The following is a 115,343-nucleotide window of genomic DNA, read 5'->3' as shown; positions in this document are numbered from 1 at the left end:
TGCCTACGGCAACCTGTCGAGCCTGGCGCGGGTCGCCACGCGGCTGTCGAGCAAGCTGCGCCTGCCGTTGACGGTCGAAGGGCATGAACTGGTGGTCAGCGCCTCGATGGGCATCAGCATGCTGCCGGACAACGCCCGGGAAATCTCTGCGCTGGTCAGTCAGTCGAACATGGCCATGCAACACGCCAAGCATCTGGGCGGCAACAATTTCCAGTTCTACACCGACAGCCTGCAGGCCAGTACCCTTGAGCGCCTGCAACTGGAAAACCAACTGCGCAAAGCCATCGAAGACAAGCAGCTCAAGGTGTTCTACCAGCCGAAGCTGTGCCTGCAAACCGGGCGCCTGAATGCGGCGGAAGCGCTGGTGCGTTGGGATCATCCAAGCATGGGCCGGGTGCCGCCGGGGGACTTCATTGGTCTGGCCGAGGAAACCGGACTGATCGGCCCGATCGGCGAGTTTGTGCTGCGCCAGGCCTGCTGGCAGGCGTGCGAGTGGCAGCGGCAAGGGCTGGAGCCGATTCGGGTATCGGTGAACCTGTCGGTGCATCAACTGCGTCAGGGCAAACTGGTCAGTCTGGTGCGCCAGGTGCTGGAAGAAACCGGGCTGGCACCGCATTACCTCGAACTGGAACTTACCGAAAGCCAGTTGCTCGACAGCGTCGAACACATCATCGCGACCTTCCAGCAATTACGCGATCTGGGGGTGAAGCTGGCGATCGATGACTTCGGCACCGGCTATTCGTCGCTGAGTTACCTGAAACGAATTCCGGTGGATTACGTGAAGATCGATCAGGCGTTCATTCGCGGACTGGGGCAGGGCAGCGAGGATGCCGCGATCACCCGGGCGATCATTGCCATGGCGCACGGGCTGTCGTTGAAAGTGGTGGCTGAAGGCGTCGAGCGGCAAGAACAGCTGGAATTTTTACGTGCTGAACGCTGCGACGAAGTGCAGGGGTATCTGATCAGTCGCCCAGTGGAGGCTGAGCGTCTGGCCGGGCTTTTGCGCGAACAGGGAAATCCGCTTTAAGGGCTACATGCACTCCATCGCGCCTGATACGGGGACATGGAGTTACGCATTGAGCAGGCAAAAAGCCAATTCATGTAGTATAACTACAAGCGTGCTACATCCTTGCCCATAAGAAGAGTCCAGCCCCTTGAATCTGCTGCAACACATCGCCCAGTCACGTCACCTGTTACGCAAGTCGGAGCTCAAGGTCGCCGACCACGTGCTGCTTGACCCTGCGGCCGTGATGCACAGTTCCATGGCCGACCTGGCCCACAGCGTCGGCATCAGCGAGCCGACCATTGTGCGTTTCTGCCGGGCCATCGGCTGCTCCGGGTTTCAGGATCTCAAGCTGAAACTGGCGCAAAGCCTGGCCGCTGGTGCCAGCTTCGGTCAGTTCGCGATCCATGAGGACGACTCGGTCGCCGACTACAGCCTGAAAATTTTCGACACTACCCTGCACACTCTGATGGAGGTTCGCGAGAAGCTCGATCCGGTGGAATTGCAGCGTGCGGTGACGTTGATGTCCCAGGCCCAGCGTGTCGAGTTCTATGGCTTTGGTGCGTCAGGCGCGGTGGCGGCGGATGCGCAGCACAAGTTTTTCCGTCTGCTGCTGACGGCGGCGGCGTATTCCGACCCGCACATGCAGGCGATGTCGGCGGTGACCTTGAAGCCGACCGATGTGGCGATCTGCATTTCTCAGTCCGGGCGCTCCAAGGATCTGCTGATCACCGCCAACCTCGTTCGCGAGAGCGGCGCTTCGCTGATCACCTTGTGCCCGAGCCAGACACCGCTGGCCGAGCTGTCGACCGTCAACCTGGCGATCGATGTGCATGAAGACACCGAAATCTATACGCCGCTGACCTCGCGAATCGCGCATCTGGTGGTGATCGACGTGCTGGCCATGGGCGTGGCCATGGCGCGCGGGCCAAGTCTGGTCAATCACCTGAAGAGCGTGAAGCGCAGCCTGCGCAGCTTGCGGCTATCCCCCAAGGCCGTGAAAGCTCTGGACGATTAAAGCAAGGTCGTTCCGACCTTATTCGCGAGCAAGCCCGCTCCCACAGGGGATCTCTGGTGACCACAGATTTTGTGTCATATCGAGATCAAATGTGGGAGCGGGCTTGCTCGCGAAAGCGTCCTCAATAGCACCGCAATCGGCAAAGTTTCATCGCACTGTCATCCCCGCGCAGCCAAACCGTCATCCCCCACGCCTATCGTGAAACTCCCGTACTCGCCTTGGGAGACTCGAAATGGCTCAGCCCTACGAAGAACGCAACAGCGCCGCGAAAACCCGTCGTCAGCAGGAAGACCAGCGTCGCATGGAATTCCGTCGTGCGATCGAAGATCGCTTCGAACTTCGTCAGCTTCAAAGCGAAATCAGCGATTTTCCCGAGGACATCGAACTCAACTACTGGCAGGCAGCGCCCGCAGCTTCCCGTCGAAGCGTTCAACTAGCGCGCTGATCTGCACCCGTTCGCTGCGGATAAACGCCAGGAAGGCGTGCGCCACCGGTGACAGGCGTTTGGCCTTGGCTTGCACCAGGCACCAGCTGCGAAACAGCGGCAACTCTTCGACCGGCAGCTCGACCAGGCCGCCGGTCGCCAGCTCCAGGTTCAGGGCGTGGCGCGTCAACAGCGCCAGGCCCAGACCCGCCACTACGCATTCGCGCTGGGCTTCAGCCGAGGCCACTTCCTGGGTTTGGGTGAAGTGCACGCGTTTCTCCTTGAAATACTCTTCACAGGCCAGTCGCGTGCCCGAACCCGGTTCGCGGATCAGCAGTGTGTAAGGCTCAAGATCCTGCAGGCGCAGCGGCCCCATGTGTGCCAACGGATGGTCCGGACGCGCGACAGCGACAATCGGATTATTGAGAAACGGCAGGAACTCCAGGCCCATGTCCTGTGGCACCATCGACATGATCACCAGATCATCGCGGTTGTCGGAGAGGCGGCGGATCACTTGGCCACGGTTAACCACCGTCAGTTGCAGATTCACTTCCGGATGCTGGCGCTTGAACGCGGCGAACAGATGCGGCACGAAGTATTTAGCGCTGGATTCCACCGCCAGTTTCAGTTGCCCCTGCAGCGAGCCCTGCATGTCCGACAGCTGCATGTCGAGGTTTTCCAGGCGGCCGAAGATATCCCGGCTGGCGCGCTGCAGGGCTTCGGCGGCCTCGGTCATGTAGAGTTTTTTGCCGACATAATCGAATAATGGTTGCCCGATCAGCTCTTCCAGCTGACGAATCTGTAGGCTGACGGCCGGTTGTGTCAGAGACATTTCATCGGCTGCGCGGCTGTAGGAACGTAAATCACACACTTCGTTGAAAATCTGCAATTGGCGTAATGTCATACGCATCAAGGACTTACGCATTTTTTATGGGCTCTGACGGCAGGCTGATGGTTTAACTATAAGTCTTTGCTTATGCCTGACCCAATTTTTATTCATTTTTGTTAATCCCTTGTGAGGGCTAGTGTGGGGCTGCGACTAAATTGAAACATTTAGTCACGCGTCGACCTGGGTCTAGCAGGTCGTGGTGCCACCGGCTCAAGGGAATTTCCAAGTGATAAAAAAGATCCTGATCGCCAACCGTGGTGAGATTGCCGTACGAATTGTGCGAGCCTGCGCCGAGATGGGCATTCGCTCGGTAGCGATTTTTTCTGACGCCGATCGCCATGCCCTGCATGTGAAGCGTGCGGACGAAGCCCACAGCATCGGTGCCGAGCCACTGGCCGGCTACCTCAACCCGCGCAAGCTGGTGAACCTGGCGGTGGAAACCGGTTGCGATGCATTGCACCCCGGTTACGGCTTTCTCTCGGAAAATGCCGAGTTGGCAGACATCTGCGCCGAACGTGGAATCAAATTCATCGGCCCGTCGGCAGAAGTCATTCGCCGCATGGGCGACAAGACCGAAGCCCGGCGCAGCATGATCAAGGCCGGTGTGCCGGTCACCCCGGGCACCGAAGGCAACGTGTCGGGTATCGAAGAAGCCCTGACCGAGGGCGACCGAATCGGTTACCCGGTGATGCTCAAGGCCACCTCCGGTGGTGGCGGGCGCGGCATTCGTCGCTGCAACAGCCGCGAAGAACTCGAACAGAACTTCCCTCGGGTGATCTCCGAAGCGACCAAGGCCTTCGGTTCGGCAGAAGTGTTCCTGGAAAAATGTATCGTCAATCCCAAGCACATCGAAGCGCAGATCCTCGGTGACAGCTTCGGCAATGTGGTGCACCTGTTCGAGCGCGACTGCTCGATCCAGCGCCGCAACCAGAAGCTGATCGAGATTGCCCCGAGCCCGCAACTGACCCCGGAACAGCGCGCCTACATCGGCGACCTGTCGGTGCGTGCGGCCAAGGCTGTGGGCTACGAGAACGCCGGTACCGTGGAGTTTTTGCTCGCCGAGGGCGAGGTGTACTTCATGGAGATGAACACCCGGGTGCAGGTGGAGCACACCATCACCGAAGAAATCACCGGGATCGACATCGTTCGTGAGCAGATCCGCATCGCCTCCGGCCTGCCGCTGTCGGTGAAGCAGGAAGACATCCAGCACCGTGGTTTCGCGTTGCAGTTCCGCATCAACGCTGAGGATCCGAAAAACAACTTCCTGCCGAGTTTCGGCAAGATCACCCGCTACTACGCCCCCGGCGGCCCGGGCGTGCGCACCGACACGGCGATCTACACCGGCTACACCATTCCGCCGTTCTACGACTCGATGTGCCTGAAACTGGTGGTCTGGGCGTTGACCTGGGAAGAGGCGATGGACCGTGGCCTGCGGGCGCTGGACGACATGCGTCTGCAAGGCGTGAAAACCACCGCCGCGTACTACCAGGAAATCCTGCGCAACCCGGAATTCCGTAGCGGCCAGTTCAATACCAGCTTCGTGGAAAGCCACCCGGAACTGACCAACTACTCGATCAAGCGCAAACCCGAAGAGCTGGCTCTGGCCATCGCCGCCGCCATCGCCGCCCACGCAGGCCTGTGAGGAATACAACAATGTCCAAGAAAATTTTCGTAACCGACACCATCCTGCGCGACGCTCACCAATCGCTGCTCGCCACTCGCATGCGCACCGAAGACATGCTGCCGATCTGCGACAAGCTCGACAAAGTCGGCTACTGGTCGCTGGAGTGCTGGGGCGGTGCGACGTTCGACGCCTGCGTGCGCTTTCTGAAAGAAGACCCGTGGGAGCGTCTGCGCCAACTGCGCGCCGCGCTGCCCAACACCCGTCTGCAAATGCTTCTGCGCGGGCAGAACCTGCTCGGCTACCGCCACTACAGCGACGACGTGGTCAAAGCTTTCGTTGCCAAGGCAGCGGTCAACGGCATCGACGTGTTCCGCATCTTCGACGCAATGAACGACGTGCGTAACCTGCGCGTAGCGATCGAAGCGGTGAAGGCTGCCGGCAAACACGCTCAGGGCACCATCGCCTATACCACCAGCCCGGTGCACACCATCGACGCGTTCGTGGCGCAGGCCAAGCAGATGGAAGCCATGGGTTGCGACTCGGTGGCGATCAAAGACATGGCCGGTCTGCTCACGCCATACGCCACCGGTGAACTGGTCCGTGCGTTGAAAGCCGAGCAGTCGCTGCCAGTGTTCATCCACTCGCACGACACGGCGGGTCTGGCGGCGATGTGCCAATTGAAAGCCATCGAAAACGGTGCCGATCACATTGATACCGCGATCTCCAGCTTCGCCTCGGGCACCAGCCATCCGGGCACCGAGTCGATGGTTGCTGCGCTCAAAGGCACCGAGTACGACACCGGTCTGAACCTGGAGCTGCTGCAGGAAATCGGTCTGTACTTCTACGCCGTGCGCAAGAAGTACCACCAGTTCGAAAGCGAGTTCACCGCCGTCGATACCCGCGTGCAAGTCAACCAGGTACCGGGCGGGATGATCTCCAACCTCGCCAACCAGCTGAAAGAGCAGGGCGCACTGAACCGCATGGCCGAAGTGCTGGCGGAAATCCCGCGGGTGCGTGAAGACCTTGGTTTCCCGCCACTGGTGACCCCGACTTCGCAGATCGTCGGCACCCAGGCGTTCTTCAACGTGCTGGCCGGCGAGCGCTACAAGACCATCACCAACGAAGTGAAGCTGTACCTGCAAGGCGGCTACGGCAAGGCGCCGGGCGTGGTCAACGAGAAGTTGCGTCGTCAGGCCATCGGCAGCGAAGAGGTGATCGACGTGCGTCCGGCCGATCTGCTCAAGCCGGAAATGACCAAGCTGCGTGCCGACATCGGTGCGCTGGCCAAGTCCGAAGAAGACGTGCTGACTTTCGCCATGTTCCCGGACATCGGCCGCAAGTTCCTCGAAGAGCGTGCCGCCGGCACCCTGGTTCCGGAAGTGCTGCTGCCGATCCCTGAGGCCGGTGGTGTGGCGAAGGCTGGCGGCGAAGGCGTGCCGACCGAGTTCGTCATCGACGTCCACGGCGAAACCTACCGGGTCGATATCACCGGTGTTGGTGTGAAGGCCGAAGGCAAGCGTCACTTCTACCTGTCCATCGACGGCATGCCGGAAGAAGTGGTGTTCGAACCGCTCAACGAATTCGTCGGCGGAGGCAGCAGCAAACGCAAGCAGGCGTCGGCACCGGGCCACGTCAGCACTACCATGCCGGGCAACATCGTCGATGTGCTGGTCAAGGAAGGCGACACCGTCAAGGCTGGTCAGGCGGTGCTGATCACCGAAGCGATGAAGATGGAAACCGAAGTTCAGGCAGCGATTGCCGGCAAGGTCACCGCCATCCATGTGGCTAAGGGCGACCGGGTGAATCCTGGCGAAATCCTGATCGAGATCGAAGGCTGAGATAACTGCCGCGATCCAACGCTTTAAACCTCGGGGGGGCATGTGCTCCCCTTTTTTTTGCCTGCAATTTATCTGCACCAAGGCCCTTTGCAGAGGTGAGCCTGCTCGCGATAGCGGTGTATTGGTTTCTACGTACGTCGACTGATCTACCGCTATCGCGAGCAGGCTCACTCCTACAAGGGGGGGCTCAACTCATCAGAACGCCATTCGCCACTGGCCTGTCACGCCGTAACTGCGGCTGTCGTTGCCGGCCTCGCCAGTGAGGCCAATGCCCAAGGTGTTGCGGGCGGACAGAGTCAGATCCACACCCGCATCCAGCGTAAAGCTGTTGCGATCCATCTCGGCCCCGGCGACTGCAAAGCTTTTGCCACCCTTGACCAGTTGCTGGCGCGTTTCGTTATCGAGCTCGCCGTAGGTATGTTTCACGCTGGCGCTGAGACGTGGCGTCAACTGCATGCCGTTGGCCAGGTGACTGGTTTTCGCCAGGCGCAGGCCGACGGTGCTGCTCGGGTTCGCCCGGGTCTGCCCCTGAACCTTGAGCGCCGCATCGCCACCTTTCTCGGTGTAGCCGTCACGCTGGTAGCGTTGATAACCCACGCTGGCGAATGGTTCGAAGCTGACGTTGCCACGCCCCAGGTCGTAGCCGACTTCGGCAAACACCTGCTGGGTACTGGCGTCATAGCTGCTCTTGAGGCGATCACTGAAACCCTTGAAGGCAACGCGACGTTTGCCACTGCCGTCATGACTGCCGTACGAGGCGCCCAGGCGCAGGGCGAACGGGCCGTCCTGTCGCTGGGCGTAGGCGCCGAGGTACCAACTGTCGAGATCGCCGTCGAACTGTTGGGCATCGAAGCGGGTTTGCGCTTTTGCGCCCATCAGGCCGACATGCCATTGCTCGTCGATTCGCCAGTCGGCCCCCATGATCAGACCTTGAGTGGAATGCTTCAGGACACTGTCGGCGTCCCGGTCGACCTTGCCGCCATTTCCCAGAGCCTGCAGCCAGACCCGCCCGTTGCCTTCGCCGCCAGCCGCCAGCCGCGGTGTATTCCCCGATCCTTGCGTGCCATGGCGGCCGTCCAATTGATGCATGGCCGAGAGCATGCTGGCGCTGAGCGGATTGACGCTGCTCAGTGTAGCTTTGGCGAGGTTGGCGTTGCTGCCGGCGGCGAGTTGTTCGAGGGCCACGCTGGCCGTCGGCTTGCTGGCGCCGATCAGGGCCGTGACGGCAGTATTTTGAGGTGTGGCCGCTTCCGAGGCTTTATCTGGTTGGCGAGGTGTCTCAGGCTCTTGAGGTTGCTGAGGTTGCTGAGGTTGCTGAGGTTGCTGAGGTTGCTGAGGGGTGGAGGGTGTCTCGTCAATGCTTTGCGCGAGCGCCTGACTATTCTGCGTGGTCGCAAGGTTTTCGAGCGGCACATCGTTACGGGCATAGAGCAAGCCCACTCGTTGTGCTTCGTAGTGCAGCGTCGGAGTCATGTATGCCAGATCGTTTTCAACGGTGCCAAACTGTCCCTCAATCTTTCCCGCTTCCAGAATGGTGTGCTGACTGCTTTGCGGGTAGTCGCCAGCGGTGACGAGTTTCAGGGTGGCGTCACCCAAATGAGCGGTTCCCTTGACGATCACGGTGGGACTGTTGCCGGAGGCATCCACGGCATAGGCCAGCACGGCAGACCGGGCCAGGCGCAGATCTCCCGCGATCTTGGGTGCGCCATAGACATCGTCGACGGTCATGCGTCCGTACACGTTCAAATGATTAACCGCACCATTCCCGGCTATATGGCCGTTTTCCTGAACCTCCACAATGCCGTCAATCAGGCCCTGGTTGGTCAGGTCACCGCCAGACGCGACAGTGGCGCCACCATTGATCGCCCCTTTGTTGATCAAGATGCCCTCGGTCACTGCCGTACCCAGAATTTGCCCTTCATTGACCAGCAATGCCTTTGGATGAACCAGTACACCGAGGCTGAAATCACCCGGTCCGCTGCGGGTCCAGCTCCCGCGCCTGACCTCCAGCCCACTGAAGTTACGGGTTTCACCCAGCACGCCTTTCCTGTTCGCGTCGAGTTGCAGCAGGTTGTCGCCCCCGCCACCGTCGGCCAGGCCGGCGAAGCTGCCCCGAGATTGCACGGTGACAAGGTCATTGCGCTCATCAAGCGCCAGCGCCACACCCTCCTGTGCCGGATAGGCTTTGCTGACCTTCAGCTGGACGGTTTCCGGATGGTTAGCGAAAGCGGTGATCGCTGATTTGAATGTTTCAGGGGAGGCGGCAGAGATGCCTTGAGTGTCGGGCGGTGCGTCCTGGGCGATGGACAGATCGGCACATCCCATGGCCAAAGCAATGGCTAATGTCAGGTGTTTTGGTCGAAAGTGGAATTGAACGGGCATCGAGTTCAGCCTCTCGTGGAAGGAGGCCAAACTCTAAGTTGGAGCCGGCAGGCGCCGATGTCAGCCGGATCGCTCGGTGCTGCGGGCTGCGTCTGTTTGATCTTCGGAAAAGAGCGGCTCGACACGGATTGGCGGATTGCGTCGTGGCGCCGCGTTGTCGTTTCCTACAAGTTACGGTGCCATTAGCCGCTTGTAATGATCAGAAATTCATCTGCCACTGCTCGATCCTCCCGTGGTGGAAGTCTGTCGGCGGAGCCGCTCAGCTACGCCGCACATAAGCCTTGCCGTAATGCCGCTCCATGCGCGCCTGGATCAGCTCCAGACCGATCGACATCAGCCAGTAAATGATTGCCGCTGTGGTCAGCATCTCGATGTAGCGGTAGCTCGAGCGTCCGTAGGACTGCGCCAGAAACATCACTTCCCAGACGCCCATCACCGAGATCAGTGACGAATCCTTGAGCATCGAGATGAACTGGTTGGTGGTCGGCGGAATAATCGTGCGCATCGCCTGGGGCAGGGTGATGCGCCAGAAGATCACGCTCTCGCGCATGCCCAGCGCCAGCGAAGCTTCGCGTTGGCCGTAGGGCACGCCGAGGATACCGGCGCGGAAAATTTCGCTGAGGTAGGCGCCGTAGTTAAGTGACAGGGCAATGATCCCCGCCACCACCGCGCCGGGCACCACGCCCAGTTGCGGCAGGCCGAGGTAGATCAGCAGGATCTGGATCAGCAGCGGCGTGCCGCGAAAGAACGAGGTGTAGAAACTGGCGATCCCGAATGCCACGGCGCTTTTCGACAGGCGCGCCAGAGCGGTGACGAAGCCCAGCAAGGACGAGGCGACGATCGCGCAGGCGCAGAGAAACAGGGTCAGTGCCGCGCCCTGCAGAAAGCCGTTGGGCGCCAGGTGCACGCCGAGCAGATTCGGCAGCTTGTCGAGGATGATCGAGAGCTTCAGATCGAAGCTGAGGAAAAACCCGGCGAACAGGCTGAACATCGCCGCCCAGGTCAGGTACAGGCGCGTGCGGAAACCAAGCAGCCGTTGCAGGCGCGATTCAGCCACCGGTTGCGGCGGCTGTGGAGGTGTCGGGAAGGCAGTCATTGGCTGATATCGGCGCCGATCCATTTCTGCGACAGCTTGCTCAGCGTGCCGTCCTGCTTGAGTTGCGCGAACACCTCGCGCACTTTGGCGTCCCACTCGGCATCACCCTTTTCGATGGCCACCGAGTTCGGCTCCGAGTACAGCGGCGCGCCCGCCAGTTTGAAACGCTGATCCTGATTCAGGCGCGGCTGCGCGGTCACCAGATTGGTGAGGATGGCGTCCAGGCGCACACCGGCGCCCAGGCCCAGATCCTGGAAGGCGACGTTGTCGGTATCGTACGGAGCGATCTGCACGTCCTCGAACGGGTAATCAAGGTGCGTGTCTTCGGCGCCTTCGATGACCAGATTCTTGTTCAGATAGCTTTCGTAGCTGCTGGCGCTGGTCAGGCCGACCTTTTTGCCGCTCAGGTCCTTGGCGCCGTGGATGCGATCGTCCTTGGCGTTGACCACGATCACGGCGGGCGAGGCGTAGTACTCGACCGGGAAATCGAACACTTCGGCGCGGGCCTTGCTCGGGGTCATGGAGCAGATGCAGATGTCATAGCGCCCGCTCCAGCGGCCGGCAGCGATCACGTCCCAGGAGGGCGTTTCGAGGCGCAGCTTGACCCCCAGCTTGTCCGCAACGGCTTTGGCGACGTCCACGTCGAAGCCGTCGAGCTGATTCTGCTCATTGAGAAACGAAAAGGGTGGGTAGCTTTCCATCAGCACGCCGACCAGTTGTTTTTTCTGTTCGACGCGATCGAGTGTGGCGCCGCCGAAGGCTTGAGTGGACGCGGCCAGAATCGTCAGGCCCAGGGCCAGTAGCGGTTGAAGTTTCACAGTCGACACCTGAAAAAAAGGGGTTGTTATTAACCGAATGGTGCGTATTAAATAGTTATAAGAACTACTCTGGTAGTGAGTAATTTTCATAAGCATATGAGCGAAAAGCATATGGGCACAGCAAGCACGGTAATTCTCGATGGCGGCATGGGCCGTGAGTTGCAACGCGCCGGGGCGCCGTTTCGGCAGCCCGAGTGGTCGGCGCTGGCCCTGATCGAAGCACCGCAAGCGGTCGAAGCGGTGCACGCCGCCTACATCGCCAGCGGCGCCAATGTGATCACCAGCAACAGTTATGCGGTCGTGCCGTTTCATATTGGCGAGGCGCGGTTTGCCGCTGAAGGTCAGGCACTGGCGGCGTTGGCCGGAGAGCTGGCACAGCGTGCGGTGCAGGCCTCGGGCAAAGCGGTGCGAGTGGCCGGTTCGTTGCCGCCGCTGTTCGGCTCCTATCGCCCGGATCTGTTCGAAGCGGCGCGGGTGAACGAATTGCTGACGCCACTGGTGACCGGCCTGGCGCCACATGTCGACCTGTGGCTGGCGGAAACCCAGAGCTCGATCATCGAGGCGCGTTCCATTCGCGCCGGTCTGCCGCAGGACGGCAAACCGTTCTGGCTGTCGTTTACTTTGAAGGATGAAGACACCGACGAGGTGCCGCGTCTGCGTTCCGGCGAACCGGTGGCCGAAGCAGCGGCGGTGGCGGCGGAATTGGGCGTCGAGACGCTGCTGTTCAACTGCAGCCAGCCGGAAGTGATCGGTGCGGCGATTGATGCGGCGCGCGATACCTTCGAACGTCTGGGTGTGCAGATTCACATCGGCGCGTATGCCAATGCGTTCCCACCGCAACCCAAAGAGGCAACGGCCAACGACGGCCTCGACCCATTGCGCGACGATCTGGATCCGCCGGGGTATTTGCACTGGGCGCAGGATTGGCAGCAGCGCGGTGCCAGCCATTTGGGCGGTTGCTGCGGGATCGGCCCGGAACACATCGCGGTGCTGGCGCAGAAACTGGGGTAAACACCAGATCAAAAGATCGCAGCCTGCGGCAGCTCCTACATGGGATTGACGTTCACCCTGTAGGAGCTGCCGAAGGCTGCGATCTTTTGCTTTGAAGATTTAACTACGGCACTCGACCAAACCTTTCACCTGCCCGGTCGGCGTCTGGTTGGCATCGCTCAACCACTGCTCGAACCCTGCCGCAATCGCCGGCCACTCCGAATCCACAATCGAATACCACGCAGTATCGCGGTTCTGGCCCTTGACCACCATGTGCTGACGGAACACGCCTTCGAAGCTGAAGCCCAAGCGTTCGGCGGCGTATTTGGAGCGGGCGTTGCCGTTGTTGCACTTCCACTCCAGGCGACGATAGCCCTGTTCGAAGGCGTATTTGGCCAACAGGTAAACCGCTTCGGTACTCTTCGGTGAACGTTGCATCGGCGCACCGAAGGTGACGTGGCCGATCTCGATGCGCCCCTGCGCCGGGACGATCGACATCAGGCTCAGAATGCCTTGCACCTCGCCCGTGACGCGGTCAATCACGCTGAAGAAATACGGATCGCTGCTGGCCGCATGGTTGTTCAACCAGTCATTGAAAACGCTGCGCTCGGGGAACGGCCCATAGGGCAAGTAATCCCACAGCTTCGGGTCGGCGCCGGGGCCTTCGAGGGCGTTGAACAACTCGTCGCCGTGGCGCGCCGGGTCGAGGCGTTCCAGGCGGATGAACCGGCCTTCGAGCAAGGTGGCGGTGGGGGCGGGGACGCCTTTCCAGTCGGCAAGTGCAGTGGTCATGTACGCGGCTCCTTAAATGGCTTTGCGAAACTGGATGAATCCCGGGCGCTCGGCGATGCGCTCGTAGAGCTGAATCGCGGTGGCATTGGTTTCGTGGGTCAGCCAATGCACTTTGCAGCAACCGTCGGCCTTGGCAGTGGCGTAGACGTGTTCGATCAGCAAGCGACCGACGCCGGTGCCACGAGTCTCCGGTGCCACCAACAGATCCTGCAAGTAGCAGGAGTTTTCGATGCTCCAATTGGAGCGGTGATAGATGAAATGCACCATGCCCACTGCTTTACCGTCGGCCCAGGCGAGGGCGGCGTGGGTTGGTTCGCTCGGGTCGAGGAAACGCTGCCAGGTGCTCTGCGTGACGGCGTCCGGCAACTCGGTATTGTAGAAGCGTAGGTAGGCCTGCCACAGCGGCAACCAGGCGGCGTGATCACCGGCGGTCACCGGGCGGATCTGGATCTGACTCATGCTGATTTCCTTAACGCATCAAGTGGGCGAGGGTTCGGTCGGCGATGTCGGGGCTGGCAGCCAGGCCTTCGCGCACGCCGGCAATGTCTTCGGCGCTGCGGTTCTGGCTGAGCTTGCGCTTGCCTTCGAGGCGGTCGATGGGAATGGCGAAACCGACGATGGCCTTGAGCATGCCGTCGATGTAGTCGGCCGGCGCATCGTCGACCTTCCACGGTTGTGCGCGACCGGCTTCATGGCGATCAGTCAGCGTGCTGACGATGTCGAGCAGGCGCCCGCCGTCGCTGAAGGTTTCGGCGTGACCGTAGGCGTGCACGGCGACGTAGTTCCAAGTCGGCACGACTTTGCCGTGCTCGGCCTTGCTCGGGTAAAACCCCGGGCTGACGTAGGCGTCTGGGCCGGCAAAAATCAGCATCGCTTCAGCGCCGTCACGCAGGTCTTTCCACTGCGGATTGGCTTTGGCCAGGTGCCCGTACAGCGTGCCGTTCGGGCCCTGTTCGCGGTGCAGCAGCACTGGCACATGGCTGGCCTGCAGGCCGTTTTCACCATGACTCACCAGAATCGCAAGACGGGTGGCGAGGATCAGTTCGTGCAGTTGCGACAGTTCGTCGATGGCAAAGGCGCGGGGCGTGTACATGGAGAGATTTTCCTTGGCGAATGCCTGCATCCTAGGCAGGCTAATGGTCTGTTGTAAGAGCCATTGATGACCAATTTCATAGGTCCATTGTCATGCCCGAATCGCCCACGCTGTCCATGCCGTTTAATCCGGCCGGTATCGAGCTCGACCGCCGTCAGGGTTTGAGCCGCCAGCTCTATCAGGCGCTACGTCTGCGCGTGCTGGACGGGCGTCTGGCCAGTGGCACGCGGCTGCCGGCCAGCCGTGATCTGGCGACGGCGTTGGCGATTTCCCGCAACAGCGTGGTGCGCGCCTACGATCAGTTGTACGCCGAAGGCTTCATCGAAGGTCGGGTCGGAGACGGCACGTATGTCGCGCAATTGCTGCAAAGCGCATTGCCCACAAAAAAACTATCCACAAAAGTATCCACAGGGTTTTCAACAGGCTTACCCACAGCCTTATCCACAAATTGGCTGGATTTACCTGTGGTTCCATCCAGTAAAGTTATCCACAGCGACGCATTGCGGCGGGTTGAAAACAATCATCTGGCCCTTCCCCCCAGTGGTCCGCCGCGTGCTTTTCGGGTCGGCGTTCCAGCCTTCGATCTGTTCCCGTTTGACGTCTGGGCCAAGCTGAACGCGGCTTTCTGGCGCAAGCCGGATTTGCAGCAGTTGTGTTATGGCGATCCGGCGGGCGATGCGCGGTTGCGCGGGATGATCGCGGCCTATTTGCGCAGCTCACGGGGCATGCAGTGCACGGCTGAGCAAATTGTGATCACCAGTGGCGCACAGCAGGGCATAAGCCTTTGTGCACAGTTGCTGGTAGCGCCGGGCGACGGCGTAGCGATTGAAAATCCCGGGTATCGAGCGGCCGGTCATGCCTTCGCCGTGGCCGGTGCCCGGCTGCACGGGGTGGCGGTGGACAGCGAGGGAATCGACTGCCAGCAACTGGCAGGACTGACCGATTGTCGCCTGACCTATGTCACGCCATCCCACCAGTACCCCACGGGGGTGGTAATGAGTCTGGCCCGCCGCCTCGAATTGCTGGCCTGGGCCGAGCGCACGCAGGGCTGGATCGTCGAGGATGATTACGATGGCGAGTATCGTTACAGCGGCGCGCCGCTGGCGCCATTGGCCGCCCTCGATCGACAGGGGCGAGTGCTGTATGTCGGCACGTTCGGCAAGGTCGCGTTCCCGGCGTTGCGCCTGGGGTATCTGGTGTTGCCGCCGGGGTTGGTGGAGGCATTTGCGCAAAGGCGTGCGGTGGATGTGCGTCACTCCGAAGTCAGTACCCAGGCGGTGATGGCCGAGTTCATGGCCGCCGGGCATTTCCAGCGGCACATCCGACGCATGCGCCGCGCGGCGCTGAGCCGACGCAATGTCCTGCTCGGTGGCTGGCCGCAGAATATTCCGGGCGTCGGCCAGTTGCCCGGCGTTGCCGCCGGGTTGCACCTGAGCGTACCGGTCGCCAGTGTGACGCGTGAAAGCCAACTGATCGAACTGGCGCGTAGCGTTGACGTCGAGATCAATGGTCTGAGCAGCTATTGGCTGCCTGATTCCACGACCCCGGTCGACCAGCGCGCCGGACTGGTGCTGGGCTTTGCCGCGGTGCCTGAGCGCGCAATCGAAGCGGCGCTCGAGCGTTTGCGAACCGTGTGGCACACCCTCTGAAGCGGGCGCGGATCGACGCGCCCGACGGCGGTATCACGGTTGTGCTTCGAGTTGCAGGAACAGGCTCGGATCGCCAATCCGGCGCAGCACGTAATCGATTGGCGTCAGATTTGTCAGAGCCTGTCGACGTTCTGCGCTGATGGTCTTCAAATGCGCATCGGCGATTTTCAGGTGCGCCGCGGTGAATTGTTCCGGCGCGGCTTCGGGCGAGTCGTAATGAAAATGCGCGAGCCATAACGGCTGATCATGCTGGGTGCTGTCGAGTATCTGATACTCCTGAAAATAATCCTGGCGCTTTTTGGTCTTGATCCGGCCCTGGACGTTCCTGACGATTCGTACCTGATGATTGTCCAGCAACCATTGCAAATAGGCTTGTCGAGGCTGGCGATCCTTGAGCAGACTGGCGCGCACGGCGATGCCTTGAGCACGTAACCGGATTGCGGCGCTGTTGAGTTCCGCACTCAAGTTGCCCACCGGCAACCGCGTGCCACCGGCGGCGACAATGCGGGCCTGCGCCTGTTCGACGCTGACAGCAATCTGTTCCAGTCGCCGAGCCTGCTGATCGAACAGATCCTGCATGTCTGCCGGTATGCGGTTGGGCCTCAGAGCGTCACGCCGGGTCCGGTCAATGAACGCCTGCACTCGCTCATTCTGGGTCAGGGCATCGGCAATGAACTCGATGTCGCCCACCTGCGTCGTCGGGGAGGCGGAGGGTCTGACGGGAAGCATTTCTTCCAGAGGCGATTCGCTGGCGGCTGCGGGTCTGGCGGGCGCAGGGTCACGAGGCCGGCTCTTGGTGACCTTGCCAACCGGTCGGGACGGTCCTGCGACAGAGGGGGCCGGTGTGGCCGGCGTGCTGCGGGCTCCGGTTTCCGGCAGCAGTTCGCTCAGTTGCTCCTGCGCCAGTTGTCTGAATTCGCCGAGCAAGCTCCTCATCCGTGTCAGTTCCGCCGCAACCACCATGCCCGGGTATTCGCCTGGCAAGTCCCCCAGACGCTGATCGGCATCGACATAGACATCAATCAGTCGGCTCAGACGATCAATGCGCAGCGCAGTGCTGTCGCCGTTGTCGGGTTTCCTGATCAGGGCGGCATGGCGGTGTGTGGCGGTGGCGGCTTCGATTATCAGCCAACCGGTGGCTTCCCGCGCCGCTTCGGTGGCAGTTTCCTGCATGCACAACTCGTGAGACATGCCGATGGCATTGGATTTCAGGTCCCACTGGTTAAACGCCGGGAGCAGTTGGCGCAAGCGTTGCGCGGTGGTCATGCCTGCACTGCCGATGGTGTCGAGAGTTTCCAAGGAGGTACGGGACAGCTGCAGGCGGGCGATCATGTCCTGGCTCAAAGCCAGAGCCTGGTGCAGTTCCTCGTTGTAACTTTGCAGCGCTTGCGGTGTATCGATGACCGTGTGTTGAGCCAATTTACGGGTCAATACTGCGTAAGCGTTGCGTTTGAGAACGAACCAGAGGCTGAGGTTTTTTTGCAGCAAAGTGGTCATGCGCTGCAATTCGACGAAATAGCCATCGCTCCCCCCTTTGAGGCGCCATTGGCCGAGTATTTTCAAGGCCTCGTCGTAATCCCCGATCAGCTTTTCGACTTGGTCAAGGTAACGCCGGGTCGCCTCTTCGTGGGCTTGTCCGGAGGCGCCAAGCATGGCTGACTGGGCTTGTTCCAGAGCAGCGTTGCCGACGGCTTCCTGACTTCTGAATGCCTCCAGAGCCGCACCGAGCTGGTTCCTCTGGATTTCTTTTTCCTTGCGCTGGGCCTTGAGCTGACTTTGCAGGCTGGTGCCCCCGGCGCCACCGCGCAGACGCAGTCGGGTATCCACGAACCATTGGCCTTGCTGATTGTGAATCAGCAGCGGACCGGTTTTTGACGGTGTCTGCGGATCAACGATTTGCACTTGCTGGTCATCGTTTTCAATCACGCGGAACCAGCGGTCGCCCGCCTGCGCATAGGTGCTGTGAGCGAGGCGATACAAGGTCGCCTTGCCGCGCAGCAGGGTTTCCACCGCGGCTGCCGTGAGGTCGGGAGCCGGCACGGCCAGAGTATTCAGAAACGTTGCCAAGGCACCGGGCGAACGCCGGGGCACCGAGCCGTAGGCTTCAAGCGAGGAGTAATGGCTGGCCGGGAGTTGGTCCTTCAGCAGCGTGGTGACGTGTGTAACCGTGGGCGGGACAGGCGCTTGTGCAGGGGCGGTCTGGATCCGGGGCAGTCCTTCGCTTTCGATATCGCTTGCGCCTTCGCTGCGCAACGCTGTGCGGGGGCCGGTTGTGCGTTGGGTGGCCGCATGATGGGCCAGGATCATGCCCAGGTTCAGCAACATATCGGCAACGGCGCTCCACTGGGCGTGGGTATCGCCACGGTTGTGGGCATCCACGACCTGATCGATTTCGCTGATGCTTTGCCAGACCCAGATCGCCGCGCCTGCCGGGCCGCAGAGAAAGTTTGCGGCAACGTTGAACAACGCCCACCCACTGTCTCGCAGCAAGGCCCAGCGGCGTTGCGCATTGGACAACGACTGTCGGTCAGCGAGTTCGGCCATCGCCAGTGCATGGGTCTTGAACAGCACCGGGAACACGTCGCCAGTCAGCGCCGTGGAGGCAAGCCCGACCGGCCCGGCCCACTTGACGCTGGTCCAGGGCTCGGCGAGCAATTGCGCGCCCAGCCACGGACTGGGCAGACCGATGGGGAAGGTGTATTGGGCATATTTGAAGCTGGTTTGCGAATCCGCCAGCCACGCCAGCACCGAATCCCTCAGTTCGCCTGGCTGATGGACGGCGTACAGCAGGTTTTGCGTTGAGGGGAATTGCAGCAATGGCTGCTCAAGCAACGGACGATACAGCAGGCATGGCCCGGCTCCAGGCAGACGCGGAGCAATGATGAACATGTTGGTGACAACATCGCCAACAGTCTCCCCGGCATGGATAAACGTCAGCGGGCGAATGACCACAGTGTGTGGATGACCGGGTATCGGTTTGAGCCACTCCTGGACACAGCGATAACCCTGCTCATCCACGCCGCCGAGGCGACGCAGCTTGGATTCCAGTGCAATCAGCGGCAGCAGTGCGTGCAACTGGCGGAGGTAAAAGCGCTGCTGCAGGGGGGCCTGCAGCGGATCGTTGATCAGCCTGTCCCTGATCAAGCCGGGGTATACCTCACCCATGTCGATCTTGTTTGCCATCTTCGTCAGGTAGGCGACAGTCAGCCACTGCGGCAGCGCTTGTGGCGGGTCGAATTGCAGAGTCGCCAGATACGGCGTGCGGTTTTGCAAGGCGTACTCGCCCAGGGTTTCGATATGGGTGTCATGCGGATCGGGCAGTGTCACGCCTCCCGATTCGAAGCTGTTGGTAATGCGGATTTGCAATTTGTCCAAAGGCAGCCCGGCCGCCGATGGCTGATCGGCAATGATCGCCTCACGCATGCAATTGCGTGCATAGGTATCGATCGGCGGGATTGGCAACAGCGCCTTGTCTGCCTGCCGGTACAACTGGCCCAGCGCATTGATCGATTGGCTGTATTGATCGAGCTCGGAAGCCGAAGCGTCGAGCAACCAGTCGGGTATTGAATCATCGAGGTCGATGAGGGTGTTTTTCTGCGGTTCGCTGGCTTGCTCGATCAGGGGCAGAAGGGAGGAGCCGTCCTCGGTCTCCTCGTCGAGACTTTGTCGGGTGATTGCCCGGATGGCATCGAGCTGGTTGGCAATCAGGACCCAGGCCATGTGGTCGAAAAAATTGCCTTCGGGCTCGAACAACTGCCACTGCAGATTCTGTCCGGCCGGCAACAGTTCGATACGCTGCGGCAGTGATTCACCCAATTGCTGCAGAGAGTCGAATGTCTCGTAACCATCTTCCACGGTGTACATCATGACCAGATCGCGCAGGCCATAGCGTCCGAAAATCACCGCGGCGCCGCCCAGAATCAGGTGCCGGGCAGCGCCTTGAGCATCGACGGAGTCGATGTCGATCAGGCACACGCGGATGTCCGACAGTGTTATGTCGTGACGCTGGCGCTCCTGTTTGTCCGGGCGCCGCGAAATCGCCCGGGCGACCAGGCACTGTTCATCGTCCCAGCCCTCGGCGTTATGGACGTTCAGGGCTTCGCGCAGGGCATCGGAGAGTTCTTGCCAGCGCGGCAATTGGCGTCGGGTGCTGTTCCAGTAATCCAGCTGTCGCTCGGCGAAGGCGACAAACAACAGGGGCGCATAATCGTTGAGCAGATCGGCAATGGCCTCGATATCGACATCCATATGCACCACTGGCGTGGCCTGGTGGTTCAAGGTCAGAAAGTGTTCACCCTCCAGATAGTTGGCGCTGGAGCCGTTGAAAAATTGCCGGACGAGTGCCTCTGTCAGTGATTCAAATCGGGTCGGCAGGGCCACTCGTTCCGCGTTCAGCCATTGCCATTGTGGCGTGCCGATCATGGCCTGCTCGGGATCGATCTTGCGTTGTGGATACAGCGCTTCGAGCGCCTGACGCAGCACTGCGCTGGCGACTTCATCGACTGTGGGTCCGCGACTGGTCTGATGGACGATCTGGCTCTTTTGCAGCAATGCATGGGTTTCGGTGTTCGCTGAATGCTCAGTCATTGTCATTGTCCTTTTTGACGTTTGGGGCTTATGAGAAAAACAGCGAACGCGCCAGCTGCGGGCCGATCGCGCTGCGATAGATAGCGATGATTTGCGGGCTGCTGGTGGTTGAGTCCAGGTCGAAGGCGCCGGCCATCCGCCGTTGCTCCTGCAGTTTCAAATGGGCGGCGGTGAAGGCGTCGGCCGGTGCATCGGGGCTGTTGTAATGGAAGTGCGCGTACCACAACGTCTTGCCGGTGCGCCGCTCGCGAATTTCGTACTCCTGCAGATAATCCCTGCGCGGTCCTTTGAGGCGACGCCGGGCACCGCCAGACACAATGTCGATCTCATTTTTGTGCAATAACCATTCGACCCGGGCGGCGGTTGGCGGTTGTTGCTTGGTCATCTCGACCCGTATCCGGTAGCCCTCGGCGTACAGGCGTTCACCCGCCTGGTTCAATTGGCCGATCAGGGCTGGCGGCTCCTCGGTGCTGTTCGCCCGCAGCCGGGCCTGTTCAAGGCTTTTCGCGCTTTCGTCGAGCTGTTCGGCCTTGCGCTGGAACTGCTCTTCGATCTCCACCGGAATCCGACCGGGTTTTTTGGCATGGGCTTCGGTTTGCCGGATGAAGCTTTCCACGCCATCGAGCAGCGTCTGGCCCTGGCTGATCTGGGTGGCGAGATCCGCTACCGGAGCAGGCGGGCGGCGCCGTCCGGGCTGAATGCGTTCGACCCAGACACCGGGCGTTTTCTCGTGAAAAGTGGCGATGACGTTCCCGGTCATGGGCGCTTTCACGTCCAGCAGGACCGGTTGCCCTGGCGCCGAGGAACGCAACTCGCCGACCACTGTGCCCTTGAAGCGGGTTTTGATAATCCGTTTACGTGAGGCTGGCGCTGGCCTTGAAGGACCGGGCCGAGGCTCCACCGGCCGGTGTTCGAGGAGCAATTGCGCCAGGTGCTCTTCGGTCTGGTGCTGAAACTCGTTGATTCGTTTACGCGTATGGCTGAAGGGCTCGTCGAGCAGCACATCCTTGTGGTTGAGGGCGAAATCCTCGAACGACTGATCGATGGCGGCAAACTGTTCGAGCATGCCGTTGAGGCCTTCGATCCGCTCGTTGGCCCCCAGGCTGGTGTGGTCAAGCAGCAGTTCCTGGGAGGTCTGAATCACCAGGTTGGTTGTGTCGAGCAGGCGTACCAGATCGCCTTGTGCCTGAGTCAGCGCTGGCGAAGCCTGCTCTTGCAGGCAGATGTCGCGAGCCAGCGACACCTGAAGCGCCTTGAGATCATTGAGACTGAACACAGGCAGCTTTGCGCGATAGGTATTGGCGACTTCAGCGGCACGTTTGCCCAGTCGGCTCAACTCCTGAAAACGTGACTGGGCAAACTCGATCTTGCTGATCATGTCCTCGGTCAAATCGTACATTCTGCGGTAGGTGACGGGGTCACCGGTGCCTGCAGCCATTTCCTCGGCCTCGAGCAGCACCAGGGTTTCCTTGAGGGTTCTGGCGAAGAGGGGGTCACGTTGAGTGAGCCATGTCTGGTTGAAGAACAACTGGGTACCGAGCATCTCGGTCATGGCGGTGCGGAAATGGGGTACGGTCTCAAGCAGGTTCAGCGATTTCAGTTGGTCGATGGGCGCCGCGTATTCCCCGGTGCGGCGTTCAAGTGCTGCAAGAAACGTGGTCTGCTGCGCCACCAGAGTGTCATCGCTGGCCGCGGTCATGGCGGCGTGAGCGGCTGTCAGCTCTGCGCGGGCCTGCTCGCGCGTGTTATCGAACTCGGTCAGTTGTTTCTTGAGTTCGGCGATGCGTTCATTGTTTTCCCGTCGTTTGGCCTTGCGCCGACTCGACAGACCACCACCGCGCAGACGCAGGCGAGTGTCGACGAACCACTCGCCCCGTCGATTGCGGATCAACCCGGGGCCCTGATGTCCGGGCTGTCGCTGCGAATTGATGATCGATACCTCACCGGTGTCGGCGACCGCCACTTCGAACCAGCGCTCACCCACGGGTGCGTAGTACCCGTTGGCATGCCGATAGAGGTGACGATAAAGGCTGGCGTCGCTGGCGGTCGGGGTGAGCGCTTCGGGGCGCGTAACGGCAAACCGATCCAGGGTTTGGGTCAGGCTCAGGGCGGTGTCGGTTATCAGCGAAGTCTGGTGTTGCGCCGGATACTCACCGATCACATCAGGGCGTTGCACGATGCTTACCGGCGTTGGTGGTGCCGGCTCCTTGGGCTCGGTCTCGACGGTCACCGGCTTCTTTCCAGTGATGTCCCGAGGCGTCGCGTTACGGGTGCTGGCGTGATGGGCGAGCACCATGGCCAGGGTCCGCAACAGATCGGTCATCGCGGTTTTCTGCTGCCCGGTGTCGCCTGTGGCAGCGGCGTCGAAGGTTTGTTGCAGATCGTCCAGCACCTGCCAGATCCAGGCGGCGGTACCGACGGTTCGACCGAAAAACGGCAGCGCGGCGCTGAGGACCATCCAGCTCGCATGCTTGAAGCTCTCCCAGCGACTTTCGCTATTGGAGACCGATTGCCGATTCGCCAGTTCGACCATTGCACTGACGTTGGCCTTGAACAGAACAGCCAGGTAATCGGTAGCGATGACTGCTGTTCCCAAGGTCAGTGTGCCGCTCATCTGCAAGGAAGTCAGTGGATCGGCGAGCAGTTGTGAGAGCGACCATACCGAGGGTCGATCATCGCTGAACACGTAATTGGCATAGTTGGCGCGCGCACTGTCCGGCAACCAGGCGAGAACCGCCTGACGCAATGTCGGTGAATGCTTGATGGCGTACACCAGGTTGGCCGGCGACGGGTACTGGAGCAAGGCATGATCGGACAGCGGCCGGTACAGCAGGCAGGGTCCCTTGTCCATCTGTCGCGGGCCGATCACGAACATGTTGGCCACTTCATCGGTGGTCGTCCCCGGGCGCCACGCGGGATTGAAGGCCAGCGGTCGAATGACGATCTCCTGACCGTCCACCCAGCGATTGGCGTCCAGCACCTGAACCACGGCCGCGACATAGCGATAGCCCGCCTCGTCGACCCCGCCCTGCGCGCGAATCTTCTGCTGCAACGCCAGTAACGGCAATTCGACACGCAGCCGGCTGGTGAACAGGTTCTGCCGTCGCAGGCTTTCCAGCGGGTCATCGCGCAGTTTTTGCCTGATCAGCGCAGGATAGGTCTGGCCGATATCGACACTGACGATCAACCTCTCCAGATAATCAGCCGTCATCCATGCCGGCACCGCAGTGCTGCCGATACTGCTCACGGTCTTGTTGCCGAGCGGCAAGGCAATCAGGTTCTGCAACGCCAGATCGACCAGGCTGAAGGTGCTGCGTTCGGGCTCCAGCAACGGTGTGAAACTGCCCCACACCACCACGCTGTCGACCACGATGCGAATCTCGGCCAGATTCAGTTCAGTGGCTTCGGGATGCTCCTTGAGCAGGGCCGCCTGCAGTTGCTCCAGCGCGAACTCGCGAATCGGTTTGATGCCGTCGTCAAAGGACTGCTCGGCGTTCTGACTTTGCACCTGCGCCAGATCCATCAGATGACGGCTGTAGGCAGTCAGGTCGCTGGGCGAGGCGTCGACCATCCACTCTGGCAACGCTTGCTCGACCAGGTTGAAGCGTGAAGACGACTGCTTGTCCGTGGGATCGAGTTCGTTGGTCGCGCGGCTTACGTGGGGCGTCAGGTTGGTTGTCGCCGGTTCGTTTGCCAGCTCGCCAATCGCGTCGGCCTGCAGGGCGATCAGATTGCACGCCAGATGATCGAAGTAGTCACCGTCAGGTTCGATCAGCCGCCATTGCAGGGTTGCAGGCGGCGGTCCCTCCGTCTGGCTCTGCAGTGAGGCACCCAGTTCCTGCAGGGTATCGAAGGCCTGGAAACCGCGAGTGATGGTGTGGGTGAGAATCAGCGTGCGGCTGCCGAGCGTGCCGATCAGTACGGCCATGTCGAGGACGTGCAGGTGACTGGAAGTACCATCGCGCGTGGTGTCCAGATCGATCAGGCAGGCGCGGGACTGATAGCGATCATCGGTACTGCGGGCAGTTTTTTGCGGATGGTCGAAAAGACTCTGAGCCATGGCGCGCTGGTCGTCGTCCCACGCCGGGTTCGTCCCGACGTTCCACAGTTCGCGCAGGGATCTGGACAATCCCTGCCAGCGCGGGGCGGAGGCGCGGGTGAACTGGTTCCAGTAATCGACCTGTTGTTCCTCGAAGGCAACAAACAGCAGCGGCGCCAGTTCATTGAGCAGCCTGGCGATAGCCTCGATGTTGACGGGCAGTTGTACCGGCGTCTCGTGCGCAGGATGCAAGGTGAGGTAGTGCTCGCCATCCAGGTAGGTCACTGGCTTGTTGGCGACGCCATGACGCACCAGCGCATCGGTCAGCGATTCGAAGTGTCGCGGCCCGGGGACGACACGCTGGTCACGCAAGGTCCAGCCAGGTGTCACCACCATTGCCAGTCGCGGGTCGATCTGTAACTTGGGGTATAGCGTCTTCAGTGCCGGTTGCAGGGCGCGGGTGGCGACTTCCCTGATTGAGGGGCCGGCGATCAGTTGGGTGAGCAGGGCGTCTTGATCATCCGGCAGCTTGTGGTCGGCGGGAGAGTTGAGGGTTTCTGGCATGGTCACATCCTTGGTCAGAACAGCAGGCACCGCGAAAGTGGCGGCGGGCGATGCGTTGCAAGGTAGTGACGGGCCGAGCACCGAAGGTGGTAGATAGATATCGCAGGCAAAAAAAGACCCGCACGGCGGCGGGTCTTGTCGTCAGCGTCGGCTCAGGTACCGGACTTGATCTTGGTCCAGGCCCGGGTGCGTGCCCGTTCGGCATCCCGCGGCAGCGGTTGCAGGGTGTAAAGCGTGCCCATCGCCGCATCGGTCGGGTACAGGTTGGGGTTGTTGCGGATCGCCGGATCGACCAGTTGCGTGGCGTCCTTGTTCGGGTTCGGATATCCGACGAAGTCGCTGACCGGCGCGATCACCGCCGGTTGCAGCAGGTAGTTGATGAAGGTGTAGGCGTCCTCGGTGTTCTTCGCGCCCTTGGGAATGGCGAGCATGTCGAACCAGATCGGTGCGCCTTCCTTGGGCAGGCGCATGTCGACCACCACACCGTTCTTCGCTTCCTTGGCGCGGTTGGCCGCTTGCGAGAAGCTGCCGGAATAACCGACCGCGACGCAGATGTCACCGTTGGCGATGTCGGCCATGTACTTGGATGAGTGGAAGTAGGTGATGTACGGCCTGATCTTCATCAGCAGCGCTTCGGCCTTGGCGTAATCCGCCGGGTTCTTGCTGTTGGGATCCAGACCCAGGTGTTGCAGCGCCAGCGGCAGGATCTCCGACGGCGAATCGAGCAGGGCGACGCCGCACTGCTTGAGCTTGCTGAGATTCTCTTCCTTGAAGATCAGGTCCCAGCTGTCCACCGGCGCGTTATCGCCCAGCGCGGCTTTGACCTTGGCCGGGTTGAAGCCGATCAGGATGGTGCCGTACATGTACGGCACGGCGAATTTGTTGCCCGGGTCGTTGGCTTCGATCAGCTTCATCAGTTTCGGATCGAGATGATTCCAGTTCGGCAGCTTGCTGCGATCCAGCGGCTGGAACACCCCGGCTTCGATCTGCTTGGCGAGGAACACGTTGGACGGCACCACCACGTCATAGCCGGAGTTGCCGGTCAGCAGCTTGGCTTCCAGTGCTTCGTTGGTGTCGAAGATGTCGTAGACCAGTCTGGTCTGGGTGTTCTGTGCCTTGAAGTCTTCCAACGCCTTGGGCGTGATGTAGTCGAACCAGTTGTAGACGCGCAGGGTGCGTTCTTCGGCGTGGGCGCCGACGCTGAGCAGCGCGGCGCACAGGGCTGGCGCAATGCAGTGCTTGAGTCGGTTCATTGTTCGAACCCTTCGAGCACGTTCACTGCGTTGATGCCGATTTCCTCCACCGCGTAACCACCCTCCATGACGAACAGCGTCGGCTTGCCGAGGGCGGCGATGCGTTTGCCCATGGCCAGGTAATCCGGGCTGTCGAGCTTGAACTGCGAGATCGGATCGTCCTTGAAGGTGTCGACGCCCAGCGACACGACGATGATGTCGGCACCGTAGCTGTCGATCTCGTTGCAGGCCTGTTCCAGCGCCGCACTCCACACATCCCAGCCGGAACCGGCCGGCAGCGGATAGTTGAAATTGAAACCTTCACCGGCGCCTTCACCGCGTTCATCCTCGTAGCCGAGGAAGAACGGAAACTCGGCTTCCGGATGGCCGTGGATCGAGGTGAACAGCACGTCGCTGCGCTCGTAGAAGATCGACTGGGTGCCGTTGCCGTGGTGATAGTCGACGTCAAGGATCGCGACTTTCCTGTGGCCGGCATCGAGAAATGCCTGGGCGGCGATGGCGGCATTGTTGAGGTAGCAATAACCGCCCATCAAGTCGCTGGCGGCGTGGTGTCCCGGTGGTCGGCACAGGGCGAAGGCGCTGTGTGCGCCGCGCTGGATTTCCGCTTGGGCGGTGAGGGCGACCTGCGCTGCGCTGTACGCCGCTTGCCAGGTGCCGGCGGTGATCGGCGCGCCGCCGTCGAAGCTGTAGTAGCCGAGCTGGCCGTGCAGGCTGGTCGGTTTGATTTGCCGCAGAGTGCGGGCGGGCCAGGTGTAGGGCAGCAGGTCGCCGTCGGTGTTGAATTCGGTCCAGCGTGCCCATGCACCTTTGAAGAAGTCGAGGTAATCGCGGCTGTGGATGCGCGCGATCGGTTCGAGGCCAAAATCCTTTGGCGCTTCTACCGGGCCGAGGTTCTGGTGCTGTACCCGTTGCAGCACGTGGTCGGCGCGCGACGGCATTTCGAAACACGGCTTGAGCTGGCCGTCGATGAGTTCGCAGCGGCCGTGGTGCAGGTGGTGATCGTCCGAGTAGATCGTCAGCATTTGTTGTTCTCCGCAGGGGGCTGATTCGGTTGCCCCCAGTGTTGCGGCGCGCGGCGAATCGGAGAACGGCAGGAAAGGCCAAAAGGGGATCGATATGGCCAAAAACTCTGACCGCAATTCGCCCCTCTTTTCAGTACAGCCTTGCTTCGATTCAGGCATGAAATGCGTCCCGGTGGGAGCGGGCTTGCTCGCGAATACGGTATGTCAGATAAATTGATCGCGACTGACACTGCGAATTCGCGAGCAAGCCCGCTCCCACATTGGAACATCAATGAGGGCGAAACTGGCTCGGCGCCACCCCGCTCCAGCGCACGAACGCATGGCGGAAACTCGCGGTCTCGCTGAAGCCCAGGGTCTCGGCGATGCGGTAGATCGGCAGTTGATCCTCACACAGCATCTGCTTGGCCCGCTCGAAGCGCAGTTCGTCGAGCAGTTCCTGATAACTGCTGCCCATGTCCTTCAAATGGCGGCGCAAGGTGCGCGGCGAGCACTTCATTTGCTGGGCCAGCCCCTCCAGCCCCGGTGCTGCATTGAGCTGGGCACTGAGCAACTGGCGAATCCGCCCCAGCCACGCCTGACGTCCGGTGAACTCGATGTTCTGTTTGCGGCAGCGGTCGGCCATGGCCTGGTGGGTGATGCTGTCGGCCAAAGGCAACGGCTGATCGAGCCAGCGCCGGTCAAAGGCGAAAGCATTGTCCTTGGCGCCGAAGTGCAGAGGGCTGTTGAAGTGCTCAGCGTAGCTGTCGCGGTAATCCGGCGCGGCATGTTCAAAACGTGTCGCCAGTAGCGGCAGCGGATGCCCAAGCAAATCGTCGCAGATGACCTTCAATGACACCAGGCAGAACTCCGCGTTGAACACCGCCATCGACGGGCTCTCGCGGTAATCGGCGGCGACGAACCAGACCCGCTCGCCGTCGTCTTCCAGGCTCAGTTCGAAAAGTGTTCCCAGCAGCGCCGGATAGCGAATCGCCAGGCGCAAAGCGTCACCTAAGGTGGCACTGGTGAGCAGGGCGTAACCGAGGATGCCGTAGCAGGAAACGTGCATCCGTCGGCCCAGTTCCAGGCCGATGTCATGCTTGAGCGCGACCGCATTGGCGCAGACCTGCATTTCCTGATTGGTGGTGATGCGTGTGTCGGCACGGGCCAGATCCGCCGCACTGATGCCGCTGCCGGCCAGCAGCGCTTCGCTCGACAGGCCTTCGGTCTTGAAGGTGTTGAGTACCAGTGAGACGGCATTGAGCGTCGTGAGGTGGGAGTGGAGCATGAGGCGGCATCCGCTGGTTTTTGGCAAAAGAGGCAGCAAGTAGCGTGCCGTGCACGACGCCCACAGGCAGGGGCGACGTCGTGCACGGTCATCAGCGTATGCCTTAGCTCGCGCTGAAAAACAGCTGTCGGGCCTGCTCCACGCCGATCATGCTGCGGTAGTACGCCAGCCGTTCGGCCCGGCTCAACCCGCGAGTGCTGTCGGCATCGGATCCCAGTTGCCGCTCCGCGGGGGTTTTCAAACGTGCAGAGAGGAAGGCCTTGTCCGGCACCCATGAGGTGGAGTACAGAAAATGCGCGTACCACAGCACCTTGCGCGTGGTCTGGTCAGTGATGCTGTATTCGTCCAGGTAGAGCGCCTTGCCGCCCTTGAGGCGGCGTCGACTGACAGTTTTTGCAATACGGATGCTGTCATTGGTCTGAAGCCAGGCGACACCTGATGGTGTGGGTGATTGTGCCCTGGTCATCATCGACATGGCGGTTTTGGCCTGCTGATATAGGCTGTCGACGGCATCGCTCAGCGCCTTGTTCAGCACCGCAGCCGAGCGCTGGCTGCTGTCCGTGGCGTTGCTGTCGGTCAGGGCCTGTTCAATGGCCGCGCTGACGTGTTCCAGTTGCAGGGCGTGCTGGTGAAACAGGTACTCGATACCGACCGCCGAGCGTCCGGCCTGCTTCATGAGTTCGTTCATGCGCAGGGTGAACGCCGGCAGGCCGTCGAGCAGGTCCTGCCCCTTGTTCAGGCTGGTTTCGAGCGCTGGCGTCGGCGTCGGCAAGGCAGTGCTGATACGTTCGACCCACACCCCGGGAGTTTTTTGATGAAAGGTCGAGATGACCTTGTCCGTGAGCGGTGACTTGATGTCGACCAGGTCGGTTTCCAGGCCCTGTGCCGTCAGGCGCGGCTCGCCGATCAGCACGCCGTTGTAGCGGGTGCGGATGAACTTCTTTTTCGGCCTTGGCGGTTGCACGGGGAGCGCCGGGCGGCTGCGCAGGGTGTCGCGCTCTTCGAGCAACAGCACCAGGTTGTGGCGGGCGCTGCGGTTGAATTGCTCGAGCTGTTGGCGAAGGTTTGTCAGCGGTGCCTCTTGCACACTGTCAGCGAACGCGGACTTGAAGTCTGCCAGGCGCTCGTCGAGTACGTTGAATTGTTCGATCAGATCGTTGAGGCAGTCGATGCGTTCGTCGAGCCGGGAAACGCTGCGCTCCTCAAGGGTGTCGCGCAGCGCTTGAACGGCGATATCGGCGGTATCGACAATCTGGTCGAGACTGAGCCAGGCATCCGCGGCGGTCGCTACCGAGTGTTCGGGCAGGCAGACATTGCGCGCCAGTGTCACCTGCAGTGCCTTGAGATCCTCGATCGAGTACGCCGGGAGTGCCTTGCGGGTCAGTTGAATCAAGCGCAAGCCGTCTCTCTCGAACTCTTTGAGTTGCACCAATTGTGCCTGGATCTGCTCCAGACGCGTGATCATGTCCAGATTGAGCTCAAGCATCTGCCGCGTTTCGGCAATATGCCGGTTCTGGGGCTGTTCAGCCTGTTCTTCGAGATGATTGAGTACGCTGCGCAATGTCGGCGTGAACAGGGTCAGCGCTTCGCGAATCCCTGCATGGATGAGTTCGAGCTGCGCCTTCAGGTAGCTCAGGGATCTCTGTTGGTAGTCAGCCGTTGGCGAGAATACATGCAACGCCTTGAGATCGCTCAACGCCTGGGCATAAGCGACGCGTTGCCTGTCCAGAGACTGTAGAAAGAGCTGGCGGTGGGCCGCAGCGGTCTGAGCGGTGGCAGCGTTCATTGCCTGGCGGACCTGTTCCAGCTCGCCTTGCGCTGCCGCCTTACGGCTTTCGAAGGCGGTCAGGCGGGTGCGCAGTTTTTCCGCTTCGATGCGGCGTTGTGCTTCAGCCAGCTGTGTCAGGCCGGCCGAGCCGCCACCGCGCAGACGCAGTCGGGTATCGACGAACCAATCGCCACGCAGATTGCCGATCAAGGCTGGGCCGGTACGGGTTGGATCCTGCGGATCGATGATCATGACGGTACCGTTTTCGTCCACCGCGACCTCGAACCAGTCATGGCCCACCGGGGCGTACCATTTGCTGTTGTAGCTGTAGAGATTGCGATAGAGCCCTGGCGTGGTGTTGGCGCTACCCAGACGTTGCGGGCGAAGGATTTTGAAGTGGGACAGCACGGTGCCCAGACTTGCGGGCGTGCGATTCGCGGCGCCGCTGATATTCAGGGTTTGCTGCAGGTCAGCGGTTTCATGGGGAGCACTTTTTTCCAGTTGTTGCACGGTGATTTCAGTGGTCGTGGGGTCAGGGTTTTTCGGTGTTTCGCGTGCCGCTGTCTCATGGGCCAGCCGTGGTCGGGAGCGACCTGCGATGTGCAACGTGATCGCCATCCCCAAATTGAGCAACACCTCGGTGAACGCTGACCATTGCGCGGAAGAGTCATCCTGCTCCCGGGCTTCCTTCAGGGCTTGCAGTTGCTCCATCACCTGCCAGATCCACGTCGCGACACCCACCGTGCGTCCGAGGAACGGCAAGACGGCATTGAACAGGGTCCATCCGGCCTGTTTGAAACTGGCCCAGCGACTTTCCGCATTTGACACCGACTGGCGGTCGGCCAGCTCGACCAGCGCCGACGCGTTGGCTTTGTACAGAGCGCCTGGCAGATCGCCCTCCACGGTCTTTCTACCGAGGCTGATCGGCCCACTCATGACCCTCATTTTTTCCGCATCCACCAGAAACTCGGTGACGGCCCAGGGGGAGGGCAACGTGCCTGGAAACACATAGTTGGCGTAGTCGCTGCGCACGCGGTCCGGGAGCCAGGCGAGCACCGAGTCACGCAGACTGGCGGATTGCTGGATGGCGTACAGCAAGTTGCTGGGGGAAGGGTATTGGGTCAACGGCTGGTCGAGCATCGGTCGATACAGCAGGCACGGCCCGGCGCTCGGGTCCTCAGGACCGATCACGAACATGTTGGCGACTTCGTCATGGCTGCCGTCTGTTCTGCGTTGAGGTACGAAAGCCAGAGGCCGCATGACGATGGTCTGGTCCTCGACCATGCGATGGTTGCTGTCGGGATCCAGCACCGCGACGACATAGCGGTAACCGCGTGCGTCGATACCGGCCTTGCCGCGAATTTTCGATTGCAGGGCCAGCAGCGGCAACTGGATGCGCAAGTGTTGAGTGAACAGTGCCTGTCTCCCGGCGGAAGCTGGCGTGGTGTCGACCAACTGACGCTTGATCAGCGCCGGGTAGGTCGTACCGATATCCGCGCGGGTTACCAGGTCTTCCAGATAGCTTACGGTCAGCCATGTCGGCAATGGCTTGCCACGGGTGGAGTGCAGGGTCTTGTTGCCTACCGGCACTGCAATCAGATTCTGCAAGGCCAGATCGGTGACGCTGAAATTGTAAGTCTCGATTTTTCCCGGAACAGTAAAGGTGCCCCAGATCACCGGACTTTTGACCCGCAACTGGATCGACTCCAGAGCTGTTTCAAGATCGGTACGCTGCGCATCGGCGTGCGCGCGAAGGGTCTCGGCATGCAAGGCGTTCATTTCGCTCAGCGCGTATTCGCTGATTGGCAGGATGCCATCCAGATAGGACTTGCCGGTGTTCTGGTTATGCAGTGCAGCCAGATCCTTCAAGTGCCGGGAATAGTTGTTCAGATCCGGCAGTGATGCAGCAATGAGCCAGTCAGGCAAGGCATTCTGAAACCAGCTCAATGGCGGGCCGGGCTTTTTCGCCGTGGCGTCGACTTCGGGGGTGGCCGTGGACAATGGCTTGTCGAGCGGGGCAGGTGTGGCAGGAGAAAAATCCAGCGCGCCGATCACATCGATCTGAATCGAGACCAGTGCACACGCCTGATAATCGAAGATGCTGCCCGAGGGTTCCAGCAATCGCCAGTTCAACTGCTGGTACGGCTGAAGATTGCCCACGTGCGCAGGCAAGGATTTGCCCAGGTCATCAAGAGAGTCGAACTTCTGATAACCCTTGAGCAGTGAATGGGCGAGGATGACCGTCTTTCCCTGTTGTGTGCCGATCAGCACGGCCATCGATACTTCGTTCAGATGCTTTACGGTTGTGCCATCGATCAGATCAATGGCGATCAGGCAGGCGCTGTTCTGGTCATCGATTTTCCTGCCGGCCAGACCGGCAGTGCGATACAGCGCGCGGGCCATTGCGCAGTCACTCTCGCTCCAGCCTTGTACCTGATTGACGTTCCAGATCTCGCGCAGGGTGTTCGACAATGTATGCCAACGCGGGCCGTTGCTGTCGTCGGCGTTGTTCCAGTACGCCAGCTGTTGCTCCTGAAACGCCGTGAGCATGACCGGTGCCAGCAGGTTGAGCAGGCTGGCGATTTCGTCGATCCGTACCGGCAGGTGGACGGCCGGATCGCTGATCGGTTGTTGCGTCAGAAAGTGTTCACCTTCGATATACAGCGTCGGCGTGCCCTGCACGACCTGGGCGGCGAGGATTTCGGTCAAGGCCTGGTAGGTCGGATTTCCGGCAACGATCTGTTCGTCGACGATGGACCATTGCGGCGTGCCGATCATGGTAATGCTCGGCTCCAGATCAAGCGTGGGGTACAGCTTGCGCAAATGTTCGCGCAACAGCACGGCGGCCACGTCGCGCAAGTCGGGGCCGACACTCAATTGGGTGATCAGGGCTTCGGTGGGATTTGTGCCGGCAGCCGTCTGCCGGGTGGAGCTTGTGGTTGCTGAACTCATCGTGCGTCCCTGCGTTCTGGTGATGGAGGCGATCCCGAGGACAAGTCTCGGGATCGCTCCATGCTAGGGAGGCACGATGCAGCGTGGGTGGTAGATATGTAGGGCGTCGGACTATCGCCGGCGCCGGACCAGGCTCAGCGCAATTCGCCACACAGGTCGAGTTCGATCAGACGCCGCACTTCGGCGTTGTCCAGACCCGCACCGAGCAAGCCGTGCAGCTTGCCGAACGCCGCTTCTCGGGTCATGCCGCCACCGGACAACACGCCAACGCCGCGCAAACGGCTGCCGGCTTCATACACATCCAGCTCGACCCCGCCTTCATGGCACTGCGTGACCGCAACCACCACCACACCGTTGTCCCGTGCGCGGCCGAGGCTGGCAAGGAACTCGGGATTGTCGCTCGGTCCGGTGCCGCTGCCGTAGCACTCCAGCACCAGACCTTTGATACCGCTGGCCAGCAGGCCATCAACCACCTCGGCGCCGATGCCGGGGAACAGTGGCAGCACAGCAACCTTGGCCAGTTGTTTCGGCTGGTTGTAGTTCAGTGCGGCCGGAATCGACGGCGCTTTCACCCCGCCGCCCTGACGCTCCAGGCGCTTGAACGGATGCCGGCCGAAGCTGCGCACTTTCGCGCAACGGGTCGGCGCCAGCAGCTCGCCGTGGAAGTACAGGTGCACGCCCGGCGCCAGACCCTGGCCCAAAGCAACCAGCGCGCCACCGAGGTTTTCCCAGGCATCGCTGTCGGTGACGCCGGCCGGTAGCATCGAGCCGGTGAAACACACCCGGGCATGCAGGCCGAGCAACTGGAAACTCATCGCCGCAGCGCTGTAGGCCAGGGTGTCGGTGCCATGCAGGATCAGTACGCTGTCGCAGCCTTGCACGTCCACCGCATCGACCACCGCTTCGCGCAGTTGCTGCCAGTAGGCCGGGGTCATGTTGGCGCTGTCGATCAGCGGCGACATTTCCCGGAAGCGCCATTGCGGCACCACCAGTTCGGGCTGGCTGTGCAGGTACTCGCGCATGCGGGCTTCGAAACCGGACGCCGGGGCCAGACCGTTGGCACTGGCCTGCATGCCGATGGTGCCACCGGTGTAGAGCACCATGACGTGTTGGGCGGCGGGGAAGGTGTTGGCAATCATCTGAGGGTCTCCACAAGAGATGACATTGTAGGAGTGAGCCTGCTCGCGATAGCGGTTCATCATTCAACATTAATGTTGGCTGAAAGACAGCTATCGCGAGCAGGCTCACTCCTACAGGTATTGCATCACAATAACTGACGGGCGCAGGGGATGCGCCCGTCATTCACCTGTCAGCGTTGCGCTGCAGGCACGCCTTGTGGCTCGACTGCGGTCTTGCCGGCGGCTGGCGCCTCGGTCGGCCAGGCCTTCAGGTCCAGATCCAGATCGGCAAATTTGCTGGAGTCGAACACGGGCTGCTTGATGCCGGCGCGGCGCTGTTCGTCGTAGTCGCGCATCACGCGCATGCCGACCTTGAACAGCATGGCCAGGGCCATCAGGTTGACGAAGGCCAGGCAGGTCATGGTGATGTCGGCGAAGGCGAACACGGTCGACAGATCCTGCATCGAACCCCATACCACCAGCGCCAGGACCAGACCGCGGAAAACCATCAGCAACGCGCGGTTGCGGCTGAGGAACTGCAGGCTGTTTTCGCCCAGGTAGTAGTTGTAGAGGATGCAGGTGAAGACGAACAGCGACAGCGCGACGCTGACGAAGATGCGGCCCCAGTCACCCACCACGGCGGCCAGCGAGTTCTGGGTCAGGACGATGCCGTCACCTTCGAAGCCCGGGGTGTAGAAGCCCGACAACAGGATCAGCAGCGCGGTGCAGGTGCAGATCACGAAGGTGTCGAGGAACACGCTGAAGGCCTGAACCACGCCCTGGGCGCCCGGGTGTTTCACCGAGGCCACGGCGGCGACGTTCGGCGCACTGCCCAGGCCCGCTTCGTTGGCGAACACGCCACGCTTCACGCCCATGACGATGGCGCTGCCGAGCAGGCCACCGAAGGCCGGGTCGAGACCGAAGGCGCTCTTGAAGATGGTTTCCAGCATCGCTGGCACGTGTTCGATCTGGGTGCCGATCACGTACAGGGTCACGCCGATATAGGCTAGGGTCTTGACCGGTACCAGCAGGTCGGACACTGCAGCGATGCGCTTGATGCCGCCGATGAAGGTGATGGCCAGCAGCACCGCCAGGACGATCCCGGTGTGGCTTGGGTCGAAGGCAAAGGCGTTTTGCAGCGAGTGGGTCACGGTGTAGGACTGCAGGCCGATAAAGGCGAAGCCGTAGGTGACCAGCAGCAGGACCGAGAACACCACTGCCATGCCTTTCAACTTCAGGCCGTGCTGGATGTAGTAGGCCGGGCCGCCACGGTACAGACCGTCGCCATCGGCGCGCTTGTAGACCTGCGCCAGGGTGCACTCGAAGAAGCTGCTGGACATGCCAACCAGTGCGGTCACCCACATCCAGAACACCGCACCCGGACCACCGAGGGTCACGGCGATGCCGACACCGGCGATGTTGCCTGCACCGACGCGGCCGGCAAGGCTGAGCATCAGGGCCTGGAACGAGCTGAGTTGCCCGCCGCTGCTTTTCAGGCTGTCGCGGAACACCGCGAACATGTGCAAGAAGTGGCGCAATTGAACGAAACGCGAGCGAATCGTGAAGTAGCTACCGAGCCCGACAATGAGCACGATCAGTACTTTCCCTGAGAGGAAGTCGTTGATGACTTCGAGCATGGATTTTTCCTCGCTGTTTTTTGTTTAAGCAAATGCTGGATGTTCAGAAACATCGCGTTACACCGGTTTGCGCGCGGCACGACAGGTGAGGCGAAGGTTTCGTCCCGGATCCATTTCGCGGGTTTGTTATTAGTTCGGGTTTCGCATGGGTTATGGCCTCGTTACCGACGACCGCTCACGCGAAGAGGGGCGGCACTATACCGATCAGTGCGGCGCCCGTCTGCACGCTCGTGGTGCAAGCGACGAAACGAAGCTTTGAAACACCCGACGTTACCGGCGTCGGGCTTGTGCGGGAACTGCATTCCTGTTGATGCAAACCCTGTAGCGAGGGGATTCATCCCCGATCGACTGCGGAGCAGTCGCAAATCATTGCATGCGGTGTACTTGTTACATCGCGATTGCAGGTTTTGGGGCCGCTTCGCGACCCATCGGGGATGAATCCCCTCACCACAAGGGCTCACCTCTACATTGAGCAATCCCCAGACATACGGGTCTCAGGATCAGAAAGTTAAAAAAAAGGGCTTGGGGACTGATCCCCAAGCCCTCAAAAGGTGAGAGGTGTCTAGTCCCTCGACCTGGTGAGCGGTGCTACAAGTAACGCGTCGGCTCAGGCTTTGAGCGGAACCAGACGCGGGGCAATCATGTTTTCCGGGCGCAGGATGTCAGCGAGCATGGCTTCGTCGAGCAGGCCTTCTTCGCGCACCAGTTCCAGCACGCCGCGGCCGCTTTCAAGGGCGATACGGGCGATGCGGGTGGCGTTTTTGTAGCCGATGTACGGGTTCAGCGCGGTGACCAGACCGATCGAGTGTTCGACCAGTTCGCGGCAGCGGGCTTCGTTGGCGGTGATGCCGACGATGCAGTGCTCGCGCAGCATGTCCATGGCGCGTTGCAGCAGACGGATCGAGTCGAGGATCTTGAACGCGATCAGTGGCTCCATCACGTTCAGCTGCAGTTGGCCGCCTTCGGCTGCCATGGTCAGCGCCAGATCGTTACCGATGACCTGGAAGGCCACCTGGTTAACGGCTTCCGGAATCACCGGGTTGACCTTGCCGGGCATGATCGAGCTGCCTGGCTGACGCGCCGGCAGGTTGATCTCGTTGATGCCGGTGCGTGGGCCGCTGGACAGCAGGCGCAGGTCGTTGCAGATCTTCGACAGCTTGACCGCGGTGCGCTTGAGCATGCCGGAGAACAGCACGAAGGCGCCCATGTCGGAGGTGGCTTCGATCAGGTCGGCCGCTGGCACCAGCGGCTGACCGCTGATCAGTGCCAGGCGTTGTACGGCCAGCGCTTGATAGCGCGGGTCGGCGTTGATGCCGGTGCCGATCGCGGTGCCGCCCAGGTTCACTTCAGTCAGCAGTTCCGGGGCCAGCGTCTTCAGACGGGCCAGGTCTTCGCCCATGGTGGTGGCGAAGGCACGGAACTCTTGACCCAAAGTCATCGGCACGGCGTCTTGCAGCTGGGTACGACCCATCTTCAGCACGTGGTTGAATTCTTCACCCTTGGCCGCGAAGGCCTGAATCAGGCTGTCGAGGCTGGCCAGCAGCGCGTCGTGACCCAGCAGCAGACCCAGACGGATCGCGGTCGGGTAGGCGTCGTTGGTCGACTGCGCCATGTTGACGTCGTCGTTCGGGTGCAGGTACTGGTACTCGCCTTTCTGGTGACCCATTGCTTCGAGCGCAATGTTGGCGATCACTTCGTTGGCGTTCATGTTGGTGGACGTACCGGCGCCACCTTGAATCATGTCGACCACGAACTCTTCGTGGAAATCACCGCGGATCAATCGGGCACAGGCTTCGCTGATGGCAGCGTGCTTGGCTTCGCTCAGATGACCCAACTCACGGTTGGCGTCAGCGGCGGCCTGTTTGACCATCGCCAGACCGACAACCAGTTTCGGGTAATGCGAAATCGGAACGCCGGAGAGACGGAAGTTGTTCACCGCTCGCAGGGTCTGGATGCCGTAATACGCTTGAGCCGGTACTTCGAGGGCGCCAAGCAGGTCGTTTTCTGTGCGGAAAGATGCAGCGGAGGACATGATAGAAATCATCTCGATATGGACCCGGTCTGTGCCGGAACGCTGCGAATGCTAGGCTTGTGGGATTTTTTGGGCCAATGCTGTTAAACACTGGCCTATGCACATTCGGCATAATGCCCGTGTGACGCCGCCTGCGCGGCAGACGTGTGACCTGTTTTGGTGCGTTCCCGGGAGGGCGTGATGAATCTGGAAAGCAAATGGCTCGAGGACTTCAGTGCTCTGGCCGCCACCCGCAGCTTCTCGCAGGCGGCCGAACGACGCTTCGTGACCCAGCCGGCGTTCAGTCGGCGGATCCGCAGCCTCGAAGCGGCGCTTGGGCTGACACTGGTCAACCGCTCGCGCACGCCGATCGAGCTGACGGCGGCCGGGCAGCTGTTTCTGGTGACCGCGCGCACCGTGGTCGAACAGCTCGGTGAAGTGCTGCGTCATCTGCATCACCTCGAAGGCGGGCAGGGCGAAGTGATCCAGGTCGCGGCGGCGCACTCGCTGGCACTGGGCTTCTTTCCGCGCTGGATTGCGCAACTGCGCAACGAAGGGCTGAACATAGCGACGCGATTGGTGGCGACCAACGTCGGCGACGCGGTGCACGCGCTGCGCGAGGGTGGCTGCGACCTGATGCTGGCGTTCTACGACCCGGACGCGGCGATGCAGATGGACCCGGAAATTTTCCCGTCGTTGCACTTGGGCCAGACTGAAATGCTCCCGGTGTGCGCAGCCGATGCCGATGGCAAACCGCTGTTCGATCTGGAAGGCGAGGCCAGTGTGCCGCTGTTGGCGTACAGCGCCGGGGCGTTTCTCGGGCGTTCGGTGAATGGTTTGTTGCGCCAGCGTCAGCTGCGTTTCACCACCATCTATGAAACCGCCATGGCCGACAGCCTCAAGAGCATGGCCCTGGAGGGGCTCGGCATCGCCTGGGTGCCGCAGTTGAGTGTGCGCGCAGAGCTGGCCCGTGGCGAACTTGTTGTCTGCGGCGGCCCGCAATGGCACGTGCCGCTGGAGATTCGCCTGTATCGCTGCGCACTGGTGCGCAAGGCCAACGTGCGGTTGCTGTGGCGCAAGCTTGAAGGCGGCGCTGCACAGGCTTCCTGAGCCATCGCAGATCCAATTGTGGGAGCGGGCTTGCTCGCGAATACGGTGTGTCAGTCGACATTCATGTATCTGACCTGACGCCTTCGCGAGCAAGCCCGCTCCCACAGGGCGGATTTGCGGTGTTCTGTCGCTGACCTTCAAGTCAATAAAACCGGGCCTTTGGCTGATTTGACAGATGGTCGTTTCGGGGGCTGTTTATTGCTTTCTTTGCGGTATACTGCGCGGCCTTCGGCCGGTACGTCCGGCCATTTTTCGTACAATCAAGCCACGCAATCCTGCGTGGCTTGTTGTTTTTGACGCGCCTGCGGGCGCCCAGAGAGAAGAGGCGCGACGATGAGTGCACTGGTTGGCGTGATCATGGGCTCCAAGTCCGATTGGTCCACCCTTAGCCACACCGCCGATATGCTGGAAAAGCTCGGCATCCCGTACGAGGTCAAGGTGGTCTCTGCCCACCGCACCCCGGATCTGCTGTTCCAGTACGCCGAAGAGGCTGAGGGCCGCGGCATCGAGGTGATCATCGCCGGTGCCGGTGGCGCAGCCCACCTGCCAGGCATGTGTGCGGCCAAGACCCACCTGCCGGTACTGGGCGTTCCGGTGCAGTCGTCGATGCTCTCGGGTGTCGATTCGCTGCTGTCGATCGTGCAGATGCCGGCGGGCATTCCGGTTGCCACCCTGGCCATCGGCAAGGCCGGCGCGATCAACGCCGCGCTGCTCTCGGCGAGCATCCTTGGTGCCAAGCATCCACAGTTCCACGCGGTACTGAAAACCTTCCGTGCCGAGCAGACAGACAGCGTCCTGGACAATCCAGACCCACGTATTGCCTGAGGTTGTTGAGATGAAGATCGGTGTAATCGGTGGCGGCCAGTTGGGCCGCATGTTGGCGCTGGCGGGCACTCCGCTGGGCATGAACTTCGCTTTCCTCGACCCAGCGCCGGACGCTTGCGCCGCAGCACTGGGCGAACACCTGCGGGCCGATTACGGCGATCAGGATCACCTGCGCCAACTGGCCGATGAAGTCGACCTGGTGACCTTCGAGTTCGAAAGCGTCCCGGCCGAAACCGTGGCGTTTCTCTCGCAATTCGTCCCGGTCTATCCGAGCGCCGAAGCCCTGCGCATCGCTCGCGACCGCTGGTTCGAGAAGAGCATGTTCAAGGAGCTGGGCATCCCGACCCCGGCCTTCGCCGACATTCAATCGCAAGCCGATCTGGACGCCGCCGTGGCTTCGATCGGTCTGCCGGCCGTACTGAAAACCCGCACCCTGGGTTACGACGGCAAGGGCCAGAAAGTCCTGCGCAAGCCGGAAGACGTGGTCGGTACGTTCGCCGAGCTGGGCAGCGTTGCCTGCCTGCTGGAAGGCTTCGTGCCGTTCACCGGCGAAGTTTCGCTGATCGCCGTGCGTGCCCGCGATGGTGAAACCAAGTTCTATCCGCTGGTACACAACACCCACGACAGCGGCATCCTCAAGCTGTCGGTGGCCAGCACCGATCACCCGCTGCAGGCGTTGGCCGAAGACTACTCGAGCCGTGTGCTCAAGCAGCTGGATTACGTCGGCGTGATGGCGTTCGAGTTCTTTGAAGTCGACGGTGGCCTCAAGGCCAACGAGATCGCCCCGCGCGTGCACAACTCCGGGCACTGGACCACCGAAGGCGCCGAGTGCAGCCAGTTCGAAAACCACCTGCGCGCCGTTGCCGGCCTGCCGCTGGGTTCGACCGCCAAGGTGGGCGAGAGCGCCATGCTCAACTTCATTGGTGTGGTTCCGCCGGTAGAGAAAGTCATCGCCATCGAAGATTGCCATCTGCACCACTACGGCAAAGCCTTCAAGGCCGGGCGCAAGGTCGGTCATGCCAACCTGCGCTGCGCCGACATGGCCACGCTGCAAGCACAGATCGTCAAGGTCGAAGCGCTTATCGCCGAGTAAACAGTTTCATGTGGCAACGGCGGAACCTTCGGGAGCCGCCGTTCTCTCATGGCAGGATGCCAAAGTCTGACTAGGCTTTGGCATATCTACCAAATCAGAGGGAAATGCCATGGGAATTATCGGAACCATCTTTATCGGCTTGATCGTCGGCCTGCTGGCACGCTTCCTCAAACCGGGCGATGACAGCATGGGCTGGATCATGACCATCCTGCTCGGTATCGGCGGTTCGCTGGCGGCCACTTACGGCGGCCAGGCCCTGGGTATCTATCAGGCAGGTCAGGGCGCAGGCTTCATCGGTGCACTGGTCGGCGCGATCGTGCTGCTGGTGATCTACGGCCTGATCAAAAAGAACTGATCCAAGCGACCAAGTCCTCTCTGCCAGCGTGGCAGGGAGGGCTAGAATGCTCGGCGATTCAACGTCCTTCCTTTATCCGAGCATCTTTTACCGAGCACCTCCATGCGCCGTCTTCTGTTGACTCTTCTTTTGCTGGGCAGCGGTCTGGCCCACGCCGGCGAACTGCCGGAAACCGACTGGCTGGAACTGATGCCCAAGTCGGACCAGAAAGCCCTCGAGGCCATGCCCGAAATCGACCACAACTCCCCGGAAGCCACCGGCACCTTCACCGAGAAGGGCGGGATGAAACAGGCTAAAGGCTTGCCGGCGGTGATGTATTCGACCAAGACCGTGGCGTCGATGAACGACAAGCACATCCGCATCGGCGGCTACCCGGTGCCGCTGGAATCCGACGCCAAGGGCCGCAGCACGCTGTTCTTCCTCGTGCCGTACCCTGGCGCCTGCATCCACGTGCCACCGCCACCACCGAATCAACTGGTGCTGGTGCGTTATCCCAAAGGTTTGAAGCTGGACGATATCTACACGCCGCTGTGGGTAACCGGCACGCTGAAGATCGAGAAGGTCAGCAATGACCTGGCCGATGCGGCGTATGCGCTGGAAGCTGACAAAGTGCGGGTGGTGCAGGAGTCTGATCTCTAACATCTGAACAATTGTAGCGAGGGGATTTATCCCCGATGGGTTGCGAAGCGACCCCCGCTTTGAATCAGGGGCAGGGGCCTGCTCCGCAGGCCATCGGGGATAAATCCCCTCACCACAAAGGCTTTCACCCACATCGATATTGCGGTGTTGGTCAGAGCGGTTTGCTGCCGATGCTGACGCCCATGGTATGGCTCGCACCCGAGCCCAGCGTGACCACATCATCCATCACATTCGCCGTCTCGATGCACAGCATGCGCTGCCAGCCATCGTTGTCCATGTCGGCCAGTGCTGCCGCGCGGTCGATCCACGGGTTCCAGATCACTGCCGTGCGTGAGCCGCTGGCGCTCAGTACGATGCGTCGTTCCCAGGTCGGATCGACGATGCTCAGTTGCGCTGGCGCGTCGAGGTAGATGCGGTCGGTTTCCCCGGTAAAGCGCAGTTCGCCTTGCTGGCGGTGGGTGTTCCAGTTGTCCAGAGTCTCGATGTAATTCAGCCCTTCAACACCCTCGACGTGCACGTTACGCACATCACTGACCGCGAAATAAGGGTGCAGCGCCTGGCTGATGCTGACGGTTTCTACACCTCGGTTGTGGCTGGTCAGGCTGATGTGCAACTGATCATTCAGATGCAGGGTCAGGGTCAGATCGACCTGATACGGCCAGCCCGGCAGGCCACCTTCGGGGTAGGGCAGCCTGAATTCAACCTTGACGCCGTCAGCCTCTGATTCGATGCCGCCCAGCTCCCAATCCATCGCCCGCACCAGACCGTGCGCGGGTGCCGGTTGCTCACCGGTATACATGGCCTGCACGCTCTGCGGGTTGCGTTCGAACTTGCCGAACCACGGCCAGCACACCGGCACACCGGCACGGATGCTCTTGCCGGTCTTGAACACAGCCTTGTCGTTGAGCCAGATGATCGGCGGCTGGCCGTCGATTTGATAACTGAGGATGTGCGCGCCTTGCTGGGCCACCAGCACTTCGGCCTGACCGTGGCGGATGCGCCAGCAGTTCAGTTCATCCAGTTTCACCGCTTCAACGTTGGGCGTGTTCATGGGGCAACTCTCGATCAGACACTTGGGACGACTATCGACCGCAAAACCGCGGCGATGTTTAACGCGCGCGCGGTGGCACTGAGCGGGTGCGACCGCTGCCGTCGATGGCGACGAAGACGAATACCGCCTCGGTCACTTTACGCCACTCGCTGGACAGCGGATCGTCGCTCCACACTTCGACCATCATCTGGATCGAGCTGCGGCCGATTTCCAGGGTCTGGGTATAAAAGGACAATTGCGCGCCCACCGCGACCGGCACCAGGAAGGCCATGCGGTCGATGGCGACAGTGGCTACGCGACCACCGGCCACGCGGCTGGCCATTGCGGTACCCGCCAGATCCATCTGCGCCACCAGCCAGCCGCCGAAAATATCGCCAAAGCCGTTGGTTTCGCGCGGGAGTGCGGTAATTTGCAAGGCCAGGTCGCCTTGCGGGATCGGATCTTCTTGTTCGAGCTCTATCATGCCGGGGGTGCCTCTGACCCGTGACTCTTCGTTGGTATTGCTGGTGGTAGCCGTCTTCAGGAAAAACGATTCAGCACCGAACATACTGCGTTCGTCACGTTTTCCATAGGCGCCTAAAGGGGAAACTCTGCGAAACCGGCTGATCCCGTTCAAAGGTCGGGCCAACGACGTTTTCGCACAGCAACCCCCTACAAACCGGAGCAAGGTTGCGAGTATATCGGTCGGTAGACTCCGCGACGACCATCGGGTTCTGATTTTGACCGGCAAATACGCGCCTCTATGTGCTTTTTCGAACAATTTGCTATGGTGCCGAACCTGCCCAAGCCACAGCCAGCGTTGTTGTGGCGGTAGATCCGCCTATAAGAGAAGCCCTTGCCATGACCACAGCGCCTTCGAGCCTCGCGCAGCCCGAGCAACCTGCACGCCCCCTGACCCGCAATGACTACAAGACTCTGTCGCTATCGGCCCTGGGCGGTGCGCTGGAGTTTTACGATTTCATCATCTTCGTGTTCTTCGCCACCGTGGTCGGCAAGCTGTTCTTCCCGGCCGACATGCCCGAGTGGCTGCGCCTGATGCAGACCTTCGGTATTTTCGCCGCCGGTTACCTTGCGCGGCCGCTGGGCGGCATCGTTATGGCGCACTTCGGCGACCTGCTGGGGCGCAAGAAGATGTTCACCCTGAGCATTTTCATGATGGCCGTGCCGACCCTGATCATGGGCCTGCTGCCGACCTACGCGCAGATCGGTATGTGGGCGCCGATCCTGCTGTTGTTGATGCGAGTTATCCAGGGCGCGGCGATTGGCGGGGAAGTGCCGGGGGCGTGGGTCTTCGTTTCCGAACACGTGCCGCAAAAGCACATCGGCTACGCCTGCGGCACCCTGACCAGCGGCCTGACCGCCGGCATCCTGCTCGGCTCATTGGTCGCCACGGCGATCAACAGCATTTATACCCCGGGGGAAGTCGCCGATTACGCCTGGCGGATCCCGTTCCTGCTCGGAGGCGTGTTCGGTCTGTTCTCGGTGTACCTGCGCCGCTGGCTGCATGAAACCCCGGTGTTCGCCGAGCTGCAACTGCGCAAGGCGCTCGCCGAAGAAGTACCGCTGCGTGCGGTACTGCGTGACCATCGCGGGGCGATTGCGGTCTCGATGCTGCTGACCTGGCTGCTGTCCGCCGGGATTGTCGTGGTGATCCTGATGACCCCGACCGTGCTGCAGACGGTCTATCACTTCTCGCCAACGGTGGCGCTGCAATCCAACAGTCTGGCGATCGTGTTCCTCAGCGTTGGCTGCATCATCTCCGGTGCCCTGGCGGATCGGTTTGGCGCCGGCCGGGTGTTTGTCTTCGGTTCCCTGGGCTTACTGATCAGCTCCTGGCCCTTCTATCACAGCCTCGCCGATCACCCGAACTGGCTGTTCCCGCTGTATGCGCTGACCGGTCTGCTGGTCGGCACCATCGGTGCGGTGCCGTACGTGATGGTCAAGGCGTTCCCGCCAGTGGTGCGCTTCAGCGGATTGTCGTTCTCGTACAACGTGGCGTACGCGATCTTCGGTGGCCTGACGCCGATGGTGGTCAGCCTGCTGCTTAAAGAGAGTGCGATGGGCCCGGCTTACTATGTGGCGGTGCTGTGCACGATGGGGATTCTGGTGGGGGCGTGGCTCTGGAAAAAGGGGCGCTGAAAATTTTCACCTGTGGGAGCGGGCTTGCTCGCGAATGCGTTGTGTCAGTCTGCATATGAATAGGCTGACACGGCCTCTTCGCGAGCAAGCCCGCTCCCACATTAGTTCTGTGTTGTTCTCTGAGATCTTCGAATCATCCTGCAAAACCCCGATACTGGCCTTTCATCCAATTGTCATATTTCAGCCATAGAGTGTTCACACGGCCTGCTGATACTTGGCCCCGACTTAACACACCCTATCTGCTAGGAGTAAGGCATGAAACTGAAGCGTTTGATGGCGGCAATGACTTTTGTCGCTGCTGGCGTTGCGACTGCCCACGCGGTAGCCGCTGGCGTTGACCCGGCAATTCCGGCTTACACCAAGGTCACCGGTGTATCGGGCAACTTGTCCAGCGTTGGTTCCGACACTCTGGCCAACCTCATGACCCTGTGGGCTGAGAACTACAAGAAAGAATACCCGAACGTAAACATCCAGATTCAGGCCGCTGGCTCCGCCACCGCGCCACCTGCGCTGACTGAAGGCACCTCCAACCTCGGCCCGATGAGCCGCAAGATGAAGGACACCGAACTGGCGGCCTTCGAACAGAAATACGGCTACAAGCCAACCGCTATCCCGGTGGCCGTGGACGCCCTGGCGGTGTTCGTGCACAAGGACAACCCGATCCAGCACCTGACCATGGAGCAGGTTGACGCGATCTTCTCGTCCACCCGTCTGTGCGGCGCCAAAGCCGACGTGAAAACCTGGGGCGACTTGGGTGTGACCGGCGACCTGGCCAACAAGCCAGTGCAACTGTTCGGTCGTAACTCGGTATCCGGCACTTACGGCTACTTCAAGGAAGAAGCCCTGTGCAAAGGCGACTACAAGCCTAACGTCAACGAGCAACCAGGTTCGGCGTCGGTTGTGCAGTCGATCAGCTCCTCGCTGAACGGCATCGGTTACTCGGGCATCGGCTACAAGACTGCCAGCGTGAAGACCGTTGCTTTGTCGAAGAAAGGCAGCACTGACTTCATCGAAGACACCGAAGAAAACGCCCTGAACGGCAAGTACCCGCTGTCGCGCTTCCTCTACGTTTACGTGAACAAGGCCCCGAACAAGCCTCTGGCCCCGCTGGAAGCCGAGTTCGTGAAACTGGTTCTGTCCAAACAGGGCCAGGAAGTTGTGGTGAAAGACGGCTACATCCCACTGCCGGCCAAGGTTGCTGCAAAAGCACTGGCTGACCTGGGTCTGCAGGAAGGCGGCGCTGAAGTCGCAAAAAAGTAACAAACTGAGTCCGAGGTGAACCCCACCGGACTCAGGTAAAAGGCCGGCTCTGCCCGCAGACCGGCCTTTTACACACCTCAAATTTTCGATCCTCTGCCAGTCCCGCTGGCGGTGGATTTGCTGCGTCACTGCACTGTCATCTTTCTGTCATACAGGATCGCTAGGGTGAGCGCATGAATGATCTGGCCAATTCCCCAATGACTACGACTTCCCCTCCCAAGCGCATTGATTTCAATACGCCTGAGCTGCAACGCAAGCGCCGCATTCGCGCGCTCAAGGATCGCTTCACCCGCTGGTACGTCCTCGTTGGCGGTCTGGCGGTGCTGGCAGCCATCACCCTGATCTTCTTCTTCCTCGCCTACGTCGTTGCACCGTTGTTCCAGGGTGCCAGCCTGACCGCGAAAGATGCCATTACCCCGGCCTGGATGCAGGACGCCGGCAAGCCGCTGATGATTTCGCTCGAAGAGCAGAATCAGGTGGCGATGCGCGTTTCCGACAAGGGCCAGGCGCTGTTCTTCGACATCGACAGTGGCGCTGAATTGAAGCGCGTCGATCTGCCGGTTCCTGCCGGCGCTACCGTAACTTCCATTGGCGAAGACCAGCCAGGTCATCCGCTGGTCGCCGTGGGCCTGTCCAACGGCCAGGCGCTGGTGTTCCGTCACACCTATAAAGTCAGCTACCCCGATGGCAAGAAAACCATCACCCCGGCCATCGAATACCCGTACGGCGAAGCGCCGATCGCAGTGAACGAGGGCGGCGGGGCACTGGAGCACGTCAGCCTCAACGCCACCGATTCGACCCTGATGCTGGTGGGTTCTACCGGTTCGCAACTCAATGTGCTGGCGCTGACCAGCGAAGAAAACATGATGACCGGCGAAGTCACCAACGAGCAGAAGCGTATCGAGCTGCCGCAGATGACTGAACCGGTGAAAAACATCTTCGTCGACCCGCGCCAGCAATGGCTGTACGTGGTCAACGGGCGTGCCCAGGCCGACGTGTTCAGCCTGCGCGATAAGAGCCTCAACGGTCGCTATAAACTGCTGGAAAACGCTGACGCCGAAGTCACCGCGAGCACGCAACTGGTGGGCGGCATCTCGCTGATCATCGGTGATTCCAAGGGTGGTCTGGCCCAGTGGTTCATGGCTCGCGATACCGATGGCGAGCTGCGCCTGAAGCAGATCCGTACCTTCCAGATGGGCACCACGCCGATTGTTGAAATTACCGCCGAAGAGCGTCGCAAGGGCTTCGTTGCCCTCGATGCCAGCGGCAAGCTCGGCGTGTTCCACAGCACCGCGCACCGCACCCTGCTGGTCGAGCCGGTAGCCGAAGGCCAGGGCCTGTTCGGTCTGTCGCCGCGCGCCAACCGGGTGATCGTCGAGGCCGGCGGCAAGCTGCAACCGCTGCTGCTCGACAACCCGCACCCGGAAGTGTCGTGGAGCGCGTTGTGGAGCAAGGTCTGGTACGAGAACTACGACGAACCTAAATACGTCTGGCAATCGACCGCCGCCAACACCGATTTCGAACCGAAACTGAGCCTGTCGCCACTGACCTTCGGCACCCTGAAGGCGGCGTTCTACGCCATGCTGCTGGCTGCGCCGCTGGCGGTTGCCGCAGCGATCTACACCGCGTACTTCATGGCCCCGGGCATGCGCCGCAAGGTCAAACCGGTGATCGAGCTGATGGAAGCGATGCCGACGGTAATCCTCGGTTTCTTCGCCGGTCTGTTCCTCGCCCCGTATGTGGAAGGGCATCTGCCGGGCATCTTCAGCCTGCTGATGCTGTTGCCGATCGGCATTCTGGTCGCCGGCTTCACCTTCAGTCGTCTGCCTGAGTCGATCCGCCTGAAAGTCCCGGATGGCTGGGAAAGTGCGCTGTTGATTCCGGTGATCCTGTTTGTCGGTTTGGCTGTCGCTGTACATGAGTCCGTACATGGAGAACTGGTTCTTCGGCGGTGACATGCGCATGTGGATCTCCCACGACCTGGGCATCACCTACGACCAGCGCAACGCTCTGGTAGTCGGTCTGGCGATGGGTTTTGCGGTGATCCCGAACATCTACTCGATCGCCGAAGACGCCGTGTTCAGCGTGCCGCGTGGCCTGACCCTCGGTTCCCTGGCGCTCGGTGCCACGCCGTGGCAGACCATGACCCGCGTGGTGATCCTCACCGCCAGCCCGGGGCATCTTCTCCGCACTGATGATCGGCATGGGCCGTGCGGTCGGCGAAACCATGATCGTGCTGATGGCCACGGGTAACACCCCGGTCATGGAAATGAACCTGTTCGAAGGCCTGCGCACCCTGGCCGCCAACGTCGCGGTGGAAATGCCCGAGTCGGAAGTCGGCGGCAGCCACTACCGCGTGCTGTTCCTCTCGGCGCTGGTGCTGCTGTTGTTCACCTTCGTCATGAACACCCTGGCAGAACTGATTCGTCAGCGTCTGCGCAAGAAATACTCGTCGCTTTAAGAAAGGTAGAAGTCTGTGAAACAGAACTCCCTGAATGGATGGTTCAAGAGCGGCGCCCCGGGCGTCTGGATCAGCGGTGGCGCGGTGTCCATCGCGGTCATCATGACCATTGGCCTGCTGGCGGTGATTGCCGTGCGCGGTCTGGGTCACTTCTGGCCGGCGGACCTGATCCACGCCAGCTACGACGTACCGGGCCAGGCCAATCATCTGGTCATCGGCGAAGTGGTACAGAAAGAAGAGGTGCCGCGCGCCCGCCTGAAAAGCGCCGGCCTGCCGGTGCCTGATCAGGGCCCGGAATTCATGACCCGCGAGCTGATCAAGGTCGGCAACCGTGACCTGAACGGCAACGACTTCACCTGGGTGGTCGGCGAGTGGCTGACCAAGCAGACCACGCCGCCGGAACTGATGGCGATCGAGCGTCGCGAGTGGGGCAACTTCTACGGCTACCTGGTCAACGTCAAACAGGACGGCAAGGTGATCGCCGAAGGTGAAGCGGCGTGGCCTGAGCTGCAAGCGCGGATCAACCGTGTGAACGGCCTGGCTGCACAACTCAAATCGCTGGAAAAGACCGACATCGGTGCGATCAACGCAGGGCTCGAGCGCATCCGTCTGCACGGGCGCAAACTGGAACTCGACGGCAGGCTCGACGCCACCGCGCAAGCGGACATGGACGCCGAGCGTGCCGAGCTGAACGCGCGTTATCAGGACATCGAAGCGCGTCTGAGCGATCTGCATGCGCAGTTCAACCGCGACGCGCTGACTGCTCGCGATGCCAACGGCAAAGAGATCGAAATCAGCCTGGGCAAAGTGGTTCACGCCTATCAGCCGAATGCCATGGGCACGATGACCAAGATCGGGTTCTACTTCGGCAAGGTCTGGGAATTCCTCTCGGATGACCCGCGTGAAGCGAACACCGAAGGCGGGATCTTCCCGGCGATTTTCGGCACGGTGATGATGACCCTGATCATGGCGATGATCGTGACTCCGTTCGGCGTGCTGGCGGCGGTCTACCTGCGTGAATACGCCAAGCAGAACGCCCTGACCCGGATCATCCGCATCGCCGTGAACAACCTCGCCGGCGTTCCGGCGATCGTCTACGGCGTATTCGGTCTGGGCTTCTTCGTCTACGTGCTGGGTGGTTCGGTCGACCGTTTGTTCTTCCCCGAAGCACTGCCGGCGCCGACGTTTGGTACTCCGGGTCTGCTCTGGGCCTCGCTGACCCTGGCGCTGCTGGCGGTGCCGGTGGTGATCGTGGCGACCGAGGAAGGTCTGGCGCGTATCCCGCGCACCGTCCGTGAAGGCTCGCTGGCGCTGGGCGCGACCAAGGCCGAAACGCTGTGGAAGATCGTCCTGCCAATGGCCAGCCCGGCAATGATGACCGGCATGATCCTCGCCGTGGCCCGCGCCGCCGGTGAAGTGGCGCCGCTGATGCTGGTGGGTGTGGTGAAGCTGGCGCCGTCGCTGCCGGTGGACGGCAACTACCCATACCTGCACCTGGACCAGAAGATCATGCACCTGGGCTTCCACATCTATGACGTCGGCTTCCAGAGCCCGAACGTCGAAGCGGCACGACCACTGGTGTACGCCACGGCGCTGCTGCTGGTGCTGGTGATCGCTACGTTGAACCTGTCGGCGGTGTGGATTCGTAACCACCTGCGCGAAAAATACAAAGCGCTGGATAGCTAAGGACGGCGCGAACCCTGTGGGAGCGAGCTTGCTCGCGAAGCTTTTGGCGGTCTTAAGGGCCCCTTCGCGAGCAAGCTCGCTCCCACATTGATCCGCGGCCACCGCAATATTGATGGAAGCTGCAACAAGCAGTGTTCCGAACCGAATTTGTTAGCACAGGGAGCCTCCCATGCAGCACGAAACACATACCCACGGCATCAATATGTCGGCCCTGGGTCGCGACAAGCAGAGCCTGAGCCTTGAGCAGGAAACCGTGGCCATCGAAGTCCCGGGCCTGAGCCTGTTCTACGGCGAGAAGCAGGCGCTGTTCGACGTCAGCATGAACATCCCGAAACAGCGCGTGACCGCGTTTATCGGCCCATCCGGCTGCGGCAAGTCCACGCTGCTGCGTACCTTCAATCGTATGAACGACCTGGTTGACGGTTGCCGTGTCGAAGGTGCGATCAACCTGTACGGCAACAACATCTACCGCAAAGGTGAAGACGTCGCCGAGCTGCGTCGCCGCGTCGGCATGGTGTTCCAGAAGCCCAACCCGTTCCCCAAAACCATCTACGAAAACGTGGTCTACGGGCTGCGCATCCAGGGCATCAACAAGAAGCGCATTCTCGACGAAGCGGTCGAGTGGGCATTGAAAGGCGCGGCGCTGTGGGACGAAGTCAAAGACCGTCTGCACGACTCGGCACTCGGCCTGTCCGGTGGTCAGCAGCAGCGTCTGGTGATCGCGCGCACCATCGCCGTTGAACCGGAAGTGTTGCTGCTCGACGAACCGTGCTCGGCCCTCGATCCGATCTCGACCCTGAAAGTCGAAGAGCTGATCTACGAGCTGAAGTCCAAGTTCACCATCGTCATCGTGACCCACAACATGCAGCAGGCCGCGCGGGTTTCCGACTACACGGCGTTCATGTACATGGGCAAACTGGTGGAATTCGGCGACACCGATACCCTGTTCACCAATCCGGCGAAGAAACAGACCGAAGACTACATCACCGGTCGTTATGGCTGACAGTTGCGGTTATTCACAGAATTGACGCTGCGGCCCACCGCACCTTACCGGACGCTCCAAGGACGCCAACATGATTAGTAAAGAAGGCCTTACCCACCACATCTCCGCGCAGTTCAACGCCGAGCTTGAGGAAGTGCGCAGCCACCTCCTGGCCATGGGCGGGCTGGTCGAGAAGCAGGTCAACGACGCGGTCACCGCGCTGATCGAGGCCGATTCCGGTCTGGCCCAGCAGGTGCGCGAGATCGACGACCAGATCAATCAGATGGAACGCAACATCGACGAAGAATGCCTGCGCATTCTCGCCCGTCGTCAGCCGGCGGCGTCCGACCTGCGGCTGATCATCAGCATCTCCAAGTCGGTGATCGACCTGGAGCGCATCGGCGACGAAGCGACCAAGATCGCCCGTCGCGCCATTCAGCTGTGCGAAGAAGGTGAAGCACCGCGCGGTTACGTCGAAGTGCGGCACATCGGCGATCAGGTGCGCAACATGGTTCGCGATGCGCTGGACGCGTTTGCCCGCTTCGACGCCGATCTGGCCCTGTCGGTGGCGCAATACGACAAGGTCATCGACCGCGAATACAAGACCGCCCTGCGCGAGCTGGCGACCTACATGATGGAAGACCCGCGCTCTATCTCGCGGGTTCTGAGCATCATCTGGGTGCTGCGTTCGCTGGAACGCATCGGCGATCATGCGCGCAACATCTCGGAACTGGTGATCTACCTGGTGCGCGGCACCGATGTGCGCCACCTGGGCCTCAAACGCATGAAAGAAGAAGTTGAAGGTACAAGCGGCGAAACCGCTAATGTTCCGGGCAATGCTGACGATAAGTAAGATTGCCTGAGAAAAGCGCCCGGCCCTTTGGCCGGGCGTTTTTGTTTAGGGCGCCTGAATCAGGAAATCGAATTAAAAAGCAGCACCCGCGAACGAAAAGTCCCGGCGTGACTGAAGATTGTTGGCAATGTGCCATCAGTAAAAGCGGTATGCTTGCCGGGATTTTTATAGGGGTGTTGGATGAGCAAGATCAGTGTGTTGGTCGTGGACGATGCTTCGTTCATTCGTGACCTGGTGAAAAAGTGCCTGCGTAATTACTTCCCGGGGATCCGCACCGAGGACGCCGTCAACGGCAAAAAGGCCCAGGCCATGCTGGCCAGGGAAGCGTTTGACCTGGTGCTGTGCGACTGGGAAATGCCGGAAATGTCCGGCCTCGAGCTGCTGACCTGGTGCCGCGAGCAGGACAATCTCAAGACCATGCCGTTCGTCATGGTCACCAGCCGTGGCGATAAAGAGAACGTGGTGCAGGCGATCCAGGCCGGGGTTTCCGGCTACGTCAGCAAGCCGTTCACCAACGAACAACTGCTGACCAAGGTCAAGCAGGCGCTGAACAAGGTTGGCAAGCTCGACACCCTGATGAACAGCGCGCCGACCAAGATGAACTCGGCGTTCGGCAACGATTCCCTGAGCGCATTGACCGGCGGCAAGCCTGCCGTGGTCGGTGCTGCGCCGGCGGCCGCTGCTGCGGTCAATCCGTTTGCCAAACCGGCTGTTGTCGCGCCAACGCCAGCTGCTGCGCCGTCGCGCGGTTTGCTTAACAGCCCGCCGGTGCAGGCACCGGCTGCCTCGAAAGCGCCAGTCGGTGGTCGTGGCCAGGGCCAGTTGCGCCTGCCAAGTGGCACCCAGCAATGCGTGATCAAGGCCCTGAGCATCAAGGAAGCGCTTTTGGTGGTGAAACGCACCGACACCCTGCCGCAGATCCTCGACAGCGCCGTACTCGACCTGGAGCAGGGCGACAACGCCGAAATCGCCCGCCTCAACGGCTACCTGCACGCCATCGTTGCCCACGAGCAGAAAGCCGACAGCGACTGGCTGCAACTGACTTTCCGTTTCGTCGACCAGGATGCGCAGAAGCTCGACTACATCTCCCGCCTGATTGCCCGCGGCACGGCGCAGAAGCACTTCGTTCCGGGCGCTTGATCCTCGTCGCCTGACACACCGCCTTCGCGAGCAAGCCCGCTCCCACCTTGAAATGCATTCCAAGGTGGGAGCGGGCTTGCTCGCGAAGGGGTCATCACTGACGACGTCCATTTTCCAGACTGCCCAATTTGAAACATCTGTCGACTAGCCTGGTCTGTCTCAGCTGCTAGGCTCATTTCCAGGCCTTACTCGACAGAACCTTTGCCCATGCTCGCGCGCCTGCTGTTTTTCTGTGGTCTTTTCCTGGCCTCCACCTCGACTGTGGCCATGACCATCTACAAATCCACCGATGCCAACGGTGTGGTCTCGTACAGCGACCGGCCGAGCAAAGGCTCGCAGGTGTTCGTGTTTCAGGACCGCATGGTCGAGCACCTCGAACGTCAGGTGTACCTCGACATCAAGAAACAGAAGGGCAGCGACGTGGTGTTCGTGCGCAACGATCTGTATGCGCCGGTCGAGATTGCACTGGCGTTTACCGGCCTGAGCAATGTGCGTGGCGCTCCGGCGCAGACGATTCGCCGGGTGCTGCCGGCGCGCAGCAATACCCGGTTGGCGTTGCTGACGGCGATCAGCCGGGGTCAGCCGCTGGTGTATTCGCCGCAATTCCAGTATTCGCTGGGTGACCCCGCAGGCGCTGCGCAGAGCTATCGCTATCCGTTGCCGTGGCGGGGCGGGCCGTTCCGTCTCAGTCAGGGCGCCAACGGCCAGTACAGCCACTACGGGCCGAAGAACCGGTATGCGATGGACATCGCCATGCCAGTTGGCACGCCGATCATTGCCGCACGGGCCGGTGTGGTGGTGAAAACCGAAAATTCACAGAGCGGGCGCGGCAATGATGCGTCCGGCAATTTCGTCCGGGTGCTGCACGACGACGGCACGATGGGTGTTTACCTGCATCTCAAGCAAGGTTCGGTGAGCGTACGCGAGGGGCAGCGGGTGACGGTTGGCAGCCCGCTGGCGCTGTCCGGCAATACCGGCAATAGCAGCGGCCCGCACCTGCACTTTGTGGTGCAGCGCAATACCGGGCAGGGGCTGGTGTCGATTCCGTATCAGTTCAACCAGCCACTGGGGGCGTTGCCCAACTTTGCGTTGGGCAAACAGTAGAAGCGTTAGGGGGCCGCTGTGGAGGGGCTTTTGTGGTGAGGGGATTTATCCCCGATGGACGGCGCAGCCGTCCCAAAATCATTGAAGGCATTGAGTCAGGAGTTACGCGATTGCAGATTACAGGGCCGCTCCGCGACCCATCGGGGATAAATCCCCTCACCACAGAAGCGTCTCCCAAAACACCCATCAATCCAGCATCAACACCTTCGCCAGCACAATCTTCGGCCCTTTCATCTTCTTGATGATGATCCGCAGGCCTTCGACTTCCAGCACTTCTTCCTCTTCCGGCACTCGTTTCAGGGTCTCGTAGACCAGACCGGCGAGGGTTTCGGCTTCGATGTGATCCAGGTCGATTCCGAGCAGGCGTTCAACCTTGAACAGCGGCGTATCACCACGCACCAGCAGCTTGCCCGGCTGATACGCGAGGATCCCGCGCTCGGCCTTGCGGTGTTCGTCCTGGATGTCGCCGACCAGCACTTCCAGCACGTCTTCCATGGTCAGGTAGCCGATGATGTTGCCGTCGGCTTCTTCCACCACGGCGAAGTGCGAGCCGCCCTTGCGGAACTGCTCCAGCAGCTGCGACAGCGGCATGTGCCGCGACACGCGCTCCAGTGGACGGGTCAGTTCAGCCAGGTTGAACGACTCCGGAATGTGGTCCAGCGCCGCCAGCTCCAGCAGCAGGTCCTTGATGTGCAGCAGGCCGACGAACTCCTGACGTTCGCTGTCGTACACCGGATACCGGCTGAACTTGTGGCGACGGAACATCGCGAGGATTTCTTTCAGCGGCGCGTTGAATTCCAGGGTGATCAGGTCTTCGCGGGAGTTGGCCCAGTCGACCACTTCCAGTTCGCCCATCTCCACCGCCGAGGCCAGCACGCGCATGCCTTGGTCGCTCGGGTCCTGACCACGGCTGGAGTGCAGGATCAGTTTCAGTTCTTCGCGGCTGTAATGGTGTTCGTGGTGCGGGCCGGGTTCGCCCTGGCCGGCGATCCGCAGAATCGCGTTGGCGCTGGCATTGAGCAGGTAGATCGCCGGGTACATCGCCCAGTAGAACAGGTACAGCGGCACCGCCGTCCACAGCGACAGCAGCTCCGGTTTGCGGATCGCCCACGACTTGGGCGCCAGCTCACCGACCACGATGTGCAGGTAGGAAATGATGAAGAACGCGGTAAAGAACGAAATGCCTTTGACCACTTCCGGCGACTGCACGCCGACCGCGCTCAGCAGCGGTTCGAGAATGTGCGCGAATGCCGGCTCACCGACCCAGCCGAGGCCGAGGGAGGCGAGGGTGATACCGAGCTGACACGCCGAGAGGTACGCATCGAGCTGACTGTGTACGGTGCGCAGGATGTGCCCGCGCCAGCCGTTCTTGTCGGCGATGGCCTCGACCCGGGTCGAGCGCAGTTTGACCATGGCGAATTCCGCCGCAACGAAGAAGCCGTTGAGCAAAACCAGGATCAGAGCGAAAAGAATCATGCCGAAATCGGCGAATATCGTAGCGAGGGACAAGCCAGGGGAAGGGTCCATGATGGAGTTTTGCAGGTTCCGTGTGATTCGTAAGAGAGAAGAAATCGCGCCTGAAAGGCAGACGCAAGTCAGCCAATGTAGCGGCTGACATGGCGATTGCCTAGTGGCGCGTGCTGGCCGGTATCACTCGGCGGCGCTGATGGCCCGTGCCTGGGCCACCTGGGCCGGGGCGAAATGGCAGGTGAACGTGCTGCCATGACCGGGCACGCTGCTGATCTCCATCCGCGCGCGATGGCGCAGCAACACGTGTTTGACGATCGCCAGGCCCAGCCCGGTGCCGCCGGTGTTGGAGTTGCGGCTGGAATCGACGCGGTAGAAGCGTTCGGTCAGGCGCGGCAGGTGCTTGCTGTCGATGCCGATCCCGGAATCCTGCACGCTCAGGTGCGCACCTTGCTCGTCGCCCCACCAGCGAATGCGGATATTGCCTTCGGCCGGGGTGTATTTCACCGCGTTGAACACCAGGTTGGAGAAGGCACTGCGCAGCTCCGCCTCGCTGCCCTTGAGCAGGAGGCGCGCATCGGCTTCGAGAGTGATTTTCTGGTTCTTCTGCCCGGACAACTGCTGGGCGTCGCTCTTGATCGACTGCAGCAGGGCGTCGATCTGCACTGGCTGGTTGTCCGACGGGTAATCGGTGGCTTCCAGTTTCGCTAACAGCAGCAGGTCGTTGAGCAGCGTCTGCATGCGCCCGCCCTGTTGCTGCATCTGCTGCAGCGCGCGGCTCCAGCGCGGATTCACTTCCTCGACGTTGTCGAGCAGGGTTTCCAGATAGCCACAGATCACCGTCAGCGGCGTGCGCAGTTCGTGGGAGACGTTGGCAATGAAGTCTTTGCGCATCTGCTCCAGCTGATGGATGCGCGTGACGTCGCGCACCAGCATCAGGTGTTCGTTGTTGCCGTAGCGCGTAAGGTACAGCTGAATGCGCACCCGATCATTGGTCGGCGAAGGGATTTCCAGCGGTTCGGCGTAGCTTTCCTGCTCGAAGTATTCCTTGAAGCGGGGATGCCGTACCAGGTTGGTTACCGGTTGGCCGCTGTCTTGCGGGGTCTTGAGGCCGAGCAGGGTTTCGGCAGCGCGGTTCCACCATTCCAGGTTGCCGTCGCTGTCGAGCATGATCACCGCGTCTTTGAGCGCGGCGGTGGACTCCTGCACCCGGTCGATCACCGCTTGCAGGCGCCCGCGTACCCGTTGATCGCGGCGTTGCAGGTGGTAGATGCTGTCGAACACCTCGCCCCACAGGCCATAGCCGTCGGGCGGTGCTTCATCGGGTTGGTGCAGGCGCAGCCATTCGTGCAGACGCAGCAGTTGCTTGAGCGTCCAGGCCAGGTAAATCCCCAGGCCTGCTGCGAGGCTCCAGCCGTAATAGCCGGTGATCAGGCCGATCACCAGACACGCTGTGACCAGCAACAGCATGTGGCGAATCAGGGTGCCATGCCAGTTTTGATTCACGGAAAATACGGTCCTTGTCAGCGAGTCTGGCGGTCGGATCAGGCCTTGGTGGAAAACCGGTAGCCGGTGCCGCGCACGGTTTGTACCAGATTTTCGTAGGCGTCGCCGAGGGCCTTGCGCAGGCGGCGGATGTGCACGTCGACGGTGCGCTCTTCAACATAGACGTTGCCGCCCCAGACCTGATCCAGCAACTGCCCGCGCGTGTAGGCGCGTTCCTGGTGGGTCATGAAGAATTGCAGCAGACGGTATTCGGTCGGGCCCATCTCGGCCGGACGGCCGTCGATGGTTACGCGGTGGCTGATCGGGTCGAGCAGCAGGCCGCCGACTTCGATTGGCGCTTCGCCATCGGTCGGGCCGGCGCGGCGCAGCACAGCCTTGAGGCGTGCGACCAGTTCGCGTGGAGAAAACGGTTTGGTGATGTAGTCGTCGGCGCCGACTTCAAGACCCTGAATCTTGTTGTCCTCTTCGCCCTTGGCGGTGAGCATGATGATCGGGATGTCCCCGGTCAGCTCGTCACGCTTGAGGCGGCGGGCCAGTTCGATGCCGGAGGTGCCGGGCAGCATCCAGTCGAGCAGGATCAGGTCCGGTTTGCGGTCAACGATGATGGCGTGTGCCTGCTGCGAGTTCTCCGCCTCGAGGCAGTCATAGCCGGCCATTTCCAACGCAACGGCGATCATTTCGCGAATGGGCGCTTCGTCGTCGACGATCAGAATGCTCCTGCCAACCATGCCTTAATCCTCTTGTCATTTAACTGTCTTGCGCCGCATTAGATAACGGAATTATTGCAGTCGTGTGACAGTATTTTAGTCGCCCGGCGGTTGGCGTGATCCTGGACTAAGCTCTAAGTCCGAATCCTGACAACCACAAAAGAAGGTTTCCATGACTCAAATGACTGCTTCTTTCAAAGCTCTGCTGATGGCTGCTGCCGTTGCTTTACCGACCATGGCGTTTGCTGCTGAGCCAGCGATGGAGAAGGACGGCATGTTTACCGATCACAAGGGCATGACCCTGTATACCTTTGCCAAAGACTCTGCGGGCAAGTCCATGTGCAACGACAAGTGTGCGGCGAACTGGCCACCGCTAATGGCTACGGCCGGCGACAAGTCCATGGGCGACTGGACCGTGATCAAGCGCGATGACGGCAAGATGCAATGGGCTTACGAGGGCAAACCGCTGTACACCTTCGTCATGGACAAGAAGGCTGGTGACATGACCGGTGAGGGCAAAATGGACGGCGCCTGGCACGTCGCCAAGGCCAAGTAAACGCAAATCCCCTGTGGGAGCGGGCTTGCTCGCGAAAGCGGTGTGTCAGTTGACGAAGAGGCCACTGGCAAAACGCTTTCGCGAGCAAGCCCGCTCCCACAGGTTTTGTGGATCAACGCAGCGCGTAATCCAGCACAATCCCGACGAAAATCGCCAACCCGGCCCAGTGGTTGTGCAAAAACGCCTTGAAGCAACGCATCCGGTCGCGATCACGGGTGTACCAGAACTCCCACGCATAGCATCCAGCGGCCACCAACAGGCCGAGATGGAACCAGATGCCCAGCTCGAACTTCGACCCGGCCAGCAACAGGCAGCCCAGCGACAGCGCCTGCAACGTCAGGATGATCACCCGATCCGCATCGCCGAACAGAATCGCCGTGGATTTCACGCCGATCTTCAGGTCGTCGTCACGATCGGTCATCGCGTAATAGGTGTCGTAACCCACCGTCCACAGCAGATTGGCGATCCACAGCAGCCAGGCGGCGGCGGGCACGGCGCCGGTTTCGGCGGTGAATGCCATCGGCATGCCCCACGAGAACGCTGCGCCCAATACCACTTGCGGGTAATAGGTGTAGCGCTTCATGAACGGGTAGGTGAATGCCAGCGCCAGGCCGCCCAGCGACAGCCAGATGGTCGGCGCATTGGTGCACAGCACCAGCAGGAAGCTCACGCCCATCAGCAGCGCGAAGAACACCAGCGCCTCTTTCGAACTGATCTTGCCGCTGGCCAGCGGTCGTTGCGCGGTGCGTTTAACGTGGCCGTCGACCTTGCGATCGGCCCAGTCGTTGATCACACAGCCACCGGCGCGGGTCAGCACCACACCGAGGACGAAAATCACAATGTTGGCCAGCGACGGCGAGCCCTTACCGGCAATCCATAGCGCCCACAGCGTCGGCCACAGCAGCAAGTAAATGCCGATCGGCTTGTCCATGCGCGTCAGCTGAATGAAATCCCAGGCGCGCGGGTTCAAGCGGTTCAGGGATTTGAGCAGGCTCTGGTACATCAGCAGTTCTCCGGATGGGCGCGGGCGGCGCTCCACAACGTCGGCAGGAAAATCTCCGCCACCAGTACGCTCAAGGCGCCACGGTCGAAACGCGAGCGCCGGCCCCACAGCTCGGGCGCGCGGCAGGCTGGCGGCAACCAGTCTTGCGGGTAGTGACAGACCTCGATGGCGCGGCGCTGGAAGGCGTGGTCGCAAAACAGCAGTTCGCCCAGCGAGCGGCTGCCCAGTTCGTCCATGTGCAGGCCGTCGCCTTGCAGGGCGGCGCGTGACGCCACGCTACGGGCGAACACCCAGGCCTCGCCGTAACCGCGCAGATACACCTCGCGCACCCAGCCTTCGCTGCCTTCGGCCAGATCCAGCGCCGCGCATTCGTCGCTGCGCAAAGTGTCCCAGCCTTCGAACAACGGTGTGACGCTGAAGCCGTCATTCGACAGCCGCGTCAGGCGGCGGGTCAGCGAGCCTTCGTCGAACAACCAGTTCAGGGTCAACGAATCGGGAAGGGACGTCAGTCGGCTTTGAGTCAGCCAGAGCGGGGTCGGGCAGGCATTTGAATGTTGCACAATGAGTCATTATTGGCCGCAAATGAGGCGGCGAGCTTAACATGGCGTGCTGCGAATTTGATGGATCCGGGGCGCCGTTGCGCCGAACAGGCTTGCATCTGCCCGGCACCCTCAGTACAAAACGCCCTGAGCCGGATGGCAGCGCTCCCACCATCGACCGTCCGCGCCGACAAAAGCCTGAATCCTGAGGAAGTACCTGAATGAAAAAGTGGCAATGCATCGTCTGCGGCCTGATCTACAACGAAGCTGACGGTTGGCCGGATGACGGCATCGCGCCGGGCACCCTGTGGCAGGACGTGCCGGAAGACTGGCTGTGCCCGGACTGCGGCGTGGGCAAGTCAGACTTCGAAATGATCGAAATCAACTGAGAAAAACCAAGGAGTAAGGCATGAACGCACCTGTCGTAATCGTCGGCACCGGGCTTGCGGGTTACAACCTGGCCCGGGAGTTTCGCAAACTCGATGGCGAAACCCCGCTGCTGCTGATTACCGCCGATGACGGGCGCTCTTACTCCAAGCCGATGCTCTCCACCGGTTTCGGCAAGAACAAGGACGCCGATGGCCTGAGCATGGCCGAACCCGGCGCCATGGCCGAGCAATTGAAGGCCAAAGTGCGCACCCACACGCGCATCAGCGGCATCGACGCCGGCCACAAGCGCCTGTGGATCGGCGAAGAAGCGGTGTACTACCGCGATCTGATCCTCGCCTGGGGTGCGGAAACCGTGCGAGTGCCGATCGAAGGTGACGGTGCTGATCTGGTGTTCCCGATCAACGATCTCGAAGATTACGCGCGCTTTCGTGCAGCCGCTGCGGGCAAGCGCCGCGTGTTGCTGCTGGGCGCCGGGCTGATCGGCTGTGAATTCGCCAACGACCTGATCCTCGGCGGCTACGAGGTGCAACTGGTGGCGCCGTGCGAGCAAGTGATGCCGATGCTGCTGCACCCGGCCGCTGCGGCCGCCGTGCAGGCCGGGCTGGAAAGCCTGGGCGCGCGTTTTCACCTCGGCCCGGTGCTGACCCGCCTGCAAAAAGTCGCAGACGGGCTGGAAGCGCATCTGTCCGACGGGCAGGTGATTGCCTGCGATGTGGTGGTGTCGGCCATCGGCCTGCGCCCGCGCATCGATCTGGCCGCGGCGGCCGGGGTGCAGGTCAATCGCGGTGTCGTAGTCGACCGGTATCTGAAGACGTCCCACGCCAATATTTACGCCTTGGGCGACTGTGCCGAGGTCGATGGGCTGAATTTGTTGTACGTGATGCCCCTCATGAGCTGTGCGCGTGCGCTGGCACAAACCCTGGCCGGCAATCCGACGGCCGTGAGTTACGGCCCGATGCCGATCACGGTGAAAACTCCGGTGTGCCCGTTGGTCGTTTCGCCACCGCCACGGGGCAGCGAAGGCGTCTGGACCGTTGAAGGGCAGGGCGCCGACATCAAGGCCCTGTGCCACAGTGCCGATGGTCAGTTGCTCGGCTATGCACTGACCGGTGCGGCGGTGATGGAAAAACTTGCTCTGAACAAACAGCTTCCGCCCCTGCTGGCGTAAATACCGGTCGTTCTGTCGGAATCACCCCGCTTTTGCCCCTACAAAGGTCGCGGGGAGACTGGCGCCGCCGGTATCCGCGTGCCATCCTCACTCCCGTCTGCCGCAGAGTAGAGCCTGCGGCGCCTTGGGCGCTGTTCCAACGAGAACAGCACGGACATAACAACAAAAAACCGTCAAAGGGGCTTCACTAATGCGTAAACCAGAACTCGCCGCTGCAATCGCTGAAAAAGCGGATCTGACCAAAGAACAGGCCAACCGCGTTCTCAACGCCGTCCTCGAAGAAATCACCGGCGCTCTGCACCGCAAGGACAGCGTCACGCTGGTGGGCTTCGGCACCTTCCTGCAACGCCACCGCGGCGCCCGCACCGGCAAGAACCCGCAAACCGGTGAGCCGGTGAAGATCAAGGCCAGCAACACCGTGGCATTCAAGCCAGGCAAGTCGTTGAAAGACAGCGTCAATCCTTAAATTGCGGCGAACTCCCTGAGTAGCGGGGAGAACTGCAATAAAAAATGGGCACACCGATTGCGGTCGGGTGCCCATTTTTTGTGCCTGCCAATCGGCTTATTGACGCCGGAAGCAGGCCTTGCCGTTGCCGAAATCCACGGCCAGGCAGTTCGGCTCGATTGCCAGTTGCAGATCCTGAAACAGGCCGGACAAATCGCTGTTCGACGCCGGTTTGGTATCGCTTTTCAGCGTCACGGTGTTGTTCTGCACCTGCCAGGTGCCCTTGGCAAAACCGTTAGCGCTGCCATATGCCACGCCTGCGTCAAACGTGCCGTCCTTGCGCAGCAGCAATTCGGCGCCCATTTCCATTGCACCGGTCAGATAGTAATGACCGTCCAGTGGCGGGGTGTCCGCTGACGCTTGAGTTGTTGGCAACCAAATAAGTGCTGCGAAAAATATGGCTTTCAATTCCATGAGGTAAAGCTCCTTGGCGGCTCCGGGCTCGGGAGCCGAATGAGATGCAGGCTTCGGACCGTGGCTCAACAGTCAGCCGGTCTGGTTGACATTGCCGGTCGAAAAGAATTTACCAAGGCAAGCTGGCAACGTGGGAAATAAAACGATGTAAGAATTATCCCTGACATTTGTCAGAGTATTTTCGGCGTGGAAGTGTTGCGTAAGTGGTGGAAATGACTGTTGGATCGCACTTCGATAATTATTGAGTTGGCACTGAAGTACAGCATTCACGAGATGAATAAAGTTTCAGAAAAATGAATTGCCATCAAATTGATGGCACTTTTTTTGTTGAGCGTTGTCGCCGCTGAATTGTTTGTAATTCCAGCGGGTTCTCGGAAAAATCCTACTTCTATTTTTTTCGAGAGTTGTCATGCTGGCCCCCGTGTAATAGGACGGATGTTCGACGCGATTCGCGCAGGCTGGATCGGGCCGCTCTGGATCAAGGGTTCTGAGGGCGCAGGGCAAATGTTCACAATATAAATCGCCATCAGGGATTCCCCTGCCACATATAGGGCGATCTCCTACACGGCCCAATGAACACTTCGTCTTGTTGTTTAACCAGATGCTTGCTAGTGGCCATCATAGTGATTACGATGCGCCCACTTGAAAGAGCACATCTCAATTGGATGAGTCGCTTCACTGCTCTTCGATACTGTCCCGCGCCGCGGCAACTCCAATAGGCGCATGACTGTAATCCTAATTAAAGGCCATGGATGTCCTACTCAAGCAAACTTTCCGCCCATTACCTCGAACTCGCAAAAGTCTCTGTTTCCAAAGAGAATTTCGCGGGTGAAGACGTTCGTTTTTCGAGCGAATTCGAGGCGCTGGAAAGCGAGCTGGCCAAAGCCTCGTCGATGCACGAAAGCGGGCAGATCGACTGGCTGAAAATCCGTGAAAACAGCGAAAATCTGCTGCGTACCCAATCCAAGGATTTACGCGTCGGCGCCTGGCTGACCTGGTCGTTGTACCAGCGTGAATCCTTCCCCGGGCTGCTGGCCGGCCTCGGTCTGCTGCACCATCTGTCGGAAAACCACTGGGCCGACGTTCACCCGCTCAAACCGCGCACCCGCGCTGCCGCCATCGGCTGGCTGGTGCCGCGTCTGGAGCAGGTGCTCACCGAAAACATTGCGATCAAGGAACAGCTGCCGATGTTCCGGCAACTGTCCGAGCATCTGGCCGGCCTCGATGCCGCATGCACCGAGCACCTGGGCGATGACGCACCGCTGCTGCTGCCGCTCTCGCGTCGCCTGAAAACCATGATCCAGCGTGCCGCCGACAATCAGCCGGCCCCCGGTGTGGTGGGTGCAGCAGTGGCGCAGGTCAAGCAGGCCGCGAGCCAGTTGCTGACCCCCGGCGCACCGATCGATAACGAAAAAAATGCCTACAAGGCTTTGCGCGCGCAGCAGGAAAGCGCGCGTCCGTTGTGTGCCTGGTGGCTCAAGCAGAAGGCCACCGACCTGCGCGCCCTGCGCCTGAACCGCACTTTGCTCTGGCTGCCGATCGACGCGGTGCCTGAGCGCAATGCCGAGCAGATCACCGTGCTGCGCGGCCTGCCGGTGGACAAACTCAAGCAGTACCAGGATCGCTTCGATCAGGGCAAATACGCCGACCTGCTGGTGGAACTGGAGGCGAGCCTGGCGAAGGCGCCGTTCTGGTTCGATGGCCAGAGGATGGTCTGGGAATGTCTCCAGAACCTCAACGCCGAGATGGCAATGCGCGAAGTGGAAATCCACTTCGCGCTTTTGGTTCAGCGCCTGCCCGGGATCATCGAATGTCGTTTCCATGACGGCGCGCCGTTTGCCGATCCGTCCACCCGGGCGTGGATCGCCGGCAATGTCATGCCGCACCTGCAGAGCGCCAGCGCGCCGCGCAAGGTCGAAACCGACGACGTCGAAACCCAGCCCGCCTGGGAAAAGGCCCTGCAGGAAGTGCTGCCGCTGCTGCGCAAGGAAGGCCTCAAGCCTGCCGTGCAGACGCTCAAGCAAGGGCTGCAAACGGCTCACGGTGGCCGCGAGCGGTTCTTCTGGCAGTTCGCCCTCGCCCGGCTGTGCTTCATGGCCAAGAAGTACGAACTGGCCAAGAACCAGCTCGAAACCCTCGATCAGACATTACAGGACTCAGGCCTGCACGCCTGGGAGCCCGATCTTGCATTGGAAGTGCTGCACCTGCTGCACAGTTGCTGCGAGCTGTTGCCGCAGAACCATGCAGTGCGTGAACGCAAGGAAGAGATTTATCGCAGGCTGTGCCACCTCGATCTCGAAGTGGTACTCGAATAGGCCCCAGGGCCACAACCGCAAGGAGAAAAGCCATGGCCAAAGAAGGCTCGGTAGCCCCCAAGGAACGCATCAACGTCACCTTCAAACCCGCCACCGGCGGTGCTCAGGAAGAGATTGAACTGCCGCTGAAGCTGCTGGCAATCGGTGACTACACCCACCGCAAGGACGATCGCAAAATCGAAGATCGCAAGCCGATCAGCATCGACAAGATGACCTTCGACGAAGTGTTGGCCAAGCAAGAGCTGGGTCTGACGCTGAGCGTGCCGAACCGTCTGCAGGAAGATGGCGAGGCCGACGAGCTGGCTGTGCAACTGCGCGTCAATTCGATGAAGGACTTCAACCCGGCCAGCCTGGTCGAGCAAGTGCCTGAGCTGAAAAAACTGATGGAACTGCGCGATGCGCTGGTGGCCCTCAAAGGCCCGCTGGGTAACGCACCTGCGTTCCGTAAAGCGATCGAAGGCGTGCTCGCCGACGACGAATCCCGCGGTCGCGTACTCGGTGAGCTGGGCCTGAACGCCGCAGCCCCGGACGCCTGAGACTCCAGCCAAGGAAGCCAACACAATGAGCACTAGCGCAGCACAAGAGAAGAGCGCCGAAAGCGGCGAATACAGCATTCTCGACAGCATCATCGCCGAAACCCGTCTGACCCCGGACGACGAAGCCTACGACATCGCCAAGCGTGGCGTGTCGGCGTTCATCGAAGAACTGCTCAAGCCGCAGAACAACGGTGAGCCGGTCAAGAAGGCCATGGTTGACCGCATGATCGCCGAGATCGATGCCAAGCTCAGCCGTCAGATGGACGAAATCCTGCACCACCCGGACTTCCAGGCACTGGAATCGTCATGGCGTGGCCTGCAGTTGCTGGTGGACCGCACCAACTTCCGCGAAAACATCAAGATCGAAATCCTCAACGTCTCCAAAGAAGACCTGCTGGACGATTTCGAAGACTCGCCGGAAGTCATGCAGTCGGGCCTGTACAAGCACATCTACACCGCTGAATACGGCCAGTTCGGTGGTCAGCCGGTGGGTGCGATCATCGCCAACTACTTCATGTCCCCAAGCTCGCCGGACGTGAAACTGATGCAGTACGTGGCCAGCGTTTCGTGCATGTCCCACGCGCCGTTCATCGCTGCCGCCGGCCCGAAATTCTTCGGTCTGGAAAGCTTCACCGGCCTGCCGGATCTGAAAGATCTGAAAGACCACTTCGAAGGCCCGCAATTCGCCAAATGGCAGAGCTTCCGTACTTCGGAAGACTCCCGCTACGTCGGCCTGACCGTGCCGCGTTTCCTGCTGCGTAACCCGTACGATCCGGAAGAAAACCCGGTCAAATCGTTCGTGTACAAGGAAACCGTTGCCAACAGCCACGAGCACTACCTGTGGGGCAACACCGCGTTCGCGTTCGGCACCAAGCTGACCGACAGCTTCGCCAAATTCCGCTGGTGCCCGAACATCATCGGTCCACAGAGCGGTGGCGCGGTTGAAGACCTGCCGTTGCACCACTTCGAAAGCATGGGCGAAATCGAAACCAAGATCCCGACCGAGGTTCTGGTCTCCGACCGTCGTGAATACGAACTGGCCGAGGAAGGCTTCATCTCCCTGACCATGCGCAAAGGCTCCGACAACGCGGCGTTCTTCTCCGCGAGTTCGGTGCAGAAGCCGAAGTTCTTCGGCATCAGTGCAGAAGGCAAGGCGGCAGAGCTGAACTACAAGCTCGGCACCCAACTGCCGTACATGATGATCGTCAACCGCCTGGCTCACTACTTGAAAGTGCTGCAGCGCGAGCAACTCGGTTCGTGGAAAGAGCGTACCGACCTCGAGCTGGAACTGAACAAGTGGATCCGCCAGTACGTCGCCGACCAGGAAAACCCGAGCGCCGAAGTCCGTGGCCGTCGTCCGCTGCGCGCTGCGCAAGTGATCGTCAGCGACGTTGAAGGCGAGCCGGGCTGGTACCGCGTGAGCTTGAACGTGCGTCCGCACTTCAAGTACATGGGTGCCGATTTCACCCTGTCGCTGGTTGGCAAGCTGGACAAAGAGTAAGAGCGACTCATGGACGGATACGGCAGCCTGTTCGAGCGCCTCAACGGCGACGCGCAACTACGCAAGGGCAACAGCCTTGAGGCTTGTGCCATGGCGTCAGTGGCTGCCCATCTGGCCAAAATGCTCAGCACCCGGGCCGGCAGCGTGCAAACGCTGGCCGACTACGGGTTGCCCGATCTCAATGACATGCGTCTGAGCCTGCACGACTCCCTGAGTCAGGCCCGTCTGGCCATCGAAAACTTCATCGAAGCCTACGAGCCGCGCCTGAGCAATGTGCGTGTCATTTCCCTGCCGCGTGACCACGACCAGTTGCGGCTGGCCTTCAGCATCGAAGGCCTGCTGGAAGTCGAGGGTTTCAAGCGTCAGGTCAGTTTTTCCGCGCGCCTGGATGGCAGCGGTCAAGTGAAGGTCACCTAAGGAGATTCCCGATGTCTGGCAAACCCGCAGCACGCGTATCCGACCCCACCGCTTGCCCACTTCCTGGCCACGGTACCAACCCGATCGCCGCCGGTTCCGGCGACGTGTTCTTCGACGGCCTCGCGGCCGCCCGCCAAGGCGATGCCTCGGCGTGTGGTGGTGCGTTGGTTGGCGATCTGGCGACTACCGTTTTGATCAATGGCAAACCAGCTGCGACCGTAGGTTCGGTTGGTTCTCACGGCAATAAAGTCACGGCAGGTTCCGGGACGGTGATTATCGGTAATTCGCACTCGCCGGCGCCGTTTGTGCCGCCAATTCCGTTGAACATATTTGGCTTTGATGTACGTGTTCAGTTAATGGACCCAGTATCGGGAGCCCCACTTAAAAATATTGCATACACCGCTACGCTTGAGGATGGTTCGGAAATTCGAGGCGTAACAGACGATACCGGACTATCCAAGTCGCTGGGCTCAAAAGCTCAAGTCCAAAATATACAAATTTCGGCTATACCAAACTGGTTGGTTAGGGGGGAGTGAAATGCCTCAAGCCGTAAAAGTCGCAACTGTAGCGACCACTCCTGCTAAGGATAAGACCCCAGTACAAATTTACTTGGTAAGTGATCATGATTTTGTGATTCCTGTTGTGTTTCCGGACTACAAAATTCATGTGGAGGCTTTGGGTATTAGTCATAAGTTCTCTGACCTAGGCCACGCAGGTGTACTAATTGTCAACGGTAAAACGGGGCTGACGAAGTACGGAGAGTACGGGCGTTATGAAGGAGCAGGTCCACCGGGAATTGTGAGGTTACGCCCTGTTCCTAATGTGACGATCAAAGGCGGAGCGATTACTGAGTCATCACTCAAAAAAACGTTGAGAAGTATGTCTTTAGCTTATGGTCAGTCGAGCAATGTGTCTGGGGTTGTACTCAGGGGGGCCGCTTTTTCTCAGGCCGAAGCGTGGCTTAAAAATAAAGAAAAAGACAACGACAACATGAATAGAGAACCGTACAGCATAAGAAGCCACAACTGCATGACGTTTGTGGCTGATTTAGTTGATAGTCTGGATCTCGGTGCGCCTAAAAGATCCTATTTTGCAGTGATACCAAAAGATTATATGGAGGATTTCCAAGAAACAAAGCCAGATCTGGATTACACATTCAGCAACGATACGTTGGAGATAAAAGATTGATCTGGTTGAAGCGTTTTCTGATGGCCGTTGGTGCACTGTCTCTGTTGATAGCATTCGGGGTAATGTTTTTTATGGATTTTTCAGAAGATAAGCCGCATGTACTCAGCGAATATCCAAATGCTCATTGGAGAGGTGGTGCTGATGGAGGTCAATACATTGAAGTGACTAAGTCAGAACCTCCATATTATTTCGTTCAAGTCAGGCATGAAAGTGGTGAGTTGTGGGATGAAGGATGGCTCAAGTTTGGAGACGAGAATAGCGAGCCACTCACATCTAACAGTGTAATTGCCTTTTCAGGAGAAGGTGTTATTTATCTTCAGCAACGCAAAGTCCTAAGTTCTGAAAAAGCTAAAGCGAAATAGCTATGAGCAAATATTGAAAGGCATTCTTGGGTATACGTTGGAAGCTGATGAAAATATCTGAAGCAGGTGAAATTCAAGGCTACCTCGCCTTTGTTGCCGACAGCGACCTGTTCGGCTGGCTGGCCCTGTTGAGCTTTTTTTTACTCGCGGCAGCAATTTTTCCCGCTGCTCGGAATTCGCACCTGCACCGTGTGATGACGTTTTCAGTTCTGGTAGCCATTGTTGCTATCCATGGCTTTGGTTCGTGGTATGGGAATTTGAGGCTTGCATGAGTAGCTACGTTCGTCTCGCCCTATGCCTATTAATCCACGCCCTCGGATGCGTGGCTTATGCATTTTTGAATGACGCGGTTGTGCATGCTTACAGGCTTTTTAACGGCGGATTTACCTCCCATGGTGTCGCCATCGGCATTGCGAGTTACGCACTGTTTTACATTTTTCTGGGCGTCAACCTGATCGTTGCGCTGATTCCAAGTCTGGTCGCCAAGCTGGCCATCCTTTTTCTGATGGTGGGCTTCATCCTGCTCTGGATGCTACCCGACAACCCGTTAAGAGCCCTGTTTTACGGCGTAGCTCAAGGCTGCGTCACGTTGCTGGCGATCCTCACCACTCAAGTCATCGAGTTGCGTTGGGCTTTGCGAAACATCGCAGGTCGCATTCAGCCAAGTCAGCCTGCAGGTGCAATCCAATGACCAGGTCGGACATCCAGCGTAATCCGCAGGACAGTTATTCCATGAGTTCCACTACCAGGCAGGTAACCCGTGTCCTTTAACCACTACTACCAAAGCGAACTCACCGCACTGCGCCAACTCGGTCGCCGTTTCGCCGAGCGTAGTCCGGCGTTGGCGCCGTTCCTGGGCCAGGCTGGGCGGGATCCGGATGTGGAGCGGTTGCTGGAAGGCTTTGCGTTCCTCACCGGGCGTCTGAGGCAGAAGCTCGACGACGAGCTGCCGGAGCTCAGTCACTCGCTGATGCAACTGCTGTGGCCGAATTACATGCGCCCGCTGCCGGCGTTCAGCATTCTGCAGTTCGATCCGCTGAAGCGGTCGGGCCCGTCGCTGGTGGTCGAGCGCGATACGCCGATCGAAAGCAAACCGATCGAAGACGTGCGTTGCCGCTTCCGCACCTGCTACCCGACCGAAGTCTTGCCGCTGGATCTGGCCGCGCTGAACTATTCGGTAAAGGGCGACGGTTCGCTGCTCAGTCTGCGTTTGGAAATGAGCGCCGACGGCCACCTCGGTGAGCTGGAACTGAGCAAACTGCGCCTGCATTTTGCCGGCGAGCGCTACATCAGCCAGATGCTCTACCTGAGTCTGCTGCGCAACCTGGAAGGCATCGAGCTGATCCCGCTCGACGGCGCCGGCAAGCCAATCGATGGCGTGGCCGGCAAGCCGATGGCGTTCAAGATTCCGGGTGACCGGGTCAAGCCAGTGGGCTTTGCCGAAGAAGAAGCGTTGATCCCGTATCCGCTGAACACCTTCCGTGGCTATCGCTATCTGCAGGAATACTTCGCCTTCCAGGACAAGTTCCTGTTCGTCGACGTCAACGGTCTGGACATCCTCAAGGCGCTGCCGGAAGACACGCTCAAGCAGATGCGCGGCCTGGAATTGCGTTTTGATATCCGCAAAAGCGGGATCATGCGCATGCGGCCGACCCTGGATAACGTGAAGCTGTTCTGCACGCCGATTGCCAACCTGTTCGCCCACGACGCCCTGCCGATCCGCCTCGACGGCAAACAGGATGAATACCTGCTGCTGCCGGCGGAATACGATCTGGAAAACTGCGGCGTGTTCTCGGTGGAAACCGTGACTGGCTGGAAGCCCGGCGGCCTCGGTTATCAGGAGTACGTGCCGTTCGAATCCTTCGAGCATGACCCGAGTTTCGACGTGCCCAACAGCCGTCCGCATTACAGCATCCGCCAGCGTTCGTCGTTGCTGCATGACGGCCTCGACACCTACCTGAGCTTCGGCATCCGCCACACCGAAGCCCACGAAACCCTGTCGATCGAGCTGATCTGCACCAACCAGAACCTGCCGCGCAAGCTCAAGCTCGGCGACATCTGCATGGCCTGTGAAGAGACCCCGGAGTTCCTCAGTTTCCGCAACATCACCCCGGCCACGTCGAGCTTTGCGCCGCCGCTGAACCGTGACTTCCTGTGGAAGCTGATCAGCAACATGTCGCTCAACTATCTGTCGCTGGCCGACGTCAACGCGTTGAAGGTGATTCTCGAAACCTACGACCTGCCGCGCTACTACGACCAGCACGCGGAGAAGGTCAGCAAACGCCTGCTCGGCGGCCTCAAGCACATCAAGCACCACCACGTCGACCGGCTGCACCGTGGCTTGCCGGTGCGCGGTCTGCGCACCGAACTGACCATCGACCCGGAAGGGTATATCGGCGAAGGCGACCTGTTCGTTTTCGCCTCGGTTCTTAACGAGTTTTTCGCGCTTTACGCCAGTCTCAATTCGTACCACGAGCTGCGGGTAAAAAGCACACAGGGAGAGGTGTACCAATGGACACCACGTATGGGCCTGCAGCCCCTGCTTTAAGCGGGCTGACCAAGGTAATACGCGAGTACTCGCTGTTTCAGGCCGTGCTGCTGGTGATCGACCGGCTGCGCGAGGCGCACCCGTACCTGAGCGAAGACGATCTGTACGATCAAGTGGAGTTCCAGGCCAACCCGAGCCTGGGCTTTCCGCGCAGCGACGTCGATCGCGTGGAGTTTTTCGAAGAGCACGGGCAGATGCGCGCACGCATGCGTTTCAACCTGATCGGGCTGGTCGGCTCCGGTTCGCCGCTGCCGGCGTTTTACGGCGAGCAGGCTCTGGGCGACAGCGAGGACGGCAACCCGACGCGCAACTTCCTCGACCTGTTCCACCATCGCCTGCAACGGCTGATGCTGCCGATCTGGCGCAAGTACCGCTATCGCGCCAGCTTCCAGAGTGGCGCGATCGACCCGTTCTCTTCGCAGCTGTTCGCCCTGATCGGTCTGGGTGGCGACGAGATCCGCAAGGCCAAGGAACTGAACTGGAAACGCCTGCTGCCGTATCTCGGTTTGCTCAGCTTGCGCGCGCACTCGGCGGCGCTGATCGAAGCCGTGCTGCGTTATTACTTCAAGCACGAAGACCTGGTCATCGAGCAGTGCATCGAGCGCCGCGTGGAGATCCTCGACGAGCAGCGCAACCGCCTCGGTCGCGCCAACAGCCTGCTGGGTGAAGACCTGGTGCTGGGTGAGCAGGTGCGCGACCGCAGCGGCAAATTCCGCATTCACATCACCGAACTCGACTGGGAGCGATTCCACGAATTCCTGCCGATCGGTTTCGGTTACCAGCCGCTGTGCGCGCTGGTGCGGTTCACCTTGCGTGACCCGCTCGATTACGACATTCGCCTGGTGCTGCGCCCGGAAGAAATCCGCGAACTGCGCATTGGTGAGAAGAACGACTGTCGCCTGGGGTGGACCAGTTGGTTGGGCTGCGAAAAAGCAGACGGCGTGGTCACCCTGGGCAGCAAAATTCATTAAGGACGTGAGCCATGATCAACGTAGACCTGCAACAACTCATCCAGGCGCTGGACGCCGAAACCCGTCGCGATCTGGAGCGTTCGGCCGAACGTTGCGTGGCCCGTGGCGGCAGCAAGATCCTCGTCGAAGACCTGTTGCTGGGTCTGCTGGAGCGTCCGAACGGCTTGCTGTCGCGCGCGCTGCAGGATGCGGATGTCGACGCGGGTGAGCTGAGCGCCGCACTGCAATCTCGCGTTGAACACAGCGCCTCGCGCAACCCGGTGTTCGCCCCGGAACTGGTGCAATGGCTGCAAGACGCGCTGCTGGTGGCGAACCTCGAACTGGGCCAGACCCAGGTCGAAGACGCTGCGCTGATCCTCGCGCTGCTGCGCAACCCGATGCGCTACGCCGGCAGCCGTTACCAGCCGCTGCTCGCCAAGCTGAACATCGATCGCCTGAAGGAATTCGCCCTGTCGCAACAGGAGCAACCGGCGGCCAACGGCAAGCCGGCGGCGCAGGGCGAATCGCTGTTGCAGCGCTTCACCCACAACCTGACCCAGCAGGCGCGCGAGGGCAAACTCGACCCGGTGCTGTGCCGCGATGGCGCGATTCGGCAGATGGTCGACATCCTCGCCCGTCGCCGCAAGAACAACCCGATCGTGGTCGGTGAGGCCGGTGTCGGTAAGACCGCCATCGTCGAAGGCCTGGCCTCGCGCATCGCTGCCGGTGAAGTGCCGCAGGTGCTCAAGGGCGTCGAGCTGCTGTCGCTGGACATGGGCCTGCTGCAGGCTGGCGCCAGCGTCAAAGGTGAATTCGAGCGTCGCCTCAAAGGCGTGATCGACGAAGTCAAAGCCTCGCCGAAACCGATCATTCTGTTCATCGACGAAGCCCACACCCTGATCGGCGCGGGCGGCAACGCCGGCGGTTCCGACGCGGCCAACCTGCTGAAACCGGCGCTGGCTCGCGGAGAACTGCGCACCATCGCCGCCACCACCTGGGCCGAGTACAAGAAATATTTCGAGAAGGATCCGGCGCTGGCTCGGCGTTTCCAACCAGTGCAGTTGCACGAACCGACCGTCAGCGAAGCCGTGACCATCCTCCGTGGGCTGGCGCAGGTCTACGAGAAGAGCCACGGCATCTACCTGCGGGATGACGCGGTGGTCTCCGCTGCCGAGCTGTCGGCCCGCTATCTGGCCGGTCGCCAACTGCCGGACAAAGCCGTCGACGTCCTCGACACCGCATGTGCCCGCGTGCGCATCAGCCTCGCCGCTGCTCCGGAAAGCCTCGAACGCCTGCGTGGCGAACTGGCTGAAGGTGGCCGTCAACGTCAGGCTCTGCGTCGCGATGCCGAGGCCGGTCTGCTGATCGACCACGAAGCGCTGGATGCGCTGGAAGCGCGGTTGGACGAAGCCGAAAGCGAAATGGTCGCGCTGGAAAGCCTGTGGACTGAACAAAAGCAGTTGGCCGAGCGCCTGCTGGAACTGCGTCAGCAACTGGCCAAGGCCCGTGAAGCTGCCGCTGTCGAGCCGACCGTCAGCGTTGAAGAAGACGCCGAAGGCACGGTGATCGAAACCATCGCCGCCGAGGTCGAGGAAGGCCAGAGCGTTGAAGCGCTGGAAGCCGAACTGCACCAGACCCACAGCGCCCTGACCGCTGCTCAAGTCAAAGAACGTCTGGTCAGCTTCGAAGTCTGCCCGCGTCTGGTGGCCGAAGTGATCAGCGCCTGGACCGGCGTGCCGCTGGCGCAACTGGCCCGCGAGCACAACGCCAAGGTCGCGAGTTTTGCCACCGACCTGCGCACGCGCATCCGTGGTCAGGAACAAGCCGTGCACGCGCTGGATCGCTCGATGCGCGCCACTGCCGCCGGCCTGAACAAACCTGATGCACCGGTCGGCGTGTTCCTGCTGGTCGGCCCGAGCGGCGTCGGCAAGACCGAAACCGCGCTGGCCCTGGCTGACCTGCTGTACGGCGGCGACCGTTTCATCACCACCATCAACATGTCCGAATTCCAGGAGAAGCACACCGTATCGCGTCTGATCGGTGCGCCACCGGGCTACGTCGGTTACGGCGAGGGCGGCATGCTCACCGAAGCGGTGCGCCAGAAGCCGTATTCGGTGGTGCTGCTCGATGAAGTCGAGAAGGCCGATCCGGACGTGCTCAACCTGTTCTACCAAATCTTCGACAAGGGCGTGGCCAACGACGGCGAAGGTCGCGAGATCGACTTCCGTAACACTTTGATCCTGATGACCTCGAACCTCGGTAGCGACAAGATCAGCGACCTCTGCGAAGACGGCGCCCGTCCGACCGCCGAGCTGCTCGAAGAAACCATTCGCCCGGTGCTGAGCAAACACTTCAAACCGGCGCTGCTGGCGCGGATGAAAGTGGTGCCGTACTACCCGGTCGGCGGCCCGGTGCTGCGCGAGCTGATCGAGATCAAACTCGGTCGTCTCGGCGAGCGCCTGAACCGCCGTCAGCTGGATTTCAGCTGGTGCCAGAACCTCGTCGATCATCTGTCCGAGCGCTGCACGCAAAGCGAAAGCGGTGCGCGCCTGATCGACCATCTGCTCGATCAGCACGTGCTGCCGCTGGTGGCCGACCGCTTGCTCGATGCGATGGCCACCGGTGAAAGCCTCAAGCGTGTGCATGCCACGCTCGACGGCAACGCCAGCGTGACGTGCGAGTTCGCCTGAGGTGGGTGTGATGTTCACTGAAGTGCCGCAGCCACTGGTCTATGCCGAAGCCTTGCTGGCGCAGTTCGCCAGCCTGTCGCGCGCGGCGGACGGTGCTGCGCTGCTGGGTGACTTCGTGCGCGGGTTGGCCGAACTGAGCGGGTGCGAATTGACCCAGCTGTACCTGCTCGACGCCACCCACACCTGCCTGGGGATGAACGCCGAATGCCTCGACGGCGCGCTGCAACCGCGCGCCGCCACCAGCCTGCCGGCGGACTACAACGGTGAGCAGCTGCTGCAGTTTGCCCTGTGCCAGAACCGCGTGGTCTGCCTCGATGATCTGGGCGCCAGCCTGCACGAAACCAGTTTCCTGCCGGCCACCGCTGGTGCCTGGCAATCGCTGCTGTGCGTGCCGCTGGTCAATCAGCAGAAGGCGGTTGAAGGCCTGCTGCTGTGCGCCAGTCGTCGTCACGTCGACCTGCAGGGTTTTGCCGATTCACTCGGCCAGCTCGGCTCGTTCGTCCTTGGTCAGTTGCACTTGCTGCAGCGTCTGCGCCAGCCGCCGGCCGAATCGGCCACGGTGGCGCGCAGTGTGCCGAGCATCAACGGCTATGGCCTGATCGGCAAAAGCGCCGCCATGCGCCAGACCCATTCGTTGATCAGCAAAGTCCTGCACAGCCCGTACACCGTGCTGCTGCGCGGCGAGACCGGCACCGGCAAGGAAGTCGTGGCCCGGGCGATTCACGATTGCGGCCCGCGCCGCTCTCAGGCGTTCATCGTGCAGAACTGCGCGGCCGTCCCGGAAAACCTGCTGGAAAGCGAGCTGTTCGGCTATCGCAAAGGCGCTTTCACCGGTGCCGATCGCGACCGCGCGGGGCTGTTCGATGCGGCCAACGGTGGCACGCTGTTGCTCGACGAGATCGGCGACATGCCGCTGTCGCTGCAAGCGAAGATTCTACGGGTGTTGCAGGAGGGCGAGATTCGTCCACTGGGTTCCAACGACACGCACAAAATCGATGTGCGCATCATCGCCGCGACCCACCGCGATCTGTCGACGCTGGTCAGCGAAGGCAAATTCCGCGAGGACCTGTATTACCGACTGGCGCAGTTTCCGATCGAGTTGCCGGCACTGCGTCAGCGCGAAGGCGACATCCTCGAACTGGCTCAGCACTTCGCCGAGAAGACCTGCGCGTATTTACAGCGCGACCCGGTGCGCTGGTCGAGCGCGGCGCTGGAGCACCTGTCCGGTTACACCTTCCCCGGCAACGTGCGCGAACTCAAGGCACTGGTCGAACGCGCGGTGCTGTTGTGCGAGGGCGGCGAGTTGCTCGCCGAGCATTTCTCCCTGCGCATGGAGCCGATGCCCGAAGACCACAGCGGCCTGAATCTGCGCGAACGCCTGGAAAAGGTCGAACGCACGCTGTTGCTCGACTGCCTGCGCAAGAACGACGGCAACCAGACCCTCGCCGCCCGCGAACTGGGCCTGCCGCGCCGCACCCTGCTGTACCGCCTCGGGCGCCTGAATATCAATTTGGGTGACTTCGATGGTTGATCTGAACCTGGCTCTTGCCGTTTGCACAACTCCTGTCTTGAAGGGCTTCTCTGTGGCGAGGGGATTTATCCCCGATCGGCCGCGCAGCAGCCGTAATCCAGCAAACGCGGTTCTCCTGAAAGAACCGGTAATCAGGTTTTGGGGCTGCTTCGCAGCCCATCGGGGACAAGTCCCCTCGCCACAAATTGCTCACTTGCCACAGGAGGTGCGTACGCCTCGGTGGTCTGGCTCAAGGCCCCGATGTAGAGCCTTCGAGACCACTCAAAGAATTAATTTCAGCGCCGCCCGCAAGGGTCGGCGCTTTGTGCTTTGTCTACCCCTGGAGACCCTCTGATGTCTGTTCGTCACTGGCACGCTGTCCTGCTGACCCTCGTCGTTCTATGCGGCCTTGGCGGCTGTAGCGGCAATTACAAATTCAACGACAACGACTATCGCCCGTTGGGTGATCCGCAAGCGGTCAATCGCGGCAAGTGACCGCAAGGAGCATCAAACATGGAACTGGTTTTCGAAATGCTGAACACCAAGCAGTTCGTGCCCACCGAGTTGTGCCAGAAGACCTTCAAACAGGCTGGCGGCGTGATCGGGCGGGGCGAGGACTGCGACTGGATCATTCCTGACCGCAAGCGTCACCTGTCCAATCACCACGCGATTGTCAGCTACCGCGAAGGCACGTTTTTCCTCACCGACACCAGCAGCAACGGCGTCCAGGACGGCGGCAGCGGCGCACGCCTGCACAAGGGCGAACCGGTGCGCATCGAGCACGGCAGCACCTACGTGCTCGGTGACTTCGAGATTCGTGCGCGGCTGGTGCGTGACCCGGCGACCTTCGACGGTGAAGTCGGCCGTCCGCGTGCCGCCGGCAGCATCATTCCGGACGACGCCTTCCTCGATCTTGATCCGCTGAACGCGATCGAACAGCAAGAGCGCGTCTATTCGGAAATCGACGAACTGTTGGCCCCGACCGCCAAGCCCGAGGACTCCCGTCAGCGTGCCGACTATGCGCGCATCGACATGGAAAGCCTGATGGTGCCGGAGCTGATCGCCCCGGTTGAACCCGAGCCAGCTCCGGCCCCGAAAGCCGTCGAGCGTCAGAGCGAAGGCTTCTGGGAGCATTTCGGTGCAGCACTGGGCGTGGATGTCAAAGGCCTCGATCACGACGCCCGCGAAGCGCTGGCGCTGAACGCCGCGCGTCTGCTGCGCCAGAGCATCGGCGGTTTGCAGCAGAGCCTGCGCACTCGTTCGGAGCTGAAAAATGAACTGCGTCTGGCCCAGACCACCGTGCAAGGCACCAACAAGAACCCGCTGAAATTCGCCGTCGATCCGAGCGAAGCGCTGCAGATTCTGCTACAGCCGCACAAGCCCGGTCATCTGCCGGCCGAGCAGGCGATCTCTCGGGCGTTCCGCGATCTGCAGGCGCATCAGGTGGCTTTGCTCACCGCCAGCCGGGCCGCCGTACGCGGCACTCTGGAGCACTTCTCGCCAGAGCAACTGACCCTGCGTTTCGAGCGCGACAACAAACCGTTGATCGCCACCTCGGGCGGACGCTGGAGAGCGTTCGGCCGTTACCACCAGGCACTGCGTCAGGACGATGACTGGAGCGAGCGTCTGCTGGCCCGCGACTTCGCCCAGGCCTACGAAGAACAGATCCGCCTGATCTCCACCCTCCACACCGACCACCAAGGATGATGCGCATGTCTCGCCGCTCGACCGCTTTTTTCAAGACGCTGACTGCGCTCACCGTGCTGGTGCTGCTCGCCGGTTGCTCGTCGCTGTCGCCGTACTCGAAAGTGACCAAGATCAATCTGAAGCTGACCGGCAGTGATCAGCTCAACCCGGACCTCAACGGCCGTCCTTCGCCGATCGTGGTGCGTCTGTTCGAACTCAAGCACCCGGTGACCTTCGAGAACGCTGATTTCTTCAGCCTCTACGAACGCGCCAAGGAATCCCTCAACCCGGATCTGGTGGCCAGCGAAGAACTCGAACTGCGCCCGGGTGAAACCGTGGAAATGAAGCTCAGCGTGGAGGAGGGCAGCCGCTACGTCGGCGTTCTCGCCGCCTACCGCGATCTGCCGGAAACCAAGTGGCGCTACACCGTTCAGGTCACCCCGCTGGAGCTGACCGAGGCCGATCTGACCCTCGATCAGGCCGGTATCCGCAACACCCATGAAGCGCTCGCCAAGGCGGATGACTGAACATGAATACCCATAAAGTCATTTGGCAGGAAGGCATGTTGCTGCGGCCGCAGCACTTCCAGCACAACGATCGCTATTACGATCACCAGATGAAAACCCGCACCCAGTTGCTGGGTGGCTACACCTGGGGTTTCCTCAATCTGGAGATCGACCTGCAGTTCCTCAACATGGGCAAACTGGTGATCAGTGCCGCCTCGGGGATCCTGCCGGACGGCAGCCTGTTCGAACTCGGCGGCAACACCGAGCCGCTGGCGCTGGACGTGCCGCCGAACACCGGTAACACGCCGATTTACCTGGCGCTGCCGTTGGTCACCGGTAACCACATCGAAGCGCGCCGCCCGGAGCAGTCCGACGTGCTCGCACGTTACACCGCGTACGACGCCGAAGTGGCCGACTCCAACGCCGGCGATGATTCCGCCAGCCAGGTCAGCTGTGGCCGCCCGGACTTCAAACTGTTGCTCGGCGAGCAGCAGAGCGATCAGGCCTACGTGAAGCTGAAGATCTGCGACGTGCTCGACACCACGCCGGACGGCGTGATCAGCCTCGATCCGGATTTCGTGCCGACCTACATCCAGGCTCATGCTTCCAGCTATCTGCTGTCGTGCCTCAAAGAAGTCATCAGCATGCTCAACCACCGGGGCGACACGATTGCCGAGCGGATCCGCTCCAACGGCAAGGTCGGTGGCGCGGAAGTCGGTGACTTCATGATGCTGCAACTGATCAACCGTACCGAACTGCTGCTGCGCCACTACCTCGGTCTGGAGCAGGTGCACCCGGAAGAGTTGTACCGCACGCTGCTGACCATGCTCGGTGATCTGGCGACCTTCTCCAGCGACAGCAAGCGCCCGCGTCTGGACAGCCGCTATTCCCACGCCGATCAGGGCGCGAGCTTCCGCAAACTGATGGAAGCGATTCGTCAGGTGCTGTCGATGGTGCTGGAACAGCACGCCATCGAGTTGATCCTGCAAGCGCGTCAGTACGGCATCATCGTGTCGCCGTTGCACGACCACAAACTGCTCGGCTCGGCATCGTTCGTGCTGGCGGCAAGTGCCAACTGCGACTCCGAAGAACTGCGCCACCGCTTGCCGGCGCACCTCAAGGTCGGCCCGGTGGAGCGTATCCGCCAACTGGTCAACCTGCACTTGCCGGGGATCAAGGTCAAACCGTTGCCGGTGGCCCCGCGGCAGATCGCGTTCCACTCGAACAAAACCTACTTCATCCTCGAACTCAGTTCCGAAGACCTGGCGCAACTCGAGCGCTCCGGCGGCTTCGCGTTCCACGTGTCCGGCGAATTCGCCGAGCTTGAACTGAAATTCTGGGCCATCAGGAACTGACCGACATGATCAAGGAAACGGATTACAACCAGGACGACAAAACCGTCCTGCTCGATCGTCAGGGCCACGGACCGGCAGCCAGTCCGCTGACCGACTTCGCCGCGCCGCCGCGCTTCGAGCAACTGGAAGAACGGATGATCTACGCCGCGCGCCTGCGCCCGGCGGAGGCGTTCAACATCAGCCTGAATTCGCTGGTGGCGGCGTCGTCCGAACTGCTCTCGGAAGTGGTGCGCCTCAAGCACAGCGAAACCCGCGAAGACCTCTACGCGCTCAACGAGCGCCTGACCGCCGGGCTCAAGCTGTTTGAAGTGCGCGCGTTGCACAACGGCGCCGAAAGCAGCCAGGTGATGGCTGCGCGTTACGTGCTCTGCACCGTGGTCGACGAAGCTGTGGTGACCACGCCGTGGGGCAACGAAAGCGAGTGGTCGCAGATGAGCCTGCTCAGCAGCTTCCATAACGAGACGTTCGGTGGCGAGAAGTTCTTCCAGCTGCTCGATCGGCTGTCGAAGAACCCGGTCAAACACCTGCCGATGCTCGAGCTGATGTACCTGTGCCTGTCCCTTGGTTTCGAGGGCAAGTACCGCGTGCAGGCCCGTGGCATGCTTGAGCTTGAAGGCATCCGCGACGCCCTGTACCGGCAGATCCGTCAGTTGCGTGGCGACGTGCCGCGCGAGTTGTCGCCGCACTGGGAAGGCCTCAACGACCAGCGCCGCAACCTGGTGCGCATCGTGCCGGCGTGGATGGTGGTGCTGTTCACGCTGGTCTGCCTGGTGGTGATGTATTCGGGCTTCGCCTGGGTCCTGGGCGAGCAGCGCGACACCGTTCTGCAACCTTATCAGCCGCTTGATCCGGCCGCGGTGCAACCGCAGTCGCAGCCGTAAACAGGGACGTGTGATGAAAAAGTTTTTCAAGAAAGTCGGCGCCTTCCTGCGCCAGACCTGGGTCTGGACCCTGCTGCTGGTGCTGTTCGTGGCACTGCTGGTGTGGTTCGTCGGCCCATTGTTGGCGGTGGATGACTACAAGTTCTGGGAGAGCGCGACCTCGCGTCTGCTGACCATCGCCGTGCTGTTCCTGATCTGGGGCCTGACCATGGTCTTCGTCAGCTGGCGCGCGGGCATCCGCAAGAAAGCCGTCGAAGAAACCGAAGACGGTCAGGATCGCATCCGTCGTGACGAGCTGATCGAAGAAGAGCAGAAAGAGTTGAAGGCGCGCTTCAAGGACGCGCTGAAAACCCTGAAGACTTCGAGCCTGTATCGCGGCCGCAGCGAACGCTGGCGCAACGATTTGCCGTGGTACCTGCTGATCGGTCCGCAGGCCTCCGGCAAGACCAGCCTGCTGGACTTCTCCGGGCTGGAATTCCCGATCAACAAGATCGACCGCAAGCTGACCCGCGACACCCTCGGCACCCGTCATTGCGACTGGTACTTCGCCGATCACGGTGTGCTGATCGACACAGCCGGGCGCTACACCACCCAGCCGGACGCGGAAGTCGACGGCAGTGCCTGGACCACCTTGCTCGAACTGCTGCGCAAGCGTCGTCGCGGGCGTCCGTTGAACGGTGTGCTGGTGACCATTCCGGTGGAATCGCTGATCGGTGGCAGCGAGCAGGACATCGACACCCTGGCGCGCCAGGTGCGCGGCCGTCTGCAAGACGTCTATCAGAAACTGCACGTCGATGTGCCGGTGTATCTGGTGCTGAGCAAGGCGGACAAGCTGCTCGGTTTCGACGAGTTCTTCGATCAACTGACCCGCGAAGAAAGCGATCAGGTGCTGGGTACCAGTTTCCGCAAGGATCAGGTCGGCACCGACGTCGCGGTACTGCGCGGCGAGTTCGAAGAACTGCTGCGGCGCCTGAACAATCAGGTGATCATGCGCATGCACTCCGAGCGCGATACCCAGCGCCGTGGCCGCATCCTCGACTTCCCGCATCAACTGGGGCAGATCGGCGAGCGCCTGTGCCTGTTCGTCGACATGGCGTTCACTGGCAACCGCTACCAGCGCGCGTCGCTGCTGCGGGGTTTCTACCTGACCAGTGCTCCGCACCTGACGCAGGAAATGGACGCAACCACCGCCGGCATCGGCGCCAACCTCGGCATGAATGCCGGCGTGCTGCCGACCCTGCGCAGTGGCCGTTCGCGCTTCATCCATCATCTGTTCAGTCGGGTGATTTTCCCCGAGTCGGATCTGGCCGGCCTCGACAAACGCGAGCGCAGCCGCATCCATTGGGGTCAGCGTGCGTTGTACGTTGGCGCACTGGCGGCATTGGCGCTGTTCGGCATGCTCTGGGCCGGTGGTTTCTCGGCCAACTATGAGCGTCTGGAAAACCTGCGCACGCTGGCGCAGAACTGGACTCAGCAGCGTTCGGCGCTGACCCCGCGTGATGACGCGATGGGCGTGTTGAAAACCCTCGACACCAGCTACGCCGCGACTCAGGTGTTCCCGAAGAAGGGCGACGTCTCGTACCACGAGCGTGGCGGTCTGTATCAGGGCGAAGACGTCAATCCGGTGGTCAAGCAAGCCTACGAACATGAGCTCGAAGCGCAATTGCTGCCACGGGTCGCGACGATGCTCGAAGGGCAGATCCGCGCCAACATGAAGGACCGCGACAAGCTGCTCAACAGCCTGCGTGCGTACCTGATGCTGAACATGAAAGACCGTCGTGACGCGGTGTGGCTCAAGGACTGGGTCGCCACTGACTGGTCGCAGCGCTACACCGGCAACACCGCGGTGCAGAATGGTCTGAACACCCACCTCGAACGCCTGTTGAAGCAGCCGTTCATCTACCCGCTGAACGATCAACTGGTGACTCAGGCACGTCAGGTGCTGCGCGCCGAATCGCTGGCCACCGTGGTCTACCGCATGCTCCGCGAGCAAGCGCGCAACCTGCCGGAATACCGTTTCAGCCAACACCTCGGCCCGCAGGGCTCGCTGTTCATCGGCACCGAATACGTGATCCCGGGCTTCTACACCCAGCAGGGTTACCAGCAGTACTTCTCGGTGCAGGGTTCGGCGCTGGTCACCGACATCCTGCGTGACAACTGGGTGCTGGGCGAAGGCGCGGGCATCAGCGACATGGACTTGCGTCGCCTGATGGTCGAGCTGGAGCAGCTGTATTTCCGTGACTACGCCAACTACTGGAGCGAAGCCGTCGGCCAGGTAGCCTTGCCGCCGATCAGCGACGCCGGTGAAGGCGCCGAGCAACTGGCGGGCCTGACTTCGGCCAACTCGCCGGTGCTGGCATTGCTCACGGAAGTGCGCGAAAACACGCGCTTCCCGGCTGCTGCCGATCCGGTGGATGAAGCTGGTGATGCCGCCGATGCACTGGCAGGGCAGAAGGGCAAACTGGGCAAGGTCGGCAAACTCGCGTCTGCCGTGGCGGACAAGGCTTCGGCGATGGCCGTGGCGAAAAGCCTGCCGGACACCGCGAAGAAGTCGCTGCAACGCCGCTTCGAGCCGCTGCACCGTTTGCTCGATGACAACAACGGCCCGGCCGCAGACCTGACCCCGGCCATCAGCGCGCTCAACGACCTGCAACTGCAACTGTCCGGTCTGGCCCGTTCCAGCACGCCGGAACAAGCCGCGTTCGAAATGGCGAAAACCCGCATGAGCGGCCAGCGTGATGCGCTGACCAACCTGCGTGCGGCCTCGGGTCGCCTGCCGCGTCCGCTGAGCGTGTGGTTCAACGTGCTGGCCGAAGACTCGTGGCGCCTGGTGCTTAACGACGCTTACCAATACCTGAACGGCCGTTATCAGAACGAGCTGTACAGCGTGTATGGCAAAACCATCAGCAAGCGTTATCCGTTCAGCGCCAGCAGCACCAGCGACGTGGCGATCAGCGACTTCCGCGAGTTCTTCCGCGCTCAAGGCACCGTCGATCGCTTCTTCGACAGCTACATGCGTCCGTTCGTCAGCGGTGATCCGGGCAACTACCGGATGCGCAGCGTCGACGGTCACAGCCTGCCGGTGTCGAAGATGTACCTCGACCAGATGGCGGCGGCGCTGACGATTCGCCAGAGCTTCTTCTCGATCAACCCGGCCGAGCCGACCGTGCAGTTCAAACTGGAACCGTACACCCTCGATCCGGCGGTGAGCCGTTCCGAGTTCAAGTTCGGCGACAAGACCATGGAGTACCGCCACGGTCCGATCCTGCCAATGACGTTCAAGTGGCCGACCGATGCTGAAGACGGTCGCACCAGCCTGGTGATGGACAAGATGGCCGGGCGTCCGATCGGTATCGAGAAGAACTCCGGCCCATGGTCGCTGTTCCGTTTGTTCGATTTGATGCAGACCGAGTACCTGACCGGTCGCGACGTGCTGGTGCTGAAAGCCGACGTGGGTGGCCTGCGCGCCAACTACCTGCTGACCAGCCAGCGCACGCCGAACCCGTTCGACATGGGCGTGCTGCGCACCTTCCGTATGCCGGTGCAGCTCTGATGCTGGTGGCCAGTCCCTGGCGCAGCGCGGCGCGTACCGACCCGGGCAAGGTGCGGGCGCGCAACGAAGATGCCTTCCTCGACTCGCCACAGCAGGGGCTGTGGGTGGTCGCGGACGGCATGGGCGGTCATCAGGGTGGCGACATCGCCAGCCAGTTGATCGTCGCCAGCCTGGCTGAACTGCCGCAGCACGAGGACTTCGACGAACGCCTCAAAGCCATCCGCCAGTGCCTGCACTGGTTGAATCGGCGTTTGGGGCAGGAGTTGACGGTCACCGCCGGACGCCATGACAGCATCATGGGCAGCACCGTTGTGGCGCTGCTGGTGGAAGGCAATCGCGCGGCCTGCATCTGGGCCGGCGACAGCCGTTGTTACATGTGGCGCGGGCAGCGGCTGTATCAGCTGTCCAAAGACCATTCGCTGCAACAGCAACTGATCGACGAGCAACAGATGAGCGTCGAACAGGCGGCAGCGCACCCGGCGGCTCAGGCCTTGACCCGAGCCGTCGGCGCCGCCGAACAGTTGACCCTGGATGTCCTCGAACTCGAGGTCTATCCGGGCGATGCGTTTTTGCTGTGCAGCGATGGTTTGTATCAGGGCCTGAGCAGCGATGCCCTCGGCAACGCCCTTAGCCTCAGCGCGCCGCATGTGGCGCTGGAACGTCTGTTCGACGGCGCCCTGCGTGGCGCCGCCCGGGACAACCTGACTGCCGTGGTGATCCGCCAATGACTGAAATCGAATCCTCAGTCGATGACTTGCTGATGAGCGAAGAGCAGGCCAGCAACCTGACCTACTTCGCCTTCGCCAAGGCAAACAACGCCGAGCCGCTGCTGGCGCCGACCAAGGCCAGCATCGGTGCATTGCCGGACGTACTCGCCGGCCGCTACCACCTCGAGCGTCTGCTCGGGGCGGGCGGCATGGGCGCGGTCTATCGGGCACGGGATCTGCTGCACGAACAGTTCGGCGATCCCGACCCTTACATTGCGCTGAAAATCCTCAGCGAAGAATTTGCCGAATCGCCGGACGCCAGTGCCTTGCTTTACAGCGAGTTCGCCCTGACCCGACGCCTGCGCCACGACAACGTCGTGCGTGCGCACACTTTTGAAGTCGACACCGACTGCCAGCGGGCCTTCATCACCATGGAATACATGCGTGGCCTGACCCTGGACAAATTGCTCTGCGAGCGGCCCCTCGGCCTGCCGTGGAAAGAAACGCGCGACATCGCGCTGCCGCTGCTCGATACGCTGGCCTACGCCCACCGTCGCGGCGTGCTGCACGGTGACATGAAACCGAGCAACGTCATGCTCAGCGAAGACGGCCTGCGCCTGTTCGACTTCGGTCTCGGTCAGGCAGACGAGGGCGTGTTGCCCGGCCTGCCGCACCTGAGCCGCGAGCGTTTCAACGCCTGGACGCCGGGCTACGCCGCCCCCGAACTGCTTGAGGGCCAACCGTTGTCGGCCAGCGCGGACGTGTACGGCGTGGCCTGCGTGATCTATGAACTGGCGAGCGGCAAACACCCGTTCCGCCGCTTGCCCTCGACCCAGGCCCGCGACGAGCACCTGGAGCGCGAGCTGCAAGCCCCGGCGAACTTACCGAAACACGGCTGGCCAGCGCTGCGAACCGCGCTGAGCTTCAATGCGGCAGAACGCACCATCACTGCCGACCAATTGCGTGACGCCTTGGGCGCCACTTCGTCCTGGCTGCAACGGTTGCGACTTCGGGCGTAACGGACGACATTCGAACAGGGAGCGCTTTATGTTCAACCCAGCTAACGAAACCCACTTCAGCCTCAAGGTCGAAGACTACGTGGGCGACCTGCAAGTGCTGTCGTTCACCGGCACTGAAGGCATCAGCCAGCCGTTTCGTTTCGACCTCGAACTGGTCAGCGAAAACCCCGATCTGGACCTGGAAAAACTCCTGCACAAGCAGGCGTTCCTCGCGTTCGATCCACAGGGCTCGGGCATCCACGGGCAGATCTACCGCGTCGCCCAGGGCGATGCCGGCAAGCGCCTGACCCGCTACAAGGTCTCGCTGGTGCCGCAGCTGCAATACCTGCATCACCGCACCAACCAGCGCATCTACCAGCAGATGTCGGCGCCGAAAATCATCGCGCTGATCCTCGACGAACACGGGATCAAGGGCAACGCCTACAGCTTCCAACTGAGCCAGCCGTGCCCGGATCGCGACTACTGCGTGCAGTACGACGAAACCGACCTGCACTTCGTCCAGCGCCTGTGCGAAGAGGAGGGTATTCACTACCACTTCCAGCACAGCGAAAAGGCTCACCTGCTGGTGTTCGGCGACGACCAGACCGTGTTCCCCGACCTCGGCCAGCCGACCGCCTACATACAGGGCAGCGGCATGGTCGCCGAAGAACCGGTGATCAAAGGCTTCAAACTGCGCCTGGAAACCCGCACCAGCCGCACCACGCGCCGCGACTACGACTTCGAAAAACCGCGCCTGCAAATGGAAGCAGCGTACAAACCCGATGGCGAGAGCACTGAACCGGATCTCGAAGACTACGACTACCCGGGCCGCTTCATCGACCGTGCGCGCGGCAAGTTCCTCAGCCAGCGCGCCCTCGAACGCCACCGCGCCGACTACCGCCAGGCCGAAGGTCGCGGCGACCAGACCAAACTGGTCAGCGGCCACTTCATGGCCATGTCCGACCACCCGCGCAGCGAGTGGAACGACCTGTGGCTGCTCACCGAAATCTTCCACGAAGGCAAACAGCCGCAAGTCCTCGAAGAAGGCGTGACCAGCGACACCACCGACAATAAGGACGACTTCCACCAGGGCTACCGCAACACCTTCCTCGCCACCCCGTGGGACGTGTTCTACCGGCCGGCCCTCGAACACCCGAAACCGCGCGTGCTCGGCAGCCAGACCGCCATGGTCACCGGCCCCAAAGGCGAAGAAATCCACTGCGACCAATACGGCCGCATCAAAGTGCAATTCCACTGGGACCGCGAAGGCCTCGCCGACGACAAAACCAGCTGCTGGCTGCGCGTCTCCAGCTCCTGGGCCGGCGACCGCTACGGTGCGATCAGCATTCCGCGCATCGGCATGGAAGTCCTCGTCACCTTCCTCGAAGGCGACCCCGACCAACCCCTCGTCACCGGCTGCCTGTACCACAAGGAAAACCCGGTGCCGTACGCCTTGCCGGCCAACAAAACCCGCAGCGTGTTCAAAACCCTCAGCTCCCCGGGCGGCGGCGGTTACAACGAACTGCGCATCGAAGACAAAAAAGGCGCGGAGCAAATCTACATCCACGCCCAGCGCGACTGGGACGAGAACATCGAGCACGACCAGAAGATTCGGGTCGGGAATGAACGTCACGACACCGTGGTGAAGAACACCTACACCGAGCTGAAGGCTGAAGAACACCGCACCACCATCAGCGACCGCAAGATCGAAGCGAAGCTGGATGATCATCTGACGGTTGGGCAGAACCAGCATGTGAAGCTGGGTACGGCGCAGCTCACCAGCGTGGGGAAAGAGATTCACCTCAAGGCTGGGGACAAGATTGTTATTGAGGCGGGGACGGAGCTGACCATTCTCGGGGGTGGGAGCTTTATCAAGCTGGATGGCGGTGGTGTGACGGTGGTTGGGCCGGTGGTGAAGATTAATGCGGGTGGCTCGCCGGGGAGTGGGACTGGGATCGGGATTAAACCGCCGGTGCTGCCGGGGGCGGCGGATAAGGATAAGGCGGGGAGTTTGATGGATCAGGCGTTGGGGAATGCGTCTGAGGAAAAAATCAAACGCAAGCCGAAACGAATGCTCAATTTTTCCGGGTAAGACATTGACGGCAATCCAAGCCACCAGGGATCAGAATTCAGGTAATTGGTAATGACAGAGACAACCAGCAAGAAAATAGAAAAATGGTCGTATCCATTAAAAGCAGGGGCGACCGGGGCGACAGATCCGCAGCAGTTCTACAAAGCTCTAGCCAAGGCCAAAGATGGTTTCTACCCGTTGGGTGCCAATGGTCTTTGGCATGGTGGTGTTCATTTCGACGAAGCCTCGGGTTTGGTGCCGGATTTGGCGGAAGTCAAGTGCATCGCGGATGGTGAAGTAGTCGCTTACCGTATTGATAGTACTTACCCGAAATCGGCCTACGGTACGGCAGAGTCCGAGTTCTCGACTGGTTTTGTTCTGATCAAGCATCGTCTGGAAGTGCCGGTACCTCCTGCTCCTCCAGCCACTGCCGGAGCCCAATCAGTAGCAGCAGCTCCTGGCCCCAGCCTGACGTTTTTCAGCCTTTACATGCACCTATTGCAGTGGAAAAACTACGAAGAAGCCCCAGCACTGTCGCGCCCAGCGTTTTGGAGTGGCGGCACGTTGCAGGTCAAAGCAACCGCCGACGACGAAATTCTTGGTTTGCGCGTGCGTTTGGAGCGGCGCGGAAAGCCAGGCTACGGTACCGTGTTAACGGTTTTGGCTCGCGGTACGGTTGTTCAGACAGGTGAGGAAGAGGATGGTTGGCTGAAGGTCGTGAGCGTTACACCGCCTAGTACCGATCTGACGCCAGGTACAGGCTGGGTCTATAAAACAGAAATGACGGCGGGTTCGACACCTAATACTTACGTCATTGGCACCGCTGCAAAAGACCCGATGAATCCGCCTCAGAAAGGTCTCGTTGTCCGCGCCTCTGCAAGCCAATCAGGTGCTGCAAAAGCAATTTTGCCCCACGGTACTCAAGTTAAAATCGGGAACGACGGGACGCGCGGCAAATATCAAAAATTGTTGGAGATCGTTAGTGGGAATGCTGTCCCGCCCTTGGCAGCGGCTGAGGTGCTTGGGTATGTCTGGGAGGGGCAACTTGAAGCGAAAAGTGAGCCAGCTGAAAAGGACGCTGTACATGTTCTGACAACTCCAATCCCGATTTCGGCGGGAAGTCTGATCGGTCACGTAGGGAAGTATCAAAACCATTCGGACTCGGCCCCAAAAAATCTGCTGCACGTTGAGGTATTTAGCTGCGAAGACGTTAAGGCATTCACTGTCCTGAGCAAGGACAAAGCTGCAGGATTGCCAGCAGTCGAAAAAACACTTGTGAAAATTCCCCAAGGCAGCGTGTTGGTCACGCACTCCCAAGGAATGAGCGCAACAAACCCTCCGCGCGTGACAGATCCCCACAAAACTGTTGGTCATGATTTCTTTGTTCCTGTCGGGGTGTTGGAGGCGCTACCGGCGGAGAAAAAGATAAAGGCGCCTGTTGTTATGGCGGGATCTACCACCTATACGCTTTGGTGGCGTTTGGATGGATTGCTAGGTGATGCTGAAGGGAATGAAATTAGCGGTTGGTTTGCAGAGCCAGATACTGCTCTGTCACGCCATTCTCCCTTTGAATGGGAAGGCTTCAGCTTCATAGAGGAGACAGGAAGTAACGTGGACCATCTGTCTGCTTTTCTTCATGCGCAACAAAGCCTCAGTGAAGAGGAGCAAGCCACTTATTCACCAAATATCGATAATGCTGAAGATGGGACGGCGAAACAGCGCTTATATAAAATTCTCGACAGGAATGGAGATAAAAAACTTACGCCCGATGAGATAAAAGAAGCATTGAAGAAGCCTTGGTTTTCTCAGCCTATTTCTCAGATAGTTACTCAGTACGAGAGCGAGTGGTTTTATGAGAGCGAAAAATGGAACGCATTAGATGAAGTGATGGGGCACACTGATTCTGAGCCTAATATAGCTTGGCAAGAGGAAAAGGTTCGAATCAAACGCTTGGGGTGGTTAGACAAACTGGCGGGTAAGTACGGCATCGATAGTAAAAAGTTATGGCATCTTCACCCTATAGGTTTTATTGGAAATTTTTCTGGGAAGTCAGCGCGTAAGTTAATTACTCAAGCAATGTTGAAGGCGGCCAAGCCTAGCATTACGGATGCCTATTGCGAAGAGATATTGCCTTATCTAAATAAGTATGCCGCGCTTTATAAGGTTGATAGTCCTCTGAGGGTCGCGCATTTCTTAGCTCAGGTGGGCCATGAGAATGGATTTAAAGTTACCTCTGAAGATTTGAATTACACTGCCATTGGCATGCGAAAACAATTCGGCTGTCGTAATAATGCAAAAGGATATGAGGCGTCAACGGACGAGTGCAAAGTTCTGCCTAGGTTACGGCCAAAGCTTTGGAGTGAGCCTGAGACGTACGCACATAATCCTGTAAAGCTTGGCAGCTATGTATATGCCGATAGGAATGATAACGGTAATGAGGCTAGTGGCGAAGGGTATAAATATCGTGGTCGTGGGGTGATACAGCTAACGGGTAAGTATAATTATCGCCAATATACAAAAATTCACAACCAAGCTGACCCTTCGGATCCTCAGGATTTTGTTGCTAATCCAGATTTGATAATGGAAAGCATAAAATATGGAGTTGAATCTGCCTTTGTTTGGTGGTCGATGTTTAAGATAAATCAAGCTATTGATGATTCTCTGGCCCTGAGAACGATGTCAGATATTGATGGCCATGTTTCTGATATCTCTATAAAGGTTAACGGCGGAACTACCGGGCTTCAAGAACGTATTAATTTGTTCAAGTTGTTGAAAGACATGGTTGCGGAGGAGATGGGGTTATGAAAGTTGTAATTTTGGTTTTGTCGCTTGTTTTTCCTGTTTTATCCGTTATTGCTGATGAGAAAGTAGTAAACCTCGATCCTGTTTTTGGTTTGTCTCAAAGCGCCAGATTTTATTATGTGGGATCTGAAGGGAATCAAACACTCCGTGGCGAGTTGCTAGTGGCGGGGAAAGGAAGTACTCAATTTCCAGATGTTTGCGAGCATGAGGGGGGAGATGCACAGTTGCATGATGCTTACACGGTCAGCGCGGGCAACACTTTTTTTGTTTTTACGTGTAGCTGGGTTGTTCTGCACCCTGGGGTCAACTTAAAAGGGACAGATTTTGTTTCCTACGTTTATAGCGATAAAGAAATACGAAGTCTTGTAAATGACAAGAAGCTTGCTTCATCTATTTCTGGGTATGAAGGAAGCCTGGAAGAGGGGGGGGGGTGATTATTTTTGGTATTCAACACGAGCGCTTGCCTCAAAGAAACTAAAAGAGACCGCTCGCGGAGCTAGACAAGATTCTTTGGAGTTGTCTCATGATATCGTTCTGGTGAGACTTAAAGATAAAGATTATGAAGCTCTCAAATATTATCTGACGCAAGAGAGACTTGACTCGTTATTAAGGGAGGAGGCTCCGGTGTCGAGAGTTAACTCCGGAATCTATAATGATTTTGGCTTTGCTCTGGGAGAGGCTGGATCTAACAAAGTTGCTTATTCTTTGCTTTCTAAAGTTGAAGCCGTCTCTCCTGAACGCGTGGTTCTCAAACTCAATATTGCGGACGTTTTGTGGAGTAGTGATGAAGTCAAGTCGAAGCAGTACTATCAGAGTTATATCGCGATGATGAAAGGTCAAGGCAAAGAGCATCTAATTCCTTCAAGGGCAATAGAAAGAGTAAAGTAAGGCGTTGAGGTCTATTCGGTTATTGGTAGATTTGAAATAAGAAGCCTTTCAGAAGGGAGTAGGGCGGCAGCGTAAGAGAGAGTATTTAGGCCCTTACGAAGAAGGGGGCGGATTACTTTGGTTCAATTCGCCCGCCCGTATCTCCTATATTTCCCTTACTCATAGTCGCTACTAATGCGAAAGGGGCGGATTTAATTATTTGGCTCGACGTTCTTAACTTCTGATGACGGTATTAAATAAATTTTTCGCTCGTCGACAGCAATACTGCATTGGCTGCTTGGGAAGTCGACCGTGGTTAACGAATTTCGATAAATATGAATAAGTTATGTTTTGGTTTTTTGGCGTTATTTCCTTTCGCCGCCCACAGCGCAGTCACCCGCGAATCACTCTGCTTCGAACTATCCGAAACGAGTCCGGTGAAGTTCGAATTCCGTATTTTTTACGATGCCTCCAGCAAATGGTCTGGCGGCTTCGTAAAGTACGCCAAGTCCAGCGAGCCAATTTCCGTTGTGTTGACGGATACCCAGAACGAAATGCTCGGCGCCGATGCCCCTTGGCAGAGCACCAGAAGCTGGTCTGAAGTCATCAGTGGCAAGGTCTCAGGGACCTACGAGCTCGTGACTCAAGGAACGCAGATCGTCTCGATGACGTACACGAAGAAGTCCAACGGCAAGGTTTACTATTTCGGAAATAACACCAGCGTCGATTCCTCTTTGGAATCCGGATGCGAGTGGGAGTAGGGCGAACATGAGATCAAAAGCTCTAGCAATATCACTGCTCGGCCTGCTGTGGACGATGCCAATGCTGGCGGAAACGAACAAGTTCAGCCCAACCCAAGGCGTTGAAACAACGCTGGTTCTCAAAGGCTCCACGCTGAACGTCGCGGTTAAAGGCGAAACGCATAACGAGTCGCGGACGGTCGATTTTGAAGCCGTAAACGAACTCCACATGCAGTTCGACGATTTCAATTTCGACGGCGCCCAGGATTTCGCGATCTGGCAGCTTGATGACGGCATGGGTACTTACGACTACTACCGGGTGTTCATTTACCAAGTCAAAACCGGCACGTTCGAAGAGTTGCAGCCGGACTGCGGCGATGGTTTCGTTAATTTGCGTGTCGACAAAAAGCGTAAAGCGTTGCTCAGCACCTACTGGGAAATGAACATACCCAAGCAATGCGTCACCCGATTCACCAAACGCAAAGCCTGAATGACTCAAGGAAGAACACAGTGAAACGTTTTGTTTTTACCCTGCTGGCCGTGCTGCTGCCACTCTCAGCGGTGTACGCGCAGGATGACTGCAGCCATGTCAGCTCAAGCCTGGAAATGGTGCCCTGCTCGGAGGCGGCGAAGAAGGCTGCCGATACGCAGTTGAACCTCATCTACAAGCAATTGATGGCGCGGCTTGAGTCTGATTATCGAGCGGATCCGGCATTGGGAGCGGAGTACGCAGCGAAGATTAAAGAATCGCAACGTGCATGGCTGAAGTTGCGCGATGCGAACTGCCCTTTGGAGGCATTCGAGATCGAGACGGGGGTGCCGGCACATGTGTTCGCGGTCAACTCGTGTATCGCCAGAATGAGCCGTGAGCGCTCGGCGTATCTGGACAAGATCGTCCCTGCTCTTGCATCCGACAAGAGCACTTCGACGGCGCCGGTCAACCACGCCTGTCCTTCAGAGGAATTCCCAGCTTTCCTTACAGCGTTTTCCGCCAACAGCGAATCACAACGCCGTCTCACTGCGATGACGGTCAAGTCGCTTGTGTTGAAGCCGGTAGCAGGTAAGGACCGTAGTACCTTTGAGCCTTCGACCTCGGGCGTCAGCGGAGCTTCCTTCACCTATCCGCTGATGGCCGCCATCACACCCGGCAAGACACCGGGAGTCGAGATTGAAGAGGTCGATGACAGTCACGTCAACGTGATCGATAAGCGGGCGGGCAACAGCAATGTAAAAATCTTCAACTTCTCACGTCAGGCATGTTGGGTACTTGAGGGCGTCGAAGACTGGTCGATCAGCGAGAATGATCTTGTCGCAACACGTAAACCCGGAATGAGCCGCGCCGAGAACTTCTGCGAACAACGTGCCGAGGCTTTAGGAGGGCTAGGGTTTCTTGAGCAGTACCGTCTAACTGTGGAGTTGATTGAAGCGTCTCTGGAAAATTATGTCTGCGCAGCAGAGTCGGGTGATCCAGAGGCGAGCGAGTCAGCGGCAAGACTGAGCCTTTCGCAGATGGCGTCCCAGCTGGAAACCAGCAAAGTTGAGGCGTTGTTCAAAGCCGCGTCAAAGACGCCGAGTGGTGCATTAGGTTATGCCTCGTTTTTTTGTATGGGGAACTCCACCGATTACGACGGTCCTTGCCTCCATCCCAAGCAGGCAGAAGAGCAGGTCATTCGAGCAATCAACATGGGCTCCATAGAGGCGATGAGTTATCTGGCTTCTACCTTTGAGGGTGGCGAGTTGGGAACAAAGGATATGTCCCGAGCGTTAGCCTGTTATCAAATGGCGGCTGATAAAGGTCACCGGTTGAGCATCGACAACGTGGCGCGATTGAAGTCGCAAGGTCCAGAGCCGATCAAGGCGAGCCACTGCATTTGAAACTCGGAGCGCGGATGTGTCGCGATTCTTTGCCGTTAAATTCTAAGTGAGTGGAACTGTGCCTGATGAATTGTCGATTCCGGGTTTCGTGAGACCTCGTTATCTGAGGGTATTGCTGATCAGCGTTGCTGCTTTCGCGCAGGTCGGTCATGCCGCCGCAACTGTTGCCTCGGTGGGCAATGCGTCGGGTCAGTCGCAGATCGCGCAAGGCCCAACCGAAGCTGCGATCGACATGACACCTTGCCGGTTCTCAATGACGCTCTCGAAAGATCAATGGTTGCAGTTCAATACGCCTGATCTGGTATTCATTGCGGCCAAACAACAGCCTGAAACCTCTAGCGCCCCGCGTTTATCGCAGGCTCAGACCTCGACGGGTTATGAGTGGAATTTCGAAAAGCCCACAAACTTGAGCCAGCCCTGGTTCGGTGTCATGTGTGAAAACACCAACAACTTTTCCGCGCTCACCACTCAGAAGCCGGCGCTTGATGACACGATTGAGTTGCAACTAGTGCGAGAGAGCAACGACCGTAAATGCCCGGCGACCCTGACCGATCATGGTTGGGAGCCGACGTCGCTGGCGGGGCCAAAAAACGGATACACCTTTGAGGCATTAGGTGGGGAGAGGTCCTCGGGGTTCATCTTCGGTTTCCATGACAAGTCACGACGTCACATCACCCGCGTCGCTTTCTGCCTGCTGCACGGCGAAAGCGTGCTGATCGGCTCGGCGGAGTCAGGCTCGCCCACCCCGCTGGCGATCAGCGCCGAAGGATTTGAACAAATCAAAACAGCGGTTCGCAGCATAGCTTTTGAGTAAGCCTGCGAAGACCGAACGGAGTTACAGCGTGAAGGGATGTTCAGTTTTACTCGGCGGCCTCTTGGCCACTGTCGCGTCCGTGGCTTTCGCCGCTGACCCGGACTTCAAGGATTACACCGTCACCCCAGAGTTCACGGGTATCAATCACGAACCGGTGTCGCAAGAACACAGCAACCCGAGGATGGATAAGGATCGTGCACAGGCACTCAAACGCAAGGTCAACTTTGCCGGCCACTACTTCCTGTACCGAGTCGGCTGTGGTGGCAGTGCCATTTGCGGCGAAGTGCTGGATGCGCGCACGACGGCAATACCTTCAGCCTGTCGAACAAGCCCGATAGCCGTCTGCTCATTGTTTCCGGCATTGCGGCCGATACCGAAGAGGACGCGCAGGGTAATGAGCTCGAAAGCCGTTACAGAACCCGCTACTTCGAGTTTGTGAACAACGAGTTCCGGCTGCTGACGTTCAAGGATTTGTGATCGCCGCCGTTTGATTAAGGATGATTGGATGAACCGCTTTTCCATTCGGCCCATGCTGAATGCACTTCTACTGTTGCCCCTCACCTATGCCATTCCGGCAGCTGCCGAAGCCGGGAGTTGCTACGGCTATCTCACCGAAATGGTCAGGAGCAGCAACTTCCCGTTTCGCTATGTCGGCAAGGACAAGGTCAATCTACTGATTGATGAAGACGACGGTGAAATGGTGCGAGCCCAGTTGTTCTTTGATACGGACGGCACCGCCACCATCGGCTGGATCAAATACACCCCAGCCACTCGAGTGTTGCTCAATACCTCGGCTGAACTGGAAGAGCCGGTGGAACTGTCATTCGATGCCAAATTCGCCAACGGCTATGCAAAGTGTCTGGCCAACAGGCAGGTTAGCGGCAAATAAAATGAGAAAAATAAATGAGTAGGATGTGTTTGTTGTATTGCAAAGGTTTACTTGCGAAGTATGTGGCGCTTGTTAAAAAAATTCTTTGATGGCGGATTCAATGAAAAATATATATTCACTCCCAGGATTTTTATCGTTAACCCTTCTGTTTTTTAGTTCATTCGCACTTTCCGCGAGTTTCGATTGCGGCAAGGCTTCAACGGACGTAGAAAAGAAAATTTGTAATTCTCCATCTTTGTCCATAATGGATGAAAAGTTGAGTGAGTTTTTCAAGCCGTTAAAGAGTCGACGGGCTTTTCAAATAATCGAAAGCGATTGGCTGGAGTCGGAACGTAATGCTTGTGAGTCAGTTGAGTGTTTAGAGGATGCTTATGCTCAGCAGATACAGTTTCTGTCGCCGATCCCTATTGCGCCTAGGCCGATCCAGAAAGACATTAAGTTGATGTTGGGGGATAAGCCATATACGCAGTTTGAGCGCTCATGGAAAGTCGTTGATTTAGCATGGCTTCCCAATGAAAAGGGGGTTGTCGAACGATTTGTAATCTCCGCCGAAACAATCTCAGGCATGTTGCATGTCATCATATTTGAAGGGCATTTTGATCCAGCGATGATTGCGTACAGGGGCAATCTTTATGAGTACGTTGATCGCAATGACAGGCAAGTACTGCACACCATTGCGAAAGATATCGGCTTTGATGGTGCTCTGAGTCTGGGGTCGAACGACGAAGGCAAAAGGTTTGCGGGAATTCTGGACGGGTCGTTTTACTATCGACAGCAGCTATCGAAAAAACAGTTGCGGGGGATGGTTTATAAACTCGGCTCCAAGCTGCCGCCGGTTGAAAGTAGTTTATTGTTTCAGCAGTGGCCAAATACTGATGAAAATGCTGTAAGTGGTTTGACATTCGGCTGGGGTGGAGAGTATGGAAAGTTGCAAGCGTATTATTCGCATACCCCAGGGTATGAAACGATAGCGCCGGTTGGTGGGCCGGATGCTAGTTGGAATATTTATAATCCAATCTGGAGCAAATCAAGGCCGATTTTTTATTTCAAGAATGGCGATGAAACTGTTTGGCGTGCCAATGTTGCGGATAAGACGCTGACGAAAATTGCGAAGGCCAGTGATGAAGGAATGATTCAGAATCCTACGCCTATCGATGTTAACGGGCGCGAAGCGATCGTTTATCTGAACGGATCTACTCTGAAAATGGCTATCTCACTTGAAGAATAAGTGCGACTTAAAAACATACCTTAGAAAGTTGTTAGGGTTTTTCAGGTTGCCCCGGTTTTCCTTTAAACTCTCCACCCCCAAGTAATGCGCTCAGGACACGGAATGCCAGCCCCCTCGATCTCCCTTCGCCCAGCGTTAGTACTCTGGCTATACGCCGCCGCAATCGCGCACACACTCGCCGGCCTCACCCTGACCTGGGCCGGTCACTCCGGTTTACTCGACGGCTATCTGCAAGTTCTCGAACTCGCATTCTGGGGCGCCGATGCGGTGCCCGCCGCCGGCCACGAACAACAAGTCTGGTGGCTCGCGCTTTTCGGCGCGACGCTGCAAAGCTATTCGCTGTACATGCTCGCTCTGGTGCACTTGGGCAATCGTTTGAAAGCCCCGGCAGTCTGGGGTTGGTTGATCGCGGGCATCCTGTTATGGGCGCCGCAGGACATGTGGCTGTCTGCGCAAAAGCAGGTTTGGTCGCACCTGTGGCTCGACGGTTTTGCGTTGCTCGTGCTATTGCCGCCGTTGATCTGGCTGTATGTCCAGGACCGCCGAAAAATCGCTCAATAAATGCGCACTGGGCATATTGGTAACGAAGGAGTTACAGCGTGAAAGGATTTTCGCTTCTTCTCGGCAGCCTGCTGTTAGCCGCCACTTCGATGGCATCCGCCGCCGATCCAGCTTTCAAGGACTACAGGGTCGCCTCCGTGTTTCCCGGCCCCAACCATGCACCGGTGCCGCAAGAACAAAACAACCCGGTCATGGACAGTGACCGAGCGAAAGCCCTGCAAGGCAAAGTCAACTTCGCTGGCCATTACATCCTGCACAGGCTCGGCTGTGGCGGAAGTGCCATTTGCGGCGAAGTGCTGGACGCCCAGACCGGTGAGGTGTTTGGCGGTCTGCCCAATGCTTACGACGGCAGCACGTTCGGCATGATTTACCAGCCTGACAGCCGCTTGATCATCGTGTCCGGCATCACGCTCGACGGCGAAGAAGATGCGCAGGGGAATGCGTTGGAAAGTGGTAATCGGGATCGTTACTACGAGTTTGTGAACAATGAGTTTCGGCTGCTGAGCATGACCGACGTGGAATCGCCGCCGATGGATGAGGAGTGAGTGGATGAACCGGTTTTTCATTCGGTCTGTGCTGATTGCGCTTTCGCTATTACCTCATTCACTGCCCGCGACTGCCAGCGAAGGGAGTTGCTACGGCTACCTTACTGAGCTTGTCAGGAGCAGCGATTTTCCGTTTCGTTATGTCGGCAAGGACAAGGTCAATTTGCTGATCGACGAGGACGACGGTGAAGTAGTGCGCGCTCAGCTGTTTTTCGACACCGACGGCACCGGCACGATTGGCTGGATCAAATACACCCCGGCTACCCGTGTATTGCTCAATAGCTCGGCGGAGTTGGAGGAGCCAGTGGCATTGTCATTCGATGCCAAGTTTGCGGACGGCTATGCGAAGTGCTTGGCGGAACAACAGGCTGGTTAACGGCGAAAAGGATTTCTTAATGAATCAGTTTTTGTTTTTCGGGGGGCTGGCATGGTTGTTCTCTTCCCCAGCCTTCGCCGCGCCGACGGATGCTTACACCCAACGCGATGTCATGCAGTGCGGCGGTGTTGAAGTGGTGTTGGTGTCGTCTTGCCGATCGGTGACGGTGGATGATGCGGAAACCCACGTTATCCCAGTTTGCTCCGACCAGACCATCAACATCGGTAGCAAGGTGCTTCGACGCGATATCAGCAAAGTTTCACAACTCACTTCCGACGGTGCGAAGACGAAGATGTTGAGCAATGTCGTTGTGGCGATGGATTGCGTGGAAGGCACCAAGGGCAGTCTTGTTTCGATAGGCGGATATGGCGGTTGCGGTGCCTGCGCGGAGTGGCATGGGTATTACTCGACAACAGGGCGATTGGAGCAATACAGCTTCGATAATAACCAACGCTCTTTTGGCTCGAAGGGATCTCGGGAAGAGCTGATCAAGGCCTATGGCGTTACGAAGAGACAGCTAATGTCAGAAAGCCCGGCGGTGAAGAGGATCGTCTATGGCCAGCCTTAAGTGGGTGTTGATGATCGGCAGCTTTCTTGCCGCCACAAGTGCCTTTGCCGAGGACCCACCGATAGTCGGCATCGACGGACACACCGTGACGTTTAGAGCGACAAAATGGACGATGCCCGGTGTGGATTCGGCGACCGCATGGTTCACCGCCAACGGCAAAACCTTCCCGCTCTTCAGTGCCGATGTCGGCGCCGACGGACACCCGGACTGGCTCAGTCCTGACAAGAAAACCTTGCTGCTCGACCCCGTCGTGTTCGGCATGTTGTCGCTTGAAAATGGTGAAGAAAAACTGGAGTCGCAACAGCATTGCGATGTGATCTCCATGGAAACTGGTTGCGTGCTGGCCGAGCGTTCCCCTCGTTTTTGTCTCGGCAAATGGGTGGGCAATCAGTGGTTTTCGGAAGATGGCGAAGTCCTCACGCCTACCCTGGAAACGGAGTCCCCAAGAGACTGGCTGAAATATATTTCGACCATCAACGCTGCGCAGTCCCGCGCTGACTCCATCGAATCGGGTCTGACTTTTTTGAGTCCCGAATCCTACATGGCGTGCTATCCCCCGGTGCAAAATGTTCAGGCGTACAACGACCTGGGTTTTTATCTAGCCGAGGGCGGTAGAGATGAGCTGGCGCTGAAATTTTATCGCGGCGTTGAGGCCGTCGGTAAACGCACAGTACTGATGTTGAACATCGCCGATTCACTCTGGCGCCTTGATCGCAAAGACGAAGCGCAACGCTATTACAGCCAGTACCGCGACGCGATGAGCGCCGACGGCAAGGCGCAGAAAATACCTCGACGCGTAGTTGAGCGATCCGCAATTCAGGGAATGAAAAATTGAACATGTTTGTGCGTTTTATCGCGTTGTCCTTTGGATGCCTGTTTGCCTCTTTTGCGATGGCCGAGGACGACTGCAAAGAAATCACCGTCAGCGCCCAGGTCGATCGGTGTGTGGAGGCAGCCCGCAAGGAAGCCGACACGCAACTCAATGCCAGCTACAAGAAACTGCTGAGACGGTTTGAGGCTCAACAACGGCTTGACCCTGAGCAGGGCAAGGCGCTGGTCGCCATGGCCAGAGAATCCCAGCGCGCCTGGATCAAGCTACGCGACACCACATGCCCGCTTGAAGCCACGGAAATCGAGCCAGGGGTGGCAGCGCATGTCACGACGATCAACAACTGCATGGCCAGACTGAGTCTGGAGCGTGCGGCTTACCTGGACACAATCGTCGCTGATGAGCCGGGTAATGTGCTCGATCTCAACAAGGTGTACCTGTCCGGCTCCCAGCGCTTCGGCAATGTCGTGGCACGTTATGTCAGCACCTTTGGCAGCCCATGCCTGTCGGTCCAGATTCTGGCGCCCAACGGCGGTTGGAGAGTTCTGTCCTCCCAGCGGTTTTGCAGTTTTGACGGCAAATCGTTTTGGAATGGTTATGTCAGTGCATTGTTTGAGGATCATGCATTTGCTGCCGATGGTTTACACCTGACGCTCAGCTTGTTCGAGCTTCGTGGGGAAGGAGAGAAACGGCTCGCTTGTGTGATACCGATCCAGAATGAGCGAATTAAAGAACTGAAGTGCGGCGCGCCTGAACCCGGTGCCTAATCGGACAAGCTCTATTGGGGTGTATTTGGACATCATTTGATTGAATCAAGGATTGAAGAAAGTGAAACGCGTATTGCAGAGCGTTCTCTGCGCTCTAACTTGTTGTGTCGCTGTACCGGGTTCTCCCGCGCTTGCTGCGCCCCAAGTCCTCAAGGAAATTCCGGCTAGCTTGCTGGGTGATGCATCACGGCAAAACGTATTTGTTCTGGCAGGAGATGCGGACGAGGCCTCCAACCGATTGTTGATTGCGCCGGTACAGACACGTGATGAGGACATCTTGCTCGATACGTCGAAGGCGCTGCCTCTGATCAAAAGTCAGTACTCGTCTGCGCTTCAGGGTGAATTCAGCGTCCATGTACTCAAAGGTCGCCCTGGCGTAATGACCGTCATTGATCCACAGGCTGAGGAAGCTGTGGTCAAGCAACCGTTTGTTGAGGCTGGGGATTACATCGCGCTAGTAACCAGCGAAGAAGATAACGCGGTTTATAACTTCAACCTGTTGTTCGCCTTCAACAGAGGTTCAAAGCAGTTTGAGCTGAAAGCTCTCCTGGAAGTGGCGAACAACGACTCCTGTGACCGGTCGCTTGTCAGCGTAGTGGAGTTGCCGGTGCAGACATTGGGCCCCATCACTCTCGCTTCTTTCGATGGGCGTGAAGCGCTGCAGAAGCTGCAGGTTGCTCGTACTGGCAGTATTAAGGGCGTGAGAAAGAAATTGATGACCGTCGATTCGGCTGATTTGCTGGATATTGCGCTGGCAGCCTACCGAAAGGGTGATGACTCTTCCTTCAAGGATACGATGAGCTACGCGTTGATGGGCGGCGGCTCGCATGACACTTGTCCCCCGGATAGCTATATCGTCGCAAAGTACTACTACCCGCAGCGTCCCGGCTGGTCCAACGACCTTGGGTTTTTACTGGGCGAGGCGGGTTACTACGCTGAGTCGATTGAGCTGTTGAATGCGGTGATTGCACACAACCCAGCGCGGACGGTGGCTTACCTGAATCTCGCAGATAGCTATTGGGCTATGAACGATAAAGAGCGAGCTGTATCGGCGTACAAGCAATATGCATCGCGTATGTCGGACGCGGGAAAGGCTTTGAAAATTCCTGCTCGGGTAGCTGAGCGCAGTGGCGGAGTATCCGGGTCATGATCAAACTCAAGGCGCTCTGTAGGCTGGTCGCGGGTGTTTCTTTTGCTGCTTTGCTGATTCCTGCGCATGCCCAAGAAGTCTGTAATCCCGACAGTTTTTCCAATCCCGATTTGATCATTTGTGGTCAGCAGACTTTCGAGAAAGTCGATGCAGTGTTGAATGAGCAATATAAGAAAGTTTTGGTCAGTTTGGCGCCTGCTGACAAGAATCAGCTGACCGATGTGCAGAAGAAATGGGTGCGTTTCAAAGAGTCGTTTTGCGAGGATATCTATCAGTCGGCTTTGCCCGGTGCAGAGGCACCCATCGAAAGGCTCGCGTGTCTCGTGCAAACAACCAATGCTCGGTTGGGGGAGTTGGTTGCTCTGCAGACGGGCTTACCGCTAGATGGCTTTTACAAAGCGGCATCTGCGATTGTGGGGAAGGATCGTGAGAGAAATTTAGCGGCCGCCATTGAGCGACTGGGAGGGGATGAGTTCGATGATCCGCTTTGGAAGCAATATGCGGATGGGCACTGCGAAATGAGCGAGCGTTTGTTCCGTGAGGATTTCGCGAATTGCAGCGTGCGGATGCGCTTTCAGTTACCTCTGAACCGTTGAAGGAATGATCGGTTTGAAATCAATCCGGATGTTATCTGTTGCGTTGTCGTTCCTCTTTCCTCTTTCCTCTTGTGGCTCACAGCGAGGTCAAAACGGAGATCTATTGCTTCCGTTCACAAGAGGGTAAGAGCAGCAATTTTGAATTGCGGACCTATCACGACTCGAGCGCCAAATGGCAAGTTGCGAGCGTTAGGTACAGTAAGTCGAAAGAGGCGCTTACTCTCGTCTATGGAGGCTCGGAAGAAGAGTTTCCGAACCCTAATCGGCCCCCCGAAATCACGACGAAGTGGGTGGAGGTGTCTGGAGGCCTTGTGACTGGTGATTATGTAATGGCGAGCCAGGATCCCTTCTTTTACGGAATCGTTTACACAAACCGTAAGTCCGGAAAGAAGTACATATTCGAACACGATAGCAACATGAATGCTTTGCCTGAAACAGGCTGTCAGTGGTGACTCACGTACTTGAGAAAGGGGACTTAAAGTCCCCTTTTTTCATCCGCAAATCCCGCTACGACTTGGCCGCCAGGTTTCGCACTTCAATATGGTCGAGCGTCCCTTCCACCATCAATCGCACCCCATCCGCCATTCTGCTCAGGGCCAGTGCTACCGAGCGGCGGGAGCCGTGGAGGTCGTCGGCGAGGTCGCAGGCGATGGCGCTGATGGACAGGAGGTCTTCGGAGGCATTGGCCATGAGCGCTTCGGCATCGGTGCCGGGGGCGAGGCTGAAGAGGCCGGTTTCGCGTTTGGGTTGGGATTCGGTGCGCGGTTTGAAATGGTGGTCGAGGGCGCGTTCGGCGGCTTCGTGGAATTTCTTGGATTCCAGCGATTCGTAAGGCGATATGTCTGGGGTTTCGGGGGGATTGGGTGTTGGTTTGATCATGGTGCAGCTTCCTGGAGTTGTGAGGCCGACACCTATTCGCTTTGCACTTCGAAAGAGGTGGCAGCTGTGCGTTGGTGTGCAAGACCGGTCCAGGTGGCCGGCAGACCCGAAGGTCTCCGACGCACAGCCGCCATAACGATCCGCGAGCATAGGAAAACGCTCGGCGAAATGCCATCAACGAATGTGCACCTGAACCGGACTTGCACGTCCGAGTCACCGATTTTGCGGCGACACACAGAGGCTATCGACGAACTGCCAACCTGCCTAGTTCATAGGTATCGCGGCACTTTGCAGGAAATTTCCCATAGGTTTGCAGGCCGGAAGATCAAAAGATCGCAGCCTTCGGCAGCTCCTACAGGGATGTGTTTCAACAGGTGTAGGACGGTGGGTGCCGAGTTGTGACTTGGCGGTCATCGTGCGGGAAATGGTCTGCATCATCTTCCAATAGCGGCAGATAGTGGCGTTATCGTCTGAATCCCTTACACTGCCCCGGCCGATCATTTTCCTTTTGAGGCTGTGCGCATGAAATTTCGTTTTCTTCTGTGGATGATGGGTTTGTTGATGGGTAAGGCCAGCCGGACAAATCCTGCGTTCCAGCAGCAGTTGGGTGACAAGGATCTGGTGTTTCAGCTGCAGACGCTGGACGGGAAAGTGGCGCGGCATTTCGTGGTGAAGAATCAGCGCGTTACCAGCAAGTCTGGGGTGGTGACGGAGCCGGCGTTTGCGATTGCGTTCAAGGATGCGGGTTATGCCTTTGCCACGATGCAGGCGAAGAACAAGCAGCTGGCGTTTATGCAGGGGATTCAGGACAAGTCGATCCAGCTGAAGGGGAATCCGGCGCTGGTGATGTGGTTTCAGGGATTGATGAAGTATTTGAAGCCGAGGAAGGCCAAGCCCAAGGCTTGAGTAGAAGGGCTTGAGAAGATGGGCTGTCGTGGCGAGGGGATTTATCCCCGATGGGCTGCGCAGCGGCCCCAAAACCTGAGACCTCGATATAACTGACACACCCTGTTGCCTGGGTTTGCGACTGCTGCGCAGTCGGTCGGGGATAAATCCCCTCACCACAGGTTTTGTGTCAGGCAGGTAGATTGGGGTGGATTCTTCGCGAGCAAGCTCGCTCCCACAGGAGGTCACCGAAACCTTGTGGGAGCGAGCTTGCTCGCGAAGTTTTTAAGCCTGGCTGAATTGCGAAGCCAGCTCACGCAGCAGGACTTCAGCCTCAAGCACTTTGCTGACCACGTCATTGGCCTTGTCGCGAGTCAGGCCAACACGCTCCAGCAGCGCATCCGGAATGTCTTCATCCGGCCCGGAGCCGATCCCGCGCCCGCGCAGCAGGCGCACGGCCAGGCAGACGAGGTTCGGGTATTCGGCGTAGGCGCCGTCGTAGTTCGGGTCGTGCTGGAAGCGCAGGGCGGTGGCCAGTTCGTCCGGCATGTCCCAGTAGCGCATCAGCCAGGAGCCGATCTGTTCGCGGCTGATGCCCAACAGGTGCTGCTCGATGTAGCTGTGGCACAGGTGCGGGTTGACCTCCAGGTGGCGGCAGATCAGCGAGAAGTGCGGCGGGAACACGTGAGCCAGCAGCAGGTAACCGAAGTTGTGCAGCAGACCGGCGAGGTAGGTCAGGCCGGCTTCCGGGCGCTGGGCGCGGGGCATGGCGCGGGTCAGGCCTTCGATGACGGCGGCGGTGTAGATCGATTGCTGCCAGTACGGTGTGGTGTGTTGCGGGTGGTCTTTCGGCAGGCTCAGGGTCTTGCCGAGGGCCAGGCCCAGCGCCAGGTTGATCACCAGATCGAAGCCGAGCACGCGAACGATCGCGTCTTCCACCGAACGGATCTTGCCCGGCGAAGCGTAGTACGGCGACGCCGCCCAGCTCACCACTTGTGCAGCCAGCGCCGGGTCGGTTTCGACCACGCCGGTGATGTCGTCGATGGTGGCGTTGGGGTCGACGCGCAGCTTGATGATTTTTTGCGCGGTCTCGGCCAGCGGGGGAATCTCGATGGTCGCTTCCAGACGCTGCTGAATCCGGCGTGCAGTGAACGCTTGCACGGCCTGGGTGATTTCCTCGCGGTCATCGTCCGGGCGGTCGAGGTTAGGGCGGATGCTGCTCAGGGCTTCGCCGAAATTGGCGGCGCTGGCCTTGGTCAGCATGCTCTTGAAGTCTTCGCTGGCGATTTCCAGCAGCAGGCCCGGCTCGCCGGAGTTGATCAGCAGCTTCGGTTCACGCAGCAGGCTTTCTTCGTAAAGGCACGGCGAACTAGTGAGTGCCGGCAGGCCCGGCAGCAGGCTCAGGCTGTGTTTGCCGAGCATCTTTTCCAGGCGCTCGGTGGACACGGCGGTCAGGCGCCGGCCAGTCAGTTCGGCGAGGCGGTTGAGGTCGAGCAACTGGCTCTGCGGAAACAGCACCATCAGCGCGCCGACGGCATCGTCCAGCAACACGGCTTGTACCTTGCGCGAAGCGTTGAGGCCGTGGTGGTCGAGCACTTCTTCGTAGGCGATCCCCAGCTTGCCGAGCAGCAGCCGAATTACAGACGGCGCGTGCGGAAGTTCAGGGGCGAGAGCTGCGTCAGTCATGGTCTGTATCCGTTTTTGAAACAATGGCAGGAGTATAACCAGCTCTGTAGGAACGATCCTGCACAAACTGCGACGGTGCTCACACTTGGCCGTATTGCTGCCCGTGACGCAGCCAGCGGTCGAGCAGTGGGCTGACGTGAGTCGGCCAGCGTTCGAGCAAAGCTTGCGCGGCATCGCGCACGGCGGGCAGCAGGTCGGCGTCGCGCATCAGGTCGGCGACCTTGAATTGCAGCAGGCCGGTCTGGCGCGTGCCGAGCATTTCGCCGGGGCCGCGCAGTTCGAGGTCTTTTTCGGCGATGACGAAACCGTCGTTGGTCTCGCGCATGATGCCCAGGCGCTGGCGGCCGATCTGCGACAGCGGCGGATGGTAGAGCAGCACGCAATGGCTGACCGCGCTGCCCCGGCCAACGCGGCCACGCAATTGGTGCAACTGCGCGAGGCCGAGACGTTCGGGGTTTTCGATGATCATCAGGCTGGCGTTGGGCACGTCGACGCCGACCTCAATCACCGTGGTGGCGACCAGCAGTTGCAGGTTGCCGGCCTTGAATTCGGCCATGACCGCTGCTTTCTCGGCAGGCTTCATGCGCCCGTGGATCAGCCCGACTTTCAGCTCGCCGAGGGCGGCGGTGAGGTCTTCGAACGTGGTTTCGGCGGCCTGACAGGTCAGCTCTTCCGACTCTTCGATCAGCGTGCACACCCAGTAGGCCTGACGCCCTTCGGCGCAGGCGCTGCGCACCCGTTCGATGACTTCGACGCGACGGGTGTCGGTGACCAGCACGGTGTTGACCGGGGTGCGACCGGGCGGCAGTTCGTCGAGGATCGAGGTGTCGAGATCGGCGTAGGCGCTCATCGCCAGCGTGCGTGGGATCGGCGTGGCGGTCATGATCAGTTGGTGCGGACACATGCGCCCGCCGACGCCTTTCTGCCGCAGCGCCAGACGCTGCTGCACGCCGAAGCGGTGTTGTTCGTCGATGATCACCAACGCCAGATTCTTGAATTGCACTTCGTCCTGGAACAGCGCGTGGGTGCCGACCACCATCGGCGTGCCGCTGGCAATCTGTTCCAGTGCGGCGACGCGATTCTTGCCCTTGAGCTTGCCGGCCAGCCACGCGACGTCGATGCCCAGCGGTTCGAGCCAGCGCTTGAAGGTGATGAAGTGTTGCTCGGCGAGGATCTCGGTCGGCGCCATCAGCGCGACCTGATAACCGGCCTCCAGCGCTTGCAGCGCCGCGAGGGCGGCGACCACGGTTTTTCCCGCGCCAACATCGCCCTGAATCAGCCGCAGCATCGGTTCGTGCTGGCTGAGGTCGTAGGCGATTTCGTTGCCCACGCGTTGTTGCGCGCCGGTCGGGTTGAAGCCGAGGTTGGCCAGGTATTTCGGCGGCAGGTTTTTCGCCTTCGGCATCGCTGGCGCGCGCAGTGAACGCATGCTTTCGCGCAGACGTTGTTGCGACAGTTGATGGGTCAGCAGCTCTTCGAAGGCCAGCCGATGCTGGGCCCAGTGATGACCGAGGGCCAGCTCATCGACATCGGCATCGGCGGGCGGGTTGTGCAGGTAGCGGATCGCGTCGGCCAACGGCGCCAGTTGGTAGTCGCGGGCCAGTTCGGTCGGCAGCCAGTCGGGCAGGGTGTTTGGCTTGAGCAGCGTCAGGGTCTGCATGCACAACTGGCGCAGGCGCTGTTGGGTCAGGCCTTCGGTGAGCGGGTAAACCGGGGTCAGGGTTTCATCCACGGGCGGCGGTTCGTCACCGGTGATGGCGCGGTATTCCGGATGGTAGATTTCCAGCCCCGAAGCGCCGGGCCGGACTTCGCCGTAGCAGCGAATCCGCGTGCCGCGCTTGAGGCCTTCTTTCTGCGCGTTGCTGAAATGGTAGAAGCGCAGACTCAGTCCGCCGGTGCCGTCCTGCATGCGCACCACCAGGCTGCGACGCCGGCCCATGACCACGTCGGCGCCGCTGACGGTGCCTTCGACCACGGCGTCCTGGCCCGGTCGCAAGTGGCCGATCGGCACCACGCGGGTGCGATCCTGATAACGCAGCGGCAGGTGAAACAGCACGTCCTGGAGATTCTCCAGGCCGACCTTGGCCAGTTTCTCGGCCATGGCTTCGCCGACACCCTTGAGTGCGGTGACCGACACCTGCGACAGCTCAGTCATGACGCTGGCTTAACCGGCCGTGACCGGTGCGGCGGGCTTGGCCACCGAGCACAGGCGAACAGAGTCGGCGAGGATCTCGATGGCTTTCGGCCGTGGGAAGCTCGCGCGCCAGGCAATCGCCACGGTGCGGAATGGCACCGGCGCCGACAGTGGACGCACTTCGATCACGCCCGGGGCGTAGTGGTGGCTGTCCACCGCTGACAGCGGCAGGATCGAGATGCCCAGACCGGACGCGACCATGTGGCGGATGGTTTCCAGCGAGCTGGATTCCACCGTGGTGTGCTTGGCGCCATCGTTGCCTTTGGTCAGGGTCGGGCAGGCCTCAAGCACCTGGTCGCGGAAGCAGTGGCCTTCGCCGAGCAGCAGCAGGCTCTTGTCGTTGAGCAGGGCAGCGTCGATGGATTCCTTTTGCGTCCACGGGTGCTGGGCCGGCATCAAGACGTAGAACGGCTCGTCGTACAGGGGCAGGGTCAGCACGTCGGCTTCGTTGAACGGCAGGGCGATGATGATCGCGTCGAGCTCGCCGTTGCGCAGTTTGTCGCGCAGCACGTGGGTGAAGTTTTCTTCGATGTACAACGGCATCTGCGGGGCGACCCGGTGCAGTTGTGGAATCAGGTGCGGGAACAGGTACGGCCCGACGGTGTAGATCGCGCCGACTTTCAGCGGGGCGGTCAGCTGGTTCTTGCCGGCCTGGGCCAGTTCACGGATGCCTTGCGCCTGTTCCAGGACTTTCTGCGCCTGGGCGACGATGCCTTCGCCGACCGGGGTCAGGCGCACGGCGCTTTTACTGCGCTCGAAAATCAGCACACCGAGTTCGTCTTCAAGTTTTTTCACGCCCACCGACAGGGTCGGCTGACTGACGTGGCAACGCTCGGCGGCGTGGCCGAAGTGCTGCTCTTGGGCGAGGGTAACGATGTAGCGTAATTCTGTGAGGGTCATAGCAAGCGTCCATGAAGTTGCGGGCCAAGCATAACGGCTGCAATCGATAGACGCACGTTATCAGACTGAGTGAGGAATGCGACACCGGGCAATGTGAGTTTGCCGTTGCCAGATAGGCAAAAGGCACCTTTCGGTGCCTTTTCGATCTCACTGTCGACCCTGTGGGAGCGGGCTTGCTCGCGAATGCGGTGTGTCAGATACATGGATGTCGACTGACACGACGCTTTCGCGAGCAAGCCCGCTCCCACAATGGGTCAGCGGCGTTTATCCAGCGAGTACACAAACGGCGCGACAATTTCGATCGAGCCGTTGTTGAGCATGTCGGCCGGTGGCTTGGGCAGCGGTTGTGCGCGGCGGATCATTTCCAGGGTGGCCCGGTCCAGATCGGCGTTGCCCGAGCGGCCCACCAGTTCGAACGACAGCACATTACCTTCGGCATCCACCACGAAACGCAGACGGTTCAGGCCTTCCTTGCCCCGTGCCTGTGCGCTTTGCGGGTACTTTTTGTACTTGCCCAAGTGCGCGAGCAGGGTGTTTTGCCAGCTGGCCTTGGCGGCCATTTGTGCGGGCGACGGTCCCGGTGCCGGCTGGGCGGATTTCTCCGTCGGGGCCTGGGTCGGCTGCGTCTCCGCCGGTTTTTCCTCGGAAGGTTTTTCCTTCACCGGTTCCGGTTTTTTCTCCACCGGTTTGGGCGGCTGCGGTTTCGGCTTTGGCTTGGGTTTGGGCTTCGGTACGGCAATCTCGGGCTTGGGTGCTTCAGCCAGTTTCGGAATCGGCAACTCTTCGACCGGAGCCGGTGGCTGCGGCGGTGTGACGACTTTCGGCGGAGCAGGCGGTGGCGGGGTCGGAACCGGTGCCAGCTCAACCATCATTGCCTGCGGCGGCAGTTCGATGGGCGGGCGGGCGGTCCAGTTCAGCGCCAGCGCGATGGCCAGCGCGTGAACGCCCAGCACCACGGCCAGGCTACCGCTGTAACGCGTCATCTTATGGCGCGTCGTGATCATTTCTTGGCTGCGCTCTCGAGGCCCACCAGACCGACCTTCAGGTAACCGGCCGAGCGCAATTTATCCATCACGCTCATCAGGTCGCCGTAGTCCACACCCTTGTCGGCCTGGAAGAAGATGGTGGTGTCTTTCTTGCCCTGAGTCTTGGCGTCGAGCACGGCGCCAAGGGTATCGGCATTGACTTCGTCGTCGCCGATGTACAGGCGCTGATCGGCTTTAACGCTGAGGAACACCGGTTTCTCCGGGCGCGGCGCCGGTTTGGCGGTCGAGGCCGGCAGGTCGACTTTGATGTCCACGGTAGCCAGTGGCGCGGCCACCATGAAGATGATCAACAGCACCAGCATCACGTCGATGAACGGCGTGACGTTGATTTCGTGGTTCTCGGCCAGATCGTCGTCTGCGCCTTCTTTCAAATGCAGGCCCATGGCCGATTACCCCACTTTCACCATGTGTGGTTGTGAGCTGCTGCGCTCAGGCTGGTGATCGAGGTCACGGCTGACCAGCAACAGGACCTGCGCCGAAGCGTCGGACACCTGCGCCTTGTAGCCGGCGATGGAGCGGGCGAACACGTTGTAGATCACCACCGCAGGAATCGCGGCAACCAGCCCCAGCGCGGTGGCCAGCAGCGCTTCGGCGATGCCCGGCGCCACGACGGCGAGGTTGGTGGTCTGGGTCTTGGCGATGCCGATGAAGCTGTTCATGATGCCCCACACGGTGCCGAACAGGCCGACAAACGGCGCGGTGGAACCGATGGTGGCGAGGACGCCGGTGCCGCTGCTCATGTTGCGGCCACAGGCTGCGACCAGACGCTCAAGACGGAAGCTGACGCGCTCCTTGATGCCTTCTTTCTCGCGGCTGTTGACCGACAGGCGCATCTCTTCGAGGGCGTCGTGCACCAGCAGGTTGGCGAGGGTGCCTTCCTTTGCCGCAGTGGCGCTGGCTTCCTTGAGGGTCGCGGCTTTTTTCAGGGCAGCGATTTCACCGCGCAGACGACGCTTGGCGCCCATCAGCTCGAAGCCTTTGGCGATCCAGATGGTCCAGGTGATGATGGAAGCGATGGCCAGACCGATCATCACGATTTTCACGATGATGTCGGCGTTCTGGTACATGCCCCATGGCGACAGGTCGTGGGCCATGCCCAAGCTGTTGTCAGGTTCGAGCACTTCAGGCGCGTCTGCTGCGCTGGCGTCTACAGCCTGTACCGGGTCGGTGGCGGCTGGCGCGGCGGTAGCAGGCGCGTGCTGTTCGGTGGCAGCCGGAGCGGCTGGCGCTTGTGCGTCAGCGAAAGCAGCGGTCGGCGCCAGCATCAGGCTGAGCAGCAGGGCCGCCACCGCGCTCCAGGCGCGAGGTCGTGTGGTTGGCGAAGCGGGGAATTGATTACGTGTCATGCTGGCCGGACCTGAGGTAGAAAAACGGTGATGCTCTTCCAGGCCTCGTGAGGCCGAGAACAAAAGTGGGATGCATTATTGCAAGTAATTCTTGTTAACAAAAGTAATAGAGTTTCTTTTTTTCCTTCATTGCTAGCCGTTCGTCCTTTGCGAGGGCTAGTCTGTTCCTTTCGTTTGGGAGTTTTTTCATGTCCGCGCCTTCTGTTTTGATTGCCGGTTGCGGTGACGTCGGCAGTCGTCTGGCTACGCAATTGTTGGCCGCCGGCTGGGAGGTGCATGGTCTGCGCCGTGATGTTTCGCGTTTGCCGGATGGCGTCATCGGCGTCGCCGGAGACCTGTTCAAGGAAGATTGCCCAGAGACCTGGCCGGTCGGGGCGGTGGATTACCTGGTGTATTGCGCAGCGGCAACCGATCACGATGAGGCCGGTTATCGTGCGGCTTACGTGCAGGGTTTGCAGAACGTGCTGAGCTGGCTGGACGACTATGGGCAGACCCCTGAGCGGCTGCTGTTCGTTTCCAGCAGCAGTGTGTACGGGCAGCAGGAAGGGGAGTGGGTCGACGAACATTCAGCGACCGTCGCCAGCGGCTATTCCGGGCGAGTGATGCTTGAGGCTGAGCAAGTGGCGCTGAACAGCGGCATCCCGGCGAGCATTGTGCGCCTGACCGGCATTTACGGCCCGGGACGTGAATGGCTGTTGACCCAGGTGCGTCGCGGTTATCGGGTGGCGGTCGAGCCGCCGCTATACGGCAATCGCATTCATGCTGATGACGCGGCGGGGCTGATGGCGTTTCTGCTGCAGGCAGCTCATCAGGGCACGCCGTTGCAGGATGTTTACATCGGGGTGGACGATGCGCCCGCACCCTTGGCCGAAGTGGTCGCCTGGCTACGCGAGTATCTGGGTGTCACCGATTGGGCGGAAGACGCCAGCGTACGCCGCACCGGCAGCAAGCGCTGCAGCAATGCCCGGGCGAAGGCACTGGGCTGGACGCCGACGTATCCGAGTTACCGTGAAGGCTATGCGGCGATTCTTGAAGGCAAGTGCTGACTTTCTAACGCCACAAACCACTGTGGGAGCGGGCTTGCTCGCGAAGAGGGTGTGTCAGGCAACATGATGTCGACTGACACACCCTCTTCGCGAGCAAGCCCGCTCCCACAGGGTTAAGTGTTACTTTCAGGCGCGGTTACTGCTTCTCAAGCAACCACTTGCGTTCACCCGGGGTGAACTGCGGCATTTCATCCGCCAGTGCGGTATTCACTGCCTGGAAAATCTCCAGCGCCTTGCCTTTGCGGGCAAAGATCCAGTTGTTGCCCTGGCCGTTGAGTTGCAGCCACATGCTGTCGTGGTCGCTGTTCATCGAGGCGCAGTCGCCTGCCAGGCACAGGGCATAGCGGTCGGCGCCGGGCAGGCCGGAGACCTGGCCATCGGCCTGGAACTGCACGGTGTTGCCTTCGCCGTCGCCGCTGGCAATCTTCCAGCTGCCGCCCAGATAGGCCGAATACAGTGCGCGTTCGAAACTGGCGCCAATCGGTGCGCCTTCCGGCACTGGGATTTGTGCGCGGTCGAACAACTGATCCGGCTCGTTCTCGGTGGCGGCTTGTTTCATCCGTCCGCCGTCGCGCTTCAGCTCACTGCCGGAGCTGCCATAGAAGTCGACTTTCCAGGCGCCGGACTGTTCGCCCTGCAGCCGTCCTTCGACGTTCTCGAAACCGTTGGTGTAGCGGGCCTGACCGGCCTTGGTGTTGACGTCCCACTCCAGGTTCGGGCCATAGGCCTGAAGCGCTTCGCGCAGGGGGCCGCCCTTGGCAGCAGCGTCGATCGCCACCTGGTTGATCCAAGTGCCGCTGATGTCACGGTCGGCGGGGTCGCTGGCACAGCCGCCGAGGAAAATGGCGAGCAGCGAGAGAGCAAGCGCTTTGCGCATGGTGGAATCCTTTCAAAACCTTTTCTTTACCGCAGAGCAGTCGGCGCAGCGTTTGAAGGCTGCGCCGTGCGCATTACTCGATGACCAGGATGGCATCCATTTCGACCTGCGAACCCTTCGGCAGGGCAGCAACGCCGATGGCCGCGCGGGCCGGGTACGGCTGGTCGAAGTACTTGCCCATGATCTCGTTGACCTTGGCGAAGTGGCTCAGATCGGTGAGGAAGATGTTCAGCTTGACGATGTCCTTGAACGAACCGCCGGCAGCTTCGGCTACGGCTTTGAGGTTCTCGAACACCTGGACGGTCTGGGCTTCGAAGCCTTCAACCAGTTCCATGGTCTTTGGGTCCAGAGGAATCTGGCCCGACATGTAGACAGTGTTGCCGGCCTTGATCGCCTGGGAGTAGGTACCGATGGCAGCTGGGGCCTTGTCGCTGGTGATAACGGTCTTGGTCATGTATGACTCCTTGTTAGGTGTGAATTAGGCACGCATGCGGGTGATGCGGATGACCCCGGTCAGGGCGCGCAGTTTCTTGATCACGCGGGCCAGGTGCACACGGTCGTGGACACTGACCACCAGTTGGACGACGCTGATGCGGCCATCGCGCTCGTCCATGCTGATTTTCTCGATATTGCCGTCGGCCGCGTTGACGCTGCTGGCCAGCAACGCGATCAGGCCGCGCTGGTGCTCCAGCTCGACGCGCAGCTCGACGTTGAATTCGCCGGTGACATCCTTGGCCCACGAGAGCTGGATGCATTTTTCCGGGTTGTGCCGGATTTCGCTGATGTTGCGGCAGTTGTCCAGGTGCACGACCATGCCTTTGCCCGCCGACAGGTGCCCGACAATCGGGTCGCCCGGGATCGGCGTGCAGCATTTGGCGTAACTGAGCACCAGACCTTCGGTACCGCGAATCGCCAACGGGCCTTCCGGGCTCGGCAGCTGCTCGCCTTCGCCGAGCAGGCGGCGCGCCACGACATAGGCCATGCGGTTGCCCAGACCAATGTCTTCGAGCAAATCTTCGATCAGTTCGAGGCGGTATTCGGTGAGCATCGCCTTGACGCGCTCGGCCGGGATCTTCTCCAGTGAGCTGTCGAAACCGTTGAGCACCTTGTTCAGCAGGCGTTCGCCGAGGCTGATGGACTCGGAGCGACGTTGCAGTTTCAGTGCATGGCGGATATGCGTACGTGCCTTGCCGGTGACCACGAAGTTGAGCCACGCCGGGTTCGGCCGCGCGCCAGGGGCGCTGACGATCTCGACCGTGGAGCCGCTTTGCAGCGGTTCGGACAGCGGTGCGAGTCGGCGGTTGATCCGGCAGGCGATG

Annotated in this window: 99 protein-coding genes and 1 pseudogene (2 of these 100 cut by a window edge); 66 read left to right on the top strand and 34 right to left on the bottom strand. The window is 59.9% G+C overall.

The genetic code is table 11. The features are described 5' to 3' along the window. The 3 genes from E3Z29_RS02180 to E3Z29_RS02165 form a co-directional block, all read left to right on the top strand. Nucleotides 1-1,027, top strand: partial view of a GGDEF domain-containing phosphodiesterase gene (locus tag E3Z29_RS02180; protein ID WP_177416182.1) — the end only. 1,904 nt of this gene lie to the left of the window's left edge; only the last 1,027 of its 2,931 coding nucleotides appear in the window; its start codon lies off the left edge, out of view; it ends in the stop codon at nucleotides 1,025-1,027. A gap of 127 nt (nucleotides 1,028-1,154) precedes the next feature. Next, nucleotides 1,155-2,021, top strand: a complete 867-nt coding sequence (gene hexR / locus E3Z29_RS02175; protein WP_007962240.1) for a transcriptional regulator HexR — start codon at nucleotides 1,155-1,157, stop codon at nucleotides 2,019-2,021. A gap of 232 nt (nucleotides 2,022-2,253) precedes the next feature. After that, nucleotides 2,254-2,466 (top strand): PA3496 family putative envelope integrity protein, encoded by a 213-nt coding sequence (locus tag E3Z29_RS02165; RefSeq protein ID WP_134785031.1) that lies wholly within the window; start codon nucleotides 2,254-2,256, stop codon nucleotides 2,464-2,466. Here E3Z29_RS02165 and E3Z29_RS02160 read toward each other — a convergent pair. Further along, a complete protein-coding gene (locus E3Z29_RS02160) occupies nucleotides 2,408-3,370 on the bottom strand; it encodes a LysR family transcriptional regulator (protein WP_027610344.1) in 963 nt (320 codons plus the stop codon). The genes E3Z29_RS02165 and E3Z29_RS02160 overlap by 59 nt on opposite strands. Nucleotides 3,371-3,560: 190 nt before the next feature. Between E3Z29_RS02160 and E3Z29_RS02155 the strand changes: the two genes are divergently transcribed. Both E3Z29_RS02155 and oadA read left to right on the top strand, forming a co-directional pair. After that, complete coding sequence (locus tag E3Z29_RS02155) at nucleotides 3,561-4,976, top strand: acetyl-CoA carboxylase biotin carboxylase subunit (protein ID WP_027610345.1); 1,416 nt, start codon at nucleotides 3,561-3,563, stop codon at nucleotides 4,974-4,976. A gap of 11 nt (nucleotides 4,977-4,987) precedes the next feature. Next, the gene (gene oadA, locus E3Z29_RS02150) at nucleotides 4,988-6,796 is read left to right on the top strand and encodes a sodium-extruding oxaloacetate decarboxylase subunit alpha (protein ID WP_007962245.1); all 1,809 of its coding nucleotides are present in this window, start codon (nucleotides 4,988-4,990) and stop codon (nucleotides 6,794-6,796) included. A gap of 195 nt (nucleotides 6,797-6,991) precedes the next feature. Here oadA and E3Z29_RS02145 read toward each other — a convergent pair whose 3' ends face one another. From E3Z29_RS02145 to E3Z29_RS02135, 3 genes are all read right to left on the bottom strand, one after another. Further along, nucleotides 6,992-9,178 carry an autotransporter domain-containing protein gene (locus tag E3Z29_RS02145; RefSeq protein ID WP_134785030.1) on the bottom strand — a complete coding sequence of 729 codons (2,187 nt, stop codon included), beginning with the start codon at nucleotides 9,176-9,178 and terminating at the stop codon, nucleotides 6,992-6,994. Between the two features lie 259 nt (nucleotides 9,179-9,437). After that, nucleotides 9,438-10,274, bottom strand: coding sequence for an amino acid ABC transporter permease (locus tag E3Z29_RS02140; RefSeq protein ID WP_027610349.1), 837 nt, complete (start codon nucleotides 10,272-10,274; stop codon nucleotides 9,438-9,440). After that, entirely contained in the window at nucleotides 10,271-11,092 is an 822-nt protein-coding gene (locus E3Z29_RS02135; protein WP_134785029.1) for an ABC transporter substrate-binding protein, read from the bottom strand. The genes E3Z29_RS02140 and E3Z29_RS02135 overlap by 4 nt, the downstream gene beginning before the upstream one ends. 111 nt (nucleotides 11,093-11,203) lie before the next feature. Between E3Z29_RS02135 and E3Z29_RS02130 the strand changes: the two genes are divergently transcribed. Continuing rightward, entirely contained in the window at nucleotides 11,204-12,103 is a 900-nt protein-coding gene (locus E3Z29_RS02130) for a homocysteine S-methyltransferase family protein (protein WP_134785028.1), read from the top strand. A 99-nt stretch (nucleotides 12,104-12,202) separates the two neighbouring features. Here E3Z29_RS02130 and E3Z29_RS02125 read toward each other — a convergent pair whose 3' ends face one another. The 3 genes from E3Z29_RS02125 to E3Z29_RS02115 are packed head-to-tail and all read right to left on the bottom strand — an operon-like array spanning nucleotide 12,203 to nucleotide 13,967. Next, a complete protein-coding gene (locus E3Z29_RS02125) occupies nucleotides 12,203-12,874 on the bottom strand; it encodes a GNAT family N-acetyltransferase (protein ID WP_134785027.1) in 672 nt (223 codons plus the stop codon). A 12-nt stretch (nucleotides 12,875-12,886) separates the two neighbouring features. Next, nucleotides 12,887-13,333: a GNAT family N-acetyltransferase gene (locus E3Z29_RS02120; protein WP_097089433.1), complete on the bottom strand. Its 447-nt coding sequence runs from the start codon at nucleotides 13,331-13,333 to the stop codon at nucleotides 12,887-12,889. Nucleotides 13,334-13,343: 10 nt separating this feature from the next. Further along, a complete protein-coding gene (locus E3Z29_RS02115) occupies nucleotides 13,344-13,967 on the bottom strand; it encodes an FMN-binding negative transcriptional regulator (RefSeq protein WP_027610354.1) in 624 nt (207 codons plus the stop codon). Nucleotides 13,968-14,059: 92 nt separating this feature from the next. Here E3Z29_RS02115 and E3Z29_RS02110 point away from each other — a divergent pair, with 92 nt between their 5' ends. Beyond that, nucleotides 14,060-15,616 (top strand): PLP-dependent aminotransferase family protein, encoded by a 1,557-nt coding sequence (locus tag E3Z29_RS02110; protein WP_134785026.1) that lies wholly within the window; start codon nucleotides 14,060-14,062, stop codon nucleotides 15,614-15,616. Nucleotides 15,617-15,649: 33 nt separating this feature from the next. On the opposite strand, the gene E3Z29_RS02105 is transcribed toward E3Z29_RS02110, so the two are convergent. From E3Z29_RS02105 to aspA, 9 genes are all read right to left on the bottom strand, one after another. Further along, nucleotides 15,650-20,203, bottom strand: a complete 4,554-nt coding sequence (locus tag E3Z29_RS02105; protein ID WP_134785025.1) for a hypothetical protein — start codon at nucleotides 20,201-20,203, stop codon at nucleotides 15,650-15,652. 28 nt (nucleotides 20,204-20,231) lie between these two features. Then, nucleotides 20,232-24,806 (bottom strand): hypothetical protein, encoded by a 4,575-nt coding sequence (locus tag E3Z29_RS02100; protein ID WP_134785024.1) that lies wholly within the window; start codon nucleotides 24,804-24,806, stop codon nucleotides 20,232-20,234. Nucleotides 24,807-24,958: 152 nt separating this feature from the next. After that, nucleotides 24,959-26,059: a polyamine ABC transporter substrate-binding protein gene (locus E3Z29_RS02095; protein WP_134785023.1), complete on the bottom strand. Its 1,101-nt coding sequence runs from the start codon at nucleotides 26,057-26,059 to the stop codon at nucleotides 24,959-24,961. Beyond that, on the bottom strand, nucleotides 26,056-27,081 hold the full coding sequence (locus E3Z29_RS02090) for a histone deacetylase family protein (protein WP_134785022.1): 1,026 nt from the start codon (nucleotides 27,079-27,081) through the stop codon (nucleotides 26,056-26,058). The genes E3Z29_RS02095 and E3Z29_RS02090 overlap by 4 nt, the downstream gene beginning before the upstream one ends. 268 nt (nucleotides 27,082-27,349) lie before the next feature. Next, nucleotides 27,350-28,345 carry an AraC family transcriptional regulator gene (locus E3Z29_RS02085; RefSeq protein ID WP_027610360.1) on the bottom strand — a complete coding sequence of 332 codons (996 nt, stop codon included), beginning with the start codon at nucleotides 28,343-28,345 and terminating at the stop codon, nucleotides 27,350-27,352. Nucleotides 28,346-28,448: 103 nt separating this feature from the next. Continuing rightward, a complete protein-coding gene (locus E3Z29_RS02080) occupies nucleotides 28,449-33,065 on the bottom strand; it encodes a hypothetical protein (RefSeq protein WP_098966336.1) in 4,617 nt (1,538 codons plus the stop codon). A 134-nt stretch (nucleotides 33,066-33,199) separates the two neighbouring features. Then, nucleotides 33,200-34,204, bottom strand: a complete 1,005-nt coding sequence (locus tag E3Z29_RS02075) for an asparaginase (RefSeq protein ID WP_134785021.1) — start codon at nucleotides 34,202-34,204, stop codon at nucleotides 33,200-33,202. 170 nt (nucleotides 34,205-34,374) lie between these two features. Then, on the bottom strand, nucleotides 34,375-35,820 hold the full coding sequence (locus E3Z29_RS02070; protein ID WP_134785020.1) for a sodium:alanine symporter family protein: 1,446 nt from the start codon (nucleotides 35,818-35,820) through the stop codon (nucleotides 34,375-34,377). A gap of 607 nt (nucleotides 35,821-36,427) precedes the next feature. Then, on the bottom strand, nucleotides 36,428-37,852 hold the full coding sequence (aspA, locus tag E3Z29_RS02065; RefSeq protein WP_003229645.1) for an aspartate ammonia-lyase: 1,425 nt from the start codon (nucleotides 37,850-37,852) through the stop codon (nucleotides 36,428-36,430). A 180-nt stretch (nucleotides 37,853-38,032) separates the two neighbouring features. Between aspA and E3Z29_RS02060 the strand changes: the two genes are divergently transcribed. The 5 genes from E3Z29_RS02060 (at nucleotide 38,033) to E3Z29_RS02040 (ending at nucleotide 41,853) form a co-directional block, all read left to right on the top strand. After that, on the top strand, nucleotides 38,033-38,941 hold the full coding sequence (locus tag E3Z29_RS02060) for a LysR substrate-binding domain-containing protein (RefSeq protein WP_096795416.1): 909 nt from the start codon (nucleotides 38,033-38,035) through the stop codon (nucleotides 38,939-38,941). A 333-nt stretch (nucleotides 38,942-39,274) separates the two neighbouring features. Then, a complete protein-coding gene (gene purE / locus E3Z29_RS02055; RefSeq protein WP_003229641.1) occupies nucleotides 39,275-39,766 on the top strand; it encodes a 5-(carboxyamino)imidazole ribonucleotide mutase in 492 nt (163 codons plus the stop codon). Nucleotides 39,767-39,776: 10 nt separating this feature from the next. After that, nucleotides 39,777-40,859, top strand: a complete 1,083-nt coding sequence (locus E3Z29_RS02050; RefSeq protein ID WP_027610366.1) for a 5-(carboxyamino)imidazole ribonucleotide synthase — start codon at nucleotides 39,777-39,779, stop codon at nucleotides 40,857-40,859. Nucleotides 40,860-40,968: 109 nt separating this feature from the next. Further along, nucleotides 40,969-41,214, top strand: coding sequence for a GlsB/YeaQ/YmgE family stress response membrane protein (locus E3Z29_RS02045; RefSeq protein ID WP_003229635.1), 246 nt, complete (start codon nucleotides 40,969-40,971; stop codon nucleotides 41,212-41,214). 102 nt (nucleotides 41,215-41,316) lie between these two features. After that, nucleotides 41,317-41,853 carry a DUF3299 domain-containing protein gene (locus tag E3Z29_RS02040; protein WP_027610367.1) on the top strand — a complete coding sequence of 179 codons (537 nt, stop codon included), beginning with the start codon at nucleotides 41,317-41,319 and terminating at the stop codon, nucleotides 41,851-41,853. Nucleotides 41,854-42,004: 151 nt separating this feature from the next. On the opposite strand, the gene E3Z29_RS02035 is transcribed toward E3Z29_RS02040, so the two are convergent. Then, nucleotides 42,005-42,904 carry a D-hexose-6-phosphate mutarotase gene (locus tag E3Z29_RS02035; protein ID WP_134785019.1) on the bottom strand — a complete coding sequence of 300 codons (900 nt, stop codon included), beginning with the start codon at nucleotides 42,902-42,904 and terminating at the stop codon, nucleotides 42,005-42,007. A gap of 58 nt (nucleotides 42,905-42,962) precedes the next feature. Then, a complete protein-coding gene (locus E3Z29_RS02030) occupies nucleotides 42,963-43,367 on the bottom strand; it encodes an acyl-CoA thioesterase (protein WP_003229628.1) in 405 nt (134 codons plus the stop codon). Nucleotides 43,368-43,744: 377 nt separating this feature from the next. On the opposite strand from E3Z29_RS02030, the gene E3Z29_RS02025 reads away from it, so the two are divergent. From E3Z29_RS02025 to E3Z29_RS01990, 8 genes and pseudogenes are all read left to right on the top strand, one after another. After that, nucleotides 43,745-45,043 carry an MFS transporter gene (locus E3Z29_RS02025; RefSeq protein WP_134785018.1) on the top strand — a complete coding sequence of 433 codons (1,299 nt, stop codon included), beginning with the start codon at nucleotides 43,745-43,747 and terminating at the stop codon, nucleotides 45,041-45,043. A gap of 255 nt (nucleotides 45,044-45,298) precedes the next feature. Continuing rightward, nucleotides 45,299-46,303 carry a phosphate ABC transporter substrate-binding protein PstS gene (locus E3Z29_RS02020; protein ID WP_086792482.1) on the top strand — a complete coding sequence of 335 codons (1,005 nt, stop codon included), beginning with the start codon at nucleotides 45,299-45,301 and terminating at the stop codon, nucleotides 46,301-46,303. A 425-nt stretch (nucleotides 46,304-46,728) separates the two neighbouring features. Continuing rightward, nucleotides 46,729-48,764: pseudogene (locus E3Z29_RS02015) on the top strand (ABC transporter permease subunit). A gap of 15 nt (nucleotides 48,765-48,779) precedes the next feature. Then, complete coding sequence (pstA, locus tag E3Z29_RS02010) at nucleotides 48,780-50,450, top strand: phosphate ABC transporter permease PstA (RefSeq protein WP_098966323.1); 1,671 nt, start codon at nucleotides 48,780-48,782, stop codon at nucleotides 50,448-50,450. A gap of 169 nt (nucleotides 50,451-50,619) precedes the next feature. Then, nucleotides 50,620-51,453 carry a phosphate ABC transporter ATP-binding protein PstB gene (pstB, locus tag E3Z29_RS02005; protein WP_007962289.1) on the top strand — a complete coding sequence of 278 codons (834 nt, stop codon included), beginning with the start codon at nucleotides 50,620-50,622 and terminating at the stop codon, nucleotides 51,451-51,453. Between the two features lie 70 nt (nucleotides 51,454-51,523). After that, a complete protein-coding gene (gene phoU, locus E3Z29_RS02000; protein ID WP_003229617.1) occupies nucleotides 51,524-52,285 on the top strand; it encodes a phosphate signaling complex protein PhoU in 762 nt (253 codons plus the stop codon). Nucleotides 52,286-52,465: 180 nt separating this feature from the next. Further along, a complete protein-coding gene (locus E3Z29_RS01995; protein WP_027610371.1) occupies nucleotides 52,466-53,425 on the top strand; it encodes a response regulator in 960 nt (319 codons plus the stop codon). A gap of 207 nt (nucleotides 53,426-53,632) precedes the next feature. Beyond that, nucleotides 53,633-54,529, top strand: coding sequence for a M23 family metallopeptidase (locus tag E3Z29_RS01990; RefSeq protein ID WP_027610372.1), 897 nt, complete (start codon nucleotides 53,633-53,635; stop codon nucleotides 54,527-54,529). Nucleotides 54,530-54,715: 186 nt separating this feature from the next. On the opposite strand, the gene E3Z29_RS01985 is transcribed toward E3Z29_RS01990, so the two are convergent. The 3 genes from E3Z29_RS01985 to phoB form a co-directional block, all read right to left on the bottom strand. After that, entirely contained in the window at nucleotides 54,716-56,056 is a 1,341-nt protein-coding gene (locus E3Z29_RS01985) for a hemolysin family protein (RefSeq protein WP_003229612.1), read from the bottom strand. A 123-nt stretch (nucleotides 56,057-56,179) separates the two neighbouring features. Then, complete coding sequence (gene phoR, locus E3Z29_RS01980) at nucleotides 56,180-57,466, bottom strand: phosphate regulon sensor histidine kinase PhoR (protein WP_246881625.1); 1,287 nt, start codon at nucleotides 57,464-57,466, stop codon at nucleotides 56,180-56,182. 74 nt (nucleotides 57,467-57,540) lie between these two features. Next, a complete protein-coding gene (phoB, locus tag E3Z29_RS01975; protein ID WP_003229608.1) occupies nucleotides 57,541-58,230 on the bottom strand; it encodes a phosphate regulon transcriptional regulator PhoB in 690 nt (229 codons plus the stop codon). Between the two features lie 151 nt (nucleotides 58,231-58,381). Here phoB and E3Z29_RS01970 point away from each other — a divergent pair, with 151 nt between their 5' ends. Continuing rightward, the gene (locus tag E3Z29_RS01970; RefSeq protein ID WP_027610374.1) at nucleotides 58,382-58,765 is read left to right on the top strand and encodes a hypothetical protein; all 384 of its coding nucleotides are present in this window, start codon (nucleotides 58,382-58,384) and stop codon (nucleotides 58,763-58,765) included. Nucleotides 58,766-58,877: 112 nt separating this feature from the next. On the opposite strand, the gene ubiA is transcribed toward E3Z29_RS01970, so the two are convergent. Both ubiA and E3Z29_RS01955 read right to left on the bottom strand, forming a co-directional pair. Further along, nucleotides 58,878-59,768 carry a 4-hydroxybenzoate octaprenyltransferase gene (ubiA, locus tag E3Z29_RS01960; protein WP_134785017.1) on the bottom strand — a complete coding sequence of 297 codons (891 nt, stop codon included), beginning with the start codon at nucleotides 59,766-59,768 and terminating at the stop codon, nucleotides 58,878-58,880. Beyond that, on the bottom strand, nucleotides 59,768-60,328 hold the full coding sequence (locus E3Z29_RS01955; RefSeq protein ID WP_134785016.1) for a chorismate lyase: 561 nt from the start codon (nucleotides 60,326-60,328) through the stop codon (nucleotides 59,768-59,770). The genes ubiA and E3Z29_RS01955 overlap by 1 nt, the downstream gene beginning before the upstream one ends. A gap of 200 nt (nucleotides 60,329-60,528) precedes the next feature. Here E3Z29_RS01955 and E3Z29_RS01950 point away from each other — a divergent pair, with 200 nt between their 5' ends. From E3Z29_RS01950 to E3Z29_RS01940, 3 genes are all read left to right on the top strand, one after another. Next, entirely contained in the window at nucleotides 60,529-60,696 is a 168-nt protein-coding gene (locus E3Z29_RS01950; protein ID WP_003229600.1) for a rubredoxin, read from the top strand. A gap of 20 nt (nucleotides 60,697-60,716) precedes the next feature. Then, complete coding sequence (locus tag E3Z29_RS01945) at nucleotides 60,717-61,865, top strand: NAD(P)/FAD-dependent oxidoreductase (protein WP_134785015.1); 1,149 nt, start codon at nucleotides 60,717-60,719, stop codon at nucleotides 61,863-61,865. 190 nt (nucleotides 61,866-62,055) lie between these two features. After that, a complete protein-coding gene (locus E3Z29_RS01940) occupies nucleotides 62,056-62,331 on the top strand; it encodes an HU family DNA-binding protein (protein WP_003213368.1) in 276 nt (91 codons plus the stop codon). 96 nt (nucleotides 62,332-62,427) lie between these two features. On the opposite strand, the gene E3Z29_RS01935 is transcribed toward E3Z29_RS01940, so the two are convergent. Further along, nucleotides 62,428-62,784, bottom strand: a complete 357-nt coding sequence (locus tag E3Z29_RS01935) for a hypothetical protein (protein WP_098966314.1) — start codon at nucleotides 62,782-62,784, stop codon at nucleotides 62,428-62,430. 752 nt (nucleotides 62,785-63,536) lie between these two features. Here E3Z29_RS01935 and tssA point away from each other — a divergent pair. From tssA to E3Z29_RS01730, 40 genes are all read left to right on the top strand, one after another. After that, nucleotides 63,537-65,099, top strand: a complete 1,563-nt coding sequence (gene tssA, locus E3Z29_RS01930) for a type VI secretion system protein TssA (protein ID WP_134785014.1) — start codon at nucleotides 63,537-63,539, stop codon at nucleotides 65,097-65,099. 32 nt (nucleotides 65,100-65,131) lie between these two features. Further along, nucleotides 65,132-65,635, top strand: a complete 504-nt coding sequence (tssB, locus tag E3Z29_RS01925) for a type VI secretion system contractile sheath small subunit (protein ID WP_003229587.1) — start codon at nucleotides 65,132-65,134, stop codon at nucleotides 65,633-65,635. Nucleotides 65,636-65,660: 25 nt separating this feature from the next. Next, complete coding sequence (tssC, locus tag E3Z29_RS01920) at nucleotides 65,661-67,136, top strand: type VI secretion system contractile sheath large subunit (protein ID WP_003229584.1); 1,476 nt, start codon at nucleotides 65,661-65,663, stop codon at nucleotides 67,134-67,136. A gap of 9 nt (nucleotides 67,137-67,145) precedes the next feature. Further along, a complete protein-coding gene (gene tssE / locus E3Z29_RS01915) occupies nucleotides 67,146-67,553 on the top strand; it encodes a type VI secretion system baseplate subunit TssE (RefSeq protein WP_007920274.1) in 408 nt (135 codons plus the stop codon). 11 nt (nucleotides 67,554-67,564) lie between these two features. Continuing rightward, nucleotides 67,565-68,089, top strand: coding sequence for a PAAR domain-containing protein (locus E3Z29_RS01910; protein ID WP_098966311.1), 525 nt, complete (start codon nucleotides 67,565-67,567; stop codon nucleotides 68,087-68,089). A 1-nt stretch (nucleotide 68,090) separates the two neighbouring features. Further along, nucleotides 68,091-68,741 (top strand): hypothetical protein, encoded by a 651-nt coding sequence (locus tag E3Z29_RS01905; protein ID WP_134785013.1) that lies wholly within the window; start codon nucleotides 68,091-68,093, stop codon nucleotides 68,739-68,741. 5 nt (nucleotides 68,742-68,746) lie between these two features. Beyond that, nucleotides 68,747-69,103, top strand: a complete 357-nt coding sequence (locus E3Z29_RS01900; RefSeq protein WP_225136803.1) for a hypothetical protein — start codon at nucleotides 68,747-68,749, stop codon at nucleotides 69,101-69,103. Nucleotides 69,104-69,150: 47 nt separating this feature from the next. Beyond that, nucleotides 69,151-69,375 (top strand): hypothetical protein, encoded by a 225-nt coding sequence (locus E3Z29_RS01895; RefSeq protein ID WP_134785012.1) that lies wholly within the window; start codon nucleotides 69,151-69,153, stop codon nucleotides 69,373-69,375. Further along, nucleotides 69,372-69,794 (top strand): hypothetical protein, encoded by a 423-nt coding sequence (locus E3Z29_RS01890; protein ID WP_134785011.1) that lies wholly within the window; start codon nucleotides 69,372-69,374, stop codon nucleotides 69,792-69,794. Before E3Z29_RS01895 ends, E3Z29_RS01890 begins: the two co-directional genes overlap by 4 nt. A 69-nt stretch (nucleotides 69,795-69,863) precedes the next feature. Next, on the top strand, nucleotides 69,864-71,651 hold the full coding sequence (tssF, locus tag E3Z29_RS01885; protein WP_134785010.1) for a type VI secretion system baseplate subunit TssF: 1,788 nt from the start codon (nucleotides 69,864-69,866) through the stop codon (nucleotides 71,649-71,651). After that, complete coding sequence (tssG, locus tag E3Z29_RS01880; protein WP_003229570.1) at nucleotides 71,615-72,622, top strand: type VI secretion system baseplate subunit TssG; 1,008 nt, start codon at nucleotides 71,615-71,617, stop codon at nucleotides 72,620-72,622. Before tssF ends, tssG begins: the two co-directional genes overlap by 37 nt. 11 nt (nucleotides 72,623-72,633) lie before the next feature. After that, nucleotides 72,634-75,291, top strand: a complete 2,658-nt coding sequence (gene tssH, locus E3Z29_RS01875) for a type VI secretion system ATPase TssH (protein ID WP_098966305.1) — start codon at nucleotides 72,634-72,636, stop codon at nucleotides 75,289-75,291. Nucleotides 75,292-75,301: 10 nt separating this feature from the next. After that, nucleotides 75,302-76,822 carry a sigma-54-dependent Fis family transcriptional regulator gene (locus tag E3Z29_RS01870; protein WP_134785009.1) on the top strand — a complete coding sequence of 507 codons (1,521 nt, stop codon included), beginning with the start codon at nucleotides 75,302-75,304 and terminating at the stop codon, nucleotides 76,820-76,822. A 333-nt stretch (nucleotides 76,823-77,155) separates the two neighbouring features. Continuing rightward, complete coding sequence (locus E3Z29_RS01860) at nucleotides 77,156-77,296, top strand: hypothetical protein (RefSeq protein WP_003229566.1); 141 nt, start codon at nucleotides 77,156-77,158, stop codon at nucleotides 77,294-77,296. Nucleotides 77,297-77,314: 18 nt separating this feature from the next. Next, the gene (gene tagH / locus E3Z29_RS01855) at nucleotides 77,315-78,508 is read left to right on the top strand and encodes a type VI secretion system-associated FHA domain protein TagH (protein WP_134785008.1); all 1,194 of its coding nucleotides are present in this window, start codon (nucleotides 77,315-77,317) and stop codon (nucleotides 78,506-78,508) included. Between the two features lie 5 nt (nucleotides 78,509-78,513). After that, the gene (gene tssJ / locus E3Z29_RS01850; RefSeq protein ID WP_007962325.1) at nucleotides 78,514-79,014 is read left to right on the top strand and encodes a type VI secretion system lipoprotein TssJ; all 501 of its coding nucleotides are present in this window, start codon (nucleotides 78,514-78,516) and stop codon (nucleotides 79,012-79,014) included. 2 nt (nucleotides 79,015-79,016) lie between these two features. Further along, on the top strand, nucleotides 79,017-80,348 hold the full coding sequence (gene tssK / locus E3Z29_RS01845) for a type VI secretion system baseplate subunit TssK (protein WP_007962327.1): 1,332 nt from the start codon (nucleotides 79,017-79,019) through the stop codon (nucleotides 80,346-80,348). 5 nt (nucleotides 80,349-80,353) lie between these two features. Continuing rightward, entirely contained in the window at nucleotides 80,354-81,229 is an 876-nt protein-coding gene (gene icmH, locus E3Z29_RS01840; RefSeq protein ID WP_003229559.1) for a type IVB secretion system protein IcmH/DotU, read from the top strand. Nucleotides 81,230-81,242: 13 nt separating this feature from the next. Then, nucleotides 81,243-84,782, top strand: coding sequence for a type VI secretion system membrane subunit TssM (gene tssM / locus E3Z29_RS01835; protein WP_098966299.1), 3,540 nt, complete (start codon nucleotides 81,243-81,245; stop codon nucleotides 84,780-84,782). Continuing rightward, complete coding sequence (locus tag E3Z29_RS01830; protein ID WP_027610389.1) at nucleotides 84,782-85,510, top strand: PP2C family serine/threonine-protein phosphatase; 729 nt, start codon at nucleotides 84,782-84,784, stop codon at nucleotides 85,508-85,510. The genes tssM and E3Z29_RS01830 overlap by 1 nt, the downstream gene beginning before the upstream one ends. Beyond that, complete coding sequence (locus E3Z29_RS01825) at nucleotides 85,507-86,508, top strand: serine/threonine-protein kinase (RefSeq protein ID WP_027610390.1); 1,002 nt, start codon at nucleotides 85,507-85,509, stop codon at nucleotides 86,506-86,508. The genes E3Z29_RS01830 and E3Z29_RS01825 overlap by 4 nt, the downstream gene beginning before the upstream one ends. A 28-nt stretch (nucleotides 86,509-86,536) precedes the next feature. Further along, nucleotides 86,537-88,579: a type VI secretion system tip protein VgrG gene (locus E3Z29_RS01820; RefSeq protein WP_134785007.1), complete on the top strand. Its 2,043-nt coding sequence runs from the start codon at nucleotides 86,537-86,539 to the stop codon at nucleotides 88,577-88,579. 51 nt (nucleotides 88,580-88,630) lie between these two features. Next, entirely contained in the window at nucleotides 88,631-91,363 is a 2,733-nt protein-coding gene (locus tag E3Z29_RS01815) for a hypothetical protein (RefSeq protein WP_134785006.1), read from the top strand. Then, the gene (locus tag E3Z29_RS01810) at nucleotides 91,360-91,794 is read left to right on the top strand and encodes a hypothetical protein (protein WP_134785005.1); all 435 of its coding nucleotides are present in this window, start codon (nucleotides 91,360-91,362) and stop codon (nucleotides 91,792-91,794) included. The genes E3Z29_RS01815 and E3Z29_RS01810 overlap by 4 nt, the downstream gene beginning before the upstream one ends. Beyond that, nucleotides 91,730-92,248 (top strand): hypothetical protein, encoded by a 519-nt coding sequence (locus E3Z29_RS01805; RefSeq protein ID WP_167734073.1) that lies wholly within the window; start codon nucleotides 91,730-91,732, stop codon nucleotides 92,246-92,248. Before E3Z29_RS01810 ends, E3Z29_RS01805 begins: the two co-directional genes overlap by 65 nt. 314 nt (nucleotides 92,249-92,562) lie before the next feature. Further along, nucleotides 92,563-92,988 (top strand): hypothetical protein, encoded by a 426-nt coding sequence (locus E3Z29_RS01800; protein WP_167734071.1) that lies wholly within the window; start codon nucleotides 92,563-92,565, stop codon nucleotides 92,986-92,988. Nucleotides 92,989-92,995: 7 nt separating this feature from the next. After that, nucleotides 92,996-93,457, top strand: a complete 462-nt coding sequence (locus E3Z29_RS01795; protein WP_134785003.1) for a hypothetical protein — start codon at nucleotides 92,996-92,998, stop codon at nucleotides 93,455-93,457. Nucleotides 93,458-93,477: 20 nt separating this feature from the next. After that, entirely contained in the window at nucleotides 93,478-94,842 is a 1,365-nt protein-coding gene (locus E3Z29_RS01790) for a lysozyme inhibitor LprI family protein (RefSeq protein ID WP_134785002.1), read from the top strand. Nucleotides 94,843-94,900: 58 nt separating this feature from the next. Next, complete coding sequence (locus E3Z29_RS01785; RefSeq protein WP_256662066.1) at nucleotides 94,901-95,656, top strand: hypothetical protein; 756 nt, start codon at nucleotides 94,901-94,903, stop codon at nucleotides 95,654-95,656. A 273-nt stretch (nucleotides 95,657-95,929) separates the two neighbouring features. Next, nucleotides 95,930-96,133: a hypothetical protein gene (locus tag E3Z29_RS29545; RefSeq protein ID WP_256662065.1), complete on the top strand. Its 204-nt coding sequence runs from the start codon at nucleotides 95,930-95,932 to the stop codon at nucleotides 96,131-96,133. Nucleotides 96,134-96,161: 28 nt separating this feature from the next. Then, on the top strand, nucleotides 96,162-96,545 hold the full coding sequence (locus E3Z29_RS01775) for a hypothetical protein (RefSeq protein ID WP_134785001.1): 384 nt from the start codon (nucleotides 96,162-96,164) through the stop codon (nucleotides 96,543-96,545). A gap of 100 nt (nucleotides 96,546-96,645) precedes the next feature. Beyond that, nucleotides 96,646-97,773 (top strand): lysozyme inhibitor LprI family protein, encoded by a 1,128-nt coding sequence (locus E3Z29_RS01770; protein WP_256662064.1) that lies wholly within the window; start codon nucleotides 96,646-96,648, stop codon nucleotides 97,771-97,773. 102 nt (nucleotides 97,774-97,875) lie between these two features. Beyond that, the gene (locus E3Z29_RS01765; protein WP_134784999.1) at nucleotides 97,876-98,334 is read left to right on the top strand and encodes a cell division protein; all 459 of its coding nucleotides are present in this window, start codon (nucleotides 97,876-97,878) and stop codon (nucleotides 98,332-98,334) included. A gap of 89 nt (nucleotides 98,335-98,423) precedes the next feature. Beyond that, nucleotides 98,424-98,879: a hypothetical protein gene (locus E3Z29_RS01760; RefSeq protein WP_134787536.1), complete on the top strand. Its 456-nt coding sequence runs from the start codon at nucleotides 98,424-98,426 to the stop codon at nucleotides 98,877-98,879. 4 nt (nucleotides 98,880-98,883) lie between these two features. Beyond that, entirely contained in the window at nucleotides 98,884-99,255 is a 372-nt protein-coding gene (locus tag E3Z29_RS01755) for a hypothetical protein (RefSeq protein WP_134784998.1), read from the top strand. 19 nt (nucleotides 99,256-99,274) lie between these two features. Further along, nucleotides 99,275-99,823, top strand: coding sequence for a hypothetical protein (locus E3Z29_RS01750; protein ID WP_134784997.1), 549 nt, complete (start codon nucleotides 99,275-99,277; stop codon nucleotides 99,821-99,823). Beyond that, the gene (locus E3Z29_RS01745) at nucleotides 99,810-100,658 is read left to right on the top strand and encodes a type IV pilus biogenesis/stability protein PilW (RefSeq protein WP_134784996.1); all 849 of its coding nucleotides are present in this window, start codon (nucleotides 99,810-99,812) and stop codon (nucleotides 100,656-100,658) included. Before E3Z29_RS01750 ends, E3Z29_RS01745 begins: the two co-directional genes overlap by 14 nt. A 2-nt stretch (nucleotides 100,659-100,660) precedes the next feature. Beyond that, nucleotides 100,661-101,419: a lysozyme inhibitor LprI family protein gene (locus E3Z29_RS01740; protein ID WP_134784995.1), complete on the top strand. Its 759-nt coding sequence runs from the start codon at nucleotides 100,661-100,663 to the stop codon at nucleotides 101,417-101,419. A gap of 61 nt (nucleotides 101,420-101,480) precedes the next feature. Further along, on the top strand, nucleotides 101,481-102,569 hold the full coding sequence (locus E3Z29_RS01735; RefSeq protein WP_134784994.1) for a M48 family metallopeptidase: 1,089 nt from the start codon (nucleotides 101,481-101,483) through the stop codon (nucleotides 102,567-102,569). Next, nucleotides 102,566-103,165 (top strand): lysozyme inhibitor LprI family protein, encoded by a 600-nt coding sequence (locus E3Z29_RS01730; RefSeq protein ID WP_134784993.1) that lies wholly within the window; start codon nucleotides 102,566-102,568, stop codon nucleotides 103,163-103,165. Before E3Z29_RS01735 ends, E3Z29_RS01730 begins: the two co-directional genes overlap by 4 nt. Before the next feature lie 507 nt (nucleotides 103,166-103,672). On the opposite strand, the gene E3Z29_RS01720 is transcribed toward E3Z29_RS01730, so the two are convergent. After that, a complete protein-coding gene (locus E3Z29_RS01720; RefSeq protein ID WP_134784992.1) occupies nucleotides 103,673-104,044 on the bottom strand; it encodes a DUF6124 family protein in 372 nt (123 codons plus the stop codon). A 522-nt stretch (nucleotides 104,045-104,566) separates the two neighbouring features. Between E3Z29_RS01720 and E3Z29_RS01715 the strand changes: the two genes are divergently transcribed. Then, nucleotides 104,567-104,950, top strand: a complete 384-nt coding sequence (locus tag E3Z29_RS01715) for a helicase (protein WP_134784991.1) — start codon at nucleotides 104,567-104,569, stop codon at nucleotides 104,948-104,950. Between the two features lie 264 nt (nucleotides 104,951-105,214). Here E3Z29_RS01715 and E3Z29_RS01710 read toward each other — a convergent pair whose 3' ends face one another. The 6 genes from E3Z29_RS01710 to exbB all read right to left on the bottom strand — a co-directional run bounded on the left by E3Z29_RS01710 (nucleotide 105,215) and on the right by exbB (nucleotide 112,101). Beyond that, nucleotides 105,215-106,615 (bottom strand): aminoacyl-tRNA deacylase and HDOD domain-containing protein, encoded by a 1,401-nt coding sequence (locus E3Z29_RS01710; protein ID WP_134784990.1) that lies wholly within the window; start codon nucleotides 106,613-106,615, stop codon nucleotides 105,215-105,217. 79 nt (nucleotides 106,616-106,694) lie between these two features. After that, nucleotides 106,695-108,770: an ATP-dependent DNA helicase RecG gene (gene recG, locus E3Z29_RS01705; RefSeq protein ID WP_134784989.1), complete on the bottom strand. Its 2,076-nt coding sequence runs from the start codon at nucleotides 108,768-108,770 to the stop codon at nucleotides 106,695-106,697. 9 nt (nucleotides 108,771-108,779) lie between these two features. Continuing rightward, a complete protein-coding gene (locus E3Z29_RS01700) occupies nucleotides 108,780-109,709 on the bottom strand; it encodes a hydrogen peroxide-inducible genes activator (protein WP_027610401.1) in 930 nt (309 codons plus the stop codon). A gap of 254 nt (nucleotides 109,710-109,963) precedes the next feature. Beyond that, nucleotides 109,964-110,713, bottom strand: a complete 750-nt coding sequence (locus E3Z29_RS01695; protein WP_134784988.1) for an energy transducer TonB — start codon at nucleotides 110,711-110,713, stop codon at nucleotides 109,964-109,966. Then, the gene (exbD, locus tag E3Z29_RS01690) at nucleotides 110,710-111,138 is read right to left on the bottom strand and encodes a TonB system transport protein ExbD (RefSeq protein WP_007962355.1); all 429 of its coding nucleotides are present in this window, start codon (nucleotides 111,136-111,138) and stop codon (nucleotides 110,710-110,712) included. Before exbD ends, E3Z29_RS01695 begins: the two co-directional genes overlap by 4 nt. Nucleotides 111,139-111,144: 6 nt before the next feature. Beyond that, a complete protein-coding gene (gene exbB, locus E3Z29_RS01685) occupies nucleotides 111,145-112,101 on the bottom strand; it encodes a tonB-system energizer ExbB (protein WP_098966280.1) in 957 nt (318 codons plus the stop codon). Nucleotides 112,102-112,289: 188 nt separating this feature from the next. Between exbB and E3Z29_RS01680 the strand changes: the two genes are divergently transcribed. Beyond that, nucleotides 112,290-113,147 (top strand): SDR family oxidoreductase, encoded by an 858-nt coding sequence (locus tag E3Z29_RS01680; protein WP_098966278.1) that lies wholly within the window; start codon nucleotides 112,290-112,292, stop codon nucleotides 113,145-113,147. Between the two features lie 136 nt (nucleotides 113,148-113,283). Here the strand turns inward: E3Z29_RS01680 and E3Z29_RS01675 are convergent, their stop codons facing one another. The 3 genes from E3Z29_RS01675 to spoT all read right to left on the bottom strand — a co-directional run. Next, nucleotides 113,284-114,024 carry a hypothetical protein gene (locus E3Z29_RS01675; protein WP_027610405.1) on the bottom strand — a complete coding sequence of 247 codons (741 nt, stop codon included), beginning with the start codon at nucleotides 114,022-114,024 and terminating at the stop codon, nucleotides 113,284-113,286. Nucleotides 114,025-114,097: 73 nt separating this feature from the next. Then, on the bottom strand, nucleotides 114,098-114,478 hold the full coding sequence (locus E3Z29_RS01670; RefSeq protein ID WP_003229509.1) for a RidA family protein: 381 nt from the start codon (nucleotides 114,476-114,478) through the stop codon (nucleotides 114,098-114,100). 24 nt (nucleotides 114,479-114,502) lie between these two features. Further along, nucleotides 114,503-115,343, bottom strand: partial view of a bifunctional GTP diphosphokinase/guanosine-3',5'-bis pyrophosphate 3'-pyrophosphohydrolase gene (spoT, locus tag E3Z29_RS01665; RefSeq protein WP_007920338.1) — the end only. 1,265 nt of this gene lie beyond the right edge of the window; only the last 841 of its 2,106 coding nucleotides appear in the window; its start codon lies off the right edge, out of view; the stop codon is at nucleotides 114,503-114,505.

The organism is Pseudomonas sp. S150, assembly GCF_004526365.1.
GTDB classification, from domain to species: domain Bacteria; phylum Pseudomonadota; class Gammaproteobacteria; order Pseudomonadales; family Pseudomonadaceae; genus Aquipseudomonas; species Aquipseudomonas putida_A.
The sequence above is the reverse complement of the archived record's forward strand: the minus strand, read 5'-3'. Positions and strand labels throughout refer to the sequence as shown.

Excerpts from the sequence above, each read along its gene's own strand:
- E3Z29_RS02165 (WP_134785031.1), top strand. The coding sequence starts at position 2,254 with ATGGCTCAGCCCTACGAAGAACGCAACAGCGCCGCGAAAACCCGTCGT.
- E3Z29_RS02160 (WP_027610344.1), bottom strand. The coding sequence starts at position 3,370 with ATGCGTAAGTCCTTGATGCGTATGACATTACGCCAATTGCAGATTTTC.
- oadA (WP_007962245.1), top strand. The coding sequence starts at position 4,988 with ATGTCCAAGAAAATTTTCGTAACCGACACCATCCTGCGCGACGCTCAC.
- E3Z29_RS02145 (WP_134785030.1), bottom strand. The coding sequence starts at position 9,178 with ATGCCCGTTCAATTCCACTTTCGACCAAAACACCTGACATTAGCCATT.
- E3Z29_RS02140 (WP_027610349.1), bottom strand. The coding sequence starts at position 10,274 with ATGACTGCCTTCCCGACACCTCCACAGCCGCCGCAACCGGTGGCTGAA.
- E3Z29_RS02130 (WP_134785028.1), top strand. The coding sequence starts at position 11,204 with ATGGGCACAGCAAGCACGGTAATTCTCGATGGCGGCATGGGCCGTGAG.
- E3Z29_RS02125 (WP_134785027.1), bottom strand. The coding sequence starts at position 12,874 with ATGACCACTGCACTTGCCGACTGGAAAGGCGTCCCCGCCCCCACCGCC.
- E3Z29_RS02120 (WP_097089433.1), bottom strand. The coding sequence starts at position 13,333 with ATGAGTCAGATCCAGATCCGCCCGGTGACCGCCGGTGATCACGCCGCC.
- E3Z29_RS02115 (WP_027610354.1), bottom strand. The coding sequence starts at position 13,967 with ATGTACACGCCCCGCGCCTTTGCCATCGACGAACTGTCGCAACTGCAC.
- E3Z29_RS02110 (WP_134785026.1), top strand. The coding sequence starts at position 14,060 with ATGCCCGAATCGCCCACGCTGTCCATGCCGTTTAATCCGGCCGGTATC.
- E3Z29_RS02105 (WP_134785025.1), bottom strand. The coding sequence starts at position 20,203 with ATGACTGAGCATTCAGCGAACACCGAAACCCATGCATTGCTGCAAAAG.
- E3Z29_RS02100 (WP_134785024.1), bottom strand. The coding sequence starts at position 24,806 with ATGCCAGAAACCCTCAACTCTCCCGCCGACCACAAGCTGCCGGATGAT.
- E3Z29_RS02095 (WP_134785023.1), bottom strand. The coding sequence starts at position 26,059 with ATGAACCGACTCAAGCACTGCATTGCGCCAGCCCTGTGCGCCGCGCTG.
- E3Z29_RS02090 (WP_134785022.1), bottom strand. The coding sequence starts at position 27,081 with ATGCTGACGATCTACTCGGACGATCACCACCTGCACCACGGCCGCTGC.
- E3Z29_RS02085 (WP_027610360.1), bottom strand. The coding sequence starts at position 28,345 with ATGCTCCACTCCCACCTCACGACGCTCAATGCCGTCTCACTGGTACTC.
- E3Z29_RS02080 (WP_098966336.1), bottom strand. The coding sequence starts at position 33,065 with ATGAGTTCAGCAACCACAAGCTCCACCCGGCAGACGGCTGCCGGCACA.
- E3Z29_RS02075 (WP_134785021.1), bottom strand. The coding sequence starts at position 34,204 with ATGATTGCCAACACCTTCCCCGCCGCCCAACACGTCATGGTGCTCTAC.
- E3Z29_RS02070 (WP_134785020.1), bottom strand. The coding sequence starts at position 35,820 with ATGCTCGAAGTCATCAACGACTTCCTCTCAGGGAAAGTACTGATCGTG.
- aspA (WP_003229645.1), bottom strand. The coding sequence starts at position 37,852 with ATGTCCTCCGCTGCATCTTTCCGCACAGAAAACGACCTGCTTGGCGCC.
- E3Z29_RS02060 (WP_096795416.1), top strand. The coding sequence starts at position 38,033 with ATGAATCTGGAAAGCAAATGGCTCGAGGACTTCAGTGCTCTGGCCGCC.
- purE (WP_003229641.1), top strand. The coding sequence starts at position 39,275 with ATGAGTGCACTGGTTGGCGTGATCATGGGCTCCAAGTCCGATTGGTCC.
- E3Z29_RS02050 (WP_027610366.1), top strand. The coding sequence starts at position 39,777 with ATGAAGATCGGTGTAATCGGTGGCGGCCAGTTGGGCCGCATGTTGGCG.
- E3Z29_RS02045 (WP_003229635.1), top strand. The coding sequence starts at position 40,969 with ATGGGAATTATCGGAACCATCTTTATCGGCTTGATCGTCGGCCTGCTG.
- E3Z29_RS02040 (WP_027610367.1), top strand. The coding sequence starts at position 41,317 with ATGCGCCGTCTTCTGTTGACTCTTCTTTTGCTGGGCAGCGGTCTGGCC.
- E3Z29_RS02035 (WP_134785019.1), bottom strand. The coding sequence starts at position 42,904 with ATGAACACGCCCAACGTTGAAGCGGTGAAACTGGATGAACTGAACTGC.
- E3Z29_RS02030 (WP_003229628.1), bottom strand. The coding sequence starts at position 43,367 with ATGATAGAGCTCGAACAAGAAGATCCGATCCCGCAAGGCGACCTGGCC.
- E3Z29_RS02025 (WP_134785018.1), top strand. The coding sequence starts at position 43,745 with ATGACCACAGCGCCTTCGAGCCTCGCGCAGCCCGAGCAACCTGCACGC.
- E3Z29_RS02020 (WP_086792482.1), top strand. The coding sequence starts at position 45,299 with ATGAAACTGAAGCGTTTGATGGCGGCAATGACTTTTGTCGCTGCTGGC.
- pstB (WP_007962289.1), top strand. The coding sequence starts at position 50,620 with ATGCAGCACGAAACACATACCCACGGCATCAATATGTCGGCCCTGGGT.
- phoU (WP_003229617.1), top strand. The coding sequence starts at position 51,524 with ATGATTAGTAAAGAAGGCCTTACCCACCACATCTCCGCGCAGTTCAAC.
- E3Z29_RS01995 (WP_027610371.1), top strand. The coding sequence starts at position 52,466 with ATGAGCAAGATCAGTGTGTTGGTCGTGGACGATGCTTCGTTCATTCGT.
- E3Z29_RS01990 (WP_027610372.1), top strand. The coding sequence starts at position 53,633 with ATGCTCGCGCGCCTGCTGTTTTTCTGTGGTCTTTTCCTGGCCTCCACC.
- E3Z29_RS01985 (WP_003229612.1), bottom strand. The coding sequence starts at position 56,056 with ATGGACCCTTCCCCTGGCTTGTCCCTCGCTACGATATTCGCCGATTTC.
- phoR (WP_246881625.1), bottom strand. The coding sequence starts at position 57,466 with ATGCTGTTGCTGGTCACAGCGTGTCTGGTGATCGGCCTGATCACCGGC.
- phoB (WP_003229608.1), bottom strand. The coding sequence starts at position 58,230 with ATGGTTGGCAGGAGCATTCTGATCGTCGACGACGAAGCGCCCATTCGC.
- E3Z29_RS01970 (WP_027610374.1), top strand. The coding sequence starts at position 58,382 with ATGACTCAAATGACTGCTTCTTTCAAAGCTCTGCTGATGGCTGCTGCC.
- ubiA (WP_134785017.1), bottom strand. The coding sequence starts at position 59,768 with ATGTACCAGAGCCTGCTCAAATCCCTGAACCGCTTGAACCCGCGCGCC.
- E3Z29_RS01950 (WP_003229600.1), top strand. The coding sequence starts at position 60,529 with ATGAAAAAGTGGCAATGCATCGTCTGCGGCCTGATCTACAACGAAGCT.
- E3Z29_RS01945 (WP_134785015.1), top strand. The coding sequence starts at position 60,717 with ATGAACGCACCTGTCGTAATCGTCGGCACCGGGCTTGCGGGTTACAAC.
- E3Z29_RS01940 (WP_003213368.1), top strand. The coding sequence starts at position 62,056 with ATGCGTAAACCAGAACTCGCCGCTGCAATCGCTGAAAAAGCGGATCTG.
- E3Z29_RS01935 (WP_098966314.1), bottom strand. The coding sequence starts at position 62,784 with ATGGAATTGAAAGCCATATTTTTCGCAGCACTTATTTGGTTGCCAACA.
- tssA (WP_134785014.1), top strand. The coding sequence starts at position 63,537 with ATGTCCTACTCAAGCAAACTTTCCGCCCATTACCTCGAACTCGCAAAA.
- tssB (WP_003229587.1), top strand. The coding sequence starts at position 65,132 with ATGGCCAAAGAAGGCTCGGTAGCCCCCAAGGAACGCATCAACGTCACC.
- tssC (WP_003229584.1), top strand. The coding sequence starts at position 65,661 with ATGAGCACTAGCGCAGCACAAGAGAAGAGCGCCGAAAGCGGCGAATAC.
- tssE (WP_007920274.1), top strand. The coding sequence starts at position 67,146 with ATGGACGGATACGGCAGCCTGTTCGAGCGCCTCAACGGCGACGCGCAA.
- E3Z29_RS01910 (WP_098966311.1), top strand. The coding sequence starts at position 67,565 with ATGTCTGGCAAACCCGCAGCACGCGTATCCGACCCCACCGCTTGCCCA.
- E3Z29_RS01905 (WP_134785013.1), top strand. The coding sequence starts at position 68,091 with ATGCCTCAAGCCGTAAAAGTCGCAACTGTAGCGACCACTCCTGCTAAG.
- E3Z29_RS01895 (WP_134785012.1), top strand. The coding sequence starts at position 69,151 with ATGAAAATATCTGAAGCAGGTGAAATTCAAGGCTACCTCGCCTTTGTT.
- E3Z29_RS01890 (WP_134785011.1), top strand. The coding sequence starts at position 69,372 with ATGAGTAGCTACGTTCGTCTCGCCCTATGCCTATTAATCCACGCCCTC.
- tssG (WP_003229570.1), top strand. The coding sequence starts at position 71,615 with ATGGACACCACGTATGGGCCTGCAGCCCCTGCTTTAAGCGGGCTGACC.
- tssH (WP_098966305.1), top strand. The coding sequence starts at position 72,634 with ATGATCAACGTAGACCTGCAACAACTCATCCAGGCGCTGGACGCCGAA.
- E3Z29_RS01870 (WP_134785009.1), top strand. The coding sequence starts at position 75,302 with ATGTTCACTGAAGTGCCGCAGCCACTGGTCTATGCCGAAGCCTTGCTG.
- E3Z29_RS01860 (WP_003229566.1), top strand. The coding sequence starts at position 77,156 with ATGTCTGTTCGTCACTGGCACGCTGTCCTGCTGACCCTCGTCGTTCTA.
- tagH (WP_134785008.1), top strand. The coding sequence starts at position 77,315 with ATGGAACTGGTTTTCGAAATGCTGAACACCAAGCAGTTCGTGCCCACC.
- tssJ (WP_007962325.1), top strand. The coding sequence starts at position 78,514 with ATGTCTCGCCGCTCGACCGCTTTTTTCAAGACGCTGACTGCGCTCACC.
- tssK (WP_007962327.1), top strand. The coding sequence starts at position 79,017 with ATGAATACCCATAAAGTCATTTGGCAGGAAGGCATGTTGCTGCGGCCG.
- icmH (WP_003229559.1), top strand. The coding sequence starts at position 80,354 with ATGATCAAGGAAACGGATTACAACCAGGACGACAAAACCGTCCTGCTC.
- tssM (WP_098966299.1), top strand. The coding sequence starts at position 81,243 with ATGAAAAAGTTTTTCAAGAAAGTCGGCGCCTTCCTGCGCCAGACCTGG.
- E3Z29_RS01830 (WP_027610389.1), top strand. The coding sequence starts at position 84,782 with ATGCTGGTGGCCAGTCCCTGGCGCAGCGCGGCGCGTACCGACCCGGGC.
- E3Z29_RS01825 (WP_027610390.1), top strand. The coding sequence starts at position 85,507 with ATGACTGAAATCGAATCCTCAGTCGATGACTTGCTGATGAGCGAAGAG.
- E3Z29_RS01820 (WP_134785007.1), top strand. The coding sequence starts at position 86,537 with ATGTTCAACCCAGCTAACGAAACCCACTTCAGCCTCAAGGTCGAAGAC.
- E3Z29_RS01815 (WP_134785006.1), top strand. The coding sequence starts at position 88,631 with ATGACAGAGACAACCAGCAAGAAAATAGAAAAATGGTCGTATCCATTA.
- E3Z29_RS01810 (WP_134785005.1), top strand. The coding sequence starts at position 91,360 with ATGAAAGTTGTAATTTTGGTTTTGTCGCTTGTTTTTCCTGTTTTATCC.
- E3Z29_RS01805 (WP_167734073.1), top strand. The coding sequence starts at position 91,730 with ATGACAAGAAGCTTGCTTCATCTATTTCTGGGTATGAAGGAAGCCTGG.
- E3Z29_RS01800 (WP_167734071.1), top strand. The coding sequence starts at position 92,563 with ATGAATAAGTTATGTTTTGGTTTTTTGGCGTTATTTCCTTTCGCCGCC.
- E3Z29_RS01795 (WP_134785003.1), top strand. The coding sequence starts at position 92,996 with ATGAGATCAAAAGCTCTAGCAATATCACTGCTCGGCCTGCTGTGGACG.
- E3Z29_RS01775 (WP_134785001.1), top strand. The coding sequence starts at position 96,162 with ATGAACCGCTTTTCCATTCGGCCCATGCTGAATGCACTTCTACTGTTG.
- E3Z29_RS01770 (WP_256662064.1), top strand. The coding sequence starts at position 96,646 with ATGAAAAATATATATTCACTCCCAGGATTTTTATCGTTAACCCTTCTG.
- E3Z29_RS01765 (WP_134784999.1), top strand. The coding sequence starts at position 97,876 with ATGCCAGCCCCCTCGATCTCCCTTCGCCCAGCGTTAGTACTCTGGCTA.
- E3Z29_RS01760 (WP_134787536.1), top strand. The coding sequence starts at position 98,424 with ATGGCATCCGCCGCCGATCCAGCTTTCAAGGACTACAGGGTCGCCTCC.
- E3Z29_RS01755 (WP_134784998.1), top strand. The coding sequence starts at position 98,884 with ATGAACCGGTTTTTCATTCGGTCTGTGCTGATTGCGCTTTCGCTATTA.
- E3Z29_RS01750 (WP_134784997.1), top strand. The coding sequence starts at position 99,275 with ATGAATCAGTTTTTGTTTTTCGGGGGGCTGGCATGGTTGTTCTCTTCC.
- E3Z29_RS01745 (WP_134784996.1), top strand. The coding sequence starts at position 99,810 with ATGGCCAGCCTTAAGTGGGTGTTGATGATCGGCAGCTTTCTTGCCGCC.
- E3Z29_RS01740 (WP_134784995.1), top strand. The coding sequence starts at position 100,661 with ATGTTTGTGCGTTTTATCGCGTTGTCCTTTGGATGCCTGTTTGCCTCT.
- E3Z29_RS01730 (WP_134784993.1), top strand. The coding sequence starts at position 102,566 with ATGATCAAACTCAAGGCGCTCTGTAGGCTGGTCGCGGGTGTTTCTTTT.
- E3Z29_RS01720 (WP_134784992.1), bottom strand. The coding sequence starts at position 104,044 with ATGATCAAACCAACACCCAATCCCCCCGAAACCCCAGACATATCGCCT.
- E3Z29_RS01715 (WP_134784991.1), top strand. The coding sequence starts at position 104,567 with ATGAAATTTCGTTTTCTTCTGTGGATGATGGGTTTGTTGATGGGTAAG.
- E3Z29_RS01710 (WP_134784990.1), bottom strand. The coding sequence starts at position 106,615 with ATGACTGACGCAGCTCTCGCCCCTGAACTTCCGCACGCGCCGTCTGTA.
- recG (WP_134784989.1), bottom strand. The coding sequence starts at position 108,770 with ATGACTGAGCTGTCGCAGGTGTCGGTCACCGCACTCAAGGGTGTCGGC.
- E3Z29_RS01700 (WP_027610401.1), bottom strand. The coding sequence starts at position 109,709 with ATGACCCTCACAGAATTACGCTACATCGTTACCCTCGCCCAAGAGCAG.
- E3Z29_RS01695 (WP_134784988.1), bottom strand. The coding sequence starts at position 110,713 with ATGATCACGACGCGCCATAAGATGACGCGTTACAGCGGTAGCCTGGCC.
- exbD (WP_007962355.1), bottom strand. The coding sequence starts at position 111,138 with ATGGGCCTGCATTTGAAAGAAGGCGCAGACGACGATCTGGCCGAGAAC.
- exbB (WP_098966280.1), bottom strand. The coding sequence starts at position 112,101 with ATGACACGTAATCAATTCCCCGCTTCGCCAACCACACGACCTCGCGCC.
- E3Z29_RS01680 (WP_098966278.1), top strand. The coding sequence starts at position 112,290 with ATGTCCGCGCCTTCTGTTTTGATTGCCGGTTGCGGTGACGTCGGCAGT.
- E3Z29_RS01675 (WP_027610405.1), bottom strand. The coding sequence starts at position 114,024 with ATGCGCAAAGCGCTTGCTCTCTCGCTGCTCGCCATTTTCCTCGGCGGC.
- E3Z29_RS01670 (WP_003229509.1), bottom strand. The coding sequence starts at position 114,478 with ATGACCAAGACCGTTATCACCAGCGACAAGGCCCCAGCTGCCATCGGT.